Genomic DNA, 111,315 nt, shown 5'->3' on the forward strand with positions numbered 1-111,315 from the left:
GGGAGCAAAGCAGTGGTTCAGCGTTCGTGATCTCCTGGCGAAGCGTTGCCTTGGCCCGTCCGCTCAAGTTGGCCCGCCGGATTGCAGGTCCCTACGCCAGCTTTGAGTCGGCGGATCGTGTCGCCTCCCGTTGGCGTGCTCTTGGAGTTGCGGCCGAGGTGGCCCATCCCAAGGAGTGGGAGGTGTGGGCGCCGGAGGGCTCGCCTGTTCCCGATGGTCTGGCCGTGCGCGATTGGCAAAGCACCGTCACCAGCACCGTCGAACCGGTGTTGCAGACGCTGGAGGGTGAGCGCCCCCTGCAAGGACCTCTCTTGATTGAGGCCTCGGATGGGTTGCTCTGGGCGGGTGGACGTTTTGAAGGGCCCTTTCGCTTGCAAAGGGATGCCTATGGCAGCTGGACCCTTGTGGAGCAGGTGCCGGTGGAGCGCTACCTCGAGGGGGTGGTGCCCCATGAGATCGGTGCCGGTTCACCGATGGCGGCGTTGCAGGCCCAGACCGTTCTGGCGCGCACCTGGGCTCTGGCCAACAGCCATCGCTTCAGCGTTGATGGCTATCACCTCTGCAGCGACACCCAGTGTCAGGTCTACAGCGATCCCCGCCATGCGGGAGCTGCTGTGCGCGAGGCGATTGCAGCCACTCAGGGCAAGTTGCTCAGCCTGAACAATCAGCCGATCAGCGCCGTGTATCACGCCACCAATGGCGGGGTGATGGCTGCCGGGCCGGAAGCCTGGGCCATGCAGCCCAGCATCTACTTGCGGGCGAAGCCGGATGGGGATGAGGGCTGGCGCAACCGTCATTCCTTGCCTCTGCAGCAGCGCAAGGCGGTGGAAGTGTTGCTTGCCGATCGCAGTGGGGCCTATGGCCAGCGCCACCCCCGCTTCCGCTGGACCCGAACCCTTTCGGGTCCGGACTTGCGTCAGGCCCTCGGAGCAGCCGCAGACCCCCTGGTATCTCCCTTGCAACTGAAGGTGATGGAGCGGGGCGCCAGCGGACGGGTGCTGGCCTTGCAGGTCTCAGGCAGCAGCGACGCCGCTCCAGTCATCCTCAAGTTGGATGCCATCCGTCGCACCCTTCCCACCCTGCCCAGCACCCTGTTCGTGCTGGAGGCGCAGAGTGTTGAACGCTGGCTGGTGGTGGGTGGTGGCTTTGGCCATGGGGCCGGTTTGTCGCAGGCTGGAGCGATCGACCTGGCCTGGCGTGGCTGGCCCGTGGAGCGGATCCTGAGCCATTACTACCCAGGGACTGTCTACGGCCCACTCTCAACACCAGCGCAGTCCCCTTAAAGTCCTACCCACCTGGGCAGCTGGATGAGCTCGAACGCCACATCAGGTGATCACCGTCGGGTGAAATCGGCAGCGTTCCTGTTCGCCTGTGGATGTGCTGGTGCTGCTCCCCACTGGCTCGATTCCGCCCGTTCGCTCTGGCCCGCCATCAGTCTTGCCTTGATGCTTGGGGGCTATGGGCTGCGTTCCGTCATGCGCGGGCAGCTGACGCGTGGGTCATCGGACTCCGCACCAGCGATCGATCCGGCGAAGCTGCCCAGCCTGGATGTGGTGGTTGCAGCCCGTGATGAAGAGGCGGTGGTGCCGCGTTTGGTGGAACGGCTCACATCCCTTCGCTATCCGTCCGACCAACTCACCACTTGGGTGATCGACGACGGCAGTCTTGATCGGACCTCCGAGTTGCTGGACGATCTGGCCAGCCAGCACCCTGGACTCAATGTCATCCATCGCCAGCGCAATGCCGGTGGTGGCAAGTCGGGTGCGCTCAACACCGCCTTGAACCGTCTCAAGGGTGAGTGGCTGCTGGTGCTTGACGCGGATGCCCAATTGCAGGACGACCTGCTTGAGCGTCTTGTCCCCTACGCCCTGGAGGGTGGTTGGTCGGCGGTGCAGCTGCGCAAGGCCGTGATTGATGCCGATCGCAATTGGCTGACGCGATCCCAGGCAATGGAGATGGCTCTGGATGCGGTAATCCAGTCGGGCCGACTGGCCAATAGAGGCGTGGCCGAACTGCGGGGTAACGGACAGCTGATCAAACGCTCCGTGCTCGAGTCCAGTGGTGGTTTCAATGAAGACACCGTCACCGATGACCTTGACCTCAGCTTCCGCCTGCTGACCCATGGCGCTTTGGTGGGATTGTTGTGGGACCCTCCGGTTCAGGAAGAGGCGGTACCCGGTCTTCAGGCCCTGTGGAAGCAACGGCAGCGCTGGGCGGAAGGTGGCTTGCAGCGGTTCTTCGATTACTGGCCGGTGCTCACCTCAGCGCAGTTGAGTCTTCGTCAGCGCTTGGATCTGACGGCCTTTTTTCTGCTCCAGTACGCCTTGCCGGTGGTGTCCTTCGCTGATCTGAGCACGGCTCTGATCACCCGAAGCCTGCCGCTCTACTGGCCCTTGTCTGTGGTGGCCTTCAGCGTTTCGGGTCTGGCCTATTGGCGCGGTTGTCGCGGTGGTAGCGAGGGGCCGGAGATCCCCACAGCGAGCCTGGGCAATCTCCTTGTGGCGATTGCCTACCTCGGCCACTGGTTTGTGGTGATTCCCTGGGTGACGGTGCGGATGTCACTGCTCCCCAAACGTTTGGTCTGGGCCAAAACCAGCCATGGTCAGGAGCATCCGGTTCAGGCCTGAGGTTGTTGCATGTTGGACGGTATGACCGTGGGGAGGGTCGTTGAATCGTCGTTCACTCAGTTGACGTCGTCAACGTCGAGCACCTGACCGTTGAAGAAGTCCGCCAGGTTGCGGGCCTGACGATCCAGGCCTGAGGGAGGACTGGGTTGAGGGCTGGATTCTGCTGGTGCAGCTGTCGGGTTGGCGTCCGAAGGTTTGGTTTGGGTGGGCGGCAGTTCTGGCGTTGGCACCGGAGCTGGCGCTGGTGTGACTGAGGGAGCCGGCATTGGGGCCGGTACCGGTGTTGGCGGCTCGACCGGCGTTGTTGTGATGGACGGTGCGACCGGGGGGGGTGTGGTCGGTGGAGTGATTGAGGGGGCTTTGACCGGGGCTGTTGCCATCGCGGGTGGCATGGCGCTGTTGCTGGCTTCCAGCACCAGCTGCCTCGAGCCTCCAAGAGCTTTGGCCAGGGCCTGTTCCAGCAGGGATGCCCGGCTCTGAACCATCCCCATCCAGTTGCCTGCCACCTGCACAACGGCGCAGTTGGCATCCAGGCGCACCAGTTGGGCCTGCTGCGACAGCAGCATCCGGGTGGAAGGCAGTTCGAGACTGCCCAGAATCTGTTGCCATAGCTCGGGCAGGTTGGTGCTGGCTGCCGGTGCAGGGGTGGAGACCGTCGGTAGTTCCAGCGAAGGAGCTGGGGCTGCTGCAGGTGCTGCTGCGGAAGCTGTGGGAGCAGGAGGGGCGACTGGCGTTGTCGGTGGGCTTGCTGTTGCTGCTGGTTGCGTTGTCGCAGGTTGTCTTGGGGCCGGAGCTGTGGCTGTGCTCTGAGCCTGTACCGGTTCCGCCAGCAACCCCAAAAGCAGCACTTCCAGCCACAGGCGCGGCTGCACGCTTTGGCGCAGTTGTTGCTCGGTGCCGCGCAGTTGGGCCTGCCATTGCAGCAAGCGGGCTCGGCCGATGGCCTTGGCGAGGGCGGGCAGTTGCTCGCGGAACTGGGGCGACACGCTGGTGAGTTCCAGTCGGTCTGGAGCGGCCGCCATCAACACCAGATCCCGCAGCATCCCGGCCAGACCCTGCAGCACGGCCCCGGGATCCCGGCCCCGGTCCAGCAGGTTTCGGGTGGCCTCCAGCAGCTGCACAGGTTCGGCGCTGCTCATGGCCCCCACCAGTTCCAACAGCTCCTGTTCGGGGACTGCCCCCAGCAGATCCCACACCGCAGCGGCTTCGATCGGCGGCGGCAGCAGGCTCAGCTGATCCAGCAGGCTTTCCGCATCCCGCAGGCCTCCCTGGGACCGCTGGGCCACCACATGAATGGCCTCAGGCTTGATTTCGATCGCTTCCTGTTCGGCGATCCAGCTCAGATGCTTGTTGAGGGCATCCAGAGGAATGCGCCTGAAATCAAAGCGTTGACAACGGCTCAGGATCGTCGGCAGCACCCGTTGCGGGTCGGTGGTGGCGAGCACGAACACCACCTGCGGTGGTGGCTCCTCCAGGGTTTTGAGCAGGGCGTTGAAGGCTGCGGTGGAGAGCATGTGGCATTCGTCCACCACGTACACCTTCCAGCGGGCTTGCACCGGTGCGAAGCGGGAGCGTTCGATCAGCTCGCGGATGTTGTCGACGCCGGTGTTGGAGGCGGCATCGATCTCGATCACATCGAGGGCGGTGCCGGCGGCGATCGTGGTGCAGAGCTCGCAGGTGCCGCAGGGTTCTGGGGTGGGCCCCTCGCTGTTCAGGCAATTAAGCGAGCGGGCCAGGATGCGGGCGCTGGAGGTTTTGCCGGTGCCGCGGGGGCCACTGAACAGATAGGCCGGGGCAATGCGATTGCTGGTGAGGGCGTGGCCCAGGGTGGCGGCGATCGCCTCCTGCCCCACCAGCTGATCAAAGCGCTGGGGCCGGTATTTGTGATGCAGCGGCTGGTAGGCCGAACTCATGCGCCGCGGGCGTTGAAAGGAGATTACTCAGAGGATTTCGACCCTGGAAGGGCGGGGCGCTGCTCGAGTAGGGCATCAATTCGTTGTTTGAGGTCTTCCACGGCGGCCAGTTCATCGGCCAGGCTCTGGCCCGTGAGCAACAGCCGTCGATTGGACCCTTTTCCCGCCTGTTCCAGCAGACCCTCCAACTTGTGCAGCAGCGAGAGGCGTAGGCGTTCCAGCTTCTCCACACCCCGCCTGGCCATGGCGCGGGCATCGTCATCGAGCAGGCCCCGTTGCACCAGGAGCTCCAGGCCCCGCATTAGCGCCGAAGGCATCAGCCCGCTCCAGTGGCGGGCCCGCTCCAACACGGAATCCACCTGGTCACTGCGATGACGTCCGGTTTTGCACCAGGTGGCGAAGTGCTCGCAGTTGTTAAACAGCAGGTTGTAGTCCTGTTCTCCCAGGCGCCCCATGGCCCGGCGCAGGGTCACCCCCACCGGTGACGCCTCGGGATGGCTGATCACCCGCAGCGGTTGGTCTTGGCTGAACTCCTCCAGTGGGCTGCGCAGGATTTCCCGCCCCTCCAGATAGTGGGCGACGGTTCCGTCGCCGAGGTCGATGCCGTGGTGGTTGAACAGGCCGTGCTGACGCGGCACCTCCAGGTGGTCAGCGGCAGCCAAGACTTCAGGCGGTCTTCTGTTGTTCCGCGCCAGGCAGGGGCAGCACCTTGCCGCCCGTGTGTTCCTCCACCATCGCCCGGGTGACGGTGAACTCCTTCACCGATGTCTGCGATGGCAGGTCGTACATCAGGTCCAGCATCAGCTCCTCAACGATGCCGCGCAGGGCGCGGGCACCTGTCTTGCGCCGGTGCGCCTCCTGGGCGATTGCCTCGATGGCGTCATCGGCGAACTGCAGTTGCACGTTGTCCATGCTCAGCAGGGTGCGGAACTGCTTCACCAGGGCATCGCGGGGCTCGGTGAGGATTGATTGCAGGGCGCTTTCGTCCAGGGGCTCCAGCACGGCACTCACCGGCATCCGGCCGATGAACTCGGGGATCAGGCCATAACGCACCAGATCATCCGGCTCCAGGTGCCGCAGCACCTGGGCGGTTTGAAGGTCGCGGTTGGCGCGGCTGCGTCCACGGCCGTCGCTGGGCATGAAGCCGATGGCATTGCGGCCCATGCGTTTCTGCACCACGTCGTCCAGACCGACGAAGGCACCACCGCAGATGAACAGGATCTGGCTGGTGTCGATCTGGATGCAGTCCTGATAGGGGTGCTTGCGGCCTCCCTGGGGCGGCACGTTGGCCACCGTGCCCTCCAGCATTTTCAGCAGGGCTTGCTGCACCCCTTCGCCGGATACATCCCTCGTGATTGAGGGGTTCTCGCTCTTGCGGGCGATCTTGTCGATTTCATCGATGTAGATGATCCCCCGCTGGGCTTGGTCCACATCCATGTCGGCCTTCTGCAGCAGCCGGAGCAGGATGTTTTCCACGTCCTCACCCACGTAGCCCGCTTCGGTGAGGGTGGTGGCATCGGCCACGGCGAAAGGCACGTCCAGCATTTCGGCCAGGGTCTGGGCCAACAACGTCTTGCCGCAGCCGGTGGGTCCGATCAGCAGGATGTTGCTCTTGTGCAGCCGGGTTGCTGTTTCCTCGGTTTCACCCTGGCCATCCCCCTGCCAGGCCAGACGTTTGTAGTGGTTGTAGACCGCCACCGACATCACCTTCTTGGCCGCGTCCTGGCCGACCACCTGCTGGTCCAGGAAGCTCTTGATGTCCTGCGGCCTTGGAATGGAAGCCAGGGTGGGGGCCGGCTTGCTGCTTTTGCGGGCGGCTGGGGTGGCCTTTCGGCTCGGCTCATGGCTGTGGCGTGGGTTGCCCTGCCCATCCACCAGCTCTTCATCCAGGATCTCGTTGCAGAGATCGATGCATTCGTCGCAGATGTAAACGCCAGGTCCGGCGATCAGCTTGCGCACCTGGTCCTGGGATTTCCCACAGAACGAACACTTCAGATGGGCGTCGAACTTGGCCATCGAACGCTGGGCACCACGCAGGAGAACAATTCAGGAATCAACCGATGGGGTCTCCCTGAACACACAGGATCGAGAACGGAAGGGCGTCTGTCAGCCCTCCGTAATGATTCCTCCGTCCCCGGAACTGTCCACCACGCGATCGATCAGGCCGTATTCAACCGCTTCTGCCGGAGAAAGGAAGTAGTCGCGGTCGGTGTCTTCCGAGATCTTGTCGAGCGGCTGGCCGGTGTGCTCGGCCATCAACCCGTTCAGGGTTTCCTTGAGATAAAGAATTTCCTTGGCCTGGATCTCGATGTCCACCGCCTGCCCCTGGGCGCCACCGAGGGGTTGGTGAATCATGATCCGAGCATTCGGCAAGGCGAGTCGCTTGCCCTTGGTGCCTCCGGAGAGCAGAAAGGCACCCATGCTGGCGGCGAGGCCGTAGCAGATGGTCACCACGTCAGGGGCGACCTGCTGCATCGTGTCGTAGATCGCCAGGCCAGCGGTGACCGACCCTCCCGGGGAGTTGATGTAGACCTGAATGTCCTTCTCTGGATCCTCGGCTTCGAGGAACAGCATCTGCGCTACCAGGGCATCGGCAACGGCGTCATCCACACCGGTGCCAAGGAAGATGATCCGCTCCCGCAGCAGGCGGGAATAGATGTCGAAGGCGCGGTCGCCGCGACCGGACTGCTCCACAACAGTGGGCAGCGGCCCCGGTGCCGAGACGGGCATGGCGGCCCGCCAGCGGTTCTGGATGGGGTGGTGACTGCGGGCGTCGATCACGCGATCGGTGTGCGGTGAAGTTGGGCCAATCTATGGGCGTTGCTCAGTCCTTGGCGTCCGCCTTGGACTTGCTTTTGGCCGCGGTCTTCTTGGCGGCGGGCTTTTTCTTGGCTTCAGCTTTGCTGTCATCCGCAGCCGGCGCCTTTTCGGTGAGGGTGCTGTTTTCCTCGAGCCAGCCCATCAGACGGTCCTGCATCAGGTCATCCATCACGGCCTGGCGCAGGCGCTCGGGATCGATCTTGGCGTCGGCGGAGAGCTCTTTCTTCACCTCCTTGATCTTGGCGTCCAAATCCTTGTCGTCAAGCTTGATGTCCTCCGCTTCAGCCAGGGCGGTGAGGGCAAAACTGCGGCGCAGACGCTCTTCTGCCTCGGGGCGGGAGTTCTGCATCAGGTTGCGCACCAGGTCGGGCGTGAACAGCGACTTCACATCCATGCCCTGCTGGGCGAATTGGGCTGCGGTCTGCTCCAGCAGGTTGCGGCTTTCCTGTTGGATCAGGGCTTCCGGAAGCTCCACCTCCAGCTGCTCCACCAGGGCTGCGACGAGGGCATCGCGGCGGTTGCTGGTCTGACGGCGTTCGGCGTCGTCCTTGAGCCGCTGCTCCAGGTCTTTGCGCAGGTCCGCCAGGGTTTCCTGTTCGCTGGCCTGCTTGGCGAATTCGTCATCCAGTTCGGGCAGTTCGCGGGTCTTGAGGTCCTTCAGTTCGATCTCGAAGGCGGCCCTACGTCCGCGGGCGTCCTCCTTCGGGTAGTCGTCAGGGAACTGGCAGTCCACGGTTTTGGTCTCGCCGACCTTCATGCCGATGACCCCTTCGATGAAGCCGGGAATCATCCGGCCGTTTTCCAGGTCCACATCCATCGAATCGGCACTGCCGCCCTCGATCTCGCTGCGGTCATCGCTGTAGGTGCCCTTGAAGCCGAGCACAGCGATGTCGCCGTTCTTGGCGGCACGGCCTTCCACCGGCACGACCGTAGCCATCTGCTTGCGGGAGTCCTCAAGCATCGCGTCGACCCGGGAGGCGTCGTAGGCGACGGTTTCAAATTCCGCCTTCAGGCCCTTGGTGGTTTTCAGCTTCGGCGTCGGGGCGACGTCGGCTTCCAGGGTGAAGGTGAGTTCCTTGCCGGGCTCAAAGCTCTCCAGCAGGCCGTCGAAACCACTGCTCAGATCAGGCTGACTGATCGGTTCCAGCGATTCCTGCTGGATGGCGTCACGCCAGGCGTTATCAATCAGTTTTTCCAGAGCCGTGGCTTTGATCCGCACGCCACCCAGCTGCTGCACCAGCACCGTGCGCGGCACCTTGCCCTTGCGGAAGCCCGGCAGGTTGATGCTGCGGCTCAGGTTGGTGATGGCGTCTTCGTAACTCGTCTTGCAGCGCTCCCCAGGAACGGTGACCGTCACCGCCAGGCGGCTGCTAGGGCGGGCTTCGGTGGTCACCTTCAGGGCTGCAGCGCTCATGGGGGAAGGGAAAGGGCAGCCCAGCACTTTATGCAACGGGTGAATTCAGGCTGGATCGGTAAGCTGAACGCGTCGTTAGGCCGGCATCACGTTCTCTACGTAGTGATGTCGGATTTGAGAAACGACGGGTTTTCGTTCAGATCGTTCACTTCACCGCTTGTCTTCGACCCTTCCCAATCGCCCTCTCAACGTTGCAGTTCTCGGTGCCAGCGGTGCTGTTGGCCAGGAACTGCTGCTGCTGCTTGAAGAGCGCCGTTTTCCCGTTGGCGATCTGAAGCTGCTGGCGTCGGCCCGTTCGGCTGGCCAGACCCAAACCTGGAACGGCCGCACCCTCAAGGTGGAAGAGGTTTCGGCCCAATCCTTTGAAGGGGTCGACCTGGTGTTGGCGTCGGCCGGTGGTTCTGTTTCCAAGCAGTGGCGCGAGGCGATCACCTCCGCCGGTGCAGCGATGGTGGATAACTCCAGTGCCTTCCGGATGGAGGAGGGTGTGCCGCTGGTGGTGCCCGAGGTCAATCCCGATGCGGCCTTCGCCCACAAGGGCGTGATCGCCAATCCGAATTGCACCACGATCCTGCTCACCCTGGCCTTGGCTCCTTTGGCGGCCAAGCGGGCGATGCGCCGGGTGGTGGTGAGCACCTACCAATCCGCCAGTGGTGCAGGTTCCCGGGCCATGGAGGAGCTGAAAAACCTTTCGCAGACGGTGCTGGATGGCGGCACTCCGAAAGGTGAGGTGCTGCCTTACTCCCTGGCGTTCAACCTCTTTCTGCACAACTCTCCCCTGCAGGCCAACAGCTATTGCGAGGAGGAGATGAAGATGGTGAACGAGACCCGCAAGATCATGGGTCTGCCGGATCTGCGCTTCACCGCCACCTGCGTGCGGGTGCCCGTGCTGCGGGCCCATTCCGAAGCGGTGAACATCGAATTCGAGTCCCCTTTCCCGGTTGATGAGGCACGTGAGCTGCTCGCGGCTGCACCTGGTGTGGAGTTGATTGACGACCCGGCGGCGAACCGTTTCCCGATGCCGACGGATGTGACCGGTCGCGACCCGGTGGCGATCGGCCGGATCCGTCAGGACATCAGTGATGCCAATGCTCTGGAGCTCTGGCTGTGTGGGGACCAGATCCGCAAAGGAGCGGCGCTGAATGCTGTTCAGATCGCTGAACTCTTGATTCAGAAGTGATGACCCAGGCCGCCACCCTCTCGCCAACTCCCTTCGGCCGTGTGGTCACCGCGATGGTGACCCCCTTTGATGCCAGCGGTGCTGTGGATCTCAGCGTTGCCGCAAACCTGGCCCGGCACCTCGTGGATCAGGGATCCGATGGATTGCTGGTGTGCGGCACCACCGGTGAATCGCCGACCCTCAGCTGGAACGAGCAGTTGCAACTGCTGCAGGCCGTTCGTGATGCCGTGGGCAGTGACGCCAAGGTGTTGGCTGGTACGGGCAGCAATTCCACAGCGGAAGCGGTGGAGGCCACCAGGGAAGCGGCGGCGGCCGGCGCCGATGGCGCTCTTGTTGTGGTGCCCTATTACAACAAGCCTCCCCAGGAGGGTCTGGAGGCCCATTTCCGGGCCATCGCTGAAGCGGCACCTGAGCTGCCGTTGATGCTCTACAACATCCCCGGCCGCACCGGCTGCAGCATCGCCCCGGCCACGGTGGCCCGGCTGATGGACTGCCCCAATGTGGTGAGTTTCAAGGCCGCCAGCGGCACCACGGAAGAGGTCACGGCCTTGCGGCTGGCTTGCGGTCCGCAGTTGGCGATTTACAGCGGTGACGACGGCCTCACCCTGCCGATGCTTGCGGTGGGTGCCGTGGGCGTCGTGAGTGTGGGCAGCCATGTGGCGGGCCCTGAGATCCGCGCCATGATCGAGGCCTATCTGAACGGCGATGGTGCCTCCGCACTCGCCCTGCACGACGCGTTGATTCCCCTGTTCAAGGCCCTGTTCGCCACCACCAATCCGATTCCCGTCAAGGCTGCCCTGGAACTCAATGGCTGGTCTGTCGGTGCGCCCCGTCCGCCCCTGAGCCCCCTCTCTGACGACATGAAACGTTCGCTCTCCACCGCCATGGCCGCCCTCCGTCAGACCTAGCCCGGTCCGGCTTATCGGCTCACGCAACCCGTTCTTTTACACATCGTTTTCCATGGCCAACAACGCGCGATCCAGCAAGGGTCAGGAGCCCTGCCTTCGGGTGATTCCCCTGGGTGGTCTCCACGAGATCGGCAAGAACACCTGTGTGTTCGAGTACGGCGATGACCTGATGCTGGTGGATGCCGGTCTGGCCTTCCCCAGCGACGGCATGCACGGGGTGAATGTGGTGCTGCCCGACACCAGCTTTCTGCGCGAGAACCAGAAGCGGATCCGCGGCATGATCGTCACCCACGGTCATGAAGACCACATCGGTGGCATCGCCCATCACCTCAAGCACTTCAACATTCCGGTGATCTACGGGCCGCGGCTGGCCCTCTCGATGCTCACCGGCAAGATGGATGAGGCCGGTGTTCGCGATCGCACCACCCTGCAGACCGTCGGTCCGCGCGATGTGGTGAAGGTGGGTCAGCACTTCTCAGTGGAGTTCATCCGCAACACCCACTCGATGGCCGACAGCTTCTCGCTGGCCATCTCCACACCAGTGGGGACCGTGATTTTCACGGGTGACTTCAAGTTCGACCACACCCCGGTCGACGGCGAAAACTTCGACATGGCCCGCCTGGCTCACCACGGTGACAAGGGCGTCCTCTGTCTGTTCAGCGATTCCACCAACTCCGAGGTTCCTGGCTTCTGCCCGCCGGAGCGCTCAGTCTTCCCCAACCTGGATCGCCACATCGCCAATGCCGAAGGGCGAGTGATTGTCACCACCTTCGCCAGCTCGATTCATCGCGTCTCGATGATTCTGGAGCTGGCCCTGAAGAACGGCCGCAAGGTGGGGCTGCTGGGCCGCTCGATGCTCAACGTGATCGCCAAGGCGCGGGAACTGGGCTACATGCGCGCGCCGGATGAACTGTTTGTGCCGATCAAGCAGATCAACGATGTGCCCGATCGCGAAACCCTGCTGCTGATGACCGGGAGCCAAGGTGAGCCGCTGGCTGCCCTGAGCCGCATTTCTCGCGGTGAGCATCCCCAGGTGAAGGTGAAGACCACCGACACGATCATCTTCTCGGCCAGCCCGATCCCAGGAAACACGATTTCCGTGGTCAACACCATCGACAAGCTGATGATGCTTGGCGCCAAGGTCGTTTACGGGAAGGGCGAAGGTATCCATGTTTCCGGCCATGGCTTCCAGGAAGACCAGAAACTGATGCTGGCCCTCACCCGGCCCAAGTTCTTCGTGCCGGTGCACGGTGAGCACCGGATGCTGGTGCAGCACTCCCGCACCGGCCATGCGATGGGGGTTCCGGTCGACAACACTCTGATCATCGACAACGGTGATGTGGTGGAGCTCACCCCGGATTCGATCCGCAAAGGCAATGCCGTGAAGGCGGGCATCGAGCTGCTGGATCAATCCCGCAACGGCATCGTTGATGCCCGGGTGCTGAAGGAACGCCAGCAGCTGGCGGAAGACGGCGTGGTGACGATCCTCGCTGCCATCAGCACCGATGGCGCCATGGTGGCTCCGCCGCGGGTGAACCTGCGGGGTGTGGTCACGACAGCTGATGCCCGCAAGATGTCGTTGTGGGTGGAGCGCGAAATCAAGTGGGTGCTTGAAAACCGCTGGAAGCAGCTCTGCCGCAACACAGGTGGCAAGGCACCGGAGGTGGACTGGATGGGTGTGCAGCGTGAAGTGGAGGTGGGCCTTGGCCGCCGGATGCGCCGTGAACTGCAGGTGGAGCCGCTGATCCTCTGTCTGGTGCAGCCGGCCCCTGGCGGCACACCGGTCTACAAGGGCCGTGCCGATGCTGAGCCCGATGACCGTCCGGCTCCTCGCGGTCGCGCTGGCCGTGGCGGTGGCTCTCCCTATGGCCGTCGCAACGGCGGTGGCGGTGGCACTCCCGCTCCAGTGCGGAACAACCAGGGCAACGGCCGGTCTGGCTCGGCAACCCCAGCCCCCGTGCGTGCCGCGGCCGCAACCGCAGTGGTGGAGAAAGTGGCTCCTCAACCGGTGGCTGAAAAGGCAGCCCCTGCTTCCCCGGAGCCGGAGATGCCTGCAGGCCGCACCCGTCGTCGTCGTTCAGCGGCCAGCTGATCGGACGAAGACCCCTTTGATCCTGTTCATCAGCCCCATCGGCTCTCCGGAGTCGGTGGGGTTTTTGATGTCGGGCTGGAGTTGAACGCGGAGCCATGAGTTCTCTAAGAGATCTTTGGCAGCAGGCTCCTGGGGTTGGGACGCTGGCTCGACGGTGTCGTGGGGTGGTTCTTCTGCAGTGGGTTCTGGTCCCTGCTTCTCCACGTCTGCATTGGCTTCCGGGTTGACCGTTGGCTCTGGGCTTGGGACGGGATCCGGCACAGGAGCAGCAGTGGGAGAGGGATTCGGAGTCGGCATGGCCCGGGGTTCCTCATCACTGGACAACCACGGCATTGGGGTGACCACATCAGTCGCTGCTGGCCTGGCTTGATCGGAATCCGTGTTCAGGAAGGGATCCTTCAGCAGGTCTGGGATGGTGCCAGTGGTTGCGGGCGTCGACCCTGCTTCGCTGGCGATGTTTTTTGATCGGCAGCGAAGCAGCCCTTGTTCCGCCAGTGCTGCGATGGTCGCGTCCACGTCACCCTGCAGCACCCGTTCGTAGGAGATGGCGGCTTGCTCCGGTTGCTGGAGCCCATGCAGCTGGATGTGACCCAGCAGCAACGACACCACCGCTCGCCAGCCCAAGACCAGGCTGGGCTCGTGGTCGTTGGATGCGCTTTGGAGTTGATCCCACAACGCTGAAGCGAGGGCGTGGGCCTCGGCGTAGTCCCCGAGTCCATAGGCCCGTTCCGCGGCTTGGTAGTGCTGCTCGAAATCGGCGTCCACGCGTTGGGGGCCAGTCCCCCAGTTGTAGACCGTTAGTCGGGGTCGTGCGGTGATGCGGTGCCTTGGGCGGTGTGACGCTCTTCACCTCCCAGTCCGAATCCGGCGTGCACGACCTGGAGTGCCTGAACGCCGGCTTCTTCGGCCACCACACAGCTGGTCCTGATTTCGCTGGTGGCGATCAGGCCGATGTTGATGCCTGCATCCGCCAGCGCACGGAACATGCGCCCCGCTGTGCCGGGCGTTGCCGGCATCCCCGCTCCCACAGCACTCACCCGGGCAATGGCCTCACCATCCTCGAGAGCTGCGCCGGGCCACTGGGCCAGCAGGGGTGCCAGGGCCACATCGGCGCGGGCACGGTCGTCCTTGCGCAGGATGAAGGTGATGTCCCGCGATCCGTCGCTGTGTTGCCGTTCCGATTGAACGATCGCATCGAGGCTGATGCTGTTGTCCGCCAGGGCTGAACACAGCGCCGCTGCGGTGCCGGGTCGATCGGGCACGTGGCGAACACTCAGTTGCACCTGGTCGCGGTCGAGGGCGACGCCGCGCACTTCCGGTTCGCCGCTGCCGTTGTCGGTGGGATTGATGCGGATTTGCGAGTCCTCCAGGTCGAAGGCTTCCTGCACGGCTTGAACCGCCTTGTTGCCGGCGCCGGAGTCGATCACGCAGCTCACCTTCACCTCACTGGTGGCGATCAGGCGCAGGTTGATGCCCTGCTGACAAAGGCAGTTGAACAGGCCGGCGGCAATGCCAGGGCGCCCCATGATTCCGGCCCCGCTGATGCTGAGCTTCGTCAGCCCTGCTTCGGACGCCAGATCGCCGCCCAGTTGATCCAGAACCGTCTGGCTTACAGCGCGGGCCAGCTCGAGATCCGCTTCGGCCACCGTGAAGGTGATGTCGTTGCTGTTGCCCTCATGGGTGGCCTGAATGATCAGGTCCACATTGATTCCCCCTTCCGAGAGGGTTTCAAACAGGCGTGCGGCAATCCCAGGCTGATCGGGAATGTGGGAGAGGGCGACCACGGCCTGTCCGTCCACTTCCTCCATCCCATCCACAGGACTGCCGAGCTCCAGGCCACTACTGCTGATCGGACGGGCTGAACGGCTGGTGATCCGGGTGCCGGTGGCATCGCTCCAACTGGAGCGCACTACAAGGTTCACGCCGTAGTTGCGGGCGATCTCAACGGCCCTGGGATGCAGCACGGAGGCGCCAAGGCTGGCGAGTTCCAGCATTTCGTCGCAGCTGATCGTCTCCATCAGCTGGGCATCGGAGACCTTGCGCGGATCGGTGCTGAGCACACCCGGAACGTCGGTGTAGATCTCGCAGGCATCGGCACCCAGGGCCGCCGCAAGGGCGACAGCGGAGGTGTCGGAGCCTCCGCGCCCGAGGGTGGTGATTTCGTTGAGGCCATCGCTGCTGGTGCTGGTGCCCTGGAAACCAGCAACCACCACCACCTGGCCAGCCGTGAGGCGGTTGCGGATTCGGTCGGTGCGAATCCCGAGGATCCGTGCCCGGCCATGGGTGGATTCCGTGGCGATGCCCACCTGTGGACCGGTCATCGACGTCGCACTGACCCCCTGGGCGTTCAAGGCCATCGCCAGCAAGGCGATCGACACCTGTTCGCCACTGGCCAGCAGCATGTCCATCTCCCGCTGGGTGGGGGCGGAGGTGATGGCGTTGGCCAGACCCGTCAATTCATCGGTGGTGTGGCCCATGGCGGAGACCACCACAACCACGTCGTGCCCCTCCTCACGGCAACGTCCGATCCGATCAGCCACCGCTTTGATGCGTTCCACGCTGCCGACGGAGGTGCCCCCGAATTTCTGCACCAGGAGGGCCATGGACCGGGCTTCAGCAACGCTGGATTTTCTCACCTGGCGGGCAGCGATCAGCCCAGCAGGCCGTCGCGGAAGGCATCGCCCGGCTGGGCGCCGCGTTTCAGCCGTGCCTCCACCTCCAGTAAGCGGCCGAGCAGCGAGAGAAAGCGCTTGGGCGGGCGGCCCTGCAGCTGCTTGCGCATCACGTAGATGCGTTTGGGGTTGCCGATCCCAGCGGCCTTGGCGATCACTGCCACATCCCGTTCCCCCTGCTGTTCCAGCAGGCTCACCCAGAGCCAGCCGCGGATCTGACCGGTGAGGGTGGCCACGATGCGCAGGGCTGGTTCTCCGGCTTCGATCAGGGCATCCCAGCGGGCGATCGCTTCGCCGGGGTTGCCCTCCAGCAGGGTATCGCCCACGGCCAGGGCGTTGGTGGAGCGTCCCCCCACCAGCTCCTGCACCCGTGCAGCGGAAATGCTGGTGCTCCGCAGGGACAGCTTGCGCAGTTCCGATTCCAGTCGGGCGCTGTCGGTGCCGATGGCCTCCACCAGGGCATCGATGGCATCCGGCTCAACCTTCAGGCCCAGGGCTTCGGCGGTGCGTTGCACCAGCTGGCGTTGGCCGTTGCCATCCCAGGCGGCCGGCAGCGGGAAGCTCTGTTCGTGATCGAGCCCGTTTTTGATCCGCTTCTGCAGGGTTTTCGTGGTGCGCAGGCGACCATCGGGTTTGGCTGGGTTCACCAGCACCAGGTGGCTGCTGTCGGGGATGAGCTCAAGGGCGGCCTCAAACCGGTCAGCCAGCTCACTGGGGCAGCCATTGCAGAACGGACTGCGCTGCAGCAGCACCAGCCGTTCGCCCGTGGCGAAGGGAGGGGTGCGGGCCTCCTCGAGGGCCTGCAGGGCCTGACCTGCATCGACCCCATCCAGGCGGCTGAGGTTGAGGCTGCTCCAGCTGGGATCGACAACCTGGCTGATCAGGGCATCGATGGCCCGGTCCCGCGCAGCGGCGTCATCACCCCAGAGCAGATGGATCGGCATGGGTTGATGATGGCGTGGATGGCCCAAGACCACCCGATCTTCACCGAAAGCATCCGGCGGATCCGGGCGGCACTGGGGGACACGGGCCTGCCGCTGCTGCAACAGCAGGTGCTGGAACGGCTGGTGCACAGCAGCGGCGATCTCTCGTTGAGAACACTGCTGCGGTTCAGCGAGGGGGCCTGTGAGCAGGGTTTGGCAGCGCTGAAGCAGGGGGCGCCGATCCTGACGGACACTGCGATGGCGGCGGCGGCGGTGGCCCCGATGGCCCAACGCACCCTCGGCACTGCCGTGCACACGGTGCTGGAGTGGGCACCTGAGGTGGCGCCGGCGGGTTCAACGCGCACGGCGACAGGCATGGAAGAGGCCTGGCGCGCGCTCGCACTGGCGTCACCGGCTCCGGTGGTGCTGATCGGCAGTGCGCCCACTGCCCTTGAGGTGCTGTTGCAGCAGGTGGCCGCCGGTGCTCCAACCCCCAGCCTGGTGATCGGCATGCCGGTGGGTTTTGTGGGGGTGGCGGAAAGCAAGAAGCATCTGGCGGCCAGTGGCCTGGCGCAGATCCGTTTGGAGAGCAGCAGGGGTGGGGCGGGTCTGGTGGCCGCGGCGGTTAACGCTCTGCTTCGCGCTGCTGCAGCACCAGCTCCCCCCCCTTCCAGCTGAGTTGCCAGCCCCCGGCAAGATCGGCTGCACCGCCGGGGGCACCGCTTTCAAGTCGCCGGCTGAGCTCGTCCAGTTGGCTGGCCGGCAGGGCTGGCACCCCCTGCTGCTGCAGCCACTGCGCCAGCAGCAGCCGGCGGGTGGCTGAGTTCAACGCCCCCAGGCCGCGGCGGTCCAGGCCGGCAGCGGTTTGCAGAAGCTCCAGCGCCATCCGGCTGAGTTCCGTCTGACTGTCCCGCACCTGGGACACCCGTTCGGCCAGATCGCTGATCCGCTGACTGCAGCCCGGATGCAGTTCCTCGAGCACGGGCAGCACCTCATGGCGAATTCGGTTGCGGGCGAATTCGGGGGATTGGTTGCTGGGGTCCTCCCAGGTCGGCAGGGCCAGGTCCCGGCAGATCTGGAGGGTGTCGTGGCGCTGCAGGTGCAGCAGCGGCCGGCGCAGCCGGGGGCCTTCCGGGCTGAGGGGGCGGACGCTGGGCAGGGCCGCCAGGCCCGCCAGGTCGCTGCCGCGGGCCAGCTGCAGCAGCATCGTTTCGGCCCGGTCGCTGGCGGTGTGGCCCGTCACCACATCGGCGCCCGTTTGTCGGCCCCGTTGGGCCAGCCGTTCGTAACGCCATTGCCGGGCTTTGGCTTCGCTGGGCACCTCTCCCGGCGCTGCCTGGTCCACTTGCAGGGAGAGATGCCGCTGCTGGCACCAGCTGCTCAATTCCGAGGCGATTCGGCTGGAGTTGTCGTGCCAGCCGTGATCGCCGTGCCACAGGTTCAGGCCCCAGCCATGCAAGGGCGCCAGGTCCTGCAGCAACGCCAGCAGGGCCATGGAGTCCTGTCCGCCGGACACCGCCAGCAGCAGGGTGCAGCCCTGGGGCAGTAGCTGCGGCTGCATCAGCAGGCGCCGGTGCAGGCGGTCATGCCAGGACGTCCAGCCCAAAAAGAAGGGGTGCGTTTCCCCCACGGTGTGAGAATCAGGGCATCGCTGTCCAGTCCCCCATGACCCGTCTTCAGCAGCTGCCCGTTTCTCTGCAGCGCAGCCTTGAGCAGCGCTCTGCGCTCAAGCTGATCGCTGGCCTGATGAATTTCGATGCCGCCAGTGTGGAGCGGGTCGCCAGTGCCGCTGGGCGTGGCGGTGCTGATCTGATCGACGTGGCCTGCGACCCCGCCCTGGTGCGTCTGGCGATCGAGGCCTCCGGTGGCGTGCCCGTGTGCGTGTCGTCGGTGGAGCCTGAGCAGTTCCCCGCGGCGGTGGAAGCCGGTGCGCTGATGGTGGAGATCGGCAACTACGACGCCTTCTATCCCCAGGGCCGGATCTTTGATGCGGCTGAAGTGCTGGAGCTCACCCGCCGCACCCGCCAACTGCTGCCCAACGTTGTGTTGAGCGTCACTGTGCCCCACGTTTTGCCGATGGATGAGCAGGAGCAGCTGGCCATCGATCTGGTGGCTGCCGGTGCAGACCTGATCCAGACCGAGGGCGGCACCAGTGCCAAGCCCTTCAGTGCTGGGCACCTGGGCCTGATCGAGAAGGCTGCCCCCACCCTGGCGGCGGCCCACAGCATCAGCCGCGTCGTCGATGTGCCCGTTCTCTGTGCTTCGGGTCTGTCGGCGGTGACTCTGCCGATGGCCATCGCTGCCGGTGCGGCCGGCGTGGGCGTCGGTTCAGCCGTGAACCGCCTGCAGGATGAGCTGGCGATGGTGGCCGTTGTTCGTGGTCTGCGTGATGCCCTCGGCAGCGCTGTCACGACCCGCGTCTGAACCTGAATCTCCGCTGAGCGGAGGCCTCTTCCCCTTCATGGTGTGAAGAGTGCTCCGCTCGCTCGCGGGAGCAACAGCTCTCGTGTGAAAATCGACCCCTGACTTCCAGTTCCATGCAGTTCATCAACACGCTGACCGTTCTGGCCCTGGTGGTGGCGTCCTTCGCTTTGATCGTTGCTGTGCCGGTGCTGTACGCCTCCAGCGAAGACAGCGGCCGCTCCAACCGTTTGATCTTGCTGGGCAGTGCTGTGTGGGTGGCCCTGGTGCTGCTCAACTGGGGTGTGAGCTTCTTCGTCGTCTGAGCTCAGCCTCAGGCAGAACCTGGCGGGTGCCACGATGGCTGAGATTCAGTCGGCACCTTCCCAATGGCCACGTTTGAAGGACGTTTTTCTGACGCAGCTGAGCTGCGTGTTGGCATCGTCGTGGCCCGTTTCAACGATCTGGTCACCGCCAAGCTGCTGAGCGGCTGTCTTGACTGTCTCAAGCGCCACGGCGTGGATGTGTCGGAGACCAGCTCCCAGCTGGATGTGGCCTGGGTGCCGGGTTCGTTCGAACTTCCGATCGTGGCCCAGCAGATGGCCCGCTCCGGTCAGTACCAGGTGCTGATCACCCTTGGGGCGGTGATCCGCGGCGATACGCCCCATTTCGATGTGGTGGTGGCGGAGGCCAGCAAGGGCGTTGCAGCGGTGGCGCGCGATACGTCCGTGCCTGTGATCTTCGGTGTGTTGACCACCGACACGATGCAGCAGGCGCTGGAGCGGGCTGGCATCAAGAGCAACCTGGGCTGGAGCTACGGCCTGGAAGCTCTGGAGATGGGAAGCCTGATGAAGGCCCTGCCCTAGGCCTTCTTCGAAGGGGCGCTTGTACTGCTGCGTTGCTCCAGAAGTTTCAGAAAACGGGTGCCGCGAAAGGTGCGTGTCCAGATGCTGCGGTTGTTGCTGATGTCATCGGGATGCATCGTCTTGATCCGCTTGTTGATGGGGTCTTCGCCAATTTCGGCTCGGGCGGCTCTGATCAGATCGTGAATGCCGCAGCGCTCAATGAACGCCTGAAGCGAATCGCGGTAGGCCTGTGGTGGCTGACGGCTGGGCCCGAAGAGGTTGCTCGCCAACTGGCGTGACTCCAGGCTTTCCTTCGGCAGCAGGTAGCCCATGCGATTGGGCTTAAACGGGATCTCCTGTTTGTTCACATCCGGGTGTAGCAACTTGGAGGCGTACTCCAATTCTGAGCGGGTGTGCCGGTGAATCACCCAGCTGGTATTAGTTGTATTGATAGAAGCCTTGACACCACGTTTCCTGAGCCGCCGAAGCCCGTTTACGGCTGTGCTGTTGACGTTTATTCCGTCGCTGCTCATATGCAGGATCTCAGGCTCGCCAAGCACCCAGGGCACGTGAGCACCCAGGTCGGTGACAGCAATGCCATAGCGAAACAAACTTTTGAATTGATCAGTGAGTCTCAAGTGGGTGTTCGACAGGTCCAGGCAGTTGTCGAAGAGGTTGGCGCCATGGCAATGCAGCCAATTGGATGAGATCACATCTGCTTTTGAATGGGCGGACAGAAACTCCCGGATAGTTGTGGAGAAGGGATAGGCGACCCACGATTCATCCACATCCACAACCATGCAATGGGACGAGGTGCTGGTGCGTGATGCCACCTCGTAGAGACGTGTGTAAGAGCCCCTTTGCTGGTCCTGTTGATGCTCTGGATCGGTATTGATCAGGTGAACCTGGGGGAAGTGCGCGCGTATCGCCTCAACGATCGGGCCGGTGGCACCGGAATAGTCGTTGTTGAGGCCGATGAACAGATTGGTGAATCCCTGATAGATGTAATGGTGGATAAATTCGGCGATGTAGGGCCCTTCGTTGGAGGCGACACTGATCACATCGCAGCTGTTCGCTTCGATGTCGGAGCGTTTCAAGAGCCGTTTTTGGGCTTCTAGATTGATCGCCTTTCGCCGTGAAATCTGTTTGGCTTCATTGGCGTAATTCCGTAGAAGCTCATCGAAAGCGCTGCGCTCTTCGTCATTCAGTCTGTTGTCTACGTTGGTGAGAATCTTGTCCAGCAGCTTGGGATCTCCTTCAGCACGCTGGTGGGCGTAATCCAGGGTCGTGCGCAGCAGTTGTGTCCTGGATTTTTTGCCGGTGTAGCTGAAGATCAACGAGGAAATGGCCTCAATTGATTTAGGCTCAAGTTCGAGCAGCTGCTCGGCGCACTTCCGGCAGAGTTGACGGGTGTCGGGATGGCGGAGTTGACGGGTAAGCCGACGCAGTCGCTGTGGGTTGCTGCGGTAGTTCGCTACTGCGGAATCGATCTGCACGCTGAAGTCTTGGTCTGCCTTCACGCGGCATCGATGTAGAAGTAGCAATTAAAGCCCCGCTGTGTGGCAACGACCAAGACAGTGATCAGGCCGCCAATTGATCCAGCACCTGGCGGGCCCGCTGCACCACGGGCTTAGGCACGCCGGCGAGTCTTGCCGCTTCGATGCCGTAGCTGCGGCTGGCGCCGCCGGCCTGTACCTGGTGGAGGAAGACCAGATCCTCACCGGTTTCCTCTACCAGCACCTGGAAGTTGGCCACGTTGTCGCGTTCCGAGGCCAGGTTGTTGAGCTCGTGATAATGGGTCGCGAACACCGTGCGGCTGCCCAGGTCGCCGGCCAGGTGCTCGCTCACGGCCCACGCGATCGAGAGGCCATCGAAGGTGGCGGTGCCCCGCCCGATCTCATCGAGCAGCACCAGGGAACGATCGCTGGCGTGGTGAAGGATGTTGGCGGTTTCGGCCATCTCCACCATGAAGGTGGACTGGCCGGCGGCCAGATCATCCACGGCACCCACCCGGGTGAAGATCCGATCGGCGATGCCGACGGTGGCGGATCGGGCCGGCACCCAGCTGCCGATCTGAGCCATCAACTGGATCAGGCCGATCTGGCGTAAGTAGCAGCTCTTGCCACTGGCGTTGGGGCCTGTGAGCACCACCAGATCGGTGCCCTCACCGAGATGCACATCATTGGGGGTGAAGGAGGTTTCCACCAGCCGTTGCTCCACCACCGGATGGCGGCTGGCCTCCAGCCGTAACCCCCGGCCGTCGGTGATGGTTGGTGCGCAATAGCCACCGCTGGCGGCCACATCGGCCAGGCCGGTGAGGGCATCGAGGCCAGCAACGGCGCGGGCCGCCTGGCGGATCGGGGCGGCCATGGCCCCCACCTGCTCGCGCAGCTGGCAGAACAGCTCGTATTCCCGCTGGCAAGCCCGGGCCCGCAGCTGGAAGATGCGGCCCTCTCGCTCCTTGAGATCAGGGGTGATGAAGCGTTCCTCGTTGGCCAGGGTCTGGCGCCGGATCCAGTGGCTCGGCACGGTGGTGGCCTTGGCTTTGCTCACCGCTAGGAAATAGCCGAAGGTGCGGTGGTGCTGCAGTTTCAGGGTGCTGATGCTGCTGCGTTGGCGTTCCTGCTGCTCCTGGTGGCTGAGCCAGGCGTCCTGATCGTCCAGCTGGTTGCGCAGCCCATCCAGCAGCGGATCGACGCCGTCATGGATCAGGTCGCCCTCGGAGAGGGAGAGCGGTGGGGCCTCCACCAGCTTGTGGCGAATCGTTTGGGCCAGCTCCGCCAGGGCTGGATCGGGGCTGAGCAACTGCTGCAACCACTCCGGCCCTGCGCTGATCGCAGAGTCCAGCCGGGCGGTGAGCTGGGGCAACCGTTCCAATCCATCGGCGATGGCCACCAGATCACGGGCACCGGCATGGCCCGCGCCGGCCCGGCCGGCCAGCCGTTCCAGGTCGCCCATCGGCCGCAGCAGCTGGCGGATGGCCAGCCTCAGGCTGCGTTCATCCACCAGGTTGCTGACCAGATCCTGGCGCTGCTCAATCGCCTGCTGGTCCATCAAGGGTGCTTCCAACCAGCGGCGCAGGCAACGGCCGCCCATGGCGGTGAGGGTGCGATCGATCGCCCAGAGCAACGACCCCTGCAACTGGTTGTCGCGCTGGGTGGCGGTGAGCTCGAGGTTGCGGCGGGTCTGGGCATCCAGCACCAGGGCATCGCCTCGGTGCACGATCGTTGGCACCTCCAGGGGGATGCGGCTGTCCTCTTCCAGGGGCTGCGTCTCCTGCAGGTAGCGCAGCAGGCCGCCGAGGGCCTGCAGGGCCAGGGGGTAGGCCATCGAGGCTGCTGAGGCCGTAGTGCTGCAGCAGGGTGCGCTCCGCCTCCACTGGGCTGAAGGGGGTGCTGGCCATCGCCGTCAGCCGCAACCGATCCGGGCACCAGGCCGGCCGGTCGGCGTCGTAGGCCGCGGCCCAGAGCAGTTCGGACGCCTCCTGCTGGGCCAGCTGCTGGTGCAGGGCGCTGCTCTCCTCCCGCTGCATCACCTGCACCTCGCCGGTGCTCACATCGGCGCTGGCCAGGCCCCAGCGCAGCGGTTGTTTCCCCTGGGCCGGCTCCACCACCACTGCCGCCAGCCAGTTGTTGCGACGGGCGCTGAGCATGCCCTCCTCCAACACGGTGCCGGGGGTCAGCACCCGGGTGATGTCTCGCTTGAGCAGGGCACCTTTGGTGGGGGTGGTTTCGAGTTGATCACAGAGGGCCACGCTGTAGCCCTGCTTGATCAGTTCGGCGCAGTAGCGCTCGGCGGCATGGTGAGGGATGCCCGCCATCGGCACCCGGCCGATGGCCTTACCGCCCTCCTTGCCGGTGAGGGTGAGCTCGAGAACCCGGGAGAGTTCGATCGCGTCTTCGAAGAAGCACTCGAAGAAGTCGCCCAGGCGGTAGAGCAGCACCCGTTCGGGATGGGCTCCTTTCAGCTCCACGTAGTGGCGCAGCATCGGTGTGAGCTGCAGGGGATCCAGCAGGCTGTGGTGGGCCCAGGCCGGTTCGTCGCTGCTGGGTTCTGAATCGTTTGCAGCCTGGGCTTCGCTGCTGGCCTCGCTTGCTGTGGCCTGGCGCCTTCGGGGCCGGGCGGCGGCATCGGCTCCAAGCTCGTCGTCGCTGAGATCGTGGCTGGCGGCCTCCGGTTCGCTGCTGGGCGAAGTCGGTGCGGCCGACTCAGGCGCCCCGAACAAATTGCCCTGCAGGGCGTCGTCAGGGGACTGGGACGCGGACCGGGGCATCGGCTGATCTGACGGATCCGGATCGTACCGGGCCTGACCGGAATGAGATGCCTCAGCGGCGTAGCACCATCAGCTGCTGGGGGTTCGCATCCTGGAAGCCCAGTTGCCGGTAGAAGCCGGCACTCTTGGTGGTCATCAGATACACCCGTTCCACGCCCACCACCGGCGGGGTGTGCAGCAGTTCTTCGATCACCCGGCGGCCGAGGCCGTGGCCCTGCAGATCGCCGGCCACCACGATGTCCCAGAGCACGGCTCGGCTGAAGCCATCGGAGGTGGCCCGGCCGAAGCCCACCAGCCGCTTGCCGCGCCAGAGGCTCACCACGGCATCGCTACCGGCCAGCAACCTCCGCAGCTGATCAAAGCTGCGGCCGCGGGCCCAGAAGGCGTGGCGATCGAACAGCCGTTGCAGCTTGAGCAGGGCCCGACTGGGGCGCAGATCCGGCCCGAGGCCCAGCCAACGCAGGCCGGGGGCACCGGGGGCATGGTGAACCAGCCGGATCGGGGTCACGGGTTGGGGAGCCGCAGCACTTCATCTTGCTCCCCGGCGATAATTGACGGCCGCCGTCTGGCCCCGCACCCATGCCCGCCTACGACCTCACGGCTCCGTATTCGCCGAAGGGTGATCAGCCGACGGCGATCAAGCAGCTGGTGGCAGGGGTGAACAGCGGCGAGCGCTATCAGACGCTGCTGGGGGCGACGGGCACGGGCAAGACGTTCACGATGGCCAACGTGATCGCCCAGACCGGCCGGCCTGCGCTGGTGCTGGCCCACAACAAAACCCTGGCGGCCCAGCTCTGCAACGAGCTGCGGGAGTTCTTCCCGGAGAACGCCGTTGAGTACTTCATTTCCTATTACGACTACTACCAACCGGAGGCCTACGTACCGGTCAGCGACACCTACATCGCCAAGACGGCGTCGATCAACGAGGAGATCGACATGCTGCGTCACTCGGCGACGCGCTCGCTGTTTGAACGGCGCGACGTGATCGTGGTGGCCTCGATCAGCTGCATTTACGGCCTGGGGATTCCGAGTGAATACCTCAAGGCGGCGGTGAAGTTCGAGGTGGGCGAGACCCTCAACATCCGCAGCCAGCTGCGGGAGTTGGTGAACAACCAGTACAGCCGCAACGACACCGAAATCGCCCGCGGCCGTTTCCGGATGAAGGGAGATGTGCTGGAGATCGGCCCCGCCTACGAGGATCGGTTGGTGCGGATCGAGCTGTTCGGCGACGAGGTGGAGGCGATCCGCTACGTCGATCCCACCACCGGCGAGATCCTGCAGAGCATGGATGCGGTGAACATCTACCCGGCCAAGCACTTCGTCACCCCGAAAGACCGGCTGGATTCCGCCATCAGCGCTATCCGCTCGGAGCTGCGGGAGCGGCTGGATGTGCTCAACGGCGAAGGCAAGTTGCTGGAGGCCCAGAGGCTGGAGCAGCGCACCAAGTACGACCTGGAGATGTTGGGCCAGGTGGGCTACTGCAATGGGGTCGAGAACTACGCCCGCCATCTGGCCGGCCGCGAAGAGGGCACGCCGCCGGAGTGCCTGATTGACTATTTCCCGGACGACTGGCTGTTGATCGTGGACGAGAGCCACGTCACCTGTTCGCAGCTGCAGGCGATGTACAACGGTGACCAAGCCCGTAAGAAGGTGCTGATCGAGCACGGCTTCCGCCTGCCCAGCGCAGCGGACAACCGGCCGTTGAAGGGGGCCGAGTTCTGGGAGAAGGCGCGGCAAACAGTGTTCGTCTCCGCCACCCCGGGGGATTGGGAGATGGAGGTGAGCGGCGGGGAGGTGGCTGAGCAGGTGATTCGCCCCACCGGGGTGCTCGATCCGGTGGTGGAGGTGCGGCCCACCACGGGCCAAGTGGACGATCTGCTGGGGGAAATCCGTGACCGGGCAGCCAAGAACCAGCGGGTGCTGGTCACCACGCTCACCAAGCGGATGGCGGAAGACCTCACCGATTACCTGGCAGAGAACGAGGTGCGGGTGCGCTACCTCCACTCGGAGATCCATTCGATCGAGCGGATCGAGATCATCCAGGATCTGCGCCTGGGGGAATACGACGTGCTGGTGGGGGTGAACCTGCTGCGGGAGGGCCTCGACCTGCCGGAGGTGAGCCTGGTGGCGATCCTCGATGCCGACAAAGAAGGCTTCCTGCGGGCTGAGCGCTCCCTGATCCAGACCATTGGCCGGGCCGCCCGCCACGTGGAGGGGGTGGCGCTGCTCTATGCCGACAACATGACCGACTCGATGGCCAAGGCCATCTCCGAGACCGAACGACGCCGGGCGATTCAGCAGACCTACAACGAGAAGCACGGGGTGGTGCCTACGGCGGCGGGCAAGAAGGCCAGCAACTCGATCCTCAGCTTCCTGGAGTTGAGCCGCAAGCTGAAGCAAGACGGCCCGGACGCGGATCTGGTGGAGGTAGTAGGCAAGGCCGCTAAGGCCCTGGAGAACGATCCCGATACCGGCTTGGCGCTGGAGGCGCTGCCGGAGTTGATCGATCAGCTCGAAGCCAAGATGAAGGACGCGGCCAAGAAGCTCGACTTTGAGGAAGCCGCCAACCTGCGGGATCGGGTGAAGCAGCTGCGTCAGAAGATGGCCGGCTCCCGTTGAAATTCACGGTGGGAACCCTTGGCAATTGACCATTGGTCCCTCCGTAAGGCAGAGTCTCCAAGTCGTCAGGGACACGCCCGCGTCGACACCTGCGGATGTAGCTCAGTGGTAGAGCATCTCCTTGCCAAGGAGAGGGTCGAGAGTTCGAATCTCTTCATCCGCTTGATTCAGAACCCAGTCCAGAAGGGCCTTTTGCGAGTGAGCCTCCATTAGGCTGCACCCGATTCGGTTGCCGCTTTCCATGCTCAAGCTCCTGCTGGGTGATCCCAATGCCCGCAAGCTGAAGCGTTACCAGCCGATCGTTTCGGATATTCAGCTGCTTGAAGAGGAGATCGCTCCGCTCTCCGACGATGAGTTGCGTGGCAAAACCGCTGCCTTCCAGGAGCGTTTGGCCAATGCCGGCAGTCTGGCGAACCAGCGGCCGATCCTCGATGAGATCCTGCCTGAGGCCTTCGCTGTTGTTCGTGAAGCCGGCAAGCGGGTGTTGGGCATGCGTCATTTCGATGTCCAGCTGATTGGCGGCATGGTGCTGCATGAAGGTCAGATCGCCGAGATGAAAACTGGCGAAGGCAAAACACTTGTTGCCACTCTTCCGAGCTATCTCAACGCCCTTACTGGTCGTGGCGTTCACGTTGTGACGGTGAACGATTACCTGGCCCGCCGTGATGCCGAGTGGATGGGCCAGGTGCATCGCTTCCTCGGTTTATCCGTGGGCCTGATCCAGCAGGACATGCGCCCCGAGGAACGCCGGCGCAACTACAACTGCGACATCACCTATGCCACCAACTCGGAGCTGGGCTTCGATTATCTGCGCGACAACATGGCCGCCGACATCTCGGAGGTGGTGCAGCGGGAGTTTCAGTACTGCGTGATCGACGAGGTGGATTCGATCCTGATCGATGAAGCCCGCACGCCTCTGATCATTTCTGGTCAGGTGGAACGACCTCAGGAGAAGTACCAGCAGGCGGCCGAGGTGGCCAATGCCCTGGCTCGTGCCGCTGAGTTGGGCAAAGACGGCATCGACCCTGAAGGGGATTACGAGGTCGATGAAAAGCAGCGCAGCTGCACCCTCACCGATGAAGGCTTCGCCAAAGCCGAGCAGATGCTTGGGGTGGCGGATCTGTTCAACCCTCAGGACCCCTGGGCTCACTACATCACCAACGCCCTCAAGGCCAAGGAGCTGTTCGTCAAGGATGTGAACTACATCGTTCGCGACGGCGAAGCGGTGATTGTGGATGAGTTCACCGGTCGGGTGATGCCGGGTCGCCGTTGGAGTGACGGCCAGCACCAAGCCATCGAGGCCAAGGAGGCCCTGCCGATCCAACCGGAAACACAGACTCTCGCCTCGATCACCTATCAGAACTTCTTCCTGCTCTATCCGCGCTTGGCCGGCATGACCGGCACGGCAAAAACGGAAGAGGTCGAATTCGAGAAGACCTACAAACTCGAAACCACAATCGTTCCCACCAACCGCGTCCGGGCGCGTCAGGACTGGGCCGATCAGGTGTACAAAACCGAGGCTGCCAAATGGCGGGCTGTGGCCAACGAAACAGCTGAGATCCACAAGAACGGCCGGCCGGTTCTGGTGGGCACCACCTCGGTGGAGAAAAGCGAACTGCTGAGTTCGCTGCTGGCGGAGCAGGAGATCCCCCACAACCTGCTCAATGCCAAGCCGGAGAACGTGGAGCGCGAATCGGAGATCGTGGCCCAGGCCGGTCGGGCTGGCGCCGTGACCATCGCCACCAACATGGCGGGCCGTGGCACCGACATCATCCTTGGCGGCAACAGCGACTACATGGCCCGCTTGAAGTTGCGGGAGGTGCTGCTGGGCCGTTTGGTGAAGCCGGAGGAGGATCACAAGCCGCCGGTGCCTTTGCAGCGCAGTGCTCCGGGCGGGTTTGCCGATGCTGCTGCCTCAGCACAGCCCCGCAGCGGCGAGAGCCTCTATCCCTGCCTGCTCACCGACGACACCGATCAGGCCCTTGGTCAGTTGGCCCGTGATCTCGTGAAAGCATGGGGCGACCGTGCCCTCACGGTCATTGAGCTGGAGGAGCGCATCGCCACCGCTGCGGAGAAAGCCCCCACGGAAGATCCCCAGATCCAGGCGTTGCGCGAGGCGATTGCCCGAGTGAAGGGGGAATACGACGCGGTGGTGAAGCAGGAGGAAGCCCGGGTGCGGGAGGCCGGCGGCCTGCATGTGATCGGCACGGAACGCCATGAATCGCGCCGGGTGGATAACCAGCTGCGTGGCCGGGCTGGCCGCCAGGGCGACCCTGGCTCCACCCGTTTTTTCCTCTCGTTGGGAGACAACCTGCTGCGGATCTTCGGGGGTGACCGCGTTGCCGGTCTGATGAATGCTTTCCGCGTGGAGGAAGACATGCCGATTGAGTCCGGCATGCTCACCCGCTCGCTGGAGGGGGCCCAGAAGAAGGTCGAAACCTATTACTACGACATCCGCAAGCAGGTGTTCGAGTACGACGAGGTGATGAACAACCAGCGGCGTGCGGTGTATTCCGAACGCCGCCGGGTTCTGGATGGCCGTGCTCTGAAGAAGCAAGTGATCGGTTACGGCGAACGCACCATGGGTGAGATCGTTGAGGCCTATGTGAATCCCGATCTGCCGCCCGAGGAATGGGATCTGGAACAGCTTGTCGCCAAGGTGAAGGAGTTCATCTATCTGTTGGAAGATCTCACTCCTGATCAGGTTCAAGGTCTCGGGATGGAGGAACTCAAGGCCTTCCTGCAGGAGCAACTGCGCAATGCTTATGACCTCAAAGAAGGTCAGATCGAGCAGCAGCGTCCAGGACTGATGCGTGAAGCTGAGCGTTTCTTCATCCTGCAGCAGATCGATACCCTTTGGCGGGAGCACCTGCAGGCGATGGATGCCCTTCGTGAATCCGTGGGCCTGCGTGGCTATGGACAGAAGGATCCTCTCATTGAATACAAGAACGAGGGTTATGACATGTTCTTGGAGATGATGACCAACATGCGCCGAAATGTGATCTATTCGATGTTCATGTTTCAGCCAGCTGCACCACAGCAGTCAGGGGCAACGTGATTGAGATTGGTGTGATCTGAATGCCTATCCGTGTGGTGATGACTCTTCTCGTTCGTAACGAGGAGGATGTTATTGCTGAGAACATCCTGTTTCACCACTCTCAGGGGGTTTCATCTTTCCTGGTGATGGATAATCTGTCTACGGATGCTACTCCTGAAATCCTGCGGCGATTGGCTCGTTTTGTGCCAATCACTTATATCAAGCAAACGGCTGATACGTATGACCAAGCGCAGTGGGTGACTGCAATGGCTCGCTCTGCGTATCTAGATCATGGCGCTGATTGGGTCATCAACAATGATGCCGATGAGTTCTGGCTGTTCCCTGGTGGAGATGCGCCATCCTTTTTGGATTCTGTTGCTCCAGGCATAGCTGGGTTGTTAGTGCAGCGTTTTAACGCTGTTCTTCCAGAGAGTGGACGTCATAGTGATGGCTTGGCCCACCCTTCGAAAAGTCGTTTCTTCTGGCGTGAAAGTGTCAATGCACTCAATCGTCCCTTGCCTCCTAAGTGCTTGCACCGTGCCTTTGCTGATGTGACTGTTGATCAAGGCAATCATGAGATTTTTGGTCATCAGGGTTCGCTTGAGTTCAGTGATCAGGTCTCTATCTTGCACTTTCCGTACAGGCGTTTTTCCTCCTATCAATCAAAAATCCGTCTGGGTGGTGCTGCTTACCAGCGCAACAAAGCTCTTCCCAAGTCTTGGGGTGACGCCTGGCGTCGGCAACGCCAGATCTTGCGTCATGATGGTCTTCGGGAATTCTGGCGTGGCTTGCAGACAACTCCCGAGGCCGTTGCTGAAGGTCTGAAAAAAGGCAGCATTTTTGAAGATGCACAACTTTTCGATTCTGTGAAGTCTTTGCGGATGAAGCACCGTTGGTTTTGGTTCAAATGTCGAATCTCTCGGTGGCTGAGTTGCAACTAGTCTTATGTATTTGCTGGATTTTTTGATTTTTTGAGGTCAATAATCAATGCAGTCAATGCTCCTTGTGGTTTGTAGAGTGCGGCGTTGAGAATGCCTGTTTTTGAATGCGTTAATGCTGATGTTGGTGTTACCGCTTTGATTTGCTTTATTCGCAATTGGGTTCATTGCTTTTGAAAAGCAATTTTTGTTGCGCTGATTAAAGTTGAAGATTTGCCGTTCAATCAATTTCAGATCTTGGTCAACCCTCGCTGGAGGTCTCGCCGAGGAACTCCAAGATTTCCCGGTCTTTGAGATTCTGAGCTTCGCCAGCGCATTCATCAAGCAACTGTCGCCCTGCCGCAACTTCTTGCAGGCAGCGCTTGAGGTTCGTCACCGTGTTCTCAAGGTGGTCGATCCGTTCCATCAGGTTGCGGATCACGTTGGCCTCGGCGTCCGGCAGAGCGGAGTGGGCCAGGGGGTTGATTCGCACGCCGCTCTGGTGGATCACCCGGCCTGGGATGCCCACAACGGTGCAGTCGCTCTCCACGTTGCGCACCACCACGGAGCCAGCGCCGATTCGCGTGTTGGTCCCGATCGTGATGGCTCCCAGAACTTTGGCGCCTGCTCCCACCACCACGTTTTCAGCAAGGGTGGGGTGGCGTTTGCCGTGCTCCTTGCCGGTGCCCCCCAGAGTGACCCCCTGGTACAGCAGGCAACGGTTGCCGATTTCGGCGGTTTCGCCGATCACCACCCCCATGCCGTGGTCAATGAACACGCTGTGGCCGATGCGTGCACCGGGGTGAATTTCGATGCCGGTGAGGGTGCGACTGATTTGACTGAGGCAGCGGGCCGCCAGCTTTAGGGGTAATCGGCAAGTCCAGAGGCGATGGCTGATGCGGTGCAGGCTGATGGCCTGGAAGCCGGGGTAGCAGCACACAATCTCCAGCCAGCCACGGGCAGCCGGGTCGCGCTCGCGGATGATCGCGAGGTCGGCACGGATGTGATCAAACATCGCAGGGGGGTCAGCTGGCGGCCGCTGGGGTCTGCAGGCCAATCTCCTTGCGGAGCAGATCGATCGTATCGGTGCTGAGGTAACTCTCGGCGCAATGCACCTGGGGCATGCGCATCAGCTGGGAACGGTTCTGGCGCAGGCTCTGCTCCACCAGGGGCAGGCTGGGCCGATCGCAGAGCACGTGGCTGGAGGCCCGCAGCAGCGCCAACAGGCGGCTTCCTACATCGGGAGTGGCGGTCATCAGCAGCAACTCGTTGCCGCGCATCGAGTGGAGAATCACTTCCGCAGCCCGCAGGATGCCGGGGCTGATGCTCACCAGGCCCACACAGCTGCCAGGCCGCAGCTCCTTGAGCATGGCCAGCTCCTGGCGGAAGTCGTTGAGGTCAACGGCCACGGCCCGAACGCTGTGCTTCTTGGCGAGCTCCTCCACCGGTTGGAGGAAGTAGCGGCTGGTCACCACCGTGCCGTTGCTGGAGTTCTCCAGCACGCTCTCCAACTCCTCCATCGGCACCACTTCGACCGGCACATCGAGGCAGGGTTCCAGTTCTTCGGCGATCAGCATCGAGGCGCCGATGTCTTCCCGCGGCGTGCTGACCAGCACGCGGGCGCCGCAACGCAGGCGCCAGTCGATCTCGCGGGTCAGCAGCTCTCGGGTCTGCTGCAGGGTGCAGCCCGCATTCAGCAGGCCATCCACGCATTTACGCACTTCCCGGTCGAGGTCGGTGACGCCCCGATTGCGGATGTGCGGCGGTGTCTTGATTTCCCTTGGTTTTTGCTGGTCGCGCACGTAGATGCCGGAGCCGGCCATCGCTTCCACCACGCCATCGGTTTCCAGCTGGCGGTACACCTTGCTGATCGTGTTGCGGTGCAATCCCGTTTGCATCGCCAGCTGGCGGGTGCTTGGGAGCCGATGCCCCGGCGGGTAATGCCGCGCTGCGATGGCGAAGCAGATCTGGTTGTAAAGCTGCGTCGATGCCGGAATGTCGCTTTCCTGTTGGATATGGAATCGCACGCCGGTGGGACAGGTCGGAATGCGGCCACCATACGGAGCGAATTGCTTGGTGACAATTGGTTCTGTGTCCTGTGGACCTGTGACAATTCCCAACTCCCCGTCATCGCGCTGGGTTCAGTTCGCCAATCGTGATGTGCCTTTGCGCTGTTGGTGGGCGGAGCCATTTGCTCGTGTGAACGACACTGAGTCAAACTCGTTAACAAATCGTGTCTATATCGTGCTTCCGGAGGTGTTTGGGGTGAATGCCTGGGTGTGCAGCGTGGCCGATCGCCTGGCCGCTGAGGGATATCCGGCTCTGGCGTTGCCTTTGTTTGCCCGCACGGCACCCGATTTGGAGTTGGCCTATGAACCGTCCGATCTGGCCCAAGGCCGGCGCCACAAGGACGCCACCACCGCCGATCAGATCCTCGGCGACGTCGCCGCAGCGCTCAGCTGGCTGCGGGAGCGACACCCGAAAGCGGCCATCCATGTGGTGGGGTTCTGCTTCGGGGGGCATGCCGCCTTCCTGGCGGCCAGCTTGCCGGGGGTGGCGGCGGCCTTTGATTTTTACGGCGCCGGTGTGAACCGGATGCGGCCTGGAGGTGGTGAACCCTCCCTGGCCCTGCTGCCTGAGATCCAGGCGCGGCTCACCTGTGTGTTCGGCACGGCTGATCCCCTGATCCCTGCCGAGGATCGCGAAGTTATGGGGGCCGCCCTGAGCAAGGTCGATCCCGCTGGGCAACGCTTGCGCGTTGTGGAGTGTGCTGGTGCCGACCACGGCTTCATGTGTGAAGCCCGCAGCTCTTTCGATCCCCAGGCTTCAGCCCAGGGATGGCGGTTGCTGCTGGGTGATGACCCTGTGGGTTAGCCCTGAGGGCTGGCCACCTTGGCTGCGGTGGGCCTGGGTGGTGCGGGGATGGTGCGCACGGCCTTGCTGGCGGTCTGCTCCTTCTCCTCTTTTTTCGCCAGCGGCGTTTTGCGCGGCGTGAGGAACATGATCATGTTGCGACCCTCTCGCTTGGGTGCCTGCTGGATCTCGGCCTTTTCCTCCAGGTCTTTGGCCATCCGCCGCAGCAGGGTTTCTGCCAGTGCGGTGTGCTGAATCTCGCGGCCGCGGAAGATCACAGTGCACTTCACCTTGTCGCCGGCCTTCAGGAAGCGCTGGGCCTGGCCGATCCGCACGTCGTAGTCGTGCTGGTCGATCTTGTACCGCATCTTGACCTCCTTGACTTCGGTCTGGTGCGACTTCTTCTTGGCTTCCTTGGCTTTCTTTTCCTGCTCGAACTTGAACTTGCCGTAGTCCATGATCCGGCAGACCGGAGGGTCGGCCTTCTCACTCACCAGCACCAGATCCAGTTCCCGGTCGCGGGCCACATCAAGGGCTTCTTCGCGGCTGATCACGCCCAGCTGAGCGCCGTCTGAGTCGACCACCCGCAACTGGGGGTAATTGATCCGGTCGTTGATGTTGGGCAGCTCCCGAACCGGGGCACGACGGTCAAAACGGGGACGTGGGGGCATTCAGGCGGTGACGGGGACAGGGGCAGACAACTTCCGTGAATACAACGTCTGCATCGTTCACCTTAGATGTTGCTCGATCAACGTCATCGCATCCGTCAGGGTTGCCGGGTCGGGCAGCCAACGGGGGTTGTGCTGACGCCGGAACCAGGTGCGTTGGCGTTTGGCGAACTGGCGGGTGCGTTGGCAGGTGATTCGCACTGCTTCTGCTGGGGTCAGGTTGCCGGCAATCACCTGCAGCGCTTCGCCGTAGCCGATGGTTTGCAGCAGTGGCAGATCGGCGCCATAGCGCTCGCTCAGGCGCCGGGTCTCCTCCACCAGCCCGTCGCGGTAGAGCTGCTCGGTGCGTTGTTGGATGCGCTGGCGCAGGGTGGCGGGATTGAGGCCCAGTTCCAGCACCCGCCAGGGCGGAGGCGTGGCCGTGGCTTGCTGGCTCATCGGTTGCCCGGAGGCATAGAGCACCTCCAGGGCGCGCTGGGTGCGCACGGCATCGGCCGGGGCGATCCTGGCGGCGGCCTCGGGGTCGGCAGCCTGCAGCAGGGGGTGGCAGATGCTTTGGCCCAGGGCCGTCAGCTGTTGGCGTAGTTGCGGTTGGGGGGGCACGGCCGGAGGCTGCAGGCCGCTGGTGAGTGCCTTGAGATAGAGGCCACTGCCGCCCACCAGCAGGGCCATGCCGCGCTGCTCGAGCTCACGGTTGATGCAGGGATTGGCCTCCGCCTGGAACTCCTGCAGGGTGATCGGCTGATCCGGCCTGCGCAGATTCAGGAGATGGTGCGGCACCCGCGCCTGCTGCTCCGCCGTCGGCTTGGCGGTGCCCAGATCCATCTCGCTGTAGAGCTGGCGCGAATCCACATTGATCACCGGTAGATCCAGCCGTTCAGCGATCTCCAGCGCTAGGGCGGTCTTGCCGCTGGCGGTGGGCCCGAGCAGGGTGATCACCAGGGGGTGGGAGCTGTTCAAAAGGGTGAGGGGGTGCAGCCCGGCTTGAAATGGGCGCTCAGAGGCCTCTGCAAGCCTCTATAGACAGCCGGTGGTAGATTGACATTGTCAGGTCGAGGTTTAGAGCCGTTGCGCCCGCCCATGACCCGGTTTCCTGGCTTGAGACTTTCTGAATGAGCGACGCTTCCAAGGTCCAGAACGCCTACGGCGCTGAGCAGATTCAGGTGCTGGAGGGGCTTGAACCCGTTCGCAAGCGCCCGGGCATGTACATCGGCTCCACCGGGCCGCGGGGCTTGCACCACCTGGTGTACGAAGTCGTTGATAACTCGGTTGATGAAGCCCTGGCGGGTCATTGCGACCGCATCGTTGTGGTTCTGGGTGAAGACGGCTCCGCTTCGGTGAGCGACAACGGCCGTGGCATTCCCACCGATGTGCACCCCCGCACCGGCAAGAGTGCCCTCGAGACGGTGCTCACCGTCTTGCACGCCGGCGGCAAATTCGGCGCTGGTGGTTACAAGGTGTCCGGCGGTCTGCACGGCGTCGGCGTGTCGGTGGTGAACGCCCTGAGTGAATGGGTGCAGGTGACGGTGCGCCGTCAGGGCCAGATTCATCGCCAGCGCTTTGAGCGCGGCGCTGCGATCGGGGCATTGGCGTCGGAGTCGCAGCCTGCGGCGGAGTCCGGCGAAACAGGAACCACCGTCTGTTTCAAACCCGACCTGGAGATTTTCACCGGCGGCATCGTTTTCGATTACGCCACTCTCTCGGCCCGGCTGCGGGAACTGGCTTATCTCAACGGCGGTGTGCGGATCGTCTTCCGTGATGAGCGGGAGTCGGCCCGGGATGAGGAGGGCAACCCCCATGAGGAGACCTACTTCTACGAAGGCGGCATCAAGGAATACGTCGCCTATATGAACAAGGAGAAGGACGCCCTTCATCCCGACATCATTTATGTGAATTCGGAGAAGGATGGCGTTCAGGTGGAGGCTGCCCTGCAGTGGTGCTCCGATGCCTATTCCGACAGCATCCTTGGCTTCGCCAACAACATCCGCACCGTGGATGGCGGCACCCATATCGAAGGTTTGAAGACGGTGCTGACCCGCACCCTCAATGCCTTCGCCAAGAAGCTGGGCAAACGCAAGGAATCCGACTCCAACCTGGCCGGGGAGAACATTCGCGAAGGCCTGACGGCGGTGCTTTCGGTGAAGGTGCCGGAGCCGGAATTTGAGGGTCAAACCAAGACCAAGCTCGGCAACACCGAGGTGCGCGGCATTGTCGACAACCTGGTAGGTGAAGCCCTGAGCCAGTTCCTCGAGTTCAATCCCTCGGTGATCGGCCTCATCCTGGAGAAGGCGATTCAGGCGTTTAATGCCGCTGAAGCCGCCCGCCGGGCCCGCGAACTGGTCCGGCGCAAGAGCGTGCTGGAGAGTTCAACGCTTCCCGGAAAACTGGCCGACTGCAGCTCCCGCGACCCCGGCGAATCCGAGATCTACATCGTGGAGGGCGACTCCGCTGGTGGCTCTGCCAAGCAGGGCCGGGACCGTCGTTTCCAGGCAATCCTGCCGCTGCGGGGCAAGATCCTCAACATCGAGAAGACCGACGACGCCAAGATCTACAAGAACACGGAGATCCAGGCGCTGATCACTGCCTTGGGCCTGGGGATCAAGGGTGAGGATTTTGACGTGAAGAACCTCCGTTACCACCGGGTCGTGATCATGACCGACGCCGACGTGGATGGCGCCCACATCCGCACCCTGCTGCTCACCTTCTTCTACCGCTACCAGAAGGAGTTGGTGGAGGGCGGCTACATCTACATCGCCTGCCCGCCCCTCTACAAAGTTGAGCGCGGCAAGAACCACACCTATTGCTACAACGAGGGCGATCTACAGAAGACCCTGGAGGGCTTCGGCGAGAAGGCCAATTACACGATCCAGCGCTTCAAGGGTCTTGGCGAAATGATGCCCAAGCAGCTCTGGGAAACCACCATGGATCCCACCACCCGCACGATGAAGCGGGTGGAGATCGAAGACGCCCTCGAGGCTGATCGCATCTTCACGATCCTGATGGGCGACAAGGTGGCTCCCCGCCGTGAATTCATCGAAACCCACAGCGCCGAGCTGGACATGGCAGCCCTCGATATTTGATGACGGCTGATCGAACAGGGACTGTTTCGACCAGCAGTGTCCTTCGTTGGAGTTGGCTGCTGGGGGTGGCGTTGATGGCTCCAGCTGCCCTGCCAGCCGGTGGTGCCGACCGGCGTCAACCGCAACCCCGTCGACGCGCGGCCTCCGGGCCTCTGCACACCAGTTCCGATCAACCTCTGCGCCTCAGCCCGTTGGCCGTGGCGCCTCGGTTGAGCACCCTCAAGGCGGGTTCATCCCTTCGCTTGTTGCGGCGTTGGTCCACCGCTGACGGTCAGGACTGGTTGCATGTTCAAACCCTCTCAGGAGATCAACGCCGTGGCTGGCTCCGCGTCTGAGGCTCTGCTGGTTGGGCTCGGGGCCATCCCCGGTGCCTGGCTGCGCTTGAAGGTGGTGAACCACTTTCAGCCCATGGTGCCGAAGAAGCACTGGGGCACCTTCATCGTGAATGTGGTGGCCTGTTTCGCCCTGGGCCTGGTGCTGGCCCTCAATGAAACCTGTGCCTCCAGCACCGGCATTGCCTTGTTGATCGGGGTGGGCTTCTTCGGCAGCCTCAGCACCTTCTCCACCTTCGCCGTGGAGCTGCTGAATGAGTTGCGGTCTGGCCAGATGCTCACTGCTGTGGTGCTGGCGCTGGCCTCAATCGGGGCAGGCTTGCTGGCCTCGGCAGTGGGTTATGGACTGGGGACCCATGCCTGAGACCAAACCAAGCCTGCAACTGGAACTGCAGGAGTTGCTGTTTGTTGGCATGGGCGCTGTGCCCGGAGCCTTGCTGCGCTGGCAATTGGCCCTGCATCTGGGGGACCAGAACCTGCTGGTGAATGTTCTGGGGGCTGCCCTCTTGGGCTTGTTGGCCGGGCTCCCGGCTGCCCCACGGCGACAATTGCTGCTGGGGATTGGCTTCTGCGGCTCGCTCACCACCTTCAGCAGTTGGATGCTGGCGGCCATGAAGCACCTGAGTTCCGGTGATTGGGCCGCCGCATTGGGTTTGATTGGGCTGACCCTTGGGCTGGGGCTGGGTGCCGCAGCCCTGGGATTCAGCCTGGGGCGACGGCTCAAGCCGCCAGCGCCGCCTCAATCGCCGACTTGAGGTCTTCGGGGGTGACGCCGCTCTTGAAGCGGGCGATCACCGTGCCGTCCTTGCCCACCAGGAACTTCTCGAAGTTCCACTCCACATCACCGGCGGGATCCATCTGGTTGAGGGTGGTGTAAGGCTCGGTGGTGCTTCCTTTGGCGTGCACCTTCTCGAACAGTTCGAAGTCGGCGCCATATGTGGTGGAGCAGAAGCTCTTGATCTCCTCCAGGCTGCCGGGCTCCTGGGCGCCGAAGTCGTTGCAGGGGAAGCCCAGCACCGCCAGGCCTTTTGCGGCGTAGGCCTCGTTCAGGGCCTGCAGGCCGGCGTACTGCTTCGTGAAGCCACAGCGGCTGGCCACGTTCACGATCAGCAGCACCTTGCCGGCGTAGTCGCCCAGGGATTTGCTGCTGCCGTCTGGGGTAGTGACGGAGACGGCACTGACGCTGATCGCCATGGTGGAACGGGAATGAAGCGCAGAGGTTAACCGGCTGTAACGGCCATACACTGGGCTCCCGGCCGGAGAGGCATGACGGAGGCATCGGGGCTGAGCAGTGCTGGCGTGAGCATGGAGCCTGAGTTGCTGGCGGAGGCGGTGTCCCATGAGCTCGCCGCGATGCTCCAGGCGGGCAATTACGACGCTGTGAAACTGCTGCTGGAGCCGGTGCAACCGGTGGACATCGCCGAAGCGATCGGCAATTTGCCGGCCAATCTTCAGGCGATTGCCTTTCGACTGCTCAGCAAAGACGAGGCCATCAGCGTCTATGAGTACCTCGACGCTGCTACCCAGCAGAGCCTGTTGAGCCTGCTGCGTTCCGGGGAGATGCGGGAGGTGATGGAAGAGATGTCGCCGGATGACCGCGCTCGTTTGTTTGAGGAGCTGCCGGCCAAGGTGGTGAGGCAGTTGCTCAGTGAGCTGAGCCCGGATGAGCGCAAGGTGACTGCCGAATTGCTCGGTTACCGCTCAGAGACGGCCGGTCGCTTGATGACGACCGAGTACATCGCCCTCAAGGAGAACCAGACGGCAGCATTGGCGCTGGAAATCGTGCGGCGCCGAGCGCGGGACACCGAGACGATTTATTCCCTCTACGTCACCGATGCGGAGCGTCGCCTCACCGGCATCCTCTCGCTGCGGGATCTGGTCACGGCAGACCTTCAGGCCCGCATCGGCGATGTGATGACGGAGGAGGTGCTCAGCGTCAGCACCGACACCGATCAGGAAAAGGTGGCGCGCACGATTCAGCGCTACGACTTCCTTGCCGTTCCCGTGGTGGATCTGGAACAACGTCTCGTGGGCATCGTCACGGTGGATGACGTGATCGATGTGATCGAGCAGGAGGCCACCCGTGATCTCTATGCCGCTGGCGCCGTGCAGGCCGGCGACGACGATGATTACTTCAGCAGCAACCTGTTCACCGTTGCCCGGCGCCGGGTGGTGTGGTTGGCGGTGCTGGTGTTGGCCAGCTTCTTCACCTCAGAAGTGATTGCCGCCAATGAGGACGTGCTGCAGCAGGTGGTGTTGCTGGCGGCGTTCATCCCCTTGCTTGGTGGCACTGGCGGCAACGTGGGGGCCCAGAGCTCCACGGTGGTGATCCGTGGTTTGAGCACCCAGAGCATCTCCAGCCTTGGACCCCTGCGGGCGATTGGCCGTGAAGCGATGGCGGGTGCCTTGCTGGGGGTGTTGATGATGCTGCTGGTGGTTCCCTTCGCCTGGTGGCGCGGGGAAAGCGCCTTGGTGGGCCTCTCGGTGGGGATGAGCCTGCTGGCGATCACCACCCTGGCGGCCACGGCCGGTGCCGCATTCCCGCTGTTATTTGACCGCATGGGACTGGATCCGGCCTTGATGTCCACGCCCTTCATCACCACCTGCACCGACGTGGCCGGCACGCTGATTTACCTGAAGACGGCGGGATGGCTGCTGGTCCACCTGCCGCAGCTGGTTCAGGCCACAGGTATTTCTACCCATTTCTTTGTTTTGGGTGTTTCCTGAGAGTCTGTTTACGTTTCTTAGGAGTACGCTTCACATAACTCAAAGAAGCACCCCATGGCTCCGGCTGCGACCGCTGCTTCCAAGCCCAAAGCCGCTGCAAAGGCGGCAAGAGCCGTCACGGCAGACGTTGATCTGGTTCGCTCCTATCTGCGTGACATCGGCCGGGTGCCGCTGCTGACCCACGAGCAGGAAATCACCCTGGGTCGCCAGGTGCAGGACCTGATGGATTTGGAGGCGCTCGAGTCTGAGCTCGAGAGCAAGGCTGGAGAGAAGCCCAGCCGCGATGCGCTGGCCAAGGCGTCAGGGCTGTCGTCCATGCAGCTCAAGCGCAAGTTGCAGCATGGACGGCGCGCCAAGGAACGCATGGTCGCCGCCAACCTCCGGCTGGTGGTGAGTGTGGCCAAGAAGTACACCAAGCGGAACATGGAGCTCCTGGATCTGATCCAGGAGGGCACCATTGGCCTGGTGCGTGGTGTGGAGAAGTTCGATCCCACCCGTGGCTACAAATTCTCCACTTATGCCTATTGGTGGATTCGTCAGGGCATCACCCGGGCCATCGCCGAAAAGAGCCGCACGATCCGGTTGCCGATCCACATCACCGAGATGTTGAACAAGCTCAAGAAGGGTCAGCGGGAGCTGAGCCAGGAACTGGGACGAACACCCACCGTCACCGAGTTGGCTGAATTCGTTGAGCTGCCTGAAGACGACGTCAAAGATCTGATGTGCCGTGCCCGTCAGCCCGTCAGCCTTGAAATGAAGGTTGGTGATGGTGACGACACCGAACTGCTGGAGTTGCTTTCCGGCGATGCCGATCTGCCCAGTGATCAGGTGGAAGAGGATTGCTTGAAGGGCGATCTGCGCAGCCTCCTGGGGCAGCTGCCCCACCTGCAGGAGCAGGTGCTACGGATGCGTTACGGCATGGATGGGGAAGACCCGATGAGCCTCACGGGCATCGGCCGAATTCTGGGCATGAGTCGCGACCGTGTTCGCAACCTCGAGCGTGATGGTTTGGCCGGTCTGCGTCGGGTGAGTGATCAAGTGGAGGCTTACGTCGCCTGCTGAATTAATTTTTTGTTGATCAGCCTTTGCAGCACCGGATTGACTTGATCCGGTGCTTCGTCGTGGGGGCAGTGGCCTGCCTTGCGAATCACTGAGAGGGATTGAACGCAGTTCAGGGTCTGGGCCCAGCGCTCGGCTTCAGCAATTGGCTCCCATGGATCACGTTCGCCCCAGATCAGATCAACTGGAAGGCTTAGCTCTTCCATCAACTGTGGGGCGAGATGATCGTCGAACAGGTTGATGAATCCGCGGAAAGCCTCGGCGGCACCGTTGCGTTGGGTTGGTTGGAACAACAGATCCACCAGGTCGTCGTCGATGTTGGCGCCACTGGGATAGGCCTGCTTCAACACGCTGCGGATCACGCCGGGCCGTGCGGCATTGCGGAACAGCGCAGTGCTGAGCCAGCGCTGCCGCACCATCGTTTTCAGCAGTGGCCTGATCCAGGCCATCCAAGCCGGTTGTGTGGCCAGTTGCTTGTCGTCCATCAAGCGCTGGGCGCAGTCGATCAGCACCACGCCACGGCAGCGCTCGCCCAGGAGTTGTGCGGCTCGCAGGGCAACGACCCCGCCGATCGAGTTGCCCACCAATCGCACCGGGCGATCGATGACTTGGCGGCAGAAGTCAGCCACCTGTTGGCCCCACAGATCAAAGCCGTAATGAACGGCATCCGCTGAAACGGACTCATCCTTCAAGCGGGCCTGGGGCTGATCGCTGCGCCCGAAGCCGAGCAGATCGATGGCGTAGGTGGGCATCAGTTCGGCCAGCACCGGTTGGTTGAAGCGCCAGTGGTTGGTGTTGGCCCCGAAACCATGAATCAGCAACACGGCCTCTTCGGCATTGGGGTCGCCCATCAGGTTCCAACCGATTGATCGCTCGTTCCAGCTCCAGAGGTTGTTGCTCGGGCTCACGCCTTGACTTGCTGCGCCAGTGCATCCTGGCGAGCGAAGCACTTGGATGGACGGTCGTTGCACGGGTCCTGTTCTGACACCAATCGCGAACCAATGGATGCGTTGACCGAGGCCAAAGCTGCTCTTCTATCGACAGCCTTGCTGGTTTGGTGGGAGCGCCATGGCCGCGGCGGACTCCCGTGGAAGCTGTTGTCTGGTGGTGTGCCTCCAGCGCCGGATGATCAGCTCGATCCATACGGCATCTGGATTGCTGAGGTGATGCTGCAGCAGACCCAGTTGGCCGTGGCGCTCCCCTACTGGACGCGCTGGATGGCAACGTTTCCCACTGTAGAGGCCCTGGCCGCGGCGTCTCTGGATGAGGTGCGGTTGCAGTGGCAGGGCCTGGGGTATTACTCGCGGGCGCGTCGGCTGCATGAGGCAGCGCAGCTGCTGGTGGGCCACCCGTGGCCGCACAGCTTGGAGGGTTGGATGGCCTTGCCGGGCATTGGCCGCACCACCGCCGGCAGCATCCTTTCCAGTGCCTTCAATATCCCGTTGCCGATCCTGGATGGAAACGTCAAACGGGTGCTGGCGCGCTTGATGGCCCATCCACGCCCGCCAGCCCGCGACGACGCCCTCTTCTGGACCTGGAGCGAGGCCCTGCTTGATCCGCTGCGGCCTCGTGACACCAACCAGGCCTTGATGGATCTGGGGGCCACGCTTTGCACCCCCCGCCAGCCGGACTGCCCCTGCTGCCCCTGGCAATCCCACTGCGCTGCTTACGCTGCCGGCGACCCCCGCCGCTGGCCCGTGACCGACGCCCCCAAGTCCTTGCCCTTCCAGGTGATCGGTGTGGGTGTCGTGCTCAACGCGGCGGGGGAGGTGTTGATCGACCAGCGGCTGGAGGAAGGCCTGCTGGGGGGCATGTGGGAGTTCCCCGGTGGCAAGCAGGAGCTGGGCGAAACGATCGAAACCTGCATCGTGCGTGAGCTGAAGGAGGAACTCGGCATCGCGGTGACAGTGGGCGAGGAGTTGATCACGGTGGATCACGCCTACAGCCACAAGAAGCTGCGCTTTGTGGTGCATCTCTGCTCCTGGGTCTCAGGGGAACCGCAGCCCCTCGCCAGTCAGCAGGTGCGTTGGGTGCGCCCGGAGGACCTGGCGAATTACCCCTTTCCAGCAGCCAACACCAAGATCATTGCGGCGTTGCTTGGCAGGTTGGCGAGTTCTGCCCACCCTTAGGCAAGGTCCTGAAGCGGTCAGATGGCGCTTGATCCCGTTGTCGTCTGTCTCGGTGAAGCCCTGATCGATCGGCTTGGTCCCCCCGGAGGTGATCCGGCCGTGGATCGAGCGGTGGATGATCGTCTGGGGGGTGCACCGGCCAATGTGGCCTGTGGACTGGCCCGCCTGGGCACATCTGTGGCCTTTGCCGGTCGCGTGGGGCAGGACGCCATTGGTGAGGCGTTTGTGTGTCTGTTTGGCGAGCGTGGAGTGGAGACTGCACTGCTGCAGCGGGATGGCGAGCGTCCCAGCCGGATCGTGCTGGTGCGCCGTGCGCGGGATGGGGAACGGCAGTTTCAGGGCTTTGCCGGGGATGCAGGGGCGGGTTTCGCGGACCAGGCTCTGGAGCCGGTTGCCTTACCCCAGGCCCGATGGTTGTTGATCGGCACGCTGCCGCTGGCGGCACCCATGTCGGCCTCGGCCCTGCTGTCGGCCGTGCGCCAGGCCAGGAGCCAGGGCACGGCGATTGCCCTCGATGTGAACTGGCGTCCCACGTTCTGGGATGTCACCGCTGATCCCGAGGCGGGACCGTCCGCAGCGGCGAAGGTGGCGATTCAACCGCTCTTGGCTCAGGCGGCCTTGATCAAGTTGGCGCGGGAGGAAGCGGTTTGGTTGTTCAACACCGACGATCCTGGCGTGATCCAGCAGGCCTTGCCCCAGCGACCCGATGTGGTGGTGACTGATGGAGCGGCCCCGGTGCGCTGGCAATTGGGGGCTGACTCAGGTCAGCAGGCCGCCTTTCGGCCCCCCTCCGTCGTCGACACCACCGGAGCCGGCGATGCCTTCACGGCCGGGCTGTTGCACCGCTGGGCTGCTGCCCCCCAGGAGCGCATTCGCTTCGCAGCTGCCTGTGGTGCTCTGGTCTGCGGCGGGGCCGGTGGCATTGATCCCCAGCCCACGCAGGCTCAGGTGGAGGCCTTCCTGGGTGAGGTGAGCTGAGCCAGTCGCCCTTTGTCTTGGTGGCGAAGCTCCAGGTGCCAGGCCTCGGCCAGATCGAGCCCCAGCCGTTCCGGCCACTCCACGGCCATCAACGCTCCGGTGGCTTGTGCTTCCTCCTCCTCCTGAAGAAACAGTTCATCGGCGGAGGCCGGTTGCTCCAAGCGATAGAGATCAAGGTGCACCAGTTGCGGCTCCCCCTGGGGGTAGTGCTGCGCCAACGCGAAGGTGGGGCTGGTGATCGCTTCGCTGATCCCTAGGCCTTCGGCCAGGCCCTGCACCAGCGATGTTTTGCCGGCCCCCAGGGGGCCGCTCAACAGCAGGATTGCTCCCGTCGGAAGCTCGCGCGCCAGCAATCGGCCCAGGGCGCGGGTCGTCTCAAGGGTCTCAAGGGACCAGACATGCCCTGTAGAGTCCGGTTCTGGCGAGCCCGAAGCCTCGGCGTCTCTGCAGAGATTCAACTCCACGATTGCTTTAGGGAGCATTAGATCCATGGTGGCAGCGCCCACGTCCCCGGCTGAGCTGAAGCTCGGCGTTGATTGCGTCATCGCCGACATCAATCAGGCCGATTTCGGCCGTAAGGAGCTCGACATTGCCGAGACCGAGATGCCCGGTCTGATGGCACTGCGCCATAAGTACGGCAGCGAGAAGCCCCTCAAGGGCGCCCGCATCGCTGGCTCCCTGCACATGACGATCCAGACCGCGGTTCTGATCGAGACCCTGGTCGAGCTTGGGGCTGAAGTGCGTTGGGCCTCCTGCAACATCTTTTCCACCCAGGATCACGCCGCTGCGGCCATTGCCGCCCAGGGCATCCCCGTGTTCGCCGTCAAAGGCGAGACCCTCGAGGAGTACTGGGACTACACCCACCGCATCCTCGAGTGGGGTGATGGTGGTTCTCCCAACATGATCCTGGACGATGGTGGCGATGCCACCGGTCTGGTGATGCTGGGCAGCAAGGCTGAGCAGGACATCACGGTTCTCGACAACCCCGGCAACGAAGAAGAGACCTTCCTGTTCGCGTCGATCAAGAAGAAGCTGGCCCAGGACCCCAGCTTCTATTCCCGCACCAAGGCCCAGATCCAGGGCGTCACCGAGGAGACCACCACAGGGGTGGCACGTCTGTACAAGATGCAGAAGAGCGGTGAACTGCCCTTCCCCGCCATCAACGTCAACGACTCGGTCACCAAGAGCAAGTTCGACAACCTCTATGGCTGTCGTGAGTCACTCGTGGACAGCATCAAGCGCGCCACCGACGTGATGGTGGCGGGCAAGCAGGCCCTGGTGATCGGCTACGGCGATGTGGGCAAGGGTTCGGCCCAGTCCCTGCGTGGTCTGGGTGCCACCGTCTGCATTGCAGAAGTGGATCCGATCTGCGCCCTGCAGGCCGCCATGGAGGGTTACCGCGTGGTTCGCCTCGAAGACGTGGTCGAAGACATGGACATCTTCGTCACCGCCACCGGCAACTACCAGGTGATCCGCAACGAGCACCTGGTGAAGATGAAGGACGAGGCCATCGTCTGCAACATCGGCCACTTCGACAACGAGATCGATGTCGCCTCCCTCAAGGCCTACGAGTGGGAGAACATCAAGCCCCAGGTCGACCACATCACCCTGCCCAGCGGCAACCGGATCATTCTGCTGGCGGAAGGCCGCCTGGTGAACCTGGGCTGCGCCACCGGTCACCCCAGCTTCGTGATGAGCAACTCCTTCACCAACCAGGTGTTGGCCCAGATCGAGCTGTTCACCAAGGGCGACGAGTACGCCAAAGAGGTGTACGTGCTGCCCAAGCACCTCGACGAGATGGTGGCACGCCTTCACCTGGGTCGCATCGGCGCCAAGCTCACTGAGCTCAGCAAAGATCAGGCCGATTACATCAACGTGCCCGTGGAAGGCCCCTACAAGCCCGACCACTACCGCTACTGATCACGATCCTGCGGATCGGAATCTGATTCTCACGGCCCCATGGAAGACTTGCGCCATCAAGCGCAGTCTCCATGGGGCTTTCTGATCTGATCACACAGCTGCCGGAGTTGATCGGCCAGGCGGTGGAGGCCAACCAGTGGCTGGGTTACACCGCAATTTTCGCGGCGATGTTTCTCGAGAATCTGTTCCCGCCGATTCCGTCCGAGCTGATCATGCCCCTCGGGGGCTTCTATGTGCAGCAGGGTCAACTGGATCTGGTGCCCGTTGTGCTGGCGGGTTTGCTGGGCACGGTGCTTGGTGCCCTGCCCTGGTATGGGATCGGTCGCTTGATCAACGAGGAACGGATCGAAGCCTGGTTGCAACGCCACGGTCGCTGGATCGGCATCAGTGCCGATGAGTTGGCCCGCAGCCGCCGCTGGTTCAGCCGCTATGGCACCGCACTTGTGTTCTGGGGGCGACTGGTGCCTGGCATTCGCACGTTGATCTCGGTCCCAGCGGGCATTGAAATGATGCCGATGGCGCCGTTTCTGGTCTGGACCACCGCCGGAAGCCTGATCTGGACGGCCCTGCTCACCGTGGCTGGGATGGTTCTCGGAGAGGGATACAGCAACGTTGAGCTGTGGATTGACCCGGTCTCCAAGGCCGTCAAGGTGTTGCTGGTGGTATCGCTGCTGGCGGGCGCAATCTGGTTGGGTCTGCGCATCTGGCGCCGGCGTCAGTCGTCCGACTGAGCACCGGCGCGGGGGGGCTGAGAAGGAGGCTCAGAAGGGGATGTCCTCATCGGAGACCTGGCCGCCAAAGCTGCCGGCGGCCTCCTGGTTGTCCCGTTTGGATCCAAGCAGTTCGAGCCGATCCACGCGGACCACGGGTTTGCTGCGCTCTTCGCCGCTGGTACGGTCGGTCCAGCGGTCCAGCTTGAAGCTGCCGATGATCCCGAGCAGGGAGCCCTTCTTCACGTAATCCGCAGCAACCTGGGCCTGCTTGCCCCAGATCTCGAGGTTGAACCAGTCGGGTTCATCGTCGCGGCTGCGACGGTTCACCGCCATGGTGAGGTTGGCCACCATGCTGCCGGATTCGAAGTAACGCACTTCGGGATCGCGGCCGGCACGGCCGACGAGGGTGACGGAATTAACGCCCATAGACAATTCATCTCCTGAATTTGGATTCATGATGCGGCACCGGTTGGGTGACTGCTTTTAAGGAGTTCCACCCAAGCCGCTGGGTGTAACAGGCAACCGCTGAGAACGCCCCTATGATCCGGCGGTCTCGACTGCGGTGTCTGTGTTCTTTCGTCGTTTCCAGCTGTCGCGCGACATCGGCATCGACCTGGGCACTGCCAACACCCTGATCTACGTTTCCGGTCGGGGCATCGTGCTGCAGGCGCCCTCCGTGGTGGCTCTTGATCTTGAGCTTGGAACCACCATGGCTGTGGGTGATGAAGCCAAGTTGATGCTTGGCCGCACCCCTGGAAACATCCGGGCTGTCCGCCCGTTGCGCGATGGGGTGATTGCCGATTTTGATGCCGCTGAGCAGATGCTCAAAACCTTCATCACCAAAGGCAATGAGGGCCGCGGCATCATTGCCCCTCGGCTTGTGGTGGGCATCCCCAGTGGTGTCACCGGTGTGGAGCGCCGCGCCGTTCGTGAGGCGGGCATGGCTGGGGCCCGTGAGGTGCATCTGATTGATGAGCCGGTGGCAGCTGCCATCGGCGCGGGACTTCCGGTCACCGAGCCCGTTGGAACGTTGATTGTTGATATCGGCGGCGGCACCACTGAGGTGGCGGTATTGAGCCTGGGCGGAACGGTGCTGAGTGAGTCCGTCCGCGTTGCCGGCGATGAGATCAGCGACTCCATCAGCGTCTACCTCAAAAAGGTGCACAACATGGTGGTGGGTGAGCGCACGGCTGAGGAAATCAAGATCCGCATCGGCTCCGCCTTCCCCGACGACGAGTTCGATCAGCAGTCCATGGATGTGCGGGGTCTGCACCTGCTCTCTGGTTTGCCGCGCACCATCAATCTCAAGGCTGGTGATCTCCGGGAAGCCATCGCCGAACCGCTCAATGTGATTGTCGAAGCGGTGAAGCGAACTCTGGAGCGCACACCGCCTGAGTTGGCGGCCGACATTGTGGATCGCGGCATCATGCTGGCTGGAGGTGGTGCGTTGGTGCGGGGCATCAGCGACCTGATCAGTCACGAGACCGGCATCTTTGTCCACATCGCCGAGGACCCTCTTCTCTGTGTTGTGAACGGCTGCGGCCAGGTACTGGAGGACTGGAAGCGTCTGCAGCGGGTGGTGGATACCCCGGAATTCGTCCGCTCCGCCGCAGGCGCCTGAAGCCATGGCCCCAACGCTCCGTCCCGGCAAGAGCCGCTGGCGTGGATTGGGGCAACTCACCCCCTGGCTGCTGCTTGTGGCCGGGCTTCTGATGGTGCGTCTGAGCAAGGGTGCTGGTTTCACCGATGCCTATGCCCTGCTCAGCCGTCCGTTCTGGCCTGGGTCTGCCCAGCGGGAATGGGTCATGGCTGCCACGAATTTGGAGGATCTCTCTCGTCTGCAGTTGCTGGAAGACGACAACCGTCGCTTGCGCGCTCTGCTGGAGTTGCATCAACAAGGATCAGCGCAAGGAAACGTTTCGGCTGCCGTGATCTCCCGCTCCCCCCGAGGGTGGTGGCAACAATTGCAACTGGGCAAGGGCTCGCTGCAGGGCATCGGTCGGAGCGATGCGGTTCTTGGCCCCGGCGGTTTGGTGGGCCGCATCGACAGTGTCACCCCCGCCACGGCGCGGGTGAAGTTGCTCACTGCCCCGGGCCATGCGATCGGCGTCTGGCTGCCCCGCAGCCGCCGCCATGGATTGCTGGTGGGCCGCGGCAGCAGCCGTCTGTCGCTCCGCTTCATCGATAAGGACCCCGACGTGCGGCCCGGGGATCTTGTGGCCACGTCCCCGGCCAGCACCCTGTTGCCCCCCAACGTGCCGGTGGGGGTGATCCAGTCGGTGGATGAACAGGCTGTGCCTGCACCGGTCGCGGTGGTGCAGTTGATCGCAGCACCGGAGGCGATCGACTGGGTGCAAGTGCAGACCCGTTGAGATGAACCATTGACATGACGCGTCTGCACCGACAACCGATTTGTGTGGCCTCGGCATTGTTGGTGCCCTTTCTGGCCTTGGCATCGCCGCCTTGGTTGGCCATCGATGGGGTTGGTCCCGCCTGGGCTGTGCTCTGGCTGTTGCCCTGGGCTCTCGTGGATGGTCCGGTGTCGGGGGCGCTGTCGGGTGTGGCGTTGGGGTTGGTGCTGGATGGTCTCAATCTGGGTGGTGTCAGTCAGGTGCCGGCGCTGTTGCTGCTGGGCTGGTGGTGGGGACGGTTGGGGCGGCGTGCAGCACCGATCCAACGCAGCCTGAATCTCGGCTTGTTGGCCTGGCTCGGGTCCGTGGGTCTTGGTTTGTCATTGATCCTTCAGCTCTGGTGGCGTCAAGGCGGAGTGTTGGATCCCCTCACCCAGAGCTGGGGTCTGCAGACCCTCTGGTGCCAGGCCCTGGTGACGGGTTTGCTGGCGCCGGTGTTGGTGTCGTTGCAGTTGCTGCTCTGGCGAAGGAGGGTTCCTTCATGAGGCTGACCCGTCGGGATCTGCTGCTGGGGTCCGCGGCGCTGGGGCTGGCGGCCTGCGGCCTGAGGACCCCGCAGACCAGGGCCTTGGAGTTGTGGACCCTGCAGTTGGCCCCCAAGTTCAACCCCTATTTCGCCGATGTTCTGGGGGCCTGGAGCCGCCTCCATCCCGATGCGCCTGTGCGCTGGACGGATCTGCCCTGGGGGTCCGTGGAACGCAAGTTGCTGGCGGCGGTGTTTGCGCGCACGGCCCCGGATGTGGTGAACCTCAATCCGCCTTTTGCAGCCAATCTGGCCAGCAAGGGGGGACTGGCCGACTTGACCCCGCTGCTGCCGGCCGATGCTGCTGGCCGCTACTTGCCATCCGTGTGGCAGGCCTGCCGCGATCCCGATGCCGGGCAGATCGCTTTGCCCTGGTACCTCACGGTGCGGCTGAGTCTGGTGAACCGCGCACTGTTGGATCAAGCCGGTATTGCAGCGCCGCCCAGCCGCTGGGATCAGGTGCCAGCCTTCGCCTGTCGCATCCGCGAGCGAACAGGCCGTTACGGCCTTTTCCTCACCACTGTTCCGGACGACTCGGCCGAGCTCTTGGAAACTCTGGTGCAGATGGGGGTGACCCTTCTGGACTCTCAACGCAGGGCCGCCTTCGACAGCCCCGCTGGGCTCCGGGCCTTTCGTTTCTGGAGTGATCTCTACCGGGAGGGGCTGTTGCCCCGGGAGGTGGTGAGTCAGGGGCAGCGCCGGGCGATCGAGTTGTTTCAAAGCGGTGATCTGGCCCTGGCGGCTACGGGGGCGGAATTCCTGCGCAGCATTCAGACCAATGCGCCCGGGGTGGCCGCGGTGACGGAGCCCCATCCCCCGGTGACCGGTGCGGATGGCAGAGCCAATGTGGCTTTGATGACGTTGGCGGTGCCGCGTCAGAGCCAGCGCGCCCGAGAGGCCGTGGATCTGGCGCTGTTTCTGACCAATCCCGATCAACAGGCGCGCTTCGCTGCTGAGGCCCGGGTGCTGCCGTCGTCGTTGGAGGCCTTGGCTCGGGTGCGTGAGGCGTTGGAGCAGGAGGAGCCCGCGACCACCGCGGAGCGTCAGATTCGCCAGGCCCGTTTGTTGTCGGCCAGCACGTTGGACCGGGCCCGGGTGTTGGTGCCGGCGCTGCCGGGGATCAAGCGCCTGCAGAAGATCATCTACACCCAGATGCAGCGGGCGATGTTGGCCCAGGTCAGCCCTGAGCAGGCATTAACAGCTGCGGCATCGGAATGGAACCGATACGCCCGTTCGCGCTGGCCTGAGGCCACCGGCAATTCTTAAAACAATCGGTAAACCGGCTGCGCGCCAGGGTGTTTGCGTCGGTGTCCAGGCCCTGACCAGTAAGGTTGCAGCTCGTTAAGGGTTTGATTCGGATGACGGGCGACCTGCCCTCACAACCGAAAGCGACTGTTCTTGTCGTTGATGACGAGGCTGCAGTCCGGCGCGTTCTGGTGATGCGCCTGCAGCTCTCTGGCTATCGCGTCATCTGTGCTGAGGACGGTGAGCAGGCCCTGGAGATGTTCCACAACGAGTCCCCCGACTTGGTGGTGCTCGATGTGATGCTGCCCAAGCTGGATGGCTTTGCCGTCTGCCGCCGCCTGCGGGCTGAATCCTGTGTGCCAATCATCTTCCTCTCCGCGGTGGAAGCGATCTCCGAGCGGGTGGCTGGTCTGGATCTGGGAGCTGACGACTACCTGCCCAAGCCCTTCAGCCCCAAAGAACTCGAGGCACGCATTGCCACGATTCTCCGCCGGGTGGGTCGAGGCAATGCGGTCGTTGAAAGCCGCGAACTGCCCACGGGACAGGGTGTTTTGCGTCTGGGCGATCTGGTGGTGGACACCAACCGACGTCAGGTCACCCGTGGATCGGAGCGCATCAACCTCACTTACACGGAGTTCAGCCTGCTGGAGTTGCTGTTCCGCGACCCCGGCCATGTGGTGCCCCGGGCCGAAATACTGGAGCAGCTCTGGGGTTATCCCCCTCGCCGTGCTGCTGATCTGCGCGTGGTGGATGTCTATGTGGCGCGATTGCGCGGAAAACTGGAGCCTGATCCCCGTAATCCCGAGTTGATCCTGACAGTGCGCGGCATTGGTTACGCCTCCCAACGCATGGGCGAGGCCTCCGCTGCCGGTTGATCAACCCGCGGGCGGGCAGGATGGCGCCCGACTGACCTGCTGCTGTGTCTGAGCTGCGCGACACCCGTCTGGACAAGGCCAAGACCTTGGAAGAGCTGGGGCAGGGCCCCTATGCCCTCACCTTCAGTCCCAGCCACCGCATGGCTGAGCTGCAGGAGACCCATGCAGATCTGCCCAAGGGGGAAGAGCGGGACGTCAGCGTTTCCGTGGCGGGACGGGTGATGACCCGCCGGGTGATGGGAAAGCTGGCCTTTTTCACCCTGGCGGATGAGACGGGCTCCATTCAGCTGTTTCTGGAGAAGGCGGGCCTCGAGGCCCAGCAGGAGGGCTGGTTCAAACAGATCACCTCGCTGGTGGACAGTGGCGACTGGCTTGGGGTGAGCGGCACCCTGCGTCGCACTGACCGTGGCGAGCTGTCGGTGAAAGTGAGCGACTGGCGCATGCTCACTAAGGCGCTGCAGCCCCTTCCCGACAAGTGGCATGGATTGGCTGACGTGGAGAAGCGCTACCGCCAGCGCTATCTGGATCTGGTTGTGTCCCCCGGTAGCCGTGAGACCTTCCGGCGCCGGGCCCGCCTGGTGAGCGGCATTCGCCGCTGGCTTGATCAGCGTGATTTTCTCGAGATCGAGACCCCGGTGCTGCAGAGCGAACCCGGTGGTGCTGATGCTCGGCCATTCGAGACCCACCACAACGCTCTCGACCTGCCCCTCACCCTCCGGATTGCCACCGAGTTGCACCTGAAGCGCCTGGTGGTGGGCGGCTTTGAGCGCGTGTATGAGCTGGGCCGGATCTTCCGTAATGAAGGGGTCAGCACCCGCCACAACCCCGAGTTCACCTCGGTGGAGATCTATCAGGCCTACAGCGATTACCTCGGGATGATGGAGCTCACCGAGCAGATGGTCAGCGCGGTGTGCGAGGAGGTCTGCGGCAAGACCACCATCACCTACCAGGGCACCGAGATCGATCTGGCACCGCCGTGGCGGCGCGCCACGATGCATGAGCTCGTGCAAGACGCCACGGGGCTTGATTTCAACAGCTTCAGCAGTCGGGAGGAAGCGGCTTCGGCGATGACCGCCAAGGGCCTGCATGCGCCTGAGCTGGCCGACTCCGTGGGCCGTCTGCTCAACGAAGCCTTTGAGCAAGCAGTGGAGACGACCCTGATTCAGCCCACCTTCGTCACCGATTACCCGGTGGAGATTTCTCCCCTGGCCCGGCCCCATCGCAGCAAGCCAGGCTTGGTGGAACGCTTTGAGTTGTTCATCGTCGGCCGTGAGCACGCCAATGCCTTCAGTGAGCTCACCGATCCCGTGGATCAACGCCAGCGCCTGGAGGCCCAGCAGGCACGCAAGGCGGCGGGTGATTTGGAGGCCCAGGGGTTGGACGAGGATTTCGTCACGGCCCTTGAGGTGGGCATGCCCCCCACCGGAGGTCTGGGGATCGGCATCGACCGGCTGGTGATGCTGCTCACCGACAGCCCTTCGATTCGGGACGTGATCGCCTTCCCGCTGCTGCGGCCGGAGTCTCGCAAGGGAGAACCACCCTCAGTGGAATAATGGGAGGAGTGGCATGGTCCTATCCCCATGAGTGGAGAACGCGTCGGGTTTCGCTTCAAGCACGCTGATGCAGTGGTCAAGCGGAATCCCCAGGGCCGTTCCCGCCGGGGATGGGTAATGGAGCCGGTGGAACAGACCACCAGCCGTGGCACCAAAATGCCTGCGTACCGCATCCGCTGGCGCGACAGTGAGCGCCCGGAAATCGTGCTGCAGCACATGCTGATCGCCGATCCGGATCCCACACCTCCGCCCGAGGGTGTCAGCCTGGAGCCCCCCGCGCCCAAGGCCTGATCTAACTCAGCCCAGCGTCGCGGCGTAGTTGTTCAAGCTCCTGTTCCGCTTCAAACAACGCCCAGTCCTTCTCCAATGTTGAGGGGCTGGGCGTTTGCTCTTGCTGTTGAAGCTCCTGCAACTGCCGCTCCACCTCGTTGAAGCGGCGTCCCAGATCCTCCAGGTCGGCCCAGAGGGCGCGGCCCTGGTTCATCAGGCTGGTGAGATGTTGTTCGGCGCGCCCGGCTAGATCGGCTGCGCCGGCTGCCCCGGCACGCTCCACCCGACTGCGCCAGGCCCGTACGTCCTCGGCCAGTCTCAGCAGATGCTGGCGTTGCTGCTTCGCTTCGTCCTGCAGTTGCTGACGTTGTCGTTGCAGGGCTGCAGCCCGATCCTTTTGGTGCTGTTCACTGAACAGGTGCTCCTGGACGGGGTTGTTGCGGAGAAAGGCGGAGAGCCGTGCGTCCAGCTCCCGCTCCAGCTGCTCCAGCCAGCTGCTCATGCCTCGCCTGGGGTGGTGATCACCGGTTTTTCGATCTCTTTCTCCAACGGCTCGATCGCAGCCGTTTTGGAGTTGAGGATCATCTGGGTGAGTTGCGCTGCTTTCACTTCTCCCACTTCACCTTCCAGCTCTCCCAGGCGATCGAAGGCCGCCATGTAAATCGCCTCCAGGTCTTGGATCAGCTGCTCACGCTGCCGCTTGATGGCCTGACGCCGTTCGTCTGATTTCATGCCGCCTGAGCTCTGGGCTCTGTCTGTTGGATAAGTCTGTGGACTCAGTTTGCCGGCAAAAGCAGATGCAGAGCGATCTGCTGGTGTGGATCGGTCCAACGGCGTTGGATCCGCCAGCCGGCCTGGGCCGCGAGGGCGGCTGCAGCGTCCGGGGAGTATTTGACGCTGTGCTCGGTGATCCAGGCGTCGCCCTGGCGAAAGAACCAGGCCTCACCGCCCAGGTGCACGGTCTGATCCTGCGTGCTCACCAGCGCCATTTCGATGCGCTGCTGCGTCGCCTGCCAGTGGGCCCGGTAGCGGAATTGCGTCGGATCGGCATCCCCCTGGAGGTCGCGGTTGAGCCGCTGCAGCAGGTTGCGGGCGAAGGCGGCGGATACGCCGGCGGCATCGTCGTAGGCGGCCTCCATCAGGGCCGGCTCGCGGGGCTGATCCAGCCCCAGCAGCAGAGGCCCTCCAGCCAGCAGCTGCCGGGCATTGTGCAGAAAGTCAACAGCCTCCTCTGGGGTGAAGTTGCCCAAGGAGCTGCCAGGAAAGAAGCCGATGCGTCGTTGGCCGTCCAGGGCGGGATGCTGCGGCAGCTGCTCCAGGCGGGTGTGGTCACAGCAGATGCCCACCATGGTGGTGTTGGGGTGCCGGGCCGAGAGGCCGGAGAGGGCCTCCTTCAGGGCGCTGAGGCTGATGTCCAAGGCGGCGAAGACTTTGCTGCCCAGAGCTGTGAGCAGCGGATCCACCTTGCGGGCGTTGCCGATGCCGAATTCCACCACCAGTCCTGGCCCCGTGGCGGCGGCGATGGCGGCTGCGTTGTCTTCCAATAGGGCGATTTCCCGTTGAGTGAGGGTGTATTCAGGCTGCCGGCAGATCTCGGCGAAGAGCCGTGATCCCGCGGCGTCGTAGAGCATCCAGGCCGGCAGTTGGCGAGGGCTGCGCTGCAAGCCATCCCGAACTAGGCGCTGCAGATCCGCCGGGGGCGGGTGGAGGTTGACCAGGCTGATGCTCATCGGGCCAGACGGATGCCGGCCGCCATCCAGCGGCTCGCTGGTGGGTAAAAATTACGGTAGCTGTTGCGCTCGTGGCCTGGGGGCGTGAGCCAGCTGCTGCCGCGCAGCACCATCTGGGAGCTCATGAATTTGCCGTTGTATTCGCCGATGGCCCCCTCCACCGGGCGAAAGCCGGGATAGGCGCTGTAGGCACTGGCGGTCCACTGCCACAGCACCCGGTGGGCGTGCTGCATGGCAGCGCCATGCAGGCCAAGGGCGTGTTCCCATTCCGCTTCGGTGGGAAGCCGGGCACCGCTCCAGCGGGCATAGGCATCTGCTTCGAACCAGCTCAGATGACGCACCGGTGCCTGGGGGTCGCGGCGGCGGCGGCCCGCCAGGGTGAATTCGTGGTTGTTCTCCCGCCAGTAGCGCGGCGCCTGCCACTGGTGCTGTTGCACTAAGGCCCAGCCTTCACTCATCCACAGCTCGGGGCGTTGATAGCCCCCATCGGCGATGAAGCCGGCGTAGCCAGCGTTGCTCACCAGGCTGCTGCTCAGTTCAAACGGCTCCAGCCACACCCGGTGCCGCGGCGTCTCGTTGTCGAAGTGGAACCGCTCGCCCTGGTGGCCGATCTCCGTCAACCCGCCAGGGCAGGCCAGCCACTGTTCCTCCTCCAGGGTCAGGGTCAGCTCAACTTCATGGTTGTAGACGGGTTCTAATGGCTGGCGGTTGAAGCCATCCAAGAGGTCCATCAGCAGCAGTTCTTGGTGCTGTTGCTCGTGCTGCAGGCCGAGCTGCACTAAGGCATCAACCCCTTCGGGCGGGTCCTGCAGCAGTGCTTCCAGACCGGCATCCACTCGTTGGCGCCAGGTCAGCACCGCGCCGATGGCCGGGCGGCTGAGCAGGCCCCGTTGCGGCCGGGGGTGACGCGCTCCGATGGCGTCGTAATAGGAGTTGAACTGATAACTCCAGAGCGGGTCGCAGGCCTGATGTCCAGCTGAATGGGGCTGCAGTACGAAGGTGTCGAAGAACCAGTTGGTGTGGCCCAGATGCCATTTGGGTGGACTGGCATCGGCCATCCCCTGGAGCATCAGGTCTTCCGGTTCCAGAGGTGCGATCAGTGCTTCGCTGCGGCGCCGCACCGCCAGCAGAGTGTCCAGCAGCACGGGCCCGAGCCAACCTGCGCGGACCCTAGGGGGTGCAGCGAACCATCGGTACCATCAGCCCATCGATGTGGCTGAATCCCTTGAGCGGTTCCGGCACGGTGCTGGTAGAGCGATATCGCCTGGAGGAACGGCTGAGTGGACCCGATCCGCTGCGTGGTTCCCTTTGGCGTGCGGTGGATGTGATGGCGGGCGATCTGCCGGTGGCCATTCGCCAACTGGAGACCCCGGAATCCCAGGAGCGGTTGCAGGGAGTGTGGCAACAGATGCAGATGCTGTCGCATTCCCAGTCGCCCCGCTGCGGCGAGCTGCTGGAACTGGATGGGGCGTTATGGCTTGTGCGTGATTGGCAGGACGGCATCGCCTACGACCTGCTGCTGCGTCAAAGGCGGTTCAGTGCGGATGAGGTTCTGCTGTTGCTGCGCCAGGTGCTGCCGGTGCTTGCGGTGTGGCATGGTCGCGGGCTGGTGCACGGTGATCTGAATGTCCGCCATCTGCTGCGCCGAAGCAGCGATGGCCTGCCGGTGTTACTGGAGGGTGGCGGGGTTCAGCGGGCTGGCACGACCCCGACAGGTGCCCCCTGGCGCGATCTCCATGATCTTGGGGTCACGGCTCTTGTCTTGCTCGGCGGGACCGCAGGCGATGACGGATGCTGGCCCAAGGGCCTGGAGCTGGAGGCGAGATTTCACCAGGTTCTGGAGAGGTTGTGCTCGGAGAAGCCAGAGCACCGTTTCGATGAGGCCGCTGAGGTGCTGCAGGCCCTGGACTCGGTGGTCTTGCCTGCTTCTGAACCCGACTCAGGCGTGACGGCGCGAACCAGCCGGGCCTTGGCTCGTGAGCAGGGAGCGGAGGGTCGCCTCTGGCCCGTGGTGATTGCTCTGGGTGTCTTGGCGTTGGTGGGTTCCGCGATTGGATGGGTCCTGTTGTCCCGTAGTTCCCTTGTTGTTGATCCCCCTCGTGCCAGCAGCGAAGGGTGGGCTTCGGCGCCCGTCGTCAGCCTGCCGTCGGCGGAGCTGGATCAACGCCAGCAATTGCTCAGCCGGCTGCGGGCGCTTCAAGTGGATCGCGGCTGGTTTGTCGAACTTGTGGATGCCAGCCAGCTCAGCACGGAGCCGCAGCAGGATGCGCCGTTACGCAGGGTCTGGACCGAGCTGGCCGAGCAATGGCTGGCTCGGATTGCCTTGCTGCCGCCGGTGATTCGGGCCCAGTTGGGGCGTTTGGGGGCAGGGGACTGGCAGCAGCCGCGTGAGGCGCTGTTGAAACAGGGCGTTCATCCGCGGGTCGTGGAGCATCTGGTGAGTGCTGGAGCCAAGGATCTGCTGCCGGTCACCATGCGTGGCCGGAAACCCGCCGACCCCTTTCTTCAGCTCTGGATTGCAGCGGCGATTCAGAGCCTTGATGACGTTGAAATCGTGCGGCTCAAAGCGCGCCCGCTTGAACCCTCCATCACGTCGTTGCCCATCCCTGCCGGTGGCGCGCGTTTGGTGCTGGTGGAGGCTCCAGCAGGTGATGCCGTGGCCCTGGGCATCAACGGCACACCGCTGATGCAGATGATGGTTTTCGGCGTCAATGGGCAGGTGGAGGCGGAGCGTGGTCCCCTGCGGGTGACTCGGATTGCACCTGAAGCGGGCTCGCCGCTGCAGGTGTTGGTCACCAACGAAGGGGTCTCTTCGAGTCTGTTCACCCTGTCTTGTCGGGCGGACCCGCTCGATCAGTAGCGCTCCATCGCTGCTTTCACGTCCTTCTTGGATTGCTTTTCCTTTTCGGCGGCGCGCTTGTCATGCAATTTGCGCCCTTTGCCCAGCCCGATGGTGAGCTTGATCCAGGACCCCTTGAGGTGAATGTTGAGGGGGATCAGCGTCAGGCCTTTCTGATCCACCAAACCGCGAAGCTTGTCGATCTCACGGCGATGGGCCAGCAGTTTTCGGGTGCGCAGTGGGTCGTGGTTGAAGTAACTGCCGGCGTGGGTGTGGGGTGAGATGTGCACGTTGTGCAATTGCAGCTCTCCATTGCGGATCAGGCAGAAGCCATCGCGCAGGTTGGCCTTGCCGTTACGGATCGACTTCACCTCGGTGCCCACCAGCTCGATACCGGTTTCGAGGGTTTCGAGGATCTCGTACTGGTGCCGTGCCTGCCGGTTGTCCGCCAGCATCCGATTGGCGGCGGCCCGTGCCGCGGCTGCGGCTGCTTTTTTCGCTCCTCCCTTGGCCATGGCTGCGGCTGCGTCTTCCGACCCTATCCAGGTCTGGGTACCCTGCCCGCATGGCGATTGTCTCCTCCAGCTCCGGTCGCAAGCCACCACGCCGCCCTGAAGCGCTGGTGGACCCCCAGCCGGTACCTGAAGAGGTGGTGAGTCGGCCGGAAGACAAGCTTCGGCCCCAGCGCCTGAACGACTACATCGGCCAGAGCGAGCTCAAGCAGGTGCTGGGCATTGCGGTGGAGGCGGCGCTTGGCCGCGGCGATGCCCTCGATCATGTGTTGCTCTATGGCCCGCCGGGTTTGGGCAAAACCACCATGGCCATGGTGTTGGCCGAAGAAATGGGGGTGCAGTGCAAGGTCACCAGTGCACCGGCCTTGGAACGCCCGCGCGACATCGTTGGGTTGTTGGTCAACCTGCAGCCCCGTGATCTGCTGTTCATTGACGAGATTCATCGCCTGAGCCGGGTGGCGGAGGAGCTGCTTTATCCGGCGATGGAAGACCGTCGCCTCGATCTCACCGTCGGCAAGGGCAGCACAGCACGAACCCGTTCCCTCGACTTGCCGCCTTTCACCCTTGTGGGGGCCACCACCCGCGCCGGATCGCTGAGCTCCCCGCTGCGGGACCGGTTCGGCCTGATCCAGCGGTTGGAGTTTTACGGCCAGGACGACCTGGAAGCGATCGTCGAGCGCACCGCCGGGCTGATCGGGGTCACCCTCACACCGCAGGCCCGCCGCAGCATTGCCGCCTCTTGCCGCGGTACGCCCAGGATTGCCAACCGCCTGCTGCGCCGGGTGCGAGATGTGGCCAGCGTGCGTGGCGGGAGCAGTGGAGCAATTGATCAGGCCCTTGTCGGAGAGGCTCTGAGCCTGCACCGCGTGGATCATCGGGGCCTCGATGCCAGCGATCGGCGTTTGCTGCAGCTGCTGATCGACCACCATGGTGGTGGCCCGGTGGGCCTGGAGACTCTGGCGGCGGCCCTTGGCGACGATCCCGTCACCCTGGAGACCGTGGTAGAGCCGTTTTTGTTGCAACAGGGGTTGCTGATGCGCACCCCCCGCGGCCGCATGGTCACGGATGCGGCCCGCAGTCATCTGGCTGAGGCGGCATGAACCGGTTTCTCGTCCTGTTGATGAGTTTGGTGCTGGCCCTGCCAGTGCAGGCCCTCGATCTGCAGGGGCTTTATGAGCAGGCGCTGACGGCAAGCCGTCAGGGGGATTTTGTGGAGGCGTTGCCCCTTTGGGACCGCTTTCTGGAGCAGGCTCCAGAGGATGCAGCAGCGCTGAGCAACCGCGGCAATGTGCGTCTGGCCCTCGGGGATGCGTCCGGGGCCATCGACGATCAGAGCGCCTCGATTGTGCTGGCGCCGGAGGAAAGCGACCCGCATCTGAACCGGGGCACGGCGGAGGAAGCGCTTCAGGACTGGTCCGCGGCAGCGGACGACTATCTCTGGATTCTGGAGCGCGATCCGCAGGATGCCTCAGCCCTCTACAACCTGGCCAATGTGCGTGGCTCGCAAGGGGACTGGCCTTTGGCGCGAGAGCTTTATGGCCAGGCTGCTCTTGCCCGCCCCGGCTTCGCCATGGCCCGCTCCAGTGAGGCGCTGGCGGCCTGGCAAGCAGGAGATCTCGATTGGGCGGAGGCGGAATTGCGCAAACTGATCCGTCGCTATCCCTTGTTCGCCGACGCTCGGGCGGCCCTCAGCGGCCTGCTCTGGCGCGAAGGATCCAGTGGTGAAGCCGAAAGCCACTGGGCCGCGGCGGCCGGCCTGGATCAGCGTTACCGCCAGGCCGATTGGCTGGAGCAGGTGCGCCGCTGGCCACCGCAGCCGACGGCGGATCTGATGGCGTTCCTGGCCTTGGAGGCGTCCTGAGATGACCCAAGCGACGTCCCTGTCCGATCGACTCAGCCGGGAGCTGCCTGAGCTGCTGCAGCTGCGCCGGCATCTGCATGCCCACCCTGAGCTCAGCGGTGAGGAACATCAGACGGCTGCTCTGGTCGCCGGTGAACTGCGTCAGCTGGGTTGGCGGGTTCGTGAGGGAGTTGGCCGCACGGGTGTGGTGGCTGAGTTGGGGCCTGATCACGGCCCCACGGTGGGTTTGCGGGTGGACATGGATGCGCTTCCGGTGGAGGAGCGCACCGGGCTGAGCTATGCCTCCACCCGCCAGGGTCTGATGCATGCCTGTGGCCACGACCTACACACCTGCACGGGCCTTGGTGTCGCGCGCTTGCTGGCTCAGGAGCCCCGCTTAGGGGCTCGAGTGCGGCTGCTGTTTCAACCCGCCGAAGAGTTGGCCCAGGGGGCGGTGTGGATGCGGGACGCGGGGGCGGTGGAGGGCCTTGATGCGTTGTATGGAGTGCATGTGGTGCCGAACCTGCCGGTGGGCACGGTGGGGATCCGGCGGGGTTGTCTCACGGCGGCGGCCGGTGAGCTGGAGATCCGGGTGCAGGGTGAGGGCGGCCATGGCGCCCGTCCCCATCAGTCGGTGGATGCTGTTTGGCTGGCGGCTCGGGTGATCACAGAGCTTCAGCAGACCATCGCCCGCCGCTTGGATGCGTTGCAGCCGGTGGTGATCAGTTTCGGCAAGGTGGAGGGCGGTCGCGCCTTCAACGTGATTGCCGATCAGGTGCGCTTGCTGGGTACGGTGCGCTGCTTGGATCTGCAGCAGCACGCCCAGCTGCCGGCCTGGATCGATGAGACTGTGCAGGGGATTTGTGCCAGTGGAGGGGGTACGGCAGTGGTGAATTACCGCTGCATCGCGCCACCGGTGCACAACGATCCGCAGCTCACGACTTTGCTCGAACGCTGTGCGGTGGAGTGTCTGGGGCGCGACAAGGTGCTGCCTGTGGAGCAGCCCTCCCTGGGGGCGGAAGACTTTGCTGAGCTGCTCCGGGATGTGCCGGGAATGATGGTGCGGCTGGGCGTGGCCGGGCCCGAGGGGTGTGCGCCGCTGCACAACGGAGCGTTCGCACTGGAGGAAGACGCCCTCGGTGTTGGCATTGCGGTTCTCACGGCCACCGTGCTGGCGTGGATCACGGAGAACACCTCGGCATGAACCAACGTCGTGCGGTGATTTGGGTTTCCCTCGGGGCTCCGTTGCTGATCCTGCTCGCGTTGCTGGCTACCAACCAGCGCCAAGGCAAGGACCGGGTGCAGGTGTGGCCCGCGATATTGGTGGGTTCGGGTCTGATCATCAGCAGCGCTCTCGGTCGGCAGCGCCGCCGCGCCAGGCTGTTGGCCGATCTTCAACGGGCGCGCACCCCTGGCAGCAACCCATGAACGAAACCGATCCGCAACGCCCTGATCTCGAGCAGGTCCGCCAGGCCATTGCCAGTGGGGATCCGGTTCAGGCGATGCCGGCGATCACAAAGCTCCGCCATTGCTCGGATGCTGAGGCTGTGCCGTTGCTGGTGCTGGGCACGGAGCAGAAGCCCTTTCTGGTGCGTTCTTTGAGCTGCAGTGGATTGGGCTACAAGCGCACCGAACAGGGCTGGACTGTGCTGAGTGCGTTGATCACTGCCGATGAAGACCCCAATGTGCGGGCCGAGGCAGCCAATGCTCTGGCCAGCTACGGAGTGGAGCGGGCCTGGCCTTTGCTGCGTTCGGCCTTTGAAGCCGATGTCGCCTGGCTGGTTCGCTGCAGCATTCTCTCCGCCTTGGCGGAACAACCCGACATTGATATGGCTTGGTTGCTGGAGTTGGCAACCATGGCGATTGCCGATGCCGATGGCACCGTGCGGGTGAGTGGGGCTGAAATTCTCAGTCGGATTGTTCGGGAGGGGGGTACCGATCCCATCGGGGTGCAGGCCAGAGGCTTGTTGCAATCCCTGCAGCAGGACAGCGATCACCGGGTGGTGGCTGCCGTGCTCAATGGTTTGCAAGCCAGTTGAACGGGCCTTTGACCAACGCTTGCTAGCTTTTGAACATCACTAGGGGTGTCTGGGTTTCACCATGAACCCAGGCTGAGATCACACCCTCCGAACCTGATTCCGGGTCATGCCGGCGCAGGGAAGTGCTTGAGCGTGATCCACGGCCAAACGTCGACCCCTGGGCTGTCCGTCGCACCTCAGATCATGCGCGCTTCCTGGGTTGAGTCCCGCAAGGGTCAGGCCAACGTCTCTCAGATGCATTACGCCCGCCAGGGCGTGGTCACCGAAGAAATGGCCCATGTGGCGAAGCGGGAGAACCTGCCCGAATCGCTGGTGATGGAAGAGGTGGCCCGGGGGCGAATGATCATCCCGGCCAACATCAACCACACCAATCTGGAGCCGATGGCGATCGGCATCGCCAGCAAGTGCAAGGTGAACGCCAACATCGGCGCCTCTCCGAATGCGTCTGATGCCGCTGAGGAGGTGAAGAAGCTGAAGCTGGCGGTGAAATATGGCGCCGACACCGTGATGGATCTCTCCACCGGCGGCGTCAACCTCGATGAGGTGCGCACCGCGATCATCGGTGCATCCCCCGTTCCGATCGGCACCGTGCCTGTTTATCAGGCTCTTGAGAGCGTCCACGGATCGATCGAGAAGCTCGATGAGGACGACTTCCTCCACATCATCGAGAAGCACTGTCAGCAGGGCGTCGACTACCAGACCATCCACGCTGGCCTGCTAATTGAGCACCTTCCCAAGGTGAAGGGCCGTATCACCGGCATCGTCAGCCGCGGCGGCGGCATCCTGGCTCAATGGATGCTGTATCACCACCGTCAGAACCCGCTTTACACGCGGTTTGACGACATCTGCGAGATCTTCAAGCGCTACGACTGCACCTTCTCCCTCGGAGACTCGCTGCGTCCCGGTTGCCAGCACGATGCTTCGGATGCCGCTCAATTGGCCGAGTTGCACACCCTCGGTGAATTGACCCGTCGCGCCTGGAAGCATGACGTGCAGGTGATGGTGGAGGGTCCCGGCCACGTCCCCCTCGATCAGATCGAGTTCAACGTGAAGAAGCAGATGGAGGAGTGCAGTGAAGCACCCTTCTATGTGCTCGGCCCCCTGGTCACCGATATTGCTCCCGGCTACGACCACATCACCTCGGCCATCGGTGCGGCCATGGCCGGTTGGCATGGCACGGCGATGCTCTGTTATGTGACGCCGAAGGAGCACCTCGGTCTGCCCAATGCTGAGGATGTGCGCGAAGGCCTGATCGCTTACAAGATCGCTGCCCATGCGGCAGACATCGCCCGCCACCGCCCCGGCGCTCGTGACCGTGACGACGAGCTCAGCCGCGCCCGCTACAACTTCGACTGGAACAAGCAGTTTGAGCTGTCCTTGGATCCTGAGCGGGCCAAGGAGTATCACGACGAAACCCTGCCGGCTGACATCTACAAGCAGGCTGAGTTCTGCTCCATGTGCGGACCGAAGCACTGCCCGATGCAGACCAAGATCACTGATGAAGATCTCGAAGGTCTTGAAAAGGTGCTCGAAGCCAACACTGGCGCTGCAGAGCTGACGCCTGTCAAACTCGACAAAGCCGACTGATTGCCTGCTTGCAATCAGATCTTGGCCCGGCGTCCCTTAGGACGTCGGGCTTTTTTGTGTTTGGCCACTGGCCTTTGGCATAAAAAAAGACCCCCTGCCGAAGCAGGAGGCCTTGTTGTTGAAGTGTCCTGGCGATCAGCCGAGCAGAGCATTGGCTTTGGCCACCACGTTCTCCACCGTGAAGCCGAATTCCTTGAGGCAGGTGCCGCCGGGGGCGGAAGCGCCGAAGCGGTTCATGGTGACGCTGTCGCCATCCAGGCCGATGAAACGGTGCCAGCCGAAGGATTCAGCGGCTTCCACAACCATGCGCTTGCGCACGGCGTTGGGGAGCACCTCTTCCTTGTAGGAGTCGGTCTGCTCGTCGAACAGCTCGACGCAGGGCATGGAGACCACGCGCACCTTCTTGCCTTCAGCAGTGAGCTGTTTGGCGGCCTGGACGCAGAGGTCCAGTTCGGTGCCGGTGCCGATCAGGATCAGCTCGGGAGTTCCAGCGCAGTCTTCCAGCACGTAACCACCCAGGGCCACCTTGTCGATCGAGGAGTTCGCCTGGTTGGCCATGCCTTGGCGGCTGAGGCAAAGGGAGCTGGGGCGCTTGCGGTTCTGGATCGCCACCTTGTAGGCACCGCTGGTCTCATTGCCGTCGCCAGGGCGGAACACCAGCATGTTCGGCATCGCCCGCAGGGAGGGGATGGTTTCGATCGGCTGGTGGGTTGGGCCGTCTTCGCCGACACCGATGGAGTCGTGGGTGAGCACGTAGATCACGCCCAGCTCGCTCAGGGCCGACAGGCGCATTGAACCGCGCATGTAGTCGGCGAAGACTAGGAAGGTGCCGCCGTAGGGGATCAGGCCACTGTTGTGATAAGCAATGCCGTTGAGGATGGCGGCCATGGCGTGCTCGCGCACACCGAAGTGCAGGTAGCGCTTCTCAGGGCTGCTGGCTTGATAGGAGCCGGTTTCACCCTTGATGTCCGTGTAGTTGGAGTGGGTGAGGTCGGCGGAGCCGCCGATCAGTTCGGGCAGGTTGGGGCCCAGAGCACCCAGGCAGATCTGGGAGTGCTTGCGGGTAGCCAGACCACCGTCTTCGGGGGTGTAGGTGGGCAGGTCCTTGTCCCAACCCTCGGGCAGCTCGCCGCGCAGCATCCGCTCGAACTCGGCGGCTTCGCTGGGGTACTTGGTGCGGTAGGTGGCCAGGGTCTGGTTCCACTCGGCCTCGAGGCTCGCGCCGCGGTCGATGGCTTGGCGGAACTGGTCGTAGGCGTCCTGGGGGATTTCGAAGGGGGCGTAGTCCCAACCCAGCTGCTGACGGGTCAGAGCGGCCTCCTCTTCACCCAGGGCAGCACCGTGAACACCGGCGGTATCAGCCTTGTTGGGAGAGCCGTAGCCGATGGTGGTGGTCACCTTGATGATCGACGGCTTGTCGGTCACAGCCTTGGCAGCCTCAATCGCCTTGGCGATGGCATCCACGTCAGTGTTGCCCTCGGCCACGTGCTGCACGTGCCAGCCGTAGGCCTCGTAGCGCTTCAGCACGTCCTCGGTGAAGGACACATCGGTGCGCCCATCGATGGTGATGCTGTTGTCGTCGTACAGGGCGATCAGCTTGCCCAGCTTCAGGTGACCGGCTAGGGATGCAGCTTCAGAGGACACACCCTCCTGATTGCAGCCGTCGCCCATGATCACGTAGGTGTAGTGATCCACAACGGTGGCGTCGGCCTTGTTGAACTTGGCCGCCAAGTGGGATTCAGCGATGGCCAAGCCCACAGCGTTGGAGATGCCAGCACCCAGGGGGCCGGTGGTCACTTCAACACCAGGGGTCTCAAAGGTTTCTGGGTGGCCCGGAGTCTTGGAGCCCCACTGGCGGAATTGCTTGATGTCCTCGATGGAGACCGAGTCGTATCCGGTGAGGTGCAGCAGCGCGTAGAGCAGCATGCAGCCGTGACCGGCGGACAGCACGAAGCGGTCGCGGTTGAACCACTTGGGGTTCTTGGGGTTGTGCTTGAGGAACTTGTCCCAGAGGGCATAACCCATGGGTGCGCAGCCCATCGGCAGGCCGGGGTGGCCGCTGTTGGACTTGTTGATGGCGTCGACAGCCAGCATTCGAATGCTGTTGATGCAGAGCGTGTCGAGTGACGCGGGCGCAGCGACCATGGTGTTAAGAGGAAAAGTTGAAGCGATTTTGACGCACGGCGTGAGCGCGAAGGCTCAGCTGGCGCGTTTGAAAGCCAGACAGACGTTGTGGCCGCCGAAGCCAAACGAGTTGGATAAGACGGTTCCCAGTGTCTGATCCCGTGCCTCATTCGGCACGACATCCAGATCACAGTCGGGGTCTGGCGTGGTGTGGTTGATCGTGGGGGGCACGACGCCGTGTTGCAGCGCCAGCACGCAGGCCACGGCTTCGATGCCACCGGAGCCACCCAGCAGGTGACCGGTCATCGATTTGGTGGAGCTCACCGGAATCTGCAAGGCTCGCTCACCCAGGGCGCTTTTAATCGCCGAGGTTTCGTTCTTGTCGTTTGCCGGTGTGCTGGTGCCATGGGCGTTGACGTAGTCGATCTCAGATGGATCAATGCCGCCATCGGCCAGGGCAAGGCGCATCGCCTCGGCACCACCGACGCCGCCCGGCGTGGGGGAGGTGATGTGGTGTGCGTCGCAGGTCATGCCGTAACCCACCACTTCAGCGAGGATCGAGGCGCCACGGGCCTGGGCGTGCTCGAGGGTCTCGAGCACCAGCACGCCGGCACCCTCGCCGATCACGAAGCCATCGCGCTCCTTATCGAACGGACGGCTGGCTGTTGCCGGATCGTCATTGCGGAAGGACAGGGCCTTGGCGCTGGCGAAGCCGGCCACTCCAAGGGGGGTGATTGCCGATTCGGCGCCACCGCATACCATCGCATCGGCCTTGCCCAGCTGCAGCAGCCGGAAGGCATCGCCAACGGCATTGGAGCCGGCAGCACAGGCGGTAGCCACAGCGGAGCTGGGGCCCTTGGTGCCTAAGGCAATGGCGGCCAGGCCAGTGGCCATGTTGGGAATCATCATCGGCACCGTGAACGGGCTGACCCGTCCTGGCCCTTTGCCCTCCAATACGTGGGCCTGCGTCTCCATCGTCAGCAGGCCACCGACGCCGGAGCCGATGATCGTGCCGATCCGATCCGCATTCGCGTCGTTGATGTCGAGGCCGGAGTGGGCGACCGCCTGTTTGGCGGCCACAACGCCGAACTTGCAGAACCGATCCCAGCGCTTGGCTTCCTTCGGTTCGATGAAGCCGGACGGATCGAAATCCTTCACCTCTGCCGCAAAACGACAGGCGTGTTCGGATGCATCGAACAGGGTGATGGCCTCCACTCCGTTGCTGCCGGAGGTGAGGCCGTTCCAGTAGTCCTGAACCGTGTTGCCGATCGGTGTGACCGCGCCGAGGCCGGTGATGACGACGCGATGGAGACCATCCACCATTGCGTTGCTCAGGCCTGCTTGTCTTCGATGTATTTGACGGCGTCACCAACGGTGGTGATGCCTTCAGCTGCTTCGTCAGGAATCTCGATGTCGAAGGCCTCTTCCAGGGCCATCACGAGTTCCACGGTGTCCAGAGAATCAGCGCCCAGATCATTCTGGAAGTTGGATTCGGGCTTCACCTCGCCGGAGTCAACACTCAGTTGCTCCGCAACGATCGAGCGCACCTTTTCGAGAATCGCTTCCTGGGACATAGCCGTGGCAACGGGACGCTGCATCTTACGGGCACGCCTTCAGTGTCTCCTCACCAACAACTGTGCCGTTAACAACGGTGACGGCCTGGCCATGGACCGGCGAAGGACGGGTACGTTTGCTCCAAGCCTTCGTATGCATCGGGCACATGTCCCACGCCGTCAAGATCTACGACACCTGCATCGGCTGCACCCAGTGTGTGCGTGCCTGCCCTCTCGACGTGCTTGAGATGGTGCCCTGGGACGGATGCAAGGCCGGTCAGATTGCTTCTTCTCCGCGCACTGAAGACTGCGTTGGTTGCAAGCGTTGCGAAACCGCCTGCCCCACCGACTTCCTCAGCATCCGCGTCTACCTGGGCGATGAAACCACCCGATCCATGGGTCTGGCGTACTGATTCGCCTCTTTTTACCTCATAAGCTCAGCCCGGCTTCAGCCGGGCTTTTTTTTGTATGTGCGGAATCGTTGCCCTGGTGGGTTCCCGAGAAGCGGCACCCCAGCTTCTGGAGGGCCTCCGGCAGTTGGAGTACCGCGGTTACGACTCCGCTGGGATCGCCACGGTGGCTGCTCAGGGGCAGCTGACCTGCCTGCGGGCCAAGGGCAAACTGCGCAACCTCACCGCTTGTTTTGAAGCAGAGGGAGCGCCGGGCCAATGCGGCATTGGCCACACCCGCTGGGCCACCCATGGCAAGCCGGAAGAGCGCAATGCCCACCCGCACCGCAGCAGCGATGCAGCAGTGGCGGTGGTGCAGAACGGAATCATTGAGAACCACCGGGCCCTGCGGGAGCAGCTGGAGGCGTCAGGGGTGGTGTTCCAGTCGGAGACCGACACCGAGGTGATTCCGCATCTGCTGGCGGCAGAACTGCAGCAGCTGCAAGCCGGGGGCGGGCCCCCTGGTGGTGGGCTGTTGCTGGAGGCCCTGCAGCGGGTGCTGCCCCAGCTTCAGGGGGCCTATGCCCTTGCTGTGATCTGGGATAAGGCGCCGGGGGCATTGGTGGTGGCCCGTAAGGCGGCACCGCTGTTGATCGGCTTGGGGGAAGGTGAATTCCTCTGTGCCAGCGACACGCCGGCCCTGGCGGGCTTCACCCGCACGATCCTGCCGATGGAAGACGGCGAGGTGGCCTTGCTCTCACCTCTGGGGGTGGAGCTCTATGACGCTGCAGGGGCGCGCCAGCAACGCATGCCCACCCAGCTCAGCGGTGTTGACCACGTGGCGGACAAGCGCGAGTTCCGTCACTTCATGCTCAAGGAAATCCATGAGCAGCCGGAGACCGCAGAGCTGTGGGTGACGCGCCACCTGCCCCAGGGACTGCCGCGCGAGCAGCCGGTGGCGCTGCCGATGGACGATGCTTTTTATGCCGGGATTGAACAGATTCAGATCCTGGCCTGCGGCACCAGCCGCCATGCCGCGATGGTGGGGGCCTACCTGCTGGAACAGTTCGCCGGCATTCCCACATCGGTGCACTACGCCAGTGAGTTCCGCTATGCGCCGCCGCCGCTGGCTCCCCACACCCTCACCATTGGTGTGACCCAGTCCGGTGAAACGGCCGATACCCTCGCTGCCTTGGCGATGGAGGCAGAGCGGCGTCTGGCCCATGGGGATCCAGCCTTTGCCCCCCGCCAGCTGGGGGTGACCAACCGTCCGGAGAGCTCTCTGTCACGTCAGGTGTCCCACATCCTCGACATCGGAGCCGGCATCGAAGTGGGCGTGGCAGCCACCAAGACCTTCCTTGGTCAGCTGTTGGCCTTTTATGGCTTGGCCATGGCCTTTGCGGCTCGCCGTGGTGCTCGCCCTGCGGCTGAGATCAAGGCTCTGTCGGACGAACTGCGCGGTTTGCCCCAGCAGTTGCGCCAGCTGTTGGATCTGCACGACAAGCACGCTGAGGTTCTGGCTCCTCGTTTTGCCGACACCCAGGATGTGATTTTCCTGGGGCGGGGCATCAACTACCCGATCGCCCTGGAGGGGGCGTTGAAACTCAAGGAGATCAGCTACATCCACGCTGAGGGCTACCCGGCCGGGGAGATGAAGCACGGTCCGATCGCCCTGCTCGATTCCCGGGTGCCGGTGGTGTCGATCGCCGTGCCCGGCGTGGTGTTCGAGAAGGTGCTCAGCAACGCCCAGGAAGCCAAGGCCCGCGATGCCCAGTTGATCGGTGTGGCGCCCCATGGGCCTGATACCGATCTGTTTGATGAACTGCTGCCGGTGCCTGCGGTGAGCGAGTGGATCAGCCCCCTGCTCACCGTGGTGCCGATGCAGTTGCTGAGTTATCACATCGCCGCCCATCGCGGCCTGGATGTGGATCAACCCCGCAACCTGGCCAAGAGCGTCACCGTGGAGTGAGCATCAGCTGGCACTGATGCTGTGATCACTGCTGCTGAGGTCGCTGCGGCCGTAGCGATCCTGGAAGCGAACGATGTCGTCCTCCCCGAGGTATTCGCCGCTCTGAACCTCGATCAGTTCCACGGGGATTTTCCCTGGATTTGACAGGCGGTGTTTGCATCCCAGGGGGATGTAAGTGCTCTGGTTTTCACCCAGCATTTGTTCTTCGCCGTCGCGTTCGACGATCGCTGTTCCGCGCACCACGATCCAGTGCTCAGCCCGGTGGTGGTGCATCTGCAGCGACAGGCTGGCCCCCGGTTTTACCGAGATCCGCTTCACCTGCCAGCGGCTGTCCTCCACCACACCCGTGTAAGAGCCCCATGGCCGGTAAATCTTGCGGTGGGCCTTGCCTTCCGGGCTGCCGTCGGCCTCCAGCTGCTTCACAACGGTCTTGATCTCCTGGGCCTTGGAGCGATCCGCAATCAGCACGGCGTCGTCGGTTTCCACGACCACGAGGTTTTCAACCCCCAAACCCACCACAAGGCGGTGTTCGCTGCGCAAATAGCAATCGCGGCTGCCTTCGGCGATCACGTGGCCCTGCAGAACATTGCCTTGTGAATTCTTTTGCTCTGAGGTTTCCCAGAGGGCGCTCCAGCTGCCCACGTCGCTCCAGCCGGCATCCAGCGGCAGCACACTGCCCAGTTCCGTTTTCTCCATCACGGCCACGTCAATGGCCACGTTGGGGCACTTGGCAAAGGCTTCCCGCTCCAGCCGATGGAATTCCAGGTCAGCTGTGTCTTGCTCCAGAGCGGCCCGGCAGCAGCTCACCACTTCCGGGGCCAGTCGTTCCAGTTCCGCCAGCATGGCGCTGGCGCGGAACAGGAACATGCCGCTGTTCCAGGTGAAGCGGCCGGTGGCCAGGAATTGCTCCGCTGTGGCCTGATCGGGCTTCTCCACGAAGCGCTTGATCGGCACATGGACCGGTCCTCCAAGTGAGAAGGGTTCGCTGGCTTCGATGTAGCCGTAGCCGGTTTCCGGGGCCGTCGGCACGATGCCGAAGGTCACCAGGCGGCCCTCTTCGGCGGGCTTGCGGCCGGCGTTGATGGCCTGGCGGAATTGGGCGGCATCGCGGATCAGGTGATCCGCTGCCAGCACCAGCAGCAGCGGGTCCTCGCCGTTGGCCGTGGCCTGCAGTGCGGCCACGGTCACCGCCGGGGCGGTGTTGCGGCCCATCGGTTCCAGCAGGATCGCGTTGGGCTCCACGCCGATCTGGCGCATCTGCTCGGCCACGATGAAGCGGTGGTCTTCATTGCAGATCAACAGGGGAGCTGCAAGGGCGTCCAGGCCCTGAAGCCGCTGTTGGGTCTGCTGCAGCAACGTGGCCTCTCCGTCTCCGCTCAATGGCCAGTACTGCTTGGGGTAACTGGCCCGCGATAGGGGCCAGAGCCGTGTGCCGGTGCCTCCGCAAAGGATCACAGGAATCAGCGGTGTGGAGGCCATTACGTCCTGAAAGCGCTGACCCAGAATCGCTCCTCCCAGGGGGTTCTGTCGATGCCCCGAGAGAGATCTTTCAGAGCTCCAGCAGGCCTGGCGGTGGGGTGAGCAGCAGCCAGCCCTCCTCCAAGTGCACCTCCGGCACGATCGCCTCCACGAAGGGAATCAGCAGCTTGCGGCCCTCCGATGTGGTGATTTCCAGCAGGTCGTTGCCGCCGCTGATCAAATCGCTCACGGTGCCAACGGCAGGGCCATCGGCTGCGAGCCGTGCCTCCAGGCCCAGCAGATCAAGCAGGTGAAATTCCCCCTCGTCCAATTCGGGCCGGTCATCCGCTGACACCAGTAGTTCCTGGCCCACAAGGGTTTCGGCGGCGCTACGGCTGTCGATTCCTTCAAGCCGCACCACGAACAGCGACTTGCCGGGCAGTTGCCGGCCTTTTTTGAGTTGGATTTCCGTCGGCTCACTCCCCTTGCGACTGCGCAGCCAGCGGGCCCCTGGTGCTGTGAACCGCTCGGGAAAATCACTGGCGGGGTTCACCCGCAGTTCCCCCTGCAGCCCCTGGACCCCCACGATCTTGCCGACGCTGAGCCACTCATTACTCTCCGCCATGCCATCCGTCGCGCACTCTGCCGATAATGGCCCCAGATCCGTCCGCGAACGAGCCATGGCGCCTGCAACCGCTCCGATCCTCCCTGGCTCCACCGTCACCGTGGCGGATGCCACCTCGATTTACAACGGCTACACCGGCTTTGTGCAGCGAATCAGCGGCGACCGTGCGGCCGTTTTGTTTGAAGGCGGCAACTGGGACAAGTTGGTCACCCTGCGCTTGAAGGACCTCCAGCCGGCCTGAGGCGATGGACAAGGACCGAAGCCTGCGACAACGGCTGCAGTCCACGGTGCTGGAAGCCACCACTCCGGCCGGTAAGGCTTACAACGCTGTCATTTTCGGGGCAATTCTTCTGAGTGTTCTGGCCCTCCTGCTGGAACCCGACCCCTTGGGCAACTCAGCCCTGCGCCAAACCAATGTGCCCTGGATCGATCTGGTTCAGAACGTTTGCTTGGCGGTGTTTGCTGCGGATTTCGTCCTTCATCTGGCTCTGGTGGAGAGGCCTCGCCGTTACTTGTTCAGCTTCACCGGATTGATTGACGCTTCGGCGGTGCTGTTTTTCTTCGTGCCGCAGGTGCGCAGTGAGTTGCTGCTGTGGGTGTTCAAGTTCGGCCGCATCCTGCGGGTGTTCAAACTGCTCAAGTTCATTGATGAAGCCCGCGTGTTGGGGCAGGCCCTGAGGGGCAGCGCCCGCACCATCAGCGTCTTCCTGTTCTTTGTTGTTCTGATGCAGGTGGTGCTCGGCTACAGCATCTTTGTGATTGAAAGCGCCCGGCCCGACTCCCAGTTCCAGACGGTGGGGAGCGGCGTCTACTGGGCGATCGTGACCATGACCACCGTTGGCTACGGCGATGTAGTGCCGCAGACCGAGCTGGGTCGGCTGCTGGCTTCGGTGGTGATGCTTCTTGGTTTCGGCATCATTGCCATCCCCACCGGCATCCTGACGGTGTCGGGGGTGCGGCAGCACCAGCAGCGCGGGATGGAGCTGACCTGCAGCAGCTGTGGGCGTCAGGGGCACCGTAAGGACGCCCTTCACTGCGATGCCTGTGGCGCATTGCTGTCTTCGAGGGCCTGAAGAGCAGCGGCAGCGGCGTTCTGCTCGGCTTCTTTGCGTGAGCGTCCCTTGGCTTCGGCCAGCTCTTTGTTGTCGACGCTCACCTGGCAGCGGAAGCGCTCGGGGTCGCCGTGCTGGTGGCTGCATTCCTCGGTGGCGTAGTCGGGCAGTCCCAGCCCTTGGCCCTGGCTCCACTCCTGCAGGGCTGTTTTGCCGTTGAACTGGTGGGGGGTGGCCAGCATCGCTTGGGCTGTGGCGCGCCAGTGGGGGGTGAGCCAGCGGTGAATCGCCTCAAGGTCGCCAAGGGCCGTGTACAAGGCACCGATGAGCGCTTCTGTGGCATCGGCCCTCAGCCTGGATTGGGCGGAACGATCCCCCTGGGCATGCCGTCCCAGCAGCAGGTGTTGTTCGATGGCAAGCCCTGCCCCCACATCCGCCAGCCAGCGGTCGCTCACCAGCTGGGCGCGCAGGTTGGAGCAGGCACCCACGGCGAGATCGGCGTGGTGGCGGTCAATGAATTCAGTGGCGGCGAGCCGCAGCACCGCATCCCCCAGGAATTCCAGCCGTTCCAGATTGCGGGCCCGGCCGCTCGACACGTGGGTGAGGGCCTGATCCACCAGGGCGAGTAGCTGAGGGTTGATTGGAATCTCAGCGTCGAGGCGGTGGATCAGGGCCGATAGCGCCGCGGTTCGGGTCTCGTCCACAGGGGAGGCATCCGTCAAGGCGTGTCCCAAACCGTAGGGAAGCCTTCGTTTGCGACTAAGTTTTCAATGTGGGCTTAATTGCGGACAGGAATGCCCATCCCAACTTTCGCGCCTCGATGAGGACACCAGCAATGACGTTCAAAGATCTGGTTTCACGGATTTCCACCGACAACGACATCCCTGCAAGGACCGTCCGCAAGGTTGTCAAAGAAGTCGCCGAAAGCATCAAAGCCTCAGTGGAATCGGGTGAGCAGTTGAAACTTCCTGGTCTCAAGATCAAGACCCAAATCATGCCTGCGCGTGAAGCCACCGAAAAGCGGAAGGCACGTCCGGAGATGAAGCGCATGGTTGTGAAGCTGCGTCAGTCCGACGACAGCGACGCTGATTGAGCCGTGGCCTGGGCCCCCTGAGCTTTGGCTCAGGGGGCAAGAAGAGGTGAAAGCAGGACATAAGCCGGGTTCTGTTCACGCCACCACAGAGGTTGGTCTGCAGAGGGTGGGTGGCTATCTATCTGGGACCGCCGTTGCCGACGGCCTCAAGCGGCGCGTTCAAGCGGAACGGGGCCAATGGCCAGCCATCGTTCCTTGGCCTTGCTCCCAGCCGGGGTTTACCGAGCCAGCACCTCTCGATGCTGCTGGTGCGCTCTTACCGCACCTTTGCACCCTTGCCTGTGCCGGCGAACCGGCCATCGGCGGTGTGTTTCTGTGGCACTCTCCTCACGGTCACCCGCACTGGGCATTACCCAGCAAGCCTGGCCATCAGGGAGCCCGGACTTTCCTCAGCCGACACTCAAAGAGATCGGCCGCAACCACCTCGCCTGCTTTCAGATCCCATCATGCCTCGTGGGCATAATTCAGAGGTCTGGGGCTGTAGCTCAGCTGGATAGAGCGACGGTTTCCTAAACCGTAGGTCGTGGGTTCGAGTCCCGCCAGCCCCGTGAGAATCACTGAAGACGTAGTAAGCGCTACATCTGGTGGGGTGGGCAGATCGCTCACCACCGCTAGGGTTGCCTTAACCGGGTGTGGGTGCCATGACCCAGCTTCACGATCTCCGTCTGAGGCTGTTGGTGCAACAGGAAAGTGAACGGATTGCTGAATCCCAGCCCACGGATCTGGATCTGTCTGTGGTGCAGGCCCGCTGCCTCTGCTGGCTGGCTCTGCTGGCCGAAGCCCATGAGGATCAGGCCAGTGATGCTGAACGTCGGGGAGACACCGAACAGGCCATGGGTTGGTTTGCCGATTCGATGCGACTGCGTGACGTCATCGGTGTGGTGTCCTCGATTGAGATCCCTCTGCCCGACACGGCTGGTGAGGATGGCCTCCAGGCAGAGGAAGACTTTGGACCTCAGGCGGCTTGATCAGTGGCATAGTGGGGAATGACCGCGAGGGACTGCATTGCCGGAAGAGCCGCCCTGCCAGTGCCCGGATTGCCAACGGTTTTACCGGGAGCATGACCGGCTGATCCGGGAGTCCCCCACGCTTCGTCAGCAACAGGAGTTGAACTGGGCAGCACTCCAGTCGTTCCGCACCCTGTCTGGTCGGGTGCTCGAGGATCTGCAGAAGCAGCACGGGTCCCGCCAGACATCCGAAGCAGGCGCCTCGAAGCCTGCTTCGGCAGGTGCTCCTGTGCCGGAGGAATCAGGTGATGGCATCCAGCAGGCCATTGCCGATCTGGAGAACATCAACGCCCATCTGTTCTCGATCGAGGCGTTGATGGAGCGTGTGTTTGACGTGCGCGTCCCGGAAGAAATCGAGCAGAAGTTCCGCGAACTGGCCGGTGAGCTGGCTCCTGATCCTTTGAATGTGGACCGTCTGCGGCTCAACCGTCTGTTGCATCAGACGCCTGATCTGCCTGATCGGAGCTGAAGCACTGCATCTTGCTTCCAAGCCCTGGACAGGATCCAGGGCTTTTTTGTAGCTGTTTTCAGCGCACGTCGCAGGTGATCTCCACATTGAGAGGATCCACGGCCCAGATGTTCTTGCAGTAGTCGCCGATGGAACGGTCGGAGGAGAAGAACCCGGTGCGGGCTGTGTTCAGCAGTGACATCCGATTCCAGTGCATCCGGTCGCTCCAGGCACGGCTCACCGCCTCCTGGGCCCGCAGGTAGTCGGCGTAGTCGGCCATCACATAGAAGGGGTCGTTTCCGGTGAGGTTGTCGAGCAGGGGGCGGAACAGTTCGCCGTCGCCGTTGCTGAAGTGCCCCATCTCAATCAGCCGCAGGGCCTCCTGCAGTTCCGGCAGTGCGGCGATCACATCGCCAGGGCGGTAGCCGTCCTGCTGGAGAGCCGTGATCTCTCCCACGGTCTTGCCGAACAGGAAGAAGTTCTCGCTTCCCACCAGCTCGCGGATCTCCACATTGGCCCCATCAAGGGTGCCGATGGTGAGGGCACCATTCATGGCGAACTTCATGTTGCCGGTGCCAGAGGCTTCCTTGCCGGCGGTGGAGATCTGTTCGGAGAGGTCGGAGGCGGGATACACCTGCTCCCCCAGCTTCACGTTGTAATCCGGAAGGAACACCACCCGCAGCAGGCCATCCATGTCGGGATCGGCATTAATGGTGTCGGCGATGCCGTTGAGGAAGCGGATGATCAGCTTCGCCATGTAGTAGCCGGGAGCGGCCTTGCCGCCGAAGATCACGGTGCGGGGCGCCATGCCGTCGGTCTGGCCGTTCTTGATCCGCAGGTACTGGGTGATCACCTGCAGGGCATTGAGGTGCTGGCGCTTGTACTCGTGGATGCGCTTCACCTGCACGTCGAACAGGCTGGCGGGATCCACCAGCACGCCGGTATTGCGGTGGATGTAGGTGGCCAGCTTGCGCTTCACCGACAATTTGGTGTTGCCCCAGAGCTCGAGGAAGCCCTGGTCGTTCTGACGCTCCTCCAGCTTGCGCAGGCTCTCCATGTTGGAGATCCAGTCGGGTCCTACATGCTCATCCAGCAGGGCGGACATCTCGGGGTTCGCCAGGGCGACCCAGCGGCGCGGGGTGACGCCATTGGTGACGTTGGTGAACTTCTCCGGCCAGAGCGCTGCAAACTCCGGCAGCAGGTCGGTTTTCACCAGATCGGAGTGCAGGGCGGCCACACCGTTCACATGGTGGGCACCGATCGTGGCCAGGTGGGCCATGCGAACGGCTTTGCTGCCCTCTTCATCGATGATCGAGAGTTTGCGCTGGATCGCGTCGTTACCGGGGTAACGCAGTCGAACCTGCTGCAGGAAGCGCCGGTTGATCTCGTAGATCAGTTCGAGATGGCGTGGCAGCAGGCTGGCGAAGAGGTTCAGATCCCACTTCTCCAGAGCCTCGGGCAGGAGCGTGTGGTTGGTGTAGGCCACGGAGCGGGAGGTGATATCCCAGGCCCGATCCCACTCCAGATGCCGATCGTCGATCAGCAGGCGCATCAGCTCCGCCACGGCGATGGCGGGATGGGTGTCGTTGAGCTGAACCGTCCAGTAGTTGGGGAAGTCCTCGACGGCCAGGCCCCGGTTGTCGAGGCTGCGCAGCATGTCTTGCAGCGAGCAGCTGACGAAGAAGTGCTGCTGCTTCAGGCGCAGACGCCGGCCTTCATCGGTGCCGTCGTTGGGATACAGCACTTTCGAGAGGGTTTCACTGCCCACCTTTTCTTCAACGGCCCCGTAGTAGTCGCCGATGTTGAAGGCATAGAAGTCGAAGCTTTCGGTGGCATCGGCACGCCACAGCCGCAGCCGGTCGCAGATGTTGACGCGATAGCCCAGAACCGGCACGTCATGGGGAATGCCGATGGCGTGTTCCGCCGGAATCCAGCGGGAGCGGTAATTGTCCTTGTCGTCGATGTAGCTCTCGGTACGGCCCCCGAAGCCAACGAAGCAGGCCTCATCGGGCTGGGGCAGTTCCCAGGGCCAGCCGCCTTTGAGCCACTTGTCGGTGATCTCCACCTGCCAGCCATCGCGGATCAGCTGGTCGAAGATGCCGAACTCGTAGCGGATGCCGTAGCCGGTGGCCGGGATCTTCAGGCTCGCCAGCGACTCCATGTAACAAGCCGCCAGACGGCCGAGACCGCCATTGCCCAGACCCGGTTCCTCCTCCACATCCAGGATCTGCTGCAACGACTCGATGCCGAAGTTCTTGAGGGCGTCCTCGGCTTCCTTTTGAATCCCGAGGTTCAGCAGGTTGCTGTTGAGCTGCGGGCCGATCAGGAATTCCGCCGACAGGTAGGCCACCGATTTCTGCGGGCGGGCCCGCATCGCTTCAGTGGTGGCCAGATAGCGCATCATCAGCCGATCACGTACCGCATAGCTCAGGGCCATGTAGAGGTCATGGCGGCTGGCGGTGGGGGCGAGCTTGCCGAGCGTGAAGAACAGGTGTTCCGTCATGCCGTCGAACACGCTCTTGGCATCGAGGCCGGCGCGTTCTGGGTCGTTGTGGCAGCCGGGGGTCGGCAGACGCAGATCGAACGGTTGTGACGTGGTCATGGGGGTTCAGCGAGTCATGGAGCGTGGAATCACCGTCAGGCCAGGGGTGCTCGGAGCCCAACTCAATGAATTACCCGGACCGTAGCCATCACAACTGGGGCTGCCTGAAAAAAAGCGCTTAATACAGCATTCCCGGTCAATTGGGATGATCCAGCGAACAGTTCAGCGGCGGAATCACCATTAAGGTTCGGTGTGAGACATGCCCGGCTTGATGCTGCTGCCCACTCTGCTGAGCGAAATCAGCAGTCACGACCTCGAATTGGCGGAAACGCTGATCGGCGTCCTTCGCTTCATGCTGATCTTCGTGGCGGCCCGCACCCTCGCTGAGGTGCTGGTGCGCTTTGAGCTCCCCACGATTCTTGGAGAACTCCTTGCTGGCGTGCTGATTGGTGCTTCGGGCCTTCACCTTCTGGTGCCGCCGGAGACCCAGGTGCAGCTTTCCGGAGCGTTCTCCGAGGTGGTGGCCGGCCTTTCGCATGTGCCGGTGGAGGAGATTCCAGCCCTCTACAACGAGAGCTTCGGCGCCTTGCAGGCGGTGGCCACGCTGGGGCTTTATTCCCTGCTTTTCCTCACGGGTCTTGAAAGTGAGCTGGAGGAACTGATGGCGGTGGGGGCCCAAGCCTTCAGCGTTGCCGTGGTCGGCGTGGTGCTTCCCTTTGCCCTCGGCACCCTTGGCTTGATGGCAATCTTCCACGTGGATGCGATCCCGGCCATCTTCGCGGGTGCCTCGATGACCGCCACCAGCATCGGCATCACCGCCAGCGTTTTCGGTGAACTCGGCTATCTGCGCACCCGAGAAGGCCAGATTGTGATCGGTGCCGCTGTGCTCGACGACATCCTCGGCATCGTCATCCTGGCCATCGTGGTGTCCCTGGCGGCCGGCGGGACTCTGGAGATCGGGCCCATCGTTCAGCTGGTGGTGGCGGCCGTTTTGTTTGTGGTGGTGGCCTTGTTGTTGAACCAAAAGGCTGCCCCCGCCTTCGACTGGGTGATTGATCAGCTCAAGGCTCCCGGCGCCAAGCTGATCGGCTCCTATTTGCTGCTGGCCGTCAGCTGTTTTGTCGCTTCTGCAATTGGTCTGGAGGCTGCACTCGGAGCCTTCGCCGCTGGTTTGATCGCCAGCACCTCCAAGCATCGCCACGAGATTCAAGCGGCGGTCACCCCCATCGTTGGACTCTTTGCAACGGTCTTCTTCGTGTTGGTGGGTGCCGGTATGGACCTCTCAGTGATCAACCCCTCTGATCCGGGGGCCCGTTCCGCTCTTGTGGTGGCGGCGTTCCTGTTTGTGGTGGCGATCATCGGCAAGGTGGCTGCCGGCTGGGCCATCTTCAGCAAGGAAAAGACCAACAACCTGGTGGTGGGGCTGGGGATGATGCCTCGCGGCGAAGTTGGCCTGATCTTTCTGGGCCTGGGCACGGCTTCAGGGCTGCTCAGCCCTGGCCTGGAGGCGGCGATTCTGCTGATGGTGATCGGCACCACCTTCCTGGCGCCGGTGCTGTTGCGCATCGTCCTCAAAGACAAGCCCCCTGAAGACGGCAATCAGGTTCCCGACGAATTCGCTGCCGATCCCCTGGCGGGTGCCTCCTGAATCAGTCGTCTTTTCCAGCATTGGCGAGCACGATCAGCACACTCCAGCCCACGGCCACAACACCAAGGCTGGAGGCCCAGCTCGGACCCAGGATCCAACTGAATCCGAGCTGGGTGACAACGCCCGTGACGAGGGCCAGCAGCAGGCTGCTGATCACCAGCACCGGTTGACGCACCGATTCAGGTAGCTCACTCTCCTTGAGGCTTGATTCCAACGTGCTGAGCGGTGCGCTCAGCGGCACGTAAAGGGCGATGGCCCAGAGCAAAGCTCCGCGCCAGACGGATGCGTCCGCCAGCGGTCCGCCCATCACCTCGTAGCTCACCATCCAGGCCGCTTCAGTGCTGCTTAGCATCGCGTCCCTCGCAGCCGGCTGTGGATCGCGTCACCTGGAGCCATCTCGGCCACGCCGTGCACACGGTGCAGCAGCATCCCGAGCAGGACAGCACCGATCGCCCGGCGCTTCTGTTGGTGCATGGGTTCGGAGCATCCACCGATCACTGGCGCCACAACATTCCCGTGTTGGCCCAGACCCATGCCGTGCATGCAATTGATCTGCTGGGCTTCGGCAGGAGTGCCAAGCCGGCGGGTCTGAATTACGGGGGTGCCCTGTGGCGCGATCAACTTGTGACCTATGTGCGCGAGCGGATCGGCCGTCCGACGGTGATCGCTGGTAATTCCCTTGGTGGTTTTGCGGCCCTTGCTGCCGGGGCCGCGTTGGGTTCGGACTGTGCGGGAGTCGTGCTGCTCAATGCCGCCGGCCCCTTCAGTGATGAGCAGAAGCCGCCGCAAGGCTGGGGCGCCATCGCCCGCCAGAGCATCGGCACGGCCCTGCTGAAGAGTCCGGTGCTGCAGCGGTTGCTGTTCGAGAACCTGCGCCGACCCGCCACGATCCGCCGCACCCTCAATCAGGTGTATGTCGACAAGACCAACGTTGACGATTGGCTGGTGGAGTCGATCCGGCGCCCCTCCCTCGATCCCGGCGCCTTCGGGGTGTTCCGCACGGTCTTCGATATCCCTCGCGGTCAGCCCCTCGATGAGCTTTTCGCCGAACTGACGGCGCCGCTGTTGCTGCTCTGGGGCATTCGTGATCCCTGGATCAACGCCCCTGGTCGCCGCTCCACCTTCCAGCGCCATGCTCCGGAGGCCACCACCGAGGTCGTTCTGGAGGCCGGGCACTGCCCCCACGATGAGGTGCCGGATCAGGTGAATGCGGCGTTGCTGCAATGGCTGGAGGGCCTCAAGTTGGCTGCGGCACCGACAAATGCGGATCTGCTGGCTAAGTGAATGAATGAGCCACCCCGCATCGGCGGATGCCCATGACCCTCACCCAGCAGTCGGCCCCCTATGCCCACTGGGACTTCGTGCATCCCAGCAGTGGCGATCGGTTGCGAATCATTCCCGAGCGGGGTGGTCTGGTGAGTGGTTGGTGTTGCGGGGGGCGGGAGATCCTGTATTTCGACCAGGACCGTTACGCCGATCCGAGCAAAAGCATTCGCGGAGGCATTCCGGTGTTGTTTCCGATCTGTGGAAACCTGCCCGGAGATGTGTTGCCTGTGGATGGCGTCGACCATCCCCTCAAGCAGCACGGCTTCGCCCGGGATCTTCCCTGGCAGCTCCAGTTGCTCGAGGATCAGTGCGGCGTGTGCCTCAGCCTCTCCAGCACCGACGAAACGCTGAAGGCCTATCCCTTCCCCTTCCGTTTGGAGATGGAGCTGCGCCCGGTGGCCTCTGCCTTGGAGATCTCCACCACGGTGCACAACTGCGGTGATGCCGCCATGCCGTTCAGTTTCGGCTTGCACCCCTATTTCAACGTCAGCGATCTGGCCCAGACCCGGCTCACGGGTCTGGCGGAGCGCTGCTTCAACCATCTGGAGATGACGGAGGCCGCCACCGCCGATCAGCTCAAGCGCTTGCCCGAAGGGGTGGATTTCCTCTGCCGGCCTGCGGGTCCTGTCAGCCTGATCGACGACGCCACCGGTGTGACGCTGGAACTGCAGCATCAGGCGCCGCTGGATCTCAGCGTGGTTTGGACCGAGCCCCCGCGGCCAATGGTTTGTCTGGAACCCTGGACCGGTCCGCGGCAGGCTCTGGTGAGCGGTGATCGAAAACTGGTGCTCGAGCCCGGTGCAATGCAGACCCTGGCCTGCCGCTACAGCGTCTCCTGATTCACCCCCGGCAGTCGGCCGCGGCTGAGCTGCAGCTTGGGGTCGAACTGGCGTTTCACCGCTTCGATCAGCGGCCGGGAAGGACGGTCTAGCCAGACCGGCACGGTTGATCCGGCCGCCCGTTTCAACAGCGTCATTTCGCCGCCGAGGCGGACCACGCTGCGGCGCAGCGCCTCCAGCTGGTGATCCGGTGTTGCCGCATCGCACCAGCCATCACCGCACCCGGCTCCCGCAGCCAGCTCCCAGGTCCACGATTTGAGAGCCCTCATCGCCTCATCCCGCAACAACCGGTGCAACTGGGCCGGCGGCAGCACCAGCCGCGCCAGCTGTGCAGAGGGGCTGGCATCGAAGGGTGTGGTGAGGGCATCGGAACAAGCCTGGCGTTCGGCGCTGAGCTGCTGGTTCAGCGCCAACGCTTCGAGCTGCTTCAGCTGATCGTCCACTGCCTGCTCCGAGACGCTGCTCACCACCAGCCGCAGCCGCCAGGCACCATCGCCGCCGTTGATCCAGTCACAGCGTTCTGGCGTCAGGCTGGAGCGCAGCAGTTCGCTGCGAAATGCCTCTTGGGCCCTCAGGTCGCCTTCCACAAAAAGGCCGCTCCGGGCGGGGCGCAGCGGTTGCAGCCGCAGGGTGAGTTCGGTGATCAGCGCCAGGCTGCCCCAGCTGCCGCAGAGCAGCCGCATCAGGTCGTAGCCCGCAACGTTCTTCACCACCCGTCCCCCGGCATGGGCTTCGACGCCATCCGCTCGCAACAGGCCGATGCCAATGATCTGATCGCGCACCCCCAGATGGCGTTGCCGCAGTCCCCCCGCCAGTCCACGGGCCACCAGGCCGCCGATGCTTCCGGGAGCGCCAGCCCTGGGCCAGTCAATGGGCAGCCATTGCCCCTGCTCCGCCAGCAGACCCTGCAGGTCTTGCAATGGCAGTCCGGCTTCCACCGTGATGGTCAGATCGTCCACGGCATGGTCGATCACCCGGTTGAGCTGCCGGCAGGAGAGCACCTCGTGGCGGGGATCCAGCGGGGGACCCCAGTCCAGGCGTGTGCCCAGGCCACTGGGACTCCAGGGGGTGCCGCTCTGGTGCCACTGGCGCACCAGATCAATCAGGGCACTGCGGCTGGAGGGGGAATGGCTCACGGCACGATGGTGCCATGAAGGTTGTGGTCATTGACGACGATCCCACCGGCTCGCAGACGGTGCACAGCTGCCCGCTGCTGCTGCGCTGGGATGTCGACACTCTGCGTAAGGGGCTGCGCCATGCGTCGCCCCTGTTGTTTCTGCTGGCCGACACCCGGGCGCTGATGCCCAAGGATGCTGCGGAACGCAACCGCGGCATTGCGGTTGCCTTGGATCAGGCGCTGCAGCGGGAGGGATTGGCGCGTGATCAGGTGTTGCTGGTGAGTCGTGGCGATTCGACCTTGCGCGGCCATGGGGTGTTGGAGCCTGAGGTGTTGCAGGCGGCCTTCGGACCCTTTGATGCCACATTCCATGTTCCGGCGTTCTTGGAAGGGGGCCGCACCACCGTGAACGGCGTGCATCTCCTCCACGGGGAACCGGTGCACACCACGCCGTTTGCTCAGGACCGGCTGTTCGGTTTCAGCAGCAGTGATCTGGCCTGCTGGTTGGAGGAGAAAAGTGATGGGGCCATTGCCGCGGCATCGGTGCAGCGCATCTGTGGCCGGGAGCTTGATGCTGCCTGCTCAGCAGGCCTGCCGCTGTTGATCGAGCGTCTGCGTGGGCTCCAGGGCAATGCCTCTGTGGTGGTGGATGCCGAGCGGCAAGAGCAGCTCACCGCTCTGGCCGCAGCGGTGCGCGCCCTGCAGGGACAGAAACGCTTTCTGTTCCGTTCCGCCGCCAGCATGGTGAAGGCTCTGGCGGATCCAGGCCCGCCGCCGCTTGATCCCAAGGGCTTAGCGGGGTTGCGACGGTTGGCTGACGATGGAACGCCTCTGCCGGGCCTGGTGATGGTGGGCTCCCACGTGCCCTTGGCGGATCAGCAGCTGGAGCTGTTGCTGGCGGAGGCGGGTTGCCAAGGGGTTGAACTGCCGGTGCCGCGCATTGCTCGGGTGCTGGAGGGGCCGACACCCGACCTGTTGCTGGCGGATCTGGAGCGGGTCTGGCTGCAGCAGCTGCGAGAGCTGCTTGATCAAGGTCTGACGCCTGTGCTGTCGAGCAGCCGCGGTGAGCTGCGTTGCGCCTCCGAGCATGAGGGCCGGCGCTTGTCCTGCGCTCTGGCCGAGTTGATGGGTCGCCTGGCGGCAGCGCTCGCGCCTGATTTGGGCTACCTGATCAGCAAAGGCGGCATCACCAGCCAGACGCTGCTGGCCCGGGGGCTGGCCCTCGAGTCGGTGCAGCTGGAAGGGCAGCTGCTGCCGGGTCTGTCGTTGGTGCGTCCGTCAGCGGGACCCTGCAGCGGACTGCCGATCCTCACCTTCCCCGGCAATCTCGGCGTTGCCGGCACCCTGCGGGAGGCCTGGCAGCGGATGGAGGCCGGCTGAGGCGGCCAGCAGTTCCATCGGGTGCTGCACTCGGGCCCGATCGCCCAGGTGCCGCCGCAGTTGCAGGGTGCAACCGATGTTGGCGCTGGCCACCAGTTCAGCACCGGTGCCGCTGAGGTCGTCGGCCTTGATCCGGCCCAGTTCGGCGGCTTCCTCCGGCTGCACCAGGTTGTAGATGCCGGCGCTGCCGCAGCACACCCCCGCCTCGGTTGCTTCCCTCAGCTGAATGTTGGGGATGGCCCGCAGCAGTTGGCGGGGCTGGGCCTGGATTCCCTGGCCATGAATCATGTGGCAGGCGTCATGCATGGCCACGACGCCCCGGAGCGGTTGCAGTTGGGCGCGGAACGACTCCAAAAGGCCGCGGTCCGCCAGGAATTCCTGCACATCCAGCACCGGGGCCCTGAATGCAGGGTTGCCGTTCAGGATCTCGTCGTAGGCCTTCATCGTGTGGCCGCAGCCCGAAGCGGCCACCAGCACGGCATCGAGATCTCCCTCAACGGCATTCATGCTCCGGATCAGATCTGTTGCCAATTGGCGGGTGAGTTCCAGCTCCCCCTGGTGATGGCTCACCGCCCCGCAACATCCCTGGCCTGCTGGAATCACCACCTCAAATCCGTTGGCCTGCAGCACCTTGACCGTTGCGGCGCTCACGCTGGGATCGAAGCAGCGCTGCACGCAGCCCAGCAACAGCGCCACGCGGCCGCGGCGTTTGCCGGAGGCGGGATTGATCTGGGGCAGTTGGTCGCTGAAGCTTTCCGGTACCAGGGGCGGCAGTAGCTGCTCCATCGCTTCGATCTCGGGCCCGAACAGGCGGGTGAGCCCGGAGCGGCGGGCCAGCTGTTGCAGTGGTGTGCCAGCGTAAGCCCGCAGGGGTTGCAGCAGGGCCCGCAGGCGCTGGGGGTAGGGCAGCACTTGCAGCAGCAGCTTGCGGAAGCTGGTTTGCCAACTGCTGCGCTGGTTGGCCTGATTGAGCCTGGGCCGGGTGGCTTCGATCAGTTGGTCGTAGCGGACTCCCGAAGGACACGCCGAAACACAGGCGTAACAGCCCAGGCAGGTGTCGAAATGGCTGGCCACCGTGGCATCCAGCTCCAGTTCACCGGCTTCGATCGCCCGCAGCGCATGGATGCGGCCGCGTGGCGAGTCCATCTCACTGGCCAGCACGCGGTAGCTGGCACAGGTGGGCAGGCAAAAGCCGCAGTGCACGCAGGGGTCTGCTGCGCCGGGCGGCAGACCGGGAAGGCTGCTGGTCGCAGGCGCGACAGGTACTGGCTGGCTCATGGACAGAGTCTGGATTTATCGGTTGGCGTACCGCTGGTTATGACAAAAAATCGTTGCTTGTTGTGGCTGGCTCCTTCTTTGAATGAATCCACGTCTTGTGATTTTTAAAACTGGTATTTGCCCCATTCGATTTCTTGGGCAAAGATGCGTTCAATCTTGTTTTTTTGGCTGGAATCAAGCAAGTCCTTGTAGGGTCTTTTGTCAGTGCGTAGGTTCGACTTTGCTCTAGGGAGTTGTGGGTTGCCGGTCAGATTGAGGTCGTTGAAAATCCTTTCGACCGTTTCCTGCAGATTTTCGTACCGGTATAAACGGTGGACGAGAATCTTTCCTTGATCGCTGTAGATCGATCGGCATGAAGTCGCGAACTTGTCCAGCATTCCGCCTTCGATGAAGGTATCGAGATCTAGGGATTGCAGCCTCTGGTCTTTTTTGAGTTCAAAAAACTGGGAAAGGGCGTGGTCCCATGGATTTCGAATGAAGCAGAAACTGTAATAGCTCTCGAACACTGCTGTGCTGATGTAGTTCTTTTCAAGCGCAGTTGTTGCCTCGATGTGAGTGTGCAGGCCAATTGATTTGAGATAGCGGCTGACACCTTTTTTCTGTAGTTTGCATTTTGCTTTGATGGCAAAATAATTAAGCTTATTCCACCAGGGGATGAAATTTGTCGGTCCCTGGTAGCCAAGCTCTTTGCGAATTTTCTCGTCTCGACCTAAGGGGGTAATCACATCGTTGTGATTGCAGCTGCTCGACAGCGCAATGGCTGTTGATGTTGAAGCTGTTTTTCGATTGGCAAAAAATATGAATTTCTTCGAGTGATTGATGATCACGGATGACCTGCTGTTGAGTGTTCAGAAGCGGGCGATGATCGCTTCGGCGAAACCGCTGCAGCTCACCGGATCCACCTGGGGCTCCATCAATCGGGCCAGGTCATAGGTGACCTGCTTGTCGGCGATGGCGGCACTCAGTCCCTTGGTCACCAGATCAGCAGCCTCCTGCCAGCCGAGGAACTCCAGCATCATCACGCCGCTGAGGATTACTGAACCGGGGTTGATCCGATCGAGGCCGGCGTGTTTCGGGGCTGTGCCGTGGGTGGCTTCGAAGATGGCGGCGTTCTCGCCGATGTTGGCGCCGGGGGCCATGCCCAGGCCACCGACCATCGCGGCGGCGGCGTCGGAGATGTAATCACCGTTGAGATTCAACGTGGCGAGGATCGAATACTCCTGGGGACGGGTCTGGATCTGCTGGAAGATGCTGTCGGCGATGCGGTCATCCACCAGCACCATCTCCTTCCACTTGCCGCCTCCATGGCTGCTGCCGATGGCATTGATCACCGCTTGCACTTCAGCGTCGATGTCGGCTTTTTTCTCCGGGGTGAGGCTGTCGTAACCCGGCTCGATCATGCGGGCGTTGGCCTGCACGCTCAGGTTGGGGTCCTTTTCGAGGTTGCCCAGAATCCAGCTCTCCCGCTCGGTGATGCACACGTCGCGGAATTCGGTGGTGGCCAGTTCATAGCCCCAGTCACGGAAGGCCCCTTCCGTGAACTTCATGATGTTGCCCTTGTGCACAAGGGTCACGTGGCGCTTGTCGCCCTGAAGACGCAGGGCGTGCTGAATCGCCTTGCGGATGTGGCGCTGGCTGCCGGCTTTGCTTACCGGCTTGATGCCGATGCCGGACCCCTCGGGGATCTGACGCTTGCCCAGCTTGCCGTTGGCGGGGATGACCACCTCGTTGAGATGCTTCCGCAGCTCTTCGCCGACGGCGTCATCGGCTTCCCATTCCACCCCCATGTAGATGTCTTCGGTGTTCTCTCGGTAGACGATCACGTCCAGATCCTGGGGACGCTTGTGGGGGCTTGGAGTGCCCTCGTAGTAGCGGCAGGGACGCACGCAGGAATACAGATCAAAGATCTGGCGCAGGGCCACGTTCAGCGAACGGATGCCGCCACCCACTGGTGTGGTGAGGGGGCCTTTGATCGCCACGCCGTAGGCGCGGATCGCTTCGAGAGTGTCCTCCGGCAGGTACTGATAGGTGCCGTAGAGGTCGCAGGCTTCATCCCCGGCGTACACCTTGAACCATTCGATGCTCTTGCTGCCGCCGTAGGCCTTGCTCACCGCCGCGTCCAGCACCTTCTGGGTGGCGGGCCAGATGTCTACGCCGGTGCCATCACCCCGGATGAAGGGGATGATCGGGTTGTCGGCCACCACGGGTTGACCGTTCTCGAAGCGGATCGGTGTGCCCTGGCTGGGGGAGGTGAGCTTCTCGAACTGGGCCATGGCGGTTGGTCGGGCGTCAGCAGGCCGAGCCTATGACTGAGCCGGGAGCCCTACGGTTCCAAAGAGTGCAGACCGCGCATTGATGGCCAGCGAGCAGGTGTGGGTGGTAGCGGCCTGCTTCAACGAAGCCGAGGTGATCAGCGCCTTCATGGAGCGGGTCATGGCTTTGCCGGAAGTGGACCATCTGCTTCTTGTTGATGACGGTTCCTCCGATGCCACCGTTGCTGTAATCCGTGACTGGCAGAAGAGTCATGCCGACCAGGCCGTCACCCTGTTGGAACTCACCCGCAACTTCGGCAAGGAGGCCGCGATGCTGGCGGGGTTGGACTACGCCAACGGCCGCTGTGCCGCTGCAGTGCTGATCGATTCCGACCTCCAGCACCCTCCTGAGCGGATTCCGGCGATGGTTCAGGCCTGGCGCAACGGGGCTGAGGTGGTCACCGCGGTGCGGGATGACCGCGATGCCGAAGGGCTCGTCAAGGTGGCCACGGCGTCTTGGTTTTATCGGGTGTTCAACCGCCTAGTGGATTCGATCCAGCTTCAGGAAGGGGCCGGCGATTTCCGGCTCTTGAGTGCTCCAGTGGTGGAGGCGGTGACCCAGTTGCGTGAGGCCACGCGCTTTTCCAAAGGGTTGATGCCCTGGACCGGTTACCGCAGCGAGGAGATCGCTTACAGCCGGGTGGCCCGCGTCGGTGGCACCACGTCCTGGAGCTCCCTCAAGCTCTGGCGCTATGCCCTGGACGGCATTTTTTCCTTCACGGTCAAGCCCCTGAAGGTGTGGGGCGTGATCGGTGTGCTGATTTCATTCCTGAGCTTTGTTTATGCCGCCCTGATCGTGTTGCGCACCCTGGTTTTCGGAGTCGACCTGCCGGGTTACGCCTCACTGATCGTGGCTGTGCTGTTCCTTGGGGGAATTCAGTTGATTGGCATCGGCGTGTTGGGCGAGTACATCGGCCGGATCTATATCGACGTCAAACGGCGGCCGCACTATTTCGTCCGCGCCGTGCATCAGGGCTCAGAGCTGTTGCGCTGAAGCCAACTCCTTTTGGCGGTTGTTCGACTTGAAAAAGGCCACCGACTGCTGAAAGACGTTCTGATTCATGCCTGACACAGCATTGGGGAGCGCTGGGTGGATGAGCACAACAGGCTGTGAGGCACGATCAATGTCGATGGAGCTGTAGGCCGTTTCCCAGCTGCGGCGCAAGGCTGTTCCGAACATCGTTCCACTGAACAACACCCCGGCGAAGCGTCGGTTGGTTTGCAGTCCGGCCCGGCGCAGACGGGGGATGGCCAGCCCGCTCAGCAGCTGCAGAATCAGCCACTTGAGCAGCCCTCCTGTCTGTAGGCTGCGCCACCACAGCCTCAGGGATAAGCCCTCCGGCAAAGGTTCCCGCGTCGTTCGCACCCAGGTGATCGATTCGGCACCGGCCAGATCCAGCACGGCATCCAGCACCAGGGGCACAAGCTGGACGTGTTGGTGGCCATCGAGGCGGATGTGATGCAGCCCGGTGAGCTGGCGGTAGCGGCTGATCTGCTGCTGCAGCACCGTGCGCAGCTGGGGGGCGATGCGTCGGCGTCGCCAGGGCAGGAGGGACGCCAGCAGCAAGCTGCCGAATCCGGTCGGCAGATCAGGGCAATTGGGCAGGCTATGCCCTTCGGTGAGACAGAAATGCAGGGTGAGCGGTGGTGGATCGGCAAGGTCCCGCCACGCCTCCACGGCATGGGCCGCACTTGGACCATTCACCAGAAGACTGGCCCCCTGAAGCCGTCCGCTTTGGGCGAGATCGATGATGGCCGCATCCACGCCCTCCGCCAGGCCGAGGTCGTCGGCGTGGAGCAGCGGTGGTTGGCCGTTCTTGTGCTGACGGACCTTGGCACTGAACCGGGCCGCTCGGCTCCAGATCAGGGCGTTCAGCAGTGTGGGTGTGAACACCAGCACCAGGGTCGGGGCCTGGAGCAGCGGGAGCAGGGCGCAGACACTGATGTTGACGACGTATTGCAGCAGCAGCCAGCGACGGGCGAACTGGCGCCCCCCCGTCTCCTCCCGGAAGGTCAGCAGGGCATGGCCGAGATAACCCGCCACTGAGGCGGCCAGGAAGGCGATGGGGTTGGCCAGGCTCAGGCTCATCCACCGGCCCAGCAGCAGCAGCACGCCGATGTGAACGGCTGCGGCCGTGCCCCCCACCACGCCATACAGCAGCAAGCGGTTCAGCACAGGCATCATGCGCACTGTTGGGGCGTGGCGTTGCAGCGCTTCAACAGGGCCTCAATCAGCCGCCAGGCCTGCTGTTCGTAGCGCTTGACGAAGTCTTCGAAGCTCTGGGCGGCCGCTTCATCGGCACCATCGGAAATCACCCGCAGCACAAGCCAGGGGACGCCCTCCTGCTCGGCCACCTGCGCGACGGCGGCACCTTCCATTTCAACGGCTCGCAGGTCGGGCAGGGCATCCCGCAGCGCCTGCAGTACTGCCGGATCGCCGATGAAGCGATCGCCCGTGGCGATCAGACCGCTGCTGGGCCGTGAGAACCCGTCTAGGTCGCCTGCGCTGTGGGCTTCCAGCAGAGCGGTTTTGGCCCAATTGAACCAGGCCGGCTGCGGTTGGAGTCGGTCCTGGTTCAGCGCTGGCAGCGTGAAGCGTGGGAACAGGGGTCGGGCATCCATGTCGTGCTGCACCACGGCATCGGCCAACACCACATCCCATTGCTGCAGGGCTGGATCCGCAGCGCCGGCAACGCCGGTGAACACCAGCAGGTCGATGCTGGGATCGCTGGCGAGCAGGCGTGTGGCGGCCCGTGCAGCGCTCACTTTGCCCCAGCCGCTCCAGGCCAGGCTGAGGCGCACGTTGTGGCCCCACGAACCTCTGTGGATCCTCAGGTCGCCATGGTCGCTGCAGCTCTGATCCTCGAGATGGCTGAGATCCGAGCCGATCTCCTCCGGCATGGCGCCCAGCAAGCCGATATGCAGCGGTTGCGTCATGATTTCGTGAACCTCGCGCAACCGTAACGGCGACCTCTTGCTTCTCCCTGCACACTGTGCGGAATCAGGAGGTTGCAGTGAACGCGGGCGAGTCGGTACACAGCGTGGCCCGGATGCGAGCGCTGGCGTCCACGATTACCCTTGTTCGCCGTCAGTTTCCAGCTGCTCAGGCCAACCTCAGTCCCTGGCGGGACGACCCGCAGACCCGACAGTGGAGTGAAACCGAATCACTCGACCTCTCCTTTCATTTCCCTGGTTGGAGTCCACGCCTGGAATGCCGCAGTTTGCTGATGCAGTTGCGGATCAGCGCGGAGCGTGGTGACGACAAGCTGCGCCTCCTGGGGGTGTTGATGCGGGGCATGACCTACGACGGCGAACGCTGGCGCCTCGCCACGGTTGGTGAATGGTTGCCGGAAGGCCCCCACCTGCCTCAGCAGCAGCAGGTGAAGCAGCTCCAGCAGATCTGTCGCGAGCTGTTCGAGCTCTTTGATGGCACCGTTGCGTCTGAACCAGCGGCGTAACCCTTCGCAACGCACAAAGCCGTCCTGCCTTGAACTCCTTTTAAGTTCGACGTCAGGCCATTTGTCGCAATCATGTCTGTCGCCCTTGCTGCCCAGCTCCGGGAAGGCACGAAAAAATCGCACACCATGGCCGAGAACACCGGCTTCGTGAGCTGCTTTCTGAAGGGAGTTGTTGATAAGGCCAGCTATCGCAAGCTGGTGGCTGATCTGTATTTCGTCTATTCCGCCATGGAGGAGGAGATCGGCAAGCTGACCGATCATCCGGTGGTGGGTCCGGTTGCCATGACTCAGCTGAACCGTCGTGAGGCACTCGAGCAAGACCTCACCTATTACTTCGGCGACAGCTGGAAGGACGACATCCAGCCCTCCCCCTCGGCAGCGGCCTACGTCGAGCGCATTCACGCTGTGGCCAAGGACTCTCCCGAGTTGTTGGTGGGTCACCACTACACCCGCTATCTCGGTGATCTCTCTGGTGGGCAGATCCTCAAGAACATTGCCCAGAAGGCGATGAACATGGATGGGGATGACGGCCTGCGCTTTTACGTCTTCGATGACATCGCCGATGAGAAGGCGTTCAAGACGACCTATCGCTCTGCGATGGACACGCTGCCGATCGATCAGGCCATGGCCGATCGCATCGTTGAGGAGGCCAATCACGCCTTCCACCTGAATATGAACATGTTCAAAGAGCTGGAGGGCAACCTGGTGGCCGCCATCGGCAAGGTGCTGTTTGGTTTCCTCACCCGCCGTCAGCGGGCCGGCAGCACGGAGGCGGTTGCGGCTTGATTCGCGGCCTAAATCTGTGGCCCCTGCGCTTGTCCGCTTTCTGGTTCCCGGCACTGGTGCCCGGTTCCGGTGTGGCGGACTGAGCGTCGAACAGCAGACCGCCCGCTTGGTGGCGAATCTGTGCCCGACAGAACTGGTCACGTATCGCGAGCGCTCACCCGACCATCCGTATCTGGATGACTGTCTTCGCAATGAGCCCCCTGATGCTCAGGTTCTCTGGGTGGTCAGCTGGGGCTTTGATGTTCCTGGCTTGATCCAACGGCTCAAAGGCCTTCGGGTTGCGTACCACGCCCACAGCAGCGAGTACGGCTTTGACTTGCCGCCAGGTGTTCCGGTGTTGGCCGTCAGCCGCAACACCTTGGGCTATTGGGGCAACAAAGCTCCCCGCAATCCGCTGCTCCTGGTTCCTAATGCCCTGGGCCAAGCCTGGCTTGACCGTGGCGACCGTTCGATCGCCCAGCGTCGACCGATCGATGTGCTGGTGCAGGCCCGCAAGAGCAGCCCTTATGTGCTGAAGCAACTGGTGCCGGCGCTGCGCCAGGCGGGCCTTGTGGTGGAGGTCCAGACGGGCTGGGTGGATGACCTGGTGGGTCTGTTCAATAGCTCCACCGTGTACCTCTACGACTCAGCGGAGTACTGGCGCGGCCGCGGCGTGACCGAGGGCTTTGGATTGCCACCGCTGGAGGCGCTGGCCTGCGGCTGCGTTGTGTTCAGCAGCCTGAATCACGCCCTGGCGGACTACGGCGACCCTGGTCACACCGTGCATCAGATCGGTTGTGGGCGGCTTGCTTTCGATCTCGAGCGGATCCAGGCTGCCGTTGCCTCTCCTCAGCACTGGCGGCCCGCTGGCGATCGCTTGGAGGTGCTGCTGCAGGAGTGTTCAGAAGCTTCGCTGTTGGAACGCTGGCGGGATGCCTTCGTTCATCTGGATGCTCTGGAAGCAGCTTCGGGGCCATCCTTGAGCAGTCCGCCCACGTGGTGCTTGCGTCTGCAGCAGCTGCTCGCTCGGCTGCAGCGAGTGGTCAATCGGTTGCCCGGCTGGCCTTCCAGATAGTTCAGCCTGATCCTCGACGCGTACGGTCAGATCAAAGGTTGATGCGTCGGTTCTGGCTTGGGAAAGATCAGCCGTCAGTTTCCAATATTTTCGCTGCAGAGTCAGACCTGGAAAGATATCTCTGCGCTGCTGGGCAAGTTGCCGGCGCGTCGGAAGCGGTTGGTCGGGTTCGTTCTGCTCGCTTCGTTTTGTCAGGGCATCCTTGATCTCCTTCTGATTGCCTTTTTGGCCCGATTTGTGGGTCTTTTTTCAGGCGCAAAGCTGGCAGACCGTTTGCCTGGGATTTGGGTCTTTGGTGGTGGAATTTTAGATCAGACAGGTTGGTTGCTGGCGTTGTTGATTGCCTCCTTCTGGCTCACGTCTTTTGTTCGTTTCTTTGTGTCTTTGATGCAAAGCTTGTTGAGTGCCGAGATATGGAATGATCTTGTTAATCAAGTTTATCAAAATGTTCTTCAGCAGCGATACGAATTTTTCATTGAGAACCGAACTGCAAATCTTTCAGAAAAGTTTAATCGAATTCTCAATAGTGTCTCCACGAAAGTAGTCATCCCTTTGATTGCAATTGCCGGAAATGCACTTTCGGTAACATCGTTGTTGATTGGTGTTGTTTTCGTTCTTGGCTATCAAGCGTTAGCTATTTTTGTGCTGATGCTGATGGCATACGCATTGGCTTCCGTGCTGATCACTCCTTATTTGCGGTTGGCCACCAAGCAGCGTGTGCGTTACGGCCGACGCATCAATCTTTTGCTGATGGAGTCGCTGCGATCGATTCGGGATGTCCATCTTTACTCCGCTGATCAATATTTTGTAACTCGTTTTTCTGCGGATGGAGTCGTGGCAAAGCGTTACGACCGGCTCACGCGTTTGCTGCCCGATGTGCCGCGCTTTTTGATTGAGCCTGCCGGTATCTCGATTCTGTTTCTGATTGGTTTGGCTCCAGCTGTTTTGAGCGGGGACTCGAGCGATGTGCGTAATGCGATACCTGATTTATTCGCAATCATGTTCACGCTGTTGAAGATTTCTGGACCTCTTCAGAACACGTTCCGTAGTCTGAATCGTTTGCGTGGTGGTCTCCCGGAAATTAAGGATGCTCTCGACTTGTTGGATCTCAGGCCCGAGCGACTTCTTCTTGCCTCTCCTGGTGTTCCAACTCCTGAAGGGTTGATGCCCCGCCGTCTTATTCAGTTGAAGGATGTCAGTTTTTCGTATCGCCGCAGTGACAAATTAATTCTAAACGCTATCAATATTTCTATTCCAACTGGATCTCGTTTCGCTCTGGTGGGTCGCACCGGAAGCGGAAAAACAACAATTGCCCACCTGCTGCTGGGATTGCTGCAGCCATCCTCGGGCCAGCTCATGTTGGATGGCATTGCTGTGAGTCCGCAAGATCTGCCGGCATGGCAGGCTAATTGCGCTTTGGTGCCTCAGGATATTCGCCTATTTGATGGAAGTATTCGCGACAACGTTGCTTTCGGACTGGACAACGATGCAATTGACGATGATGATATTTGGGCGGCCCTGAAAACCGCGCAGTTTGATGATGTTGTTGCTCAGATGCCCTATGGGCTCTACACCATGATTGGTGAGAACGGCGTGAAATTGTCCGGGGGGCAACGTCAGCGTCTTGCTTTGGCTCGCGCTTTTTATCGCGGTGCCAAAGTTCTTGTTTTGGATGAAGCCACAAGTGCTCTCGACAACAGAACTGAGCATGATGTTCTTCAAGCCTTGGATCTGGTTGGGCGTCGCTGCACAACGATTGTGATCGCTCACCGCTTATCAACGGTCAAAAAGTGTGATCGAATTGTCGAGATCGAAGACGGTAGAATCCGTGCCCAGGGTGATTTCGTCTCTCTTTGCGAGTCTTCAGAGACTTTCCGGGATATGTATCGCATTGAAAATACTTAATGGCAGATATCGTTCTGCTCTCCACCGCTGACTGGGACCACTCCCTGTGGACGAACAAGCAGCACACCGCGCTTTCCCTTCATCGGGCTGGCCACCGCGTGCTGTACATCGAGTCTCTTGGTTTGCGTCCCCCGCGTGCTGATCGTCAGGACCGGCAGCGGATCGTCAAGCGTCTGAGGCGGATGTTCAGCCCTCCGCGCGAGGTTGAGCCGGGCTTGTGGATCTGGTCGCCGATGGTGATTCCCGGTGGGACACGCGGGGTGTTGATGCGGATTAATCGGATGCTGTTCAGCGGCGCTTTGGCCTGGGTTCTCCGGAGTCTGCGTTTTCGCTCGCCACTGTTGTGGACGTACAACCCGCTGACCGGTCGTTATCTCAACCTCAAACGACGTGCTGCAGCCTCGACGTCGTCGATGTTCTCCGCTGCTGTCTACCACTGCGTCGATCGCATTCATGCCCAGCCAGGTATGCCCGCGACCTTGATTGCTGACAGCGAGCGCCAGCTGTGTCGCACGGTGAATGTGGTGTTCACCACGTCTCCTGATCTTCAGGCGTCGTTGATGCGACTGAATGCCTGCACCTACAACTACGGCAACGTTGCCGATCAGGCCCATTTCGCTGCCGCCCTGGATGCGCCCCACGCCCCGAAGCATCTGGCTGGCATCCCCAAGCCTCGCCTGATGTTTGTCGGAGCTATCGATGCCTACAAGCTTGATTTACCCATGCTGACGGCCTTGGCCCATCAACGTTCGGAGTGGTCGTTCGTTTTGCTGGGCCCTGTTGGAGAGGCCGATCCGGACACACGCATTACGGCCCTTCAGGCTTTGCCCAATGTGCACCTCATGGGTTTGCAACCTTATGCCGATTTGCCGGCATGGCTCGCTCACGCCGATGTGGCTCTGCTGCCACTGCAGGAGAACACCTACACGCAGCACATGTTTCCGATGAAATTCTTCGAATACCTGGCAGCCGGGCGACCCGTGGTGGCCACCCGAATTCCGGCGTTGCGCCCCTATGTCTCTGGAGCGTTGCTTTGCCCTCCGGATGCGGAGGCATTCGATGCCGCCATCGCGATGGCATTGGCCGGTGATGGCCCACCTCTGCAGCAGCGCTTGGCGCTGGCCGCTGAACACACCTATGAAAGCCGCACCCGCAAGATGCTTGCTGACCTGCAGCGGGAGGGATTGTTGGATGCGGCTTCAAGTGGCCGGTCGATGCTGCGGGCCCAAACCCGAACCTGGCCATTGCAGCGGCTGTTGATGCCGGCCTTGTTTCGCTCGGTGCGGTTGCGCAACCGGTGTGGGCGCAGTGAAGTCGGACGTCAGCTGTTGGGCTGGATTGATGGGCACCATCCGATTGAGCCGCAGGTGCTTGATGCACAGATTCCCCGCCTCATCCAGAAAGGGCTGTATGCCGAGGCCTTGGCGCTGATGGAGCGCTCCTGGTTGGAGCTCGGCCGCACCGATCACCTTCACCACCTGTTGTTCCGCCGTGGCGCCAGGCCCAAGGTGCTGGAGGAGCAGATCGCTTTGTTTGAGACCCTGGGTTCCAGCACCCGCCTGCCCCTCAGCTACCGCGCCTACTGCAGGGTCGTTTGTGCTTACCGCGCTGCTGAAGCCAAGAACCCCGAGCTGATGTGTGCTTCGCTCGCAGCGTTGGACGAAGTGGCAACAGGTCTGGAAAACGATCCCAACACACCTCTGTGTCGCCAGGGGAATCGCTTCAACCGCGCCAAGCTGCTGATCTCCTGTTACGCCACCTCGCTGCGGCTTCATCTCACCCTGGCGGATCGCTCTGGTGCCGCTCGCCTTGGGCGGCGTGCGCTGCAGTTCTGTGCACGCCTCGATCTCACCACGATCGAAACCGATACCTCCTTCCGGCTCACACGGAATCTGATGCGCGTGCTGGCGATCAATGCTGTTGAGGCTTGGGCTTCAGCGGATGTCGCGCTCTACTGGCAGGCGAGGCAGGCGTTGCAAGCCGTTCATGACCATGCCCATCGACCGGAGCATGATGATCGCGAGGTGCAGGAAGACCACCGTGGCTTCGCCGTTCAGGTGATGGATCGTGTCGCATTGATGGACCCCGCTCTCGCCGACGAAGCCGCAAGGCGCAGGGCCACTGAAGATTTGATGCTGTTGCTGTTCCGCGCAAAGATCGTCGACGAGTCTTGGCGGGCTGAGCGGTTGCCGAGAGTGTTGCCTTGTTTCGAGGGCTTTCTTAAGCCTCACCCTGCAACGTCGAGTACGCCATGACCCGAAGGGTCGTGCTTTACATCGATTCCCTCAAAACCGGTGGAGCCGAGCGCGTCAGCCTTCTGCTTTCACGTTGGCTTGTTGAAGCCGGCTGGCAGGCCACGGTGCTCACCCGCCATGGTGCGTCCCGCGATTTTTATCCCGTCCCGGCAGGTGTTCAACGGGCTCTCGAACCCGGAGATCCGATCTGGTTAAGACGCTTCGGGCCGCTGGGTTTTCCCCTTCGCGTGCTGCGGTTGCGCGCATGGTTGCGGCGCCATCAACCTGATCTGGTTCTCGGCATGACCACCCTGCCGGCGATCAAGCTGCTGCTGGCGGTGCGGGGCATGGCCTGTCCATGCATCGTCTCGGAACGGAACTTCCCTCCTTTGAAGCGGCCGAGCTGGCCGTGGCGGGTGCTGCGGCGGCTCACTTACCCATGGGCCCAGCTGCATCTTGTACAAACCGAAGCCACGGGTCGCTGGCTGGCCCAGCATTTGAAGGCGCGTCCCCAACTTTGTCTGCCCAACCCCGTGGCCTGGCCTTTGCCCCGGTTTGCGCCCGATCCCGACCCCATCGCTTGGTTGCTCCGCCGGAATGTCGGAGCTGACCAACAGGTGCTCCTGGCTGTGGGAACCAAATCCCATCAGAAGGGCTTTGACCGTTTGGTTGCCATGTTTGGCCTGTTGGCGCAGCGGTATCCCGCCGTGCATCTGGTGATCCTTGGCCTCGATCAGGGGCAATATCACGGTGTTGACCAACAGGCCCAGTTGCGCCGATTGCTGCCGCAGGCATCCCACCGCTTGCACTTCCCCGGGCGGGTGGGCAATGTGCAGGATTGGTACGAGCGGGCCGATCTGTTCCTGCTCTCCTCTCGCTACGAGGGTTTTCCCAACGTGCTGCTCGAAGCCATGGCCAGCGGCTGTTGTTGCGTCTCTTCCAACTGCCCCCAGGGTCCAGCCGAGTTGATCCGCGATGGTGTTGATGGTCGTTTGTTGGCGAACGATGCCACCCCGGAGACCTGGGCTGAGCTGGTGTCGGAGCTGCTGGAGGACTCAGGCCAACGCCGGCGATTAGGGGATGCGGCTCTGGAGGTGCGGCAACGCTTTTCAGAGGAACGCCTGCGCCGGTGTTTCATGCACGGCGTGGTGCAGCTGGTGGGTGATGACTGAATCAGTGTCGGCTCCAGGCCGTGATGATCTCTGGCTGGTGTTGCCTCATCTCGGAGCGGGGGGCGCTCAGAAAGTGGCCTTGATTGCCTCCCGTCATTTTGCAGCGCAGGGCTTGAAGGTGAAGCTGGTGACGCTGATCCCGGGGCATCCTGTGGCCCATCCCCTCCCCGATGGGATTCCCTGGCTCGAACTGGGGGCCCCGACCCATCGCTCTTGGTGGGCCCGGGCTGGTCGTTTCGCCCTGGCGCAGCTTGACAAGCTGATCCGCCTGTTCTTTCAGCTGCAATTGCGTTGGTTCGAGGGTTGGTTTCAAACCTGCGTCCGTCCCCAGGGGTGGGGCCTGGCCATGGGGCTCTTTGCTGTCGGCACCGAGGCGACGGCTGGCTTGCGTTTGCGCCAGTTACGCCAGGAGTTCCGCCGTCAGCGGCCCCATCGGGTTCTGGCTCTGCTGACCCGCACCAACATCACCTGTTGTTGTGCTGCTTGGGACTTGCCGATCCACCTTGTTGTGTCGGAGCGCAACGACCCCTCGCTTCAGCGGCTGCCCGAGGTGTGGCAGCGCCTGCGGCCGCTTGCCTATCGCCGGGCCGATGTGGTGACTGCCAACACAGCTGGCGTTCTCTCGGCTTTGGACGCCATGGGGGACTGGGAGCGGTTGGCTCTTCTGCCCAATCCGCTGCCCGGTGCCTCCAAGGTTGAGGCTCACGGTGATCAATCTGAGGCTTCTGGCTTCGTCAGTGTTGCCAGGTTGGTGCCCCAGAAAGGCCTGGATGTCTTGGTTGCTGCTCTGCCGAGGCTGAGCGGAGCCGCAGCGGCATGGCCCGTCAACCTGGTGGGTGATGGGCCTGAGCGTGAGGCGTTGCAGCAACAGGCCAAGGATCTGGGGGTCTCCAGCCGGCTGCGCTTCCTGGGCTTTCGCTCTGATCCGGAGCGCTTCCTGGCGGAAGCGGCTGTGTTCGTGTTGCCCTCCCGTTTTGAGGGCATGCCCAATGCTCTGCTGGAGGCCATGGCTGCCGGTCTGGCCGTGATCGTGACGGACGCATCTCCTGGCCCTTTAGAGGTGGTTGAGCCCGGGATCAGCGGATTGGTCGTTCCCAGCGATGATCCGGCCGCTCTAGCGGAAGCCATGCAGGCGCTGGTTTCGGATCCAGACCGTTGCCGGCGGATGGGGGCAGCGGCCAAGGCACGAATTGCTGCATTGGATTGGCCCCAGTTGGAACCGCTCTGGCGGTCGATCCTGGCGTTGTCATGACCGCTCGTGTCTTGGTATTGGCCCCGACCCGGCGGGCACGGACGGAAACCTTTGTGCGCGCCAATCTGGCCCGCTTGCCCTTTGCGGTGGAGGCCTGTTTCGGGGATGAGATGCCTTGGCGCGAGCCCCTCAAAGCCCTGTATGGCCTGGCGGTGCTGACCAGCAAGGTCTGCACCCGCTTGGGCTGGCTTCGGTTGGCAACACTTCCCACTTCAACCGTGGCCATGCTTTTGGTGAAACGCCACCGGCCGGATGTGGTGATGGTGGAGTTCGGTTTTCATGCCGTGAGGGTGATGGAGCTGGCTCGGATGGGAGTTCCCCTGGCGGTTCACTTCCGCGGCGCCGATGCCTCAGCGGAGCGCTATCTGAAGCGCCTTCAGCAGCGCTACCGCCGTTTGTTTCAGCTCACCTCGGCTGTGATCGTTAAGAACCAAACGATGCGGAGCCGATTGATCTCCCTCGGAGCCCAGCCGGCACAGCTTGTGATCAGTCCATCCGGTGCCGATGAGCAGCGGTTTCAGGGAGCCACCCCCGCCTCCATGCCTCCGCGGTTTCTGGCGGTGGGACGCTTTGTGGCCAAAAAAGGTCCGCTGGACACTCTGGAGGCTTTTGCTCTCTTGCAAGGCCTGACGGAGCATGCTGATGCCTGCAGCCTGGTCATGGTTGGTGATGGACCTCTCCTTTCCGTCGTGCAGGAAAGGGCGCACCAGCTGGGACTTGAGCATCTTGTTCAGTTCCCAGGTGTTCTTTCCCCGGATGCAGTGGTGCAGGAGATGAGGCGTGCACGGGTGTTTGTGCAGCATTCCCGCACAGCGGAAGATGGTGATGAGGAGGGATGCCCGGTCTCTGTGATGGAAGCCCAGCTTTGTGGTCTGCCCGTTGTGGCGACCCGTCATGGCGGGATTCCAGATGTGGTTGTGGATCAACAGACCGGAAGGCTTGTGGAGGAAGGCGACCGGTGGGGGATGGCGGAGGCCATGGCCTTGCTGGCCGATCGTCCGGAACTTGCTGCTGCTTGGGGGGCTGCCGGTCAACGTCGGACTCAGGCACGATTCACCGTGAAGCACCACGTGGATCAGATCACCATGCTGCTCAACGATCTGGTGGACCACAGAGGATGAGCAGCAAACGCCTGAAGTTGCTGCTGATTCGGGGTCTGGGCCACAGCGGCACAACCATGCTGGATCTGGCCCTTGGGGCGCATCCGCAGATCATCGGCCTGGGTGAAGCGGCACGAATTCTGGCGACGCCACAGCCGGGGGACGAGCATCGTGGGCCCAGTCAATTGCGCGGTTCCCATCGGTTTGAGCGGCGTTGCACCTGTGGGGTCGTTGCGGCGGAGTGCCCCATCTGGGGCCCTCAGCTTGAGTGGCTTCGCCTGCACGACCAAATGCCGATGCAGGAGAAAGTGCTGCGGCTGCTGAAGGGTTCTCCCCACGGCGGCGGGGCCGTCTGGCATGTGGATTCGTACCAGGACGATCTGGAGATGACGCGGTTGCCCGAGGCGATGTTTGACATACGGATCATTCATCTCGTGCGCGATGTGCGCTCCTGGGTGCATTCCCGCGCCAGGGCTGGCCGCAAGTCCGGCCTGCGCTGGCCTGCCATGCGTCAGCTGGCGCGTTGGTGGCGTGTCAACGCCAAGTTCGAACGGTCGTTCCGGCAGTCTCCTTACCCGGTGTTTCATCTGGGGTATGAGGAATTTGCGCTTCAACCCCAGCGCAGCTTGGAGTTGCTCTCCACCTGGCTGTCCATCGATTTTCAGGAGGCGATGCTGGCTCCCGGCCAGAACAGCAGCAGCCACATCCTTGCGGGCAATCGGGTGCGTTTTGATGCAGAGCGCAGTCGAACAATTGCCTACGACGGCGCATGGTTAGGAGCGCCGGCACCCACGGCTGCGCATTTCGGGTTGCTTTTGCCCAACGTGGCTCGCATGAACCGCCGCTTGGTGTATTCCAACGGTTTGCTGTGACGCGCTTGCTGTGCGGTGGGTCGCCTTAGGCGTCTCTCCAGGTCATCGCGGTGGCCCAGTGCTGCTCAACTCCGAGATCCGGACAACGTTCCTGGACCGCCGTCACCAATGGGGCGAAGTGGAGCCCAAGACGCCGCAACACCTCCGTTGGAACAGCTGTGGTGGCCTGACTGGCATTCACCCGGTGGCTCAGTTCGGGGATCTGCTCTGGGATGCCCAGACACCGGCACAAGGCACGGTGATCTGCTGCTGTGAACAGGGTTTCGTAGAGGCCGACGAACACGTCGGAGGCTGCAAGACCTGTCCGGAGTGCATCGAGGGTCGCGGGGTAATCGCTCCGAGGAGAGTCACGTTTGAGCAGCTTGAGGCTGGCCTTGCTCAGATGTTCGACTTCGTGTTCCGGCTTGAGCAGGCCACGCTTGCGCAATTGCATGCGTTGCTGTGACAAGAACCGTTCCACCGGGTCGCGCATGATGAACACCGCCCGCGTTTGCACGCCGCGTTGGGCGAAGGCCTTCTGGATGCGCTGGTAACTCTCCGCGCTCAACCCGGCATAGGACGGGGTGATGTCCCCCGTGAGTCGGATCTGGGGTGGTTTGAGCCGTGATGCGAAGTAGTCGAAGTAGCGCTCGGGTTGTGCGATGAACCGCGCCCGACGCCAGGTTCGCCACTTCCATGGTGTGGGGTTCTTGGGCCGGAAGGAGGAAAAGTGCTGCAGCTCCAGCGCATCGAAAACGTGGTACTCCTTCAGGAAACCGAAATCAGCATCCTTCCTGCGGTTGAGTTGATCGTGCAGCCAGGTGGTTCCTGCTTTCTGGGCGCCAACGCCGAGCAGAAAGGTTGCGTCAGAGGCCAAGAGGTTCTCCTGTGCCAACACGCATCAGTTGATCTGCAGGTTTGGCATTCCTTTCACCAGATCATCGATGGCTTTGACCTGCGTCAGAAATGGCTCCAGCTGATCGAGTGGTAGGGCGCTGGGACCATCGCATCGTGCTTTGGCTGGGTCTGGGTGGGCTTCCAAGAACAAACCAGCCAGACCAACCGCCATGCCTGAGCGGGCCAGGTCAACCACTTGCGTGCGGCGTCCGCCTGAGGCCGCACCACCTGGATCTCTGCATTGCAGAGCATGGGTCACGTCGAAGATCAAGGGCAGGTCTTCGCAGGTGCGTTTCATCACGCCGAAGCCCAGCATGTCGACGACGAGATTGTCGTAACCAAAGTTGGTCCCTCGCTCGCAAAGCAACAGCTGTTCATTTCCGCATTCGCGGAATTTGTCCACGATGTTGCGCATCTGCTCCGGGCTGAGGAACTGTGGCTTCTTGATGTTGATCACAGCTCCTGTTTCCGCCATGGCGCGAACCAGATCGGTCTGACGGGCGAGGAAGGCCGGCAGCTGAATGATGTCGGCCACCTTGGCGGCGGCAGCGGCCTCCTCAGGGCTGTGGACATCCGTGATCACAGGGATGCCATGGGTGTCTTTGACCGCCTGAAGGATCTCCAGTCCCTCTTTCAGGCCGGGGCCGCGAAAGGAGTGAATCGATGAGCGGTTGGCCTTGTCGTAGGAGGCCTTGAAGACGAGGGGGATGTTCAGTCGCTCGCACACATCTTTGTAGTGCTTTGAGCAGCGGAGGGCGAAATCCAGATCCTCGAGAACGTTCACGCCACCCAAAAGGGCAAAGGGGCGATCGTTCGCGAAGGTGATCTCGCCCAGTTGGATCTGCTGCGCCACGGTCTTGAGCGTTCTCCGGATCGCGCGAGCCTACCCGCCTTCCTTTAGCTGCTCTGCAGGCTCAAGCCGATGCTGCGGGGGTCCAGGCTGTAGCTCCCAAGCTTGAAGTCGTCTGTATAGAGATCTGCCACAGCCTGGATGGTTTTAAGGCTGTAGTAGCGCGACAGCTTGCTGGAAGCTTGGGTGAGTTTGCTGTGCTGGTTGCTTTCAATCCGGTGCGGTTGTTGCAGCTGCTCGGAGCTGGGCAGCGTTAAGCCTGATTGGGTCAAGGCATTGGGCAGTTCGGTCGAGAGATGTTCAAGCCTGCAAATGCTTTTGAACTGGGATGCGGGCAGGAGTAACGCATCGTTCTGTGGTTTCCAGTGGTGGTTGGCGTGCAGTCCGCCGCTTGCCAGGAAGGTGATGAAACTTTCGAAGCCGGCTTGGCTGTTGTCGCCAAATCCTGGAATGGATCCGTATTTGTCTTGAGGACCGTTGGCAATTTTGTCCAGAAATGCAGATAATGTCCGCGTCCAGGGATTGCGAACGACCGTAAAAAATAAAGCCCTTTTCAGGCATGCTCGGTCTTGTTTTGTCCCCGTCATTTCCATCAGGCTTTTGCCTGTGCCCATGGCACTCCGTTTGGCTTGCTTGTAGTCGTTTTGATGGCTGCTTGGGCCCCGGATCGCTTCATCCAGGTAAAGAATGACGGATGAATTGCCGCTTTTGGCGATTCTATTAAAAGCAATGTTGTGTTCTGGGTAAAACACGACGCGATCAAGATTGTCGCGCCTGATCTTTAACGTCTTGCGCTCGATGGCCAGGCTTAGGAGAGCGCGCTGCTCTCGCAACTCTCTGCGAATGCGTTTCTGGGTGCGAGAGAAGGGCAAGAAACGTCGGATTGCTGAGTGTTGACTTTACTGATGACTGTTGAATTCCCAGGTCAGAGGGGCGATGTAATCCTTTGCAGGAGCTTGGAGGTCGGAGAGGAGGTAGGGCAGGAGGTCGCCCAGGTTGTCGTCGCAGCCGAACAGCTTCGTCGCGATCGCCTCAACGGATTCCCGTTGGTTGAAGTCAATGTCCTCGATTTTGATTTTCCGAGTCGTTGACATGTTGACCTTGACCGCGTTGTTTGTTCTGTCGGGCTGCAGGGGGCTTTGGTAGTCCTCGGGCAAGAGTGGGTTGATCTTGGCGAGTAAGTCGCTTTGGGCTCTAGTGATGCCTTCGAAAGGCACAAAAAAGAGAGGGGTGTTGTTTGTTTTTGTTGCTTCGATCCAGCTGCGAATCAGCAGATGAATCTGGGGGAGATAGAGGATGCCCAGAAGGTAGAACAAATCGCTTTCTGAGCGCTGATGGAGGTTCGGGATGCCATCCGTGAGTCCTGGACAGCGGAGGTCGAGGGGGCCGTAGCTCTTGCGTCGGGTGTGGTGAATCAGGGAGCACAACAAGGCGCCGAGGGGGCGCACTGGCATCACCACCGCTGCTGTGCTGTAGCGCCGCTTGAGCTGCTTGAGGTTGTGGTGGGAGGCCGGGTAATGCCCGTAAACCAAGAGGCGTTTGTGCGGTTGGTGGAACCGGATCTTGCGCAACCAACGTTCGCGGCGGCCAAGCTCTTGAACGTTCAGGAGCAGGTGTCCGAATCCCTTGGTGGTTTTGTGGCGCACAACCGGCGCAGCAAGGTGATTGCTCAGCAGGGCCGCAAGGGTCTGACTGGCACATTTCGGTGGAGCCGGAACCAGAAGCGCTCGCTGTGACCCTTTAGGGGATGCCATCGAGATCTCGCCAGTCATCCGCAGCTGCGTTGGAGGCATCTAAGCACCACTAATCTCCAACCATGAGCTTTTTGGCCGGCCTCAACGACGCCCAACGACGGGCGGTGGACCATCACGAGGGGCCCCTGCTGGTGGTGGCAGGAGCTGGCAGTGGCAAAACGCGCGCCCTCACGCATCGGATCGCCCATTTGATTGGCGAGCACGGTGCCGATCCTGCCCAAATCCTGGCGGTGACCTTCACCAACAAAGCCGCCCGCGAGATGAAGGAGCGGCTTGAGCTGCTCCTGGCGCAGCGTCTTGCCCAGAGCCAGTACGGCCAGCCCTGGAGCACCCTGCCCCCGGTGGAGCAGCGCCAGCTGCGCTCACGGATCTACAGGGAGGTGACCAAGGAGCTGTGGATCGGCACTTTCCATGCCCTGTTTGCGCGGATGCTCCGCTACGACATCGACAAGTTCAAGGACGCCGAAGGACTCACCTGGACCAAGCAGTTTTCGATCTACGACGAGGCCGACGCCCAGAGCCTGGTGAAGGAGATCGTGACCCAGGAACTCCAGTTGGATCCCAAACGGTTCGAGCCCAAGAAGACCCGTTGGGCCATCAGCAATGCCAAGAACCAGGGATGGCTGCCGGACCAGCTTGAAGCGAATGCGGAAGGCCAGCGGGGCAAGCTCACGGCCGATGTCTATCGGCGTTACCGCAAAGCGTTGGCGGCCAACAACGCCTTGGATTTCGACGATCTGTTGCTGCTGCCGGTTCAGTTGCTCCAGCAGAACGAGCAGGTGCGCAGTTACTGGCACCGACGTTTTCGTCATCTCCTGGTGGACGAGTACCAGGACACCAACCGAACCCAGTACGACCTGATCAAGTTGTTGGTCACCGATGGCAAGGATCCTCAGGATGTTGAGGACTGGTCAGGCCGTTCCGTCTTTGTGGTCGGTGACGCCGACCAAAGCATCTACAGCTTCCGTGCAGCTGACTTCACGATCCTGATGGGGTTCCAGGACGACTTCGGTGATCAGGCGCCGGATGACTCCACCCGAACGATGGTGAAGCTGGAGGAGAACTACCGCTCCACCGCCACGATTCTTGAGGCGGCCAATGCTCTGATCGCCAACAACAGCGAACGGATCGACAAGGTTCTCCGTCCCACGCGAGGAGAGGGGGAGCTGATCACCCTCACCCGCTGTGACGATGAGATTGCCGAGGCGGAAGCCGTGGTGCATCGCTTTCGCACGATGGAAGCCGCCAACCCCGAGCTGAGCTGGGGTGATATGGCTGTGCTGTATCGCACCAATGCCCAGTCCCGCGCGATCGAGGAATCCCTGGTGCGCTGGGGCATCCCTTACATCGTGGTGGGTGGGTTGCGCTTCTACGACCGCCGCGAAATCAAAGATCTGCTGGCCTATCTGCGGCTGCTGGTGAACCCGGCCGACACGGTCAGTCTGCTGCGGGTGATCAACGTGCCGAAGCGCGGCATCGGCAAGACCACGATTCAGCGCCTCACCGATGCGGCCAATCAGCTGGGGATTCCGCTCTGGGATGTGGTGAGTGATCCCGAAGCGGTGCGTTCCCTGGGCGGCCGTTCGGCCAAGGGTCTTCTTCAGTTCTGTGATCTGGTGAACGATTTGAAAGCCCGTAGTCGTGACGTGGCGCCATCCGAGCTGATTCAGCAGGTGATGGAGAAGAGCGGCTATGTCAGTGAATTGATTGCCGATGGCACCGATGAGGCGGAGGAGCGCCGCCGTAACCTGCAGGAACTGGTGAATGCGGCTCTGCAATACCAGGAGGAAAACGACGAGGGCGATCTGGAGGGATTTCTGGCCACGGCGGCCTTGTCCAGCGATGCCGACAACAAGGACACGGCGGCGGATCGGGTCACCCTGATGACGCTGCACAGCAGTAAGGGGTTGGAGTTCCCGGTGGTGTGTCTGGTGGGTCTGGAGCAGGGTCTGTTCCCCAGCTACCGATCGCTGGATGACCCGGCCTCGTTGGAGGAGGAACGCCGGCTTTGTTATGTGGGCATCACCCGAGCCAAGGAACGGTTGTTCCTGTCCCATGCCTGTGAACGTCGGCTTTGGGGCGGCATGCGTGAAGCGGCCGTGCCATCGGTCTTTTTGTCCGAGCTGCCGGAAGCCCTGATCCAGGGCGATCTACCCCAGACCGGAGGGGCGGCGCTACGGCGTGAGCGGCGCCTTGACCGGCTCACCCGTGTGGATCGCGATAAGCCGTCAACGGCCCCAGCCAATGCTGTGCGTCGCCGTCAGGCTGGCCCAGCTCCCGGACGCAGCTGGCAAGTTGGAGATCAGGTGATCCACGCCAGTTTCGGGGTTGGCGAAATCACCCACACCTTCGGCAGCGGCGAGAAGGTGTCGATTGCGGTCAAGTTCGCCGGGATGGGTCCCAAGATCCTTGATCCGCGTCTGGCGCCGATCGAGCCCGTGACCACCGCTTAATCTCCTCACCAGCCATCGACGGCCTGTGTCGACCTCCTGCCAGCCGATACGCATCTTCATCGGCTACGACCCCAGAGAGCGGGCGGCGACCAATGTTCTGATCGACAGCCTTTATCAGAACAGCAGTGTTCCTCTGGCGATCACGCCGCTGGTGACGCCTCAGCTGGAGGCTCAGGGATTGTTTCGCCGCGAACGGGACCCCAAACAGAGCACGGCGTTTTCCTTCACCCGTTTTCTCGTGCCCTATCTGATGGGGTATCAGGGCTGGGCCCTGTTCATGGATTGCGACATGCTCTGCCGGGCTGACATCAAAGAGCTCTGGGATCAGCGCGATGACGCCTATGGAGCCATGTGCGTGCAGCACGAGCATGTGCCCGGGGAGACCGTGAAATTTCTCGGCGAGGTGCAGAGCCCCTACCCCAAGAAGAACTGGAGTTCACTGATGCTGCTCAATTGCAGCCGCTGCACCAAGCTCACGCCCGATTATGTGAACACAGCAACGGGGTTGGAGCTTCACCGCTTCCACTGGCTGGAGGGCGATCATGAGATCGGTGCCATTCAGGGCGGATGGAACCATCTGGTGGATGTGCAGGCTCCGCCGGAGTCCGAGGAGGCTGCTCCGATGCTGCACTGGACGCTCGGAGGTCCCTGGTTCCGCGAACAGCGCACCATGGGTGGCCCTTTGGCCGCTGAATGGTTCAGCGCCCGTGACGATGCAATGAAGCTCTGGGATTGATGGCGATTCGCAAGTGTGTGGTGGCCATCCCGGCCAGGCTCCAGTCGTCTCGACTGCCCAACAAGGTGCTGGCCGACATCGGTGGCAAGCCGATGATTCAGCGTGTGCTGGAACGCTGCCGTGAGGCCCAAAGTGTTGAAGCGGTGGTGCTTTGCACCGATAGTTCTGAGTTGAAGGCCTTGGCCGAGGGCTGGGGCTTCCCGGTGTTGATGACGGCAGAATCCTGCAACTCCGGCAGTGAGCGCATCGCATCCGTGGTCCAACCGCTTATGGCCTTGGCCTGGGGAGAAGCGGCGCCTGTTGCAGAAGAAACCGCAGTCATCAACGTTCAGGGCGATCAACCGTTCATCGATTCTGCTGTGATCGACGCCATGGCCGAGGAATTTCAAAGCCAGGCCCCAGTGCCCGCCGTGGTGACCCCTGTGTATGGGCTGAAGCCCGACTCGGTGCACAACCCCAACGTCGTCAAGACCCTGCTGGCCCACGATGGCCGCGCCCTCTACTTCTCCCGCTCCGCCATCCCCCATGTGCGTGATGTGGCTGAGGCGGAGTGGCATCAGCACACCACGTATTGGGGCCATGTGGGCATGTATGGCTTCCGTGGAGATGTGTTGGCCGCCTGGGATCAGCTGCCCGCTTCTCCACTGGAGGATTTGGAACGGCTCGAGCAGCTGCGGCTGATTGAGGCGGGCCTCACCATTGCCACCTTCCGGGTCCAGGGCACATCGCTCTCGGTGGATACCGCTGAGCAGCTGGAGCAGGCCCGGGCGATGGTCTGAACTCAATCGTTGCGGTCTTTCCAGCCGTCGCGACGCAGGTGGTTCCAGCGGCCACGCCCTAGGAGCATGCGCTCCGCCAGCTCACGGACGGCTCCATGGCCACCTCGCCGGCGGAGCACGGCATCGGCACCGCGGCGGACGGGCCGACAGGCATCAGCGGGGGCGAACAACAGCCCCACCACGGGCCGAACCGCCAGATCGTTGAGGTCATCGCCCACAAATGCCGTTTGCGCGCCGCTCACCCCCAGTTGCTGTTGCAGGGCCGTGAGGGCAGCCGGTTTGTCCTTGATGCCCACAAGGCAGTGACTGATCCCCAGTTGCCTGGCCCGCACCTCTGTCGCGCCTCCCTGGCCACCACTGAGAAAGGCGACCTGCACCCCTGCCTGTTGCAGCAGACGGATGCCCAGGCCATCCCGCACGTCGAACCGTTTGATCAGTTGCCCGTCGCCATCGAACCAGAGGCCCCCATCGGTCAACACACCATCCACGTCCAGCACGAGCAGCTGAATCGATTTCAGGCGATGCCGCAACAACCACCAGCGCAGTCTCTTCACGCGAGTCCGGCCTGAACGAGATCATGCAGGCGCAGCAGGCCCATCAGTTGGTGTTCCTGATTCACCACCGGCAGCACAGAGATGGGTTTCCGTCGGTTGTGTTCCATCTGCGCCAGGGCTTTCACCACCAAAACATCGGCGTTCACTGTGATCGGATCGGCGGTCATCAGATCCTTGGCCGTCAGTTGGCTCCAGGTTTCAGCACCGTGATCCTGCAGGGCCCGGCGGAGATCGCCATCCGTGAGGATTCCGAGCAGGCTTCCAGGGCTGTCTGGGTTTTCGACCCAACCACTGCCGATGCCATCGCGCGTCAGCCCGCCGATCACCTCCGGCAAGGGGGTGCTGGGCTGCAGAGGGTGCAGTTGGCTGGCGGGCACCATCAGGTCGGCGGCCGTCAGGGTGAGCTGCTTGCCCAGCGATCCAGCGGGGTGATTCAGGGCAAAATCCGCTGGTGAGATGCCGCGCCGCTCCATCCACACCGCTGCAAGGGCGTCGCCGATTGCCATGGCCACGGCGGTGCTGGCGGTGGGGGCCAGGTTCAGAGGACAGACTTCACGGTCCACACCGGCTTCCAGCACCACGTCACTGCCGCGGGCCAAGGAGGAGTCAGCCCGTCCAACGATGGCAATCCGCCCGGTTCCGCGTCGGGTGAGGTGGGGGAGCACCTCCAGCAGTTCGGTGGTTTCGCCGCTGTTGGACAGCAGCAGGCAGACGTCCTCAGCGGCCACCACCCCTAGATCGCCGTGGAGGGCGTCGGTGGGATTGAGGAACAGGGCCATCAGCCCGATCGACGAGAA

General features: G+C 62.7%; 105 protein-coding genes, 2 tRNA genes, 1 other RNA gene, 1 pseudogene and 1 riboswitch (2 of these 110 cut by a window edge). Of the genes and pseudogenes, 63 read left to right on the plus strand and 46 right to left on the minus strand.

What is annotated here, in order from left to right; all coding sequences use genetic code 11:
- Positions 1–1,283, plus strand: the 3' portion of a protein-coding gene (locus SynA1544_RS00305) for a SpoIID/LytB domain-containing protein (RefSeq protein WP_186514408.1). The gene continues 262 nt to the left of window position 1, outside the view; the window shows 1,283 of its 1,545 coding nt (coding positions 263–1,545); the start codon falls outside the window, past its left edge; its stop codon occupies positions 1,281–1,283.
- Positions 1,284–1,307: 24 nt separating this feature from the next.
- Positions 1,308–2,627 carry a glycosyltransferase family 2 protein gene (locus SynA1544_RS00310; RefSeq protein ID WP_186514409.1) on the plus strand — a complete coding sequence of 440 codons (1,320 nt, stop codon included), beginning with the start codon at positions 1,308–1,310 and terminating at the stop codon, positions 2,625–2,627.
- A gap of 56 nt (positions 2,628–2,683) precedes the next feature.
- Here SynA1544_RS00310 and SynA1544_RS00315 read toward each other — a convergent pair whose 3' ends face one another.
- From SynA1544_RS00315 to tig, 5 genes are all read right to left on the minus strand, one after another.
- A complete protein-coding gene (locus tag SynA1544_RS00315) occupies positions 2,684–4,540 on the minus strand; it encodes a DNA polymerase III subunit gamma/tau (protein ID WP_186514410.1) in 1,857 nt (618 codons plus the stop codon).
- Positions 4,541–4,563: 23 nt separating this feature from the next.
- Entirely contained in the window at positions 4,564–5,202 is a 639-nt protein-coding gene (locus tag SynA1544_RS00320) for a lecithin retinol acyltransferase family protein (RefSeq protein ID WP_186514411.1), read from the minus strand.
- Between the two features lie 4 nt (positions 5,203–5,206).
- Positions 5,207–6,556 (minus strand): ATP-dependent protease ATP-binding subunit ClpX, encoded by a 1,350-nt coding sequence (gene clpX, locus SynA1544_RS00325; RefSeq protein WP_186514412.1) that lies wholly within the window; start codon positions 6,554–6,556, stop codon positions 5,207–5,209.
- A 90-nt stretch (positions 6,557–6,646) separates the two neighbouring features.
- Positions 6,647–7,321, minus strand: coding sequence for an ATP-dependent Clp endopeptidase proteolytic subunit ClpP (clpP, locus tag SynA1544_RS00330; protein ID WP_186514413.1), 675 nt, complete (start codon positions 7,319–7,321; stop codon positions 6,647–6,649).
- 43 nt (positions 7,322–7,364) lie between these two features.
- On the minus strand, positions 7,365–8,774 hold the full coding sequence (tig, locus tag SynA1544_RS00335) for a trigger factor (protein ID WP_186514414.1): 1,410 nt from the start codon (positions 8,772–8,774) through the stop codon (positions 7,365–7,367).
- A 157-nt stretch (positions 8,775–8,931) separates the two neighbouring features.
- On the opposite strand from tig, the gene SynA1544_RS00340 reads away from it, so the two are divergent.
- The 3 genes from SynA1544_RS00340 to SynA1544_RS00350 are packed head-to-tail and all read left to right on the plus strand — an operon-like array spanning position 8,932 to position 12,954.
- On the plus strand, positions 8,932–9,954 hold the full coding sequence (locus tag SynA1544_RS00340; RefSeq protein WP_186514415.1) for an aspartate-semialdehyde dehydrogenase: 1,023 nt from the start codon (positions 8,932–8,934) through the stop codon (positions 9,952–9,954).
- Entirely contained in the window at positions 9,954–10,862 is a 909-nt protein-coding gene (gene dapA / locus SynA1544_RS00345; RefSeq protein ID WP_186514416.1) for a 4-hydroxy-tetrahydrodipicolinate synthase, read from the plus strand. Before SynA1544_RS00340 ends, dapA begins: the two co-directional genes overlap by 1 nt.
- Before the next feature lie 52 nt (positions 10,863–10,914).
- On the plus strand, positions 10,915–12,954 hold the full coding sequence (locus tag SynA1544_RS00350) for a ribonuclease J (protein ID WP_186514417.1): 2,040 nt from the start codon (positions 10,915–10,917) through the stop codon (positions 12,952–12,954).
- On the opposite strand, the gene SynA1544_RS00355 is transcribed toward SynA1544_RS00350, so the two are convergent.
- From SynA1544_RS00355 to holA, 3 genes are read right to left on the minus strand one after another with little or no spacing between them, the layout of a single operon-like run.
- The gene (locus SynA1544_RS00355) at positions 12,940–13,719 is read right to left on the minus strand and encodes a hypothetical protein (RefSeq protein ID WP_186514418.1); all 780 of its coding nucleotides are present in this window, start codon (positions 13,717–13,719) and stop codon (positions 12,940–12,942) included. The genes SynA1544_RS00350 and SynA1544_RS00355 overlap by 15 nt on opposite strands.
- Before the next feature lie 32 nt (positions 13,720–13,751).
- Positions 13,752–15,557: an aspartate kinase gene (locus tag SynA1544_RS00360; protein WP_186514419.1), complete on the minus strand. Its 1,806-nt coding sequence runs from the start codon at positions 15,555–15,557 to the stop codon at positions 13,752–13,754.
- Positions 15,558–15,604: 47 nt separating this feature from the next.
- Positions 15,605–16,570: a DNA polymerase III subunit delta gene (gene holA, locus SynA1544_RS00365; protein ID WP_186514420.1), complete on the minus strand. Its 966-nt coding sequence runs from the start codon at positions 16,568–16,570 to the stop codon at positions 15,605–15,607.
- Positions 16,571–16,579: 9 nt separating this feature from the next.
- On the opposite strand from holA, the gene SynA1544_RS00370 reads away from it, so the two are divergent.
- Entirely contained in the window at positions 16,580–17,227 is a 648-nt protein-coding gene (locus SynA1544_RS00370) for a precorrin-8X methylmutase (protein WP_186514421.1), read from the plus strand.
- Here the strand turns inward: SynA1544_RS00370 and tilS are convergent.
- Positions 17,175–18,179, minus strand: a complete 1,005-nt coding sequence (gene tilS / locus SynA1544_RS00375; RefSeq protein ID WP_255477667.1) for a tRNA lysidine(34) synthetase TilS — start codon at positions 18,177–18,179, stop codon at positions 17,175–17,177. The genes SynA1544_RS00370 and tilS overlap by 53 nt on opposite strands.
- Before the next feature lie 35 nt (positions 18,180–18,214).
- Between tilS and SynA1544_RS00380 the strand changes: the two genes are divergently transcribed.
- From SynA1544_RS00380 to ribH, 3 genes are all read left to right on the plus strand, one after another.
- Positions 18,215–18,973 (plus strand): DUF561 domain-containing protein, encoded by a 759-nt coding sequence (locus SynA1544_RS00380; protein WP_186514422.1) that lies wholly within the window; start codon positions 18,215–18,217, stop codon positions 18,971–18,973.
- A 113-nt stretch (positions 18,974–19,086) separates the two neighbouring features.
- Entirely contained in the window at positions 19,087–19,275 is a 189-nt protein-coding gene (gene psbZ / locus SynA1544_RS00385; protein ID WP_006850156.1) for a photosystem II reaction center protein PsbZ, read from the plus strand.
- 63 nt (positions 19,276–19,338) lie between these two features.
- The gene (gene ribH, locus SynA1544_RS00390; protein ID WP_186514423.1) at positions 19,339–19,815 is read left to right on the plus strand and encodes a 6,7-dimethyl-8-ribityllumazine synthase; all 477 of its coding nucleotides are present in this window, start codon (positions 19,339–19,341) and stop codon (positions 19,813–19,815) included.
- Here ribH and SynA1544_RS00395 read toward each other — a convergent pair.
- The 3 genes and pseudogenes from SynA1544_RS00395 to SynA1544_RS00405 all read right to left on the minus strand — a co-directional run bounded on the left by SynA1544_RS00395 (position 19,812) and on the right by SynA1544_RS00405 (position 24,575).
- Entirely contained in the window at positions 19,812–21,314 is a 1,503-nt protein-coding gene (locus SynA1544_RS00395) for a glycosyltransferase family 2 protein (RefSeq protein ID WP_186514424.1), read from the minus strand. The two genes, ribH and SynA1544_RS00395, sit on opposite strands and share 4 nt — an antisense overlap.
- A gap of 61 nt (positions 21,315–21,375) precedes the next feature.
- Positions 21,376–24,067, minus strand: a pseudogene (mutS, locus tag SynA1544_RS00400) (DNA mismatch repair protein MutS).
- 52 nt (positions 24,068–24,119) lie between these two features.
- Positions 24,120–24,575, minus strand: coding sequence for a GNAT family N-acetyltransferase (locus SynA1544_RS00405; protein WP_186514425.1), 456 nt, complete (start codon positions 24,573–24,575; stop codon positions 24,120–24,122).
- A gap of 71 nt (positions 24,576–24,646) precedes the next feature.
- On the opposite strand from SynA1544_RS00405, the gene uvrB reads away from it, so the two are divergent.
- The 4 genes from uvrB (at position 24,647) to SynA1544_RS00425 (ending at position 30,664) form a co-directional block, all read left to right on the plus strand.
- Positions 24,647–26,686: an excinuclease ABC subunit UvrB gene (uvrB, locus tag SynA1544_RS00410; protein ID WP_186514426.1), complete on the plus strand. Its 2,040-nt coding sequence runs from the start codon at positions 24,647–24,649 to the stop codon at positions 26,684–26,686.
- A gap of 91 nt (positions 26,687–26,777) precedes the next feature.
- Positions 26,778–26,849: transfer RNA gene (locus SynA1544_RS00415), tRNA-Gly, on the plus strand.
- Positions 26,850–26,927: 78 nt separating this feature from the next.
- On the plus strand, positions 26,928–29,744 hold the full coding sequence (secA, locus tag SynA1544_RS00420; RefSeq protein ID WP_186514427.1) for a preprotein translocase subunit SecA: 2,817 nt from the start codon (positions 26,928–26,930) through the stop codon (positions 29,742–29,744).
- A 20-nt stretch (positions 29,745–29,764) separates the two neighbouring features.
- Positions 29,765–30,664: a glycosyltransferase family 2 protein gene (locus SynA1544_RS00425; protein WP_186514428.1), complete on the plus strand. Its 900-nt coding sequence runs from the start codon at positions 29,765–29,767 to the stop codon at positions 30,662–30,664.
- Positions 30,665–30,902: 238 nt separating this feature from the next.
- On the opposite strand, the gene cysE is transcribed toward SynA1544_RS00425, so the two are convergent.
- Both cysE and SynA1544_RS00435 read right to left on the minus strand, forming a co-directional pair.
- Positions 30,903–31,655, minus strand: coding sequence for a serine O-acetyltransferase (cysE, locus tag SynA1544_RS00430; RefSeq protein WP_186514429.1), 753 nt, complete (start codon positions 31,653–31,655; stop codon positions 30,903–30,905).
- 10 nt (positions 31,656–31,665) lie between these two features.
- Positions 31,666–32,667, minus strand: coding sequence for a GntR family transcriptional regulator (locus SynA1544_RS00435; RefSeq protein ID WP_166015836.1), 1,002 nt, complete (start codon positions 32,665–32,667; stop codon positions 31,666–31,668).
- A gap of 19 nt (positions 32,668–32,686) precedes the next feature.
- On the opposite strand from SynA1544_RS00435, the gene SynA1544_RS00440 reads away from it, so the two are divergent.
- A complete protein-coding gene (locus tag SynA1544_RS00440; protein WP_186514430.1) occupies positions 32,687–33,514 on the plus strand; it encodes a dienelactone hydrolase family protein in 828 nt (275 codons plus the stop codon).
- Here SynA1544_RS00440 and infC read toward each other — a convergent pair.
- Both infC and miaA read right to left on the minus strand, forming a co-directional pair.
- On the minus strand, positions 33,511–34,164 hold the full coding sequence (gene infC, locus SynA1544_RS00445) for a translation initiation factor IF-3 (RefSeq protein WP_186514431.1): 654 nt from the start codon (positions 34,162–34,164) through the stop codon (positions 33,511–33,513). The two genes, SynA1544_RS00440 and infC, sit on opposite strands and share 4 nt — an antisense overlap.
- 57 nt (positions 34,165–34,221) lie before the next feature.
- Complete coding sequence (miaA, locus tag SynA1544_RS00450) at positions 34,222–35,121, minus strand: tRNA (adenosine(37)-N6)-dimethylallyltransferase MiaA (protein WP_186514432.1); 900 nt, start codon at positions 35,119–35,121, stop codon at positions 34,222–34,224.
- Between the two features lie 152 nt (positions 35,122–35,273).
- On the opposite strand from miaA, the gene gyrB reads away from it, so the two are divergent.
- The 4 genes from gyrB to SynA1544_RS00470 are packed head-to-tail and all read left to right on the plus strand — an operon-like array spanning position 35,274 to position 38,328.
- On the plus strand, positions 35,274–37,241 hold the full coding sequence (gene gyrB, locus SynA1544_RS00455; RefSeq protein ID WP_186514433.1) for a DNA topoisomerase (ATP-hydrolyzing) subunit B: 1,968 nt from the start codon (positions 35,274–35,276) through the stop codon (positions 37,239–37,241).
- Positions 37,241–37,576, plus strand: a complete 336-nt coding sequence (locus SynA1544_RS00460) for an SH3 domain-containing protein (RefSeq protein WP_186514434.1) — start codon at positions 37,241–37,243, stop codon at positions 37,574–37,576. Before gyrB ends, SynA1544_RS00460 begins: the two co-directional genes overlap by 1 nt.
- Entirely contained in the window at positions 37,557–37,937 is a 381-nt protein-coding gene (locus SynA1544_RS00465) for a CrcB family protein (RefSeq protein WP_186515383.1), read from the plus strand. The genes SynA1544_RS00460 and SynA1544_RS00465 overlap by 20 nt, the downstream gene beginning before the upstream one ends.
- Positions 37,930–38,328 (plus strand): CrcB family protein, encoded by a 399-nt coding sequence (locus SynA1544_RS00470; RefSeq protein ID WP_186514435.1) that lies wholly within the window; start codon positions 37,930–37,932, stop codon positions 38,326–38,328. The genes SynA1544_RS00465 and SynA1544_RS00470 overlap by 8 nt, the downstream gene beginning before the upstream one ends.
- On the opposite strand, the gene SynA1544_RS00475 is transcribed toward SynA1544_RS00470, so the two are convergent.
- Positions 38,294–38,767 carry a glutathione peroxidase gene (locus tag SynA1544_RS00475; RefSeq protein WP_186514436.1) on the minus strand — a complete coding sequence of 158 codons (474 nt, stop codon included), beginning with the start codon at positions 38,765–38,767 and terminating at the stop codon, positions 38,294–38,296. The two genes, SynA1544_RS00470 and SynA1544_RS00475, sit on opposite strands and share 35 nt — an antisense overlap.
- 72 nt (positions 38,768–38,839) lie before the next feature.
- On the opposite strand from SynA1544_RS00475, the gene mgtE reads away from it, so the two are divergent.
- Both mgtE and SynA1544_RS00485 read left to right on the plus strand, forming a co-directional pair.
- Positions 38,840–40,300, plus strand: coding sequence for a magnesium transporter (mgtE, locus tag SynA1544_RS00480; protein ID WP_186514437.1), 1,461 nt, complete (start codon positions 38,840–38,842; stop codon positions 40,298–40,300).
- Between the two features lie 54 nt (positions 40,301–40,354).
- Positions 40,355–41,362, plus strand: a complete 1,008-nt coding sequence (locus tag SynA1544_RS00485) for an RpoD/SigA family RNA polymerase sigma factor (protein ID WP_186514438.1) — start codon at positions 40,355–40,357, stop codon at positions 41,360–41,362.
- On the opposite strand, the gene SynA1544_RS00490 is transcribed toward SynA1544_RS00485, so the two are convergent.
- Positions 41,347–42,210 carry an alpha/beta fold hydrolase gene (locus SynA1544_RS00490; protein WP_255477815.1) on the minus strand — a complete coding sequence of 288 codons (864 nt, stop codon included), beginning with the start codon at positions 42,208–42,210 and terminating at the stop codon, positions 41,347–41,349. The two genes, SynA1544_RS00485 and SynA1544_RS00490, sit on opposite strands and share 16 nt — an antisense overlap.
- Positions 42,211–42,360: 150 nt before the next feature.
- Between SynA1544_RS00490 and mutT the strand changes: the two genes are divergently transcribed.
- Both mutT and SynA1544_RS00500 read left to right on the plus strand, forming a co-directional pair.
- Positions 42,361–43,488 (plus strand): 8-oxo-dGTP diphosphatase MutT, encoded by a 1,128-nt coding sequence (mutT, locus tag SynA1544_RS00495; RefSeq protein WP_186514440.1) that lies wholly within the window; start codon positions 42,361–42,363, stop codon positions 43,486–43,488.
- 21 nt (positions 43,489–43,509) lie between these two features.
- A complete protein-coding gene (locus SynA1544_RS00500; RefSeq protein WP_186514441.1) occupies positions 43,510–44,466 on the plus strand; it encodes a carbohydrate kinase in 957 nt (318 codons plus the stop codon).
- Here SynA1544_RS00500 and tsaE read toward each other — a convergent pair.
- Positions 44,433–44,948: a tRNA (adenosine(37)-N6)-threonylcarbamoyltransferase complex ATPase subunit type 1 TsaE gene (tsaE, locus tag SynA1544_RS00505; RefSeq protein ID WP_186515384.1), complete on the minus strand. Its 516-nt coding sequence runs from the start codon at positions 44,946–44,948 to the stop codon at positions 44,433–44,435. The two genes, SynA1544_RS00500 and tsaE, sit on opposite strands and share 34 nt — an antisense overlap.
- Before the next feature lie 7 nt (positions 44,949–44,955).
- On the opposite strand from tsaE, the gene ahcY reads away from it, so the two are divergent.
- Positions 44,956–46,386 carry an adenosylhomocysteinase gene (ahcY, locus tag SynA1544_RS00510; RefSeq protein WP_186514442.1) on the plus strand — a complete coding sequence of 477 codons (1,431 nt, stop codon included), beginning with the start codon at positions 44,956–44,958 and terminating at the stop codon, positions 46,384–46,386.
- Positions 46,387–46,457: 71 nt separating this feature from the next.
- The gene (locus SynA1544_RS00515; RefSeq protein ID WP_186514443.1) at positions 46,458–47,117 is read left to right on the plus strand and encodes a DedA family protein; all 660 of its coding nucleotides are present in this window, start codon (positions 46,458–46,460) and stop codon (positions 47,115–47,117) included.
- A gap of 30 nt (positions 47,118–47,147) precedes the next feature.
- Here the strand turns inward: SynA1544_RS00515 and SynA1544_RS00520 are convergent, their stop codons facing one another.
- Positions 47,148–47,525, minus strand: a complete 378-nt coding sequence (locus SynA1544_RS00520) for a single-stranded DNA-binding protein (protein ID WP_186514444.1) — start codon at positions 47,523–47,525, stop codon at positions 47,148–47,150.
- Positions 47,526–47,667: 142 nt separating this feature from the next.
- Here SynA1544_RS00520 and SynA1544_RS00525 point away from each other — a divergent pair, with 142 nt between their 5' ends.
- The 7 genes from SynA1544_RS00525 to SynA1544_RS00555 all read left to right on the plus strand — a co-directional run bounded on the left by SynA1544_RS00525 (position 47,668) and on the right by SynA1544_RS00555 (position 53,997).
- Positions 47,668–48,720, plus strand: coding sequence for a rod shape-determining protein (locus SynA1544_RS00525; RefSeq protein ID WP_186515385.1), 1,053 nt, complete (start codon positions 47,668–47,670; stop codon positions 48,718–48,720).
- Positions 48,721–48,724: 4 nt separating this feature from the next.
- Positions 48,725–49,471, plus strand: a complete 747-nt coding sequence (mreC, locus tag SynA1544_RS00530; protein ID WP_186514445.1) for a rod shape-determining protein MreC — start codon at positions 48,725–48,727, stop codon at positions 49,469–49,471.
- A 14-nt stretch (positions 49,472–49,485) separates the two neighbouring features.
- On the plus strand, positions 49,486–49,995 hold the full coding sequence (locus tag SynA1544_RS00535) for a rod shape-determining protein MreD (protein WP_186514446.1): 510 nt from the start codon (positions 49,486–49,488) through the stop codon (positions 49,993–49,995).
- Positions 49,992–51,299, plus strand: a complete 1,308-nt coding sequence (locus SynA1544_RS00540) for a sugar ABC transporter substrate-binding protein (RefSeq protein WP_186514447.1) — start codon at positions 49,992–49,994, stop codon at positions 51,297–51,299. The genes SynA1544_RS00535 and SynA1544_RS00540 overlap by 4 nt, the downstream gene beginning before the upstream one ends.
- Positions 51,300–51,391: 92 nt before the next feature.
- Positions 51,392–52,153: a response regulator transcription factor RpaB gene (rpaB, locus tag SynA1544_RS00545; protein ID WP_115081463.1), complete on the plus strand. Its 762-nt coding sequence runs from the start codon at positions 51,392–51,394 to the stop codon at positions 52,151–52,153.
- 44 nt (positions 52,154–52,197) lie between these two features.
- Complete coding sequence (lysS, locus tag SynA1544_RS00550; RefSeq protein WP_186514448.1) at positions 52,198–53,706, plus strand: lysine--tRNA ligase; 1,509 nt, start codon at positions 52,198–52,200, stop codon at positions 53,704–53,706.
- A gap of 27 nt (positions 53,707–53,733) precedes the next feature.
- Entirely contained in the window at positions 53,734–53,997 is a 264-nt protein-coding gene (locus tag SynA1544_RS00555; RefSeq protein ID WP_006851112.1) for a hypothetical protein, read from the plus strand.
- Position 53,998: 1 nt separating this feature from the next.
- On the opposite strand, the gene SynA1544_RS00560 is transcribed toward SynA1544_RS00555, so the two are convergent.
- The 4 genes from SynA1544_RS00560 to egtB are packed head-to-tail and all read right to left on the minus strand — an operon-like array spanning position 53,999 to position 56,851.
- Positions 53,999–54,478 carry a hercynine metabolism protein gene (locus tag SynA1544_RS00560; protein WP_186514449.1) on the minus strand — a complete coding sequence of 160 codons (480 nt, stop codon included), beginning with the start codon at positions 54,476–54,478 and terminating at the stop codon, positions 53,999–54,001.
- Positions 54,475–54,708: a hercynine metabolism small protein gene (locus SynA1544_RS00565; RefSeq protein WP_186514450.1), complete on the minus strand. Its 234-nt coding sequence runs from the start codon at positions 54,706–54,708 to the stop codon at positions 54,475–54,477. The genes SynA1544_RS00560 and SynA1544_RS00565 overlap by 4 nt, the downstream gene beginning before the upstream one ends.
- Positions 54,709–54,752: 44 nt before the next feature.
- Positions 54,753–55,706, minus strand: coding sequence for an L-histidine N(alpha)-methyltransferase (gene egtD / locus SynA1544_RS00570; RefSeq protein ID WP_186514451.1), 954 nt, complete (start codon positions 55,704–55,706; stop codon positions 54,753–54,755).
- Positions 55,703–56,851: an ergothioneine biosynthesis protein EgtB gene (gene egtB, locus SynA1544_RS00575; protein ID WP_186514452.1), complete on the minus strand. Its 1,149-nt coding sequence runs from the start codon at positions 56,849–56,851 to the stop codon at positions 55,703–55,705. Before egtB ends, egtD begins: the two co-directional genes overlap by 4 nt.
- An 80-nt stretch (positions 56,852–56,931) precedes the next feature.
- On the opposite strand from egtB, the gene SynA1544_RS00580 reads away from it, so the two are divergent.
- Positions 56,932–58,566 (plus strand): serine/threonine protein kinase, encoded by a 1,635-nt coding sequence (locus SynA1544_RS00580; RefSeq protein WP_255477669.1) that lies wholly within the window; start codon positions 56,932–56,934, stop codon positions 58,564–58,566.
- Here SynA1544_RS00580 and smpB read toward each other — a convergent pair.
- Positions 58,560–59,060, minus strand: a complete 501-nt coding sequence (smpB, locus tag SynA1544_RS00585) for an SsrA-binding protein SmpB (protein ID WP_115009647.1) — start codon at positions 59,058–59,060, stop codon at positions 58,560–58,562. The genes SynA1544_RS00580 and smpB overlap by 7 nt on opposite strands.
- Positions 59,061–59,110: 50 nt before the next feature.
- Here smpB and ruvB point away from each other — a divergent pair, with 50 nt between their 5' ends.
- From ruvB to thiC, 6 genes are all read left to right on the plus strand, one after another.
- A complete protein-coding gene (ruvB, locus tag SynA1544_RS00590) occupies positions 59,111–60,157 on the plus strand; it encodes a Holliday junction branch migration DNA helicase RuvB (RefSeq protein ID WP_186514453.1) in 1,047 nt (348 codons plus the stop codon).
- A complete protein-coding gene (locus SynA1544_RS00595) occupies positions 60,154–60,918 on the plus strand; it encodes a tetratricopeptide repeat protein (RefSeq protein WP_186514454.1) in 765 nt (254 codons plus the stop codon). The genes ruvB and SynA1544_RS00595 overlap by 4 nt, the downstream gene beginning before the upstream one ends.
- 1 nt (position 60,919) lies before the next feature.
- Positions 60,920–62,101 carry an amidohydrolase gene (locus tag SynA1544_RS00600; protein WP_186514455.1) on the plus strand — a complete coding sequence of 394 codons (1,182 nt, stop codon included), beginning with the start codon at positions 60,920–60,922 and terminating at the stop codon, positions 62,099–62,101.
- Complete coding sequence (locus tag SynA1544_RS00605; protein ID WP_186514456.1) at positions 62,098–62,325, plus strand: DUF3188 domain-containing protein; 228 nt, start codon at positions 62,098–62,100, stop codon at positions 62,323–62,325. Before SynA1544_RS00600 ends, SynA1544_RS00605 begins: the two co-directional genes overlap by 4 nt.
- On the plus strand, positions 62,322–62,936 hold the full coding sequence (locus SynA1544_RS00610; protein ID WP_186514457.1) for a HEAT repeat domain-containing protein: 615 nt from the start codon (positions 62,322–62,324) through the stop codon (positions 62,934–62,936). Before SynA1544_RS00605 ends, SynA1544_RS00610 begins: the two co-directional genes overlap by 4 nt.
- A gap of 31 nt (positions 62,937–62,967) precedes the next feature.
- Positions 62,968–63,074: riboswitch (TPP riboswitch) on the plus strand.
- A gap of 45 nt (positions 63,075–63,119) precedes the next feature.
- Positions 63,120–64,523 (plus strand): phosphomethylpyrimidine synthase ThiC, encoded by a 1,404-nt coding sequence (gene thiC, locus SynA1544_RS00615; RefSeq protein WP_115009642.1) that lies wholly within the window; start codon positions 63,120–63,122, stop codon positions 64,521–64,523.
- Positions 64,524–64,658: 135 nt separating this feature from the next.
- On the opposite strand, the gene tkt is transcribed toward thiC, so the two are convergent.
- The 3 genes from tkt to acpP are packed head-to-tail and all read right to left on the minus strand — an operon-like array spanning position 64,659 to position 68,221.
- Entirely contained in the window at positions 64,659–66,668 is a 2,010-nt protein-coding gene (tkt, locus tag SynA1544_RS00620; RefSeq protein WP_186514458.1) for a transketolase, read from the minus strand.
- 54 nt (positions 66,669–66,722) lie between these two features.
- Positions 66,723–67,970, minus strand: a complete 1,248-nt coding sequence (gene fabF, locus SynA1544_RS00625) for a beta-ketoacyl-ACP synthase II (RefSeq protein ID WP_186514459.1) — start codon at positions 67,968–67,970, stop codon at positions 66,723–66,725.
- Between the two features lie 8 nt (positions 67,971–67,978).
- Positions 67,979–68,221: an acyl carrier protein gene (acpP, locus tag SynA1544_RS00630; RefSeq protein WP_011363161.1), complete on the minus strand. Its 243-nt coding sequence runs from the start codon at positions 68,219–68,221 to the stop codon at positions 67,979–67,981.
- 146 nt (positions 68,222–68,367) lie between these two features.
- Between acpP and psaC the strand changes: the two genes are divergently transcribed.
- Together psaC and glmS are read left to right on the plus strand one after the other, a co-directional pair.
- Positions 68,368–68,613, plus strand: a complete 246-nt coding sequence (gene psaC / locus SynA1544_RS00635; RefSeq protein ID WP_006850103.1) for a photosystem I iron-sulfur center protein PsaC — start codon at positions 68,368–68,370, stop codon at positions 68,611–68,613.
- A gap of 55 nt (positions 68,614–68,668) precedes the next feature.
- Positions 68,669–70,558 carry a glutamine--fructose-6-phosphate transaminase (isomerizing) gene (gene glmS / locus SynA1544_RS00640; protein ID WP_186514460.1) on the plus strand — a complete coding sequence of 630 codons (1,890 nt, stop codon included), beginning with the start codon at positions 68,669–68,671 and terminating at the stop codon, positions 70,556–70,558.
- A 3-nt stretch (positions 70,559–70,561) separates the two neighbouring features.
- On the opposite strand, the gene SynA1544_RS00645 is transcribed toward glmS, so the two are convergent.
- Together SynA1544_RS00645 and rimM are read right to left on the minus strand one after the other, a co-directional pair.
- Positions 70,562–72,037: a mannose-1-phosphate guanylyltransferase/mannose-6-phosphate isomerase gene (locus SynA1544_RS00645; RefSeq protein WP_186514461.1), complete on the minus strand. Its 1,476-nt coding sequence runs from the start codon at positions 72,035–72,037 to the stop codon at positions 70,562–70,564.
- Between the two features lie 70 nt (positions 72,038–72,107).
- Positions 72,108–72,641, minus strand: a complete 534-nt coding sequence (rimM, locus tag SynA1544_RS00650; RefSeq protein ID WP_186515387.1) for a ribosome maturation factor RimM — start codon at positions 72,639–72,641, stop codon at positions 72,108–72,110.
- A gap of 55 nt (positions 72,642–72,696) precedes the next feature.
- On the opposite strand from rimM, the gene SynA1544_RS00655 reads away from it, so the two are divergent.
- Positions 72,697–72,882, plus strand: a complete 186-nt coding sequence (locus SynA1544_RS00655; protein WP_114988059.1) for an NAD(P)H dehydrogenase subunit NdhS — start codon at positions 72,697–72,699, stop codon at positions 72,880–72,882.
- Between the two features lie 4 nt (positions 72,883–72,886).
- Positions 72,887–73,714, plus strand: coding sequence for an ion transporter (locus SynA1544_RS00660; protein WP_186514462.1), 828 nt, complete (start codon positions 72,887–72,889; stop codon positions 73,712–73,714).
- Here the strand turns inward: SynA1544_RS00660 and rnc are convergent.
- Positions 73,672–74,397 (minus strand): ribonuclease III, encoded by a 726-nt coding sequence (gene rnc, locus SynA1544_RS00665; protein WP_186515388.1) that lies wholly within the window; start codon positions 74,395–74,397, stop codon positions 73,672–73,674. The two genes, SynA1544_RS00660 and rnc, sit on opposite strands and share 43 nt — an antisense overlap.
- Before the next feature lie 131 nt (positions 74,398–74,528).
- Between rnc and SynA1544_RS00670 the strand changes: the two genes are divergently transcribed.
- Entirely contained in the window at positions 74,529–74,786 is a 258-nt protein-coding gene (locus tag SynA1544_RS00670) for an HU family DNA-binding protein (protein ID WP_186514463.1), read from the plus strand.
- A 44-nt stretch (positions 74,787–74,830) separates the two neighbouring features.
- Here SynA1544_RS00670 and rnpB read toward each other — a convergent pair.
- Positions 74,831–75,222, minus strand: an RNA gene (rnpB, locus tag SynA1544_RS00675) — RNase P RNA component class A.
- A 38-nt stretch (positions 75,223–75,260) separates the two neighbouring features.
- Here rnpB and SynA1544_RS00680 point away from each other — a divergent pair.
- The 3 genes from SynA1544_RS00680 to SynA1544_RS00690 all read left to right on the plus strand — a co-directional run bounded on the left by SynA1544_RS00680 (position 75,261) and on the right by SynA1544_RS00690 (position 76,262).
- Positions 75,261–75,334: transfer RNA gene (locus SynA1544_RS00680), tRNA-Arg, on the plus strand.
- A 93-nt stretch (positions 75,335–75,427) separates the two neighbouring features.
- On the plus strand, positions 75,428–75,754 hold the full coding sequence (locus SynA1544_RS00685; RefSeq protein WP_186514464.1) for a hypothetical protein: 327 nt from the start codon (positions 75,428–75,430) through the stop codon (positions 75,752–75,754).
- 37 nt (positions 75,755–75,791) lie between these two features.
- Complete coding sequence (locus SynA1544_RS00690; RefSeq protein WP_186514465.1) at positions 75,792–76,262, plus strand: hypothetical protein; 471 nt, start codon at positions 75,792–75,794, stop codon at positions 76,260–76,262.
- Positions 76,263–76,320: 58 nt separating this feature from the next.
- Here the strand turns inward: SynA1544_RS00690 and SynA1544_RS00695 are convergent, their stop codons facing one another.
- Complete coding sequence (locus tag SynA1544_RS00695) at positions 76,321–78,843, minus strand: glycogen/starch/alpha-glucan phosphorylase (RefSeq protein ID WP_186514466.1); 2,523 nt, start codon at positions 78,841–78,843, stop codon at positions 76,321–76,323.
- Positions 78,844–79,054: 211 nt separating this feature from the next.
- Between SynA1544_RS00695 and SynA1544_RS00700 the strand changes: the two genes are divergently transcribed.
- A complete protein-coding gene (locus tag SynA1544_RS00700; RefSeq protein WP_186514467.1) occupies positions 79,055–80,431 on the plus strand; it encodes a cation:proton antiporter in 1,377 nt (458 codons plus the stop codon).
- Position 80,432: 1 nt separating this feature from the next.
- On the opposite strand, the gene SynA1544_RS00705 is transcribed toward SynA1544_RS00700, so the two are convergent.
- Positions 80,433–80,783: a hypothetical protein gene (locus tag SynA1544_RS00705; protein WP_186514468.1), complete on the minus strand. Its 351-nt coding sequence runs from the start codon at positions 80,781–80,783 to the stop codon at positions 80,433–80,435.
- A gap of 20 nt (positions 80,784–80,803) precedes the next feature.
- On the opposite strand from SynA1544_RS00705, the gene SynA1544_RS00710 reads away from it, so the two are divergent.
- Complete coding sequence (locus tag SynA1544_RS00710) at positions 80,804–81,715, plus strand: alpha/beta fold hydrolase (RefSeq protein WP_186514469.1); 912 nt, start codon at positions 80,804–80,806, stop codon at positions 81,713–81,715.
- Between the two features lie 26 nt (positions 81,716–81,741).
- On the plus strand, positions 81,742–82,596 hold the full coding sequence (locus SynA1544_RS00715) for a galactose mutarotase (RefSeq protein ID WP_186514470.1): 855 nt from the start codon (positions 81,742–81,744) through the stop codon (positions 82,594–82,596).
- Here the strand turns inward: SynA1544_RS00715 and SynA1544_RS00720 are convergent.
- Positions 82,581–83,732 carry an FAD-binding oxidoreductase gene (locus SynA1544_RS00720; protein WP_186514471.1) on the minus strand — a complete coding sequence of 384 codons (1,152 nt, stop codon included), beginning with the start codon at positions 83,730–83,732 and terminating at the stop codon, positions 82,581–82,583. The two genes, SynA1544_RS00715 and SynA1544_RS00720, sit on opposite strands and share 16 nt — an antisense overlap.
- Before the next feature lie 14 nt (positions 83,733–83,746).
- Between SynA1544_RS00720 and SynA1544_RS00725 the strand changes: the two genes are divergently transcribed.
- Positions 83,747–85,093: a four-carbon acid sugar kinase family protein gene (locus tag SynA1544_RS00725; RefSeq protein ID WP_186514472.1), complete on the plus strand. Its 1,347-nt coding sequence runs from the start codon at positions 83,747–83,749 to the stop codon at positions 85,091–85,093.
- On the opposite strand, the gene SynA1544_RS00730 is transcribed toward SynA1544_RS00725, so the two are convergent.
- From SynA1544_RS00730 to SynA1544_RS00740, 3 genes are all read right to left on the minus strand, one after another.
- The gene (locus SynA1544_RS00730) at positions 84,992–86,371 is read right to left on the minus strand and encodes a (Fe-S)-binding protein (RefSeq protein ID WP_186514473.1); all 1,380 of its coding nucleotides are present in this window, start codon (positions 86,369–86,371) and stop codon (positions 84,992–84,994) included. The genes SynA1544_RS00725 and SynA1544_RS00730 overlap by 102 nt on opposite strands.
- A gap of 104 nt (positions 86,372–86,475) precedes the next feature.
- Entirely contained in the window at positions 86,476–87,198 is a 723-nt protein-coding gene (locus tag SynA1544_RS00735) for a sulfotransferase family 2 domain-containing protein (RefSeq protein WP_186514474.1), read from the minus strand.
- Between the two features lie 21 nt (positions 87,199–87,219).
- A complete protein-coding gene (locus SynA1544_RS00740) occupies positions 87,220–88,644 on the minus strand; it encodes an NADP-dependent isocitrate dehydrogenase (protein ID WP_186514475.1) in 1,425 nt (474 codons plus the stop codon).
- Between the two features lie 82 nt (positions 88,645–88,726).
- Here SynA1544_RS00740 and SynA1544_RS00745 point away from each other — a divergent pair, with 82 nt between their 5' ends.
- Entirely contained in the window at positions 88,727–89,677 is a 951-nt protein-coding gene (locus SynA1544_RS00745) for a glycosyltransferase family 2 protein (protein ID WP_186514476.1), read from the plus strand.
- Here SynA1544_RS00745 and SynA1544_RS00750 read toward each other — a convergent pair.
- Positions 89,660–90,865, minus strand: coding sequence for a ChbG/HpnK family deacetylase (locus SynA1544_RS00750; RefSeq protein WP_255477671.1), 1,206 nt, complete (start codon positions 90,863–90,865; stop codon positions 89,660–89,662). The genes SynA1544_RS00745 and SynA1544_RS00750 overlap by 18 nt on opposite strands.
- Positions 90,865–91,620, minus strand: coding sequence for a 5'-methylthioadenosine/adenosylhomocysteine nucleosidase (locus SynA1544_RS00755; protein ID WP_186514477.1), 756 nt, complete (start codon positions 91,618–91,620; stop codon positions 90,865–90,867). Before SynA1544_RS00755 ends, SynA1544_RS00750 begins: the two co-directional genes overlap by 1 nt.
- 113 nt (positions 91,621–91,733) lie before the next feature.
- On the opposite strand from SynA1544_RS00755, the gene SynA1544_RS00760 reads away from it, so the two are divergent.
- The 9 genes from SynA1544_RS00760 to SynA1544_RS00800 all read left to right on the plus strand — a co-directional run bounded on the left by SynA1544_RS00760 (position 91,734) and on the right by SynA1544_RS00800 (position 102,516).
- On the plus strand, positions 91,734–92,141 hold the full coding sequence (locus tag SynA1544_RS00760) for a hypothetical protein (protein ID WP_186515389.1): 408 nt from the start codon (positions 91,734–91,736) through the stop codon (positions 92,139–92,141).
- Between the two features lie 72 nt (positions 92,142–92,213).
- Positions 92,214–92,927: a heme oxygenase (biliverdin-producing) gene (locus SynA1544_RS00765; protein WP_186514478.1), complete on the plus strand. Its 714-nt coding sequence runs from the start codon at positions 92,214–92,216 to the stop codon at positions 92,925–92,927.
- Positions 92,928–92,943: 16 nt separating this feature from the next.
- A complete protein-coding gene (locus SynA1544_RS00770; protein ID WP_186514479.1) occupies positions 92,944–93,981 on the plus strand; it encodes a glycosyltransferase family 1 protein in 1,038 nt (345 codons plus the stop codon).
- Positions 93,982–94,047: 66 nt separating this feature from the next.
- Entirely contained in the window at positions 94,048–95,886 is a 1,839-nt protein-coding gene (locus SynA1544_RS00775) for an ABC transporter ATP-binding protein (protein ID WP_186515391.1), read from the plus strand.
- Positions 95,886–98,141 carry a glycosyltransferase gene (locus SynA1544_RS00780; protein ID WP_186514480.1) on the plus strand — a complete coding sequence of 752 codons (2,256 nt, stop codon included), beginning with the start codon at positions 95,886–95,888 and terminating at the stop codon, positions 98,139–98,141. Before SynA1544_RS00775 ends, SynA1544_RS00780 begins: the two co-directional genes overlap by 1 nt.
- Complete coding sequence (locus tag SynA1544_RS00785; RefSeq protein ID WP_186514481.1) at positions 98,138–99,292, plus strand: glycosyltransferase; 1,155 nt, start codon at positions 98,138–98,140, stop codon at positions 99,290–99,292. Before SynA1544_RS00780 ends, SynA1544_RS00785 begins: the two co-directional genes overlap by 4 nt.
- Positions 99,285–100,544, plus strand: coding sequence for a glycosyltransferase (locus tag SynA1544_RS00790; protein ID WP_186514482.1), 1,260 nt, complete (start codon positions 99,285–99,287; stop codon positions 100,542–100,544). Before SynA1544_RS00785 ends, SynA1544_RS00790 begins: the two co-directional genes overlap by 8 nt.
- Positions 100,541–101,665: a glycosyltransferase gene (locus tag SynA1544_RS00795; RefSeq protein ID WP_186514483.1), complete on the plus strand. Its 1,125-nt coding sequence runs from the start codon at positions 100,541–100,543 to the stop codon at positions 101,663–101,665. The genes SynA1544_RS00790 and SynA1544_RS00795 overlap by 4 nt, the downstream gene beginning before the upstream one ends.
- Positions 101,662–102,516, plus strand: coding sequence for a sulfotransferase (locus SynA1544_RS00800; protein WP_186514484.1), 855 nt, complete (start codon positions 101,662–101,664; stop codon positions 102,514–102,516). Before SynA1544_RS00795 ends, SynA1544_RS00800 begins: the two co-directional genes overlap by 4 nt.
- 25 nt (positions 102,517–102,541) lie before the next feature.
- Here SynA1544_RS00800 and SynA1544_RS00805 read toward each other — a convergent pair whose 3' ends face one another.
- From SynA1544_RS00805 to SynA1544_RS00820, 4 genes are read right to left on the minus strand one after another with little or no spacing between them, the layout of a single operon-like run.
- On the minus strand, positions 102,542–103,390 hold the full coding sequence (locus SynA1544_RS00805) for a sulfotransferase family protein (RefSeq protein ID WP_255477672.1): 849 nt from the start codon (positions 103,388–103,390) through the stop codon (positions 102,542–102,544).
- Between the two features lie 6 nt (positions 103,391–103,396).
- The gene (kdsA, locus tag SynA1544_RS00810; protein ID WP_186514485.1) at positions 103,397–104,245 is read right to left on the minus strand and encodes a 3-deoxy-8-phosphooctulonate synthase; all 849 of its coding nucleotides are present in this window, start codon (positions 104,243–104,245) and stop codon (positions 103,397–103,399) included.
- 44 nt (positions 104,246–104,289) lie between these two features.
- Complete coding sequence (locus tag SynA1544_RS00815) at positions 104,290–105,114, minus strand: sulfotransferase family protein (RefSeq protein WP_186514486.1); 825 nt, start codon at positions 105,112–105,114, stop codon at positions 104,290–104,292.
- Between the two features lie 27 nt (positions 105,115–105,141).
- Positions 105,142–106,014: a hypothetical protein gene (locus SynA1544_RS00820; protein WP_186514487.1), complete on the minus strand. Its 873-nt coding sequence runs from the start codon at positions 106,012–106,014 to the stop codon at positions 105,142–105,144.
- Between the two features lie 44 nt (positions 106,015–106,058).
- Between SynA1544_RS00820 and SynA1544_RS00825 the strand changes: the two genes are divergently transcribed.
- Genes SynA1544_RS00825 through kdsB form a run of 3 tightly spaced genes read left to right on the plus strand, consistent with a single transcriptional unit; the run spans position 106,059 to position 109,964 of the window.
- The gene (locus SynA1544_RS00825) at positions 106,059–108,449 is read left to right on the plus strand and encodes a UvrD-helicase domain-containing protein (RefSeq protein WP_186514488.1); all 2,391 of its coding nucleotides are present in this window, start codon (positions 106,059–106,061) and stop codon (positions 108,447–108,449) included.
- A gap of 25 nt (positions 108,450–108,474) precedes the next feature.
- Complete coding sequence (locus SynA1544_RS00830) at positions 108,475–109,185, plus strand: hypothetical protein (protein WP_186514489.1); 711 nt, start codon at positions 108,475–108,477, stop codon at positions 109,183–109,185.
- Positions 109,185–109,964 (plus strand): 3-deoxy-manno-octulosonate cytidylyltransferase, encoded by a 780-nt coding sequence (kdsB, locus tag SynA1544_RS00835; protein ID WP_186514490.1) that lies wholly within the window; start codon positions 109,185–109,187, stop codon positions 109,962–109,964. The genes SynA1544_RS00830 and kdsB overlap by 1 nt, the downstream gene beginning before the upstream one ends.
- Positions 109,965–109,966: 2 nt before the next feature.
- On the opposite strand, the gene SynA1544_RS00840 is transcribed toward kdsB, so the two are convergent.
- The gene (locus SynA1544_RS00840) at positions 109,967–110,518 is read right to left on the minus strand and encodes an HAD family hydrolase (protein ID WP_186514491.1); all 552 of its coding nucleotides are present in this window, start codon (positions 110,516–110,518) and stop codon (positions 109,967–109,969) included.
- Positions 110,515–111,315 carry the 3' portion of an SIS domain-containing protein gene (locus SynA1544_RS00845; protein WP_186514492.1) on the minus strand. It continues 213 nt past the right edge of the window, so 801 of the gene's 1,014 nt are visible here — the last part of the coding sequence; the start codon falls outside the window, past its right edge — the gene reads right to left on this strand; the stop codon is at positions 110,515–110,517. The genes SynA1544_RS00840 and SynA1544_RS00845 overlap by 4 nt, the downstream gene beginning before the upstream one ends.

Source organism: Synechococcus sp. A15-44, assembly GCF_014280115.1.
GTDB lineage: Bacteria > Cyanobacteriota > Cyanobacteriia > PCC-6307 > Cyanobiaceae > Parasynechococcus.

What these genes read in the sequence shown, in the direction of transcription:
- SynA1544_RS00310 (WP_186514409.1), top strand. Translation starts at nt 1,308, where the DNA reads ATGAGCTCGAACGCCACATCAGGTGATCACCGTCGGGTGAAATCGGCA.
- SynA1544_RS00315 (WP_186514410.1), bottom strand. Translation starts at nt 4,540, where the DNA reads ATGAGTTCGGCCTACCAGCCGCTGCATCACAAATACCGGCCCCAGCGC.
- clpX (WP_186514412.1), bottom strand. Translation starts at nt 6,556, where the DNA reads ATGGCCAAGTTCGACGCCCATCTGAAGTGTTCGTTCTGTGGGAAATCC.
- tig (WP_186514414.1), bottom strand. Translation starts at nt 8,774, where the DNA reads ATGAGCGCTGCAGCCCTGAAGGTGACCACCGAAGCCCGCCCTAGCAGC.
- dapA (WP_186514416.1), top strand. Translation starts at nt 9,954, where the DNA reads ATGACCCAGGCCGCCACCCTCTCGCCAACTCCCTTCGGCCGTGTGGTC.
- SynA1544_RS00350 (WP_186514417.1), top strand. Translation starts at nt 10,915, where the DNA reads ATGGCCAACAACGCGCGATCCAGCAAGGGTCAGGAGCCCTGCCTTCGG.
- SynA1544_RS00360 (WP_186514419.1), bottom strand. Translation starts at nt 15,557, where the DNA reads ATGGCCCTCCTGGTGCAGAAATTCGGGGGCACCTCCGTCGGCAGCGTG.
- holA (WP_186514420.1), bottom strand. Translation starts at nt 16,570, where the DNA reads ATGCCGATCCATCTGCTCTGGGGTGATGACGCCGCTGCGCGGGACCGG.
- SynA1544_RS00370 (WP_186514421.1), top strand. Translation starts at nt 16,580, where the DNA reads ATGGCGTGGATGGCCCAAGACCACCCGATCTTCACCGAAAGCATCCGG.
- SynA1544_RS00380 (WP_186514422.1), top strand. Translation starts at nt 18,215, where the DNA reads ATGACCCGTCTTCAGCAGCTGCCCGTTTCTCTGCAGCGCAGCCTTGAG.
- psbZ (WP_006850156.1), top strand. Translation starts at nt 19,087, where the DNA reads ATGCAGTTCATCAACACGCTGACCGTTCTGGCCCTGGTGGTGGCGTCC.
- ribH (WP_186514423.1), top strand. Translation starts at nt 19,339, where the DNA reads ATGGCCACGTTTGAAGGACGTTTTTCTGACGCAGCTGAGCTGCGTGTT.
- uvrB (WP_186514426.1), top strand. Translation starts at nt 24,647, where the DNA reads ATGCCCGCCTACGACCTCACGGCTCCGTATTCGCCGAAGGGTGATCAG.
- secA (WP_186514427.1), top strand. Translation starts at nt 26,928, where the DNA reads ATGCTCAAGCTCCTGCTGGGTGATCCCAATGCCCGCAAGCTGAAGCGT.
- SynA1544_RS00425 (WP_186514428.1), top strand. Translation starts at nt 29,765, where the DNA reads ATGCCTATCCGTGTGGTGATGACTCTTCTCGTTCGTAACGAGGAGGAT.
- cysE (WP_186514429.1), bottom strand. Translation starts at nt 31,655, where the DNA reads ATGTTTGATCACATCCGTGCCGACCTCGCGATCATCCGCGAGCGCGAC.
- SynA1544_RS00440 (WP_186514430.1), top strand. Translation starts at nt 32,687, where the DNA reads ATGCGGCCACCATACGGAGCGAATTGCTTGGTGACAATTGGTTCTGTG.
- infC (WP_186514431.1), bottom strand. Translation starts at nt 34,164, where the DNA reads ATGCCCCCACGTCCCCGTTTTGACCGTCGTGCCCCGGTTCGGGAGCTG.
- gyrB (WP_186514433.1), top strand. Translation starts at nt 35,274, where the DNA reads ATGAGCGACGCTTCCAAGGTCCAGAACGCCTACGGCGCTGAGCAGATT.
- SynA1544_RS00460 (WP_186514434.1), top strand. Translation starts at nt 37,241, where the DNA reads ATGACGGCTGATCGAACAGGGACTGTTTCGACCAGCAGTGTCCTTCGT.
- SynA1544_RS00470 (WP_186514435.1), top strand. Translation starts at nt 37,930, where the DNA reads ATGCCTGAGACCAAACCAAGCCTGCAACTGGAACTGCAGGAGTTGCTG.
- SynA1544_RS00475 (WP_186514436.1), bottom strand. Translation starts at nt 38,767, where the DNA reads ATGGCGATCAGCGTCAGTGCCGTCTCCGTCACTACCCCAGACGGCAGC.
- mgtE (WP_186514437.1), top strand. Translation starts at nt 38,840, where the DNA reads ATGACGGAGGCATCGGGGCTGAGCAGTGCTGGCGTGAGCATGGAGCCT.
- SynA1544_RS00485 (WP_186514438.1), top strand. Translation starts at nt 40,355, where the DNA reads ATGGCTCCGGCTGCGACCGCTGCTTCCAAGCCCAAAGCCGCTGCAAAG.
- SynA1544_RS00490 (WP_255477815.1), bottom strand. Translation starts at nt 42,210, where the DNA reads ATGGGCGACCCCAATGCCGAAGAGGCCGTGTTGCTGATTCATGGTTTC.
- mutT (WP_186514440.1), top strand. Translation starts at nt 42,361, where the DNA reads ATGGATGCGTTGACCGAGGCCAAAGCTGCTCTTCTATCGACAGCCTTG.
- SynA1544_RS00500 (WP_186514441.1), top strand. Translation starts at nt 43,510, where the DNA reads ATGGCGCTTGATCCCGTTGTCGTCTGTCTCGGTGAAGCCCTGATCGAT.
- tsaE (WP_186515384.1), bottom strand. Translation starts at nt 44,948, where the DNA reads ATGCTCCCTAAAGCAATCGTGGAGTTGAATCTCTGCAGAGACGCCGAG.
- ahcY (WP_186514442.1), top strand. Translation starts at nt 44,956, where the DNA reads ATGGTGGCAGCGCCCACGTCCCCGGCTGAGCTGAAGCTCGGCGTTGAT.
- SynA1544_RS00515 (WP_186514443.1), top strand. Translation starts at nt 46,458, where the DNA reads ATGGGGCTTTCTGATCTGATCACACAGCTGCCGGAGTTGATCGGCCAG.
- SynA1544_RS00520 (WP_186514444.1), bottom strand. Translation starts at nt 47,525, where the DNA reads ATGGGCGTTAATTCCGTCACCCTCGTCGGCCGTGCCGGCCGCGATCCC.
- mreC (WP_186514445.1), top strand. Translation starts at nt 48,725, where the DNA reads ATGGCCCCAACGCTCCGTCCCGGCAAGAGCCGCTGGCGTGGATTGGGG.
- SynA1544_RS00535 (WP_186514446.1), top strand. Translation starts at nt 49,486, where the DNA reads ATGACGCGTCTGCACCGACAACCGATTTGTGTGGCCTCGGCATTGTTG.
- SynA1544_RS00540 (WP_186514447.1), top strand. Translation starts at nt 49,992, where the DNA reads ATGAGGCTGACCCGTCGGGATCTGCTGCTGGGGTCCGCGGCGCTGGGG.
- rpaB (WP_115081463.1), top strand. Translation starts at nt 51,392, where the DNA reads ATGACGGGCGACCTGCCCTCACAACCGAAAGCGACTGTTCTTGTCGTT.
- SynA1544_RS00555 (WP_006851112.1), top strand. Translation starts at nt 53,734, where the DNA reads ATGAGTGGAGAACGCGTCGGGTTTCGCTTCAAGCACGCTGATGCAGTG.
- SynA1544_RS00560 (WP_186514449.1), bottom strand. Translation starts at nt 54,478, where the DNA reads ATGAGCAGCTGGCTGGAGCAGCTGGAGCGGGAGCTGGACGCACGGCTC.
- SynA1544_RS00565 (WP_186514450.1), bottom strand. Translation starts at nt 54,708, where the DNA reads ATGAAATCAGACGAACGGCGTCAGGCCATCAAGCGGCAGCGTGAGCAG.
- egtD (WP_186514451.1), bottom strand. Translation starts at nt 55,706, where the DNA reads ATGAGCATCAGCCTGGTCAACCTCCACCCGCCCCCGGCGGATCTGCAG.
- smpB (WP_115009647.1), bottom strand. Translation starts at nt 59,060, where the DNA reads ATGGCCAAGGGAGGAGCGAAAAAAGCAGCCGCAGCCGCGGCACGGGCC.
- ruvB (WP_186514453.1), top strand. Translation starts at nt 59,111, where the DNA reads ATGGCGATTGTCTCCTCCAGCTCCGGTCGCAAGCCACCACGCCGCCCT.
- SynA1544_RS00595 (WP_186514454.1), top strand. Translation starts at nt 60,154, where the DNA reads ATGAACCGGTTTCTCGTCCTGTTGATGAGTTTGGTGCTGGCCCTGCCA.
- SynA1544_RS00600 (WP_186514455.1), top strand. Translation starts at nt 60,920, where the DNA reads ATGACCCAAGCGACGTCCCTGTCCGATCGACTCAGCCGGGAGCTGCCT.
- SynA1544_RS00605 (WP_186514456.1), top strand. Translation starts at nt 62,098, where the DNA reads ATGAACCAACGTCGTGCGGTGATTTGGGTTTCCCTCGGGGCTCCGTTG.
- SynA1544_RS00610 (WP_186514457.1), top strand. Translation starts at nt 62,322, where the DNA reads ATGAACGAAACCGATCCGCAACGCCCTGATCTCGAGCAGGTCCGCCAG.
- thiC (WP_115009642.1), top strand. Translation starts at nt 63,120, where the DNA reads ATGCGCGCTTCCTGGGTTGAGTCCCGCAAGGGTCAGGCCAACGTCTCT.
- tkt (WP_186514458.1), bottom strand. Translation starts at nt 66,668, where the DNA reads ATGGTCGCTGCGCCCGCGTCACTCGACACGCTCTGCATCAACAGCATT.
- fabF (WP_186514459.1), bottom strand. Translation starts at nt 67,970, where the DNA reads ATGGTGGATGGTCTCCATCGCGTCGTCATCACCGGCCTCGGCGCGGTC.
- acpP (WP_011363161.1), bottom strand. Translation starts at nt 68,221, where the DNA reads ATGTCCCAGGAAGCGATTCTCGAAAAGGTGCGCTCGATCGTTGCGGAG.
- psaC (WP_006850103.1), top strand. Translation starts at nt 68,368, where the DNA reads ATGTCCCACGCCGTCAAGATCTACGACACCTGCATCGGCTGCACCCAG.
- glmS (WP_186514460.1), top strand. Translation starts at nt 68,669, where the DNA reads ATGTGCGGAATCGTTGCCCTGGTGGGTTCCCGAGAAGCGGCACCCCAG.
- SynA1544_RS00645 (WP_186514461.1), bottom strand. Translation starts at nt 72,037, where the DNA reads ATGGCCTCCACACCGCTGATTCCTGTGATCCTTTGCGGAGGCACCGGC.
- rimM (WP_186515387.1), bottom strand. Translation starts at nt 72,641, where the DNA reads ATGGCGGAGAGTAATGAGTGGCTCAGCGTCGGCAAGATCGTGGGGGTC.
- SynA1544_RS00655 (WP_114988059.1), top strand. Translation starts at nt 72,697, where the DNA reads ATGGCGCCTGCAACCGCTCCGATCCTCCCTGGCTCCACCGTCACCGTG.
- SynA1544_RS00660 (WP_186514462.1), top strand. Translation starts at nt 72,887, where the DNA reads ATGGACAAGGACCGAAGCCTGCGACAACGGCTGCAGTCCACGGTGCTG.
- SynA1544_RS00670 (WP_186514463.1), top strand. Translation starts at nt 74,529, where the DNA reads ATGACGTTCAAAGATCTGGTTTCACGGATTTCCACCGACAACGACATC.
- SynA1544_RS00685 (WP_186514464.1), top strand. Translation starts at nt 75,428, where the DNA reads ATGACCCAGCTTCACGATCTCCGTCTGAGGCTGTTGGTGCAACAGGAA.
- SynA1544_RS00695 (WP_186514466.1), bottom strand. Translation starts at nt 78,843, where the DNA reads ATGACCACGTCACAACCGTTCGATCTGCGTCTGCCGACCCCCGGCTGC.
- SynA1544_RS00700 (WP_186514467.1), top strand. Translation starts at nt 79,055, where the DNA reads ATGCTGCTGCCCACTCTGCTGAGCGAAATCAGCAGTCACGACCTCGAA.
- SynA1544_RS00705 (WP_186514468.1), bottom strand. Translation starts at nt 80,783, where the DNA reads ATGCTAAGCAGCACTGAAGCGGCCTGGATGGTGAGCTACGAGGTGATG.
- SynA1544_RS00715 (WP_186514470.1), top strand. Translation starts at nt 81,742, where the DNA reads ATGCCCATGACCCTCACCCAGCAGTCGGCCCCCTATGCCCACTGGGAC.
- SynA1544_RS00725 (WP_186514472.1), top strand. Translation starts at nt 83,747, where the DNA reads ATGAAGGTTGTGGTCATTGACGACGATCCCACCGGCTCGCAGACGGTG.
- SynA1544_RS00730 (WP_186514473.1), bottom strand. Translation starts at nt 86,371, where the DNA reads ATGAGCCAGCCAGTACCTGTCGCGCCTGCGACCAGCAGCCTTCCCGGT.
- SynA1544_RS00740 (WP_186514475.1), bottom strand. Translation starts at nt 88,644, where the DNA reads ATGGCCCAGTTCGAGAAGCTCACCTCCCCCAGCCAGGGCACACCGATC.
- SynA1544_RS00745 (WP_186514476.1), top strand. Translation starts at nt 88,727, where the DNA reads ATGGCCAGCGAGCAGGTGTGGGTGGTAGCGGCCTGCTTCAACGAAGCC.
- SynA1544_RS00750 (WP_255477671.1), bottom strand. Translation starts at nt 90,865, where the DNA reads ATGCCTGTGCTGAACCGCTTGCTGCTGTATGGCGTGGTGGGGGGCACG.
- SynA1544_RS00755 (WP_186514477.1), bottom strand. Translation starts at nt 91,620, where the DNA reads ATGACGCAACCGCTGCATATCGGCTTGCTGGGCGCCATGCCGGAGGAG.
- SynA1544_RS00760 (WP_186515389.1), top strand. Translation starts at nt 91,734, where the DNA reads ATGCGAGCGCTGGCGTCCACGATTACCCTTGTTCGCCGTCAGTTTCCA.
- SynA1544_RS00765 (WP_186514478.1), top strand. Translation starts at nt 92,214, where the DNA reads ATGTCTGTCGCCCTTGCTGCCCAGCTCCGGGAAGGCACGAAAAAATCG.
- SynA1544_RS00780 (WP_186514480.1), top strand. Translation starts at nt 95,886, where the DNA reads ATGGCAGATATCGTTCTGCTCTCCACCGCTGACTGGGACCACTCCCTG.
- SynA1544_RS00785 (WP_186514481.1), top strand. Translation starts at nt 98,138, where the DNA reads ATGACCCGAAGGGTCGTGCTTTACATCGATTCCCTCAAAACCGGTGGA.
- SynA1544_RS00790 (WP_186514482.1), top strand. Translation starts at nt 99,285, where the DNA reads ATGACTGAATCAGTGTCGGCTCCAGGCCGTGATGATCTCTGGCTGGTG.
- SynA1544_RS00795 (WP_186514483.1), top strand. Translation starts at nt 100,541, where the DNA reads ATGACCGCTCGTGTCTTGGTATTGGCCCCGACCCGGCGGGCACGGACG.
- SynA1544_RS00800 (WP_186514484.1), top strand. Translation starts at nt 101,662, where the DNA reads ATGAGCAGCAAACGCCTGAAGTTGCTGCTGATTCGGGGTCTGGGCCAC.
- SynA1544_RS00820 (WP_186514487.1), bottom strand. Translation starts at nt 106,014, where the DNA reads ATGACTGGCGAGATCTCGATGGCATCCCCTAAAGGGTCACAGCGAGCG.
- SynA1544_RS00825 (WP_186514488.1), top strand. Translation starts at nt 106,059, where the DNA reads ATGAGCTTTTTGGCCGGCCTCAACGACGCCCAACGACGGGCGGTGGAC.
- kdsB (WP_186514490.1), top strand. Translation starts at nt 109,185, where the DNA reads ATGGCGATTCGCAAGTGTGTGGTGGCCATCCCGGCCAGGCTCCAGTCG.